Genomic DNA, 115,343 nt, shown 5'->3' on the forward strand with positions numbered 1-115,343 from the left:
CCGATTTTATTTTCGCATTTCATTTGTGCATCTACCACGGCAATCAAAACCATATTGAATATACTGCGCACCTGGCTGCCTAATTGAAGGATATGCACCGGCTTACTCAATCCCAATAATACCGGCCCTATGGCATCAAAGCCGCCCACTTCCTGCAAAAGATTATAGGCCACATTACCCGACGCGAGATTGGGGAATATAAGCACATTCACATCGTTATTTACCAGCTCGCTAAACGGATAATTGTCTTTTATTACCTCTTTATTAAATGCAACATTGGCCTGTACTTCTCCATCCACTATAAGTGCCGGATCTTTTTGTTTAACTATTTCTCTTGCCTGCGCTACTAATTTAGCTTCCGGGGAATTGCTGCTACCAAAGTTGGAATAACTTAACATTGCAATTACCGGTGTAATACCAAAGTTTCTTATTTCTTTGGCTACCATCATTGTTATATCGGCTAGTTCTTCAGCCGTCGGATTGAAATTTACGGTAGTATCTGCAAGAAATAGAGGGCCTTTTTTGGTCATGATGATATACATACCGGCCACTTTTTTTGAGCCTTCTTCAAGGCCAATAATTTGTAGAGCCGGCCGGATTGTATCAGGGTAATTTTTTGAAAGGCCGGATATCATCGCGTCTGCTTCACCCGTTTCAACCATCATGCAACCAAAATATAAACGATCCCGCATTATTTTTTTTGACTCATAATAATTAAATCCTTTGCGTTGGCGTTTTGCAAAAAATATTTCCGCGTATTCCGCTCTTTGATCCTCTGCCTCGTCACCCTTGGGGTCTATTATAGGAATGCCGTCGAGGTCAATACCGTTTTCCAGGGCGATGGCGGCTATGTTTTTAGGATCACCTAACAGTATAGGGTATGCGAAACCTTCATCCTGAACAAGCTGTGCTGTTTTTAATATTTTTTGATTTTCTGCTTCTGCAAATACAACCCTCTTCGGGTTTTTTCTTGCTTTATTTCCGATAATTCTCAATAACTGGTTATCTATACCTAACCTTTCATTTAATTTATTTGCGTATTCATTCCAGTCGGTTATCGGTAACCGGGCAATGCCGCTGTCCATAGCAGCTTTAGCAACTGCGGGCGCAACTGTTGAAAGGAGACGGTTATCAAGTGGTTTAGGAATAATATAATTGGGGCCAAAAACTATACTTTTTTCATTGTAGGCAAGAATTACTATATCAGGAACCACAGATTTTGTCAAATCTGCCAAAGCTTTCACAGCTGCAAGTTTCATTGCTTCATTAATCTGCGTGGCTCTAACGTCAAGGGCACCACGAAAAATATAGGGAAAACCCAAAACATTATTAACCTGGTTAGGATAATCACTTCTGCCTGTAGCCATAATAAGATCTTTTCTTACAGCTGTTGCTTTTTCATAAGCAATTTCAGGATCGGGATTAGCCAAAGCGAAAACAATAGGATTCTTAGCCATGCTTTTAACCATTTCAGGAGTTATAACATTTCCTACGCTCAGCCCAATAAATACATCGGCATCTTTCATTGCATCAGCAAGCGTCTGGCTGGAATTGGTTGTTTGAGCAAATCTTTTTTTAGGTTCCTCGAGTCCAGGCCTACCGGCATGTATAACTCCCTTCCTGTCGAACATTACAAAATTAGAAGCCTTAGCTCCCAACGCTTCATAAAGTTGTATGCAAGCCATAGCAGCAGCCCCCGCTCCATTTACCACAAACTTCACCTTATCTATTTTTTTACGCTGAATTTCCAACGCATTCAATAAGGCCGCAGAACTTATAATTGCTGTACCATGTTGGTCGTCGTGCATTACCGGAATCTTCAGCCTTTCCTTTAATTTTTGTTCGATATAAAAACATTCAGGAGCTTTTATATCTTCCAGGTTAATACCGCCAAAAGTTGGTTCTAATGCAGCAACTATTTCTACAAATTTCTCCGGATCTTTTTCATTAATCTCGATATCAAATACATCAATATCTGCAAATATTTTAAATAACACACCCTTACCTTCCATAACAGGTTTTCCTGCTTCGGGCCCTATATCACCTAGTCCCAGAACCGCAGTGCCATTACTTATAACTCCCACTAAATTTCCTTTTGCTGTGTATTGATAAACACTTTCAGGATCATCCTTTATTTCAAGACAGGGAATGGCTACGCCGGGAGAATAAGCAAGAGAAAGATCTCTTTGGGTTTTGGTTGCTTTGGTAGGAATCACTTCTATTTTACCCGGCCTTCCTTTTGAATGATAATCAAGCGCTTCCTGTTTTCGAAATTGTTTTTGCATACTTAATGTTAAAGTGCAGCGATTATACGCCCACTGTTCCTTTTAGTGAAAGTAAAGATACTTAATGTAGTTTATTTAAGTAATTGAAGCTGATGCAGCCAGCCATGCCATAATTCCAATGCCATTCTCAATGGCGGCCTCATCAATATTAAAGGTAGGGGTATGAACACCGGATGTTATTTTCTTTTCAATATTACCAACACCAAGCCTGAAAAAACAGGCCGGTATTTTGTGGGAATAAAAAGCAAAATCTTCTGCGCCCATCCGCATTTCGGTTTCTTCTACATTTTCAATTCCGGCAAAAGCTATCGCATTGCGTTTAGCCGTCATTGTTAGTTGCTCATTATTAATTACAAAAGGATAACCGACATCGATATGCACATCAATTTCTGCGCCGCCCATTTCAGCGGTATTTTTACAGATATTTTTTATAAGTTCATGCGCTTTAAATCGCCATTCTTCATTCATTGCCCTGAACGTTCCAATGAGCTTAACTTCGGCAGGGATAACATTGGTAGTGTTACCGCCTTGTATAGAAGTTATTGATAATACACATGGATTAAAAGGATCATTCTTTCTGCTTACAACCTGTTGAAGATTTACAACGAGCTGAGAAGCCACAAGAATTGTATCAGCCGTTAAATGCGGCGCTGCAGCATGACCACCTTTTCCTTTTATGGTTATATAAATTTCATCGGCGCTCGCCATCACCATTCCGCTGCGAAAGCTTAATTTTCCAACCGGTAATGAAGGATTAACATGTAAGGCAAAAATCGCCTGTGGAGCAGGATTTTCCAAAACACCTTCTTTTATTAAAATGCTGGCTCCGCCCGGATTTTTTTCTTCGCCTGGCTGAAAAATTAATTTAATTGTACCCGACCATTCTTCGTTTAACTCATTTAAAATTTTTGCTGCTCCCAAAAGGCAAGTTGTATGAACATCGTGGCCACATGCGTGCATTACTCCAATTTTTTTGGAGCGGTATTCAACATCATTTAATTCTTTAATAGGTAAAGCATCCATATCCGCTCGCAACGCGATAACTTTTTCATTGGGATTTTTTCCTTTGATGATTCCAACGACTCCGGTAGTTGCCATTACCTTATATTCTATACCCCAGCTTTTTAATTTTTCCTGTACAAATTCAGACGTTTCAAATTCGCTGAAACTCAATTCCGGATGAGCATGCAGGTAATGACGAACATCAATAAATTCATTTGCATATTTTGAAGCCAGTTGTTTTATTTTATCTTGTATCATTCTACATTTTTAAGTTGCACGCATCTTTTATTTCTCCAAAAATAAAAGAGTTTCTGTAATCGAAACTCTTTTTAATAATTTGAACCAGGCGGTGCTTATTGCATATTATCCGGATCAAAGTCTTTATCAGGCTTTACTTCAATTGTTTCAGGAAGATAATAAATGGTAGCCCCGTTCAGCATTTTGCTGATTGCTTTTCTATATGGTTCAGCTTCGTCCTGCGTCCTAAAATTTCCAAATTTTATTTTTATATATGGATTTGCAAACCACATATAAGTTTTCTGCTCAGGATACTTTTGCAGCAATTCTCCTCTTATTTTCATGGCATATACACGATCATTTGTATTTAATACCATAAGCCGGTAACCTTTTGCAATTCTTGACTGAGCTTTTAAAATGGCTGTATTTATATCAGCTTCTTTTCTTGCCAAAATCTCCATTCTATAATCCTGGTGAACCAGCACTTTATTACCCAACGAAGAATCTGTTAATTGAGCGAATGAATAATAACTTAAAAGGGAAAGAAAAAGAAATACGAATGATTGTTTCATAAATTTATGCATAGCATTAGGCAAAAAAGATACTATTTAAATTGGTAAGTACAAATCCCAGACAGAAATTTTCACAATTTGGTTGTAACTAAAATAATTTTTAACGGTTGGCTAATTCTGCGCTTCTTTAACTATCTGAACACTGCTGCTACATCCGAGCCGGTCAGCCCCGGCATCTATCAATTCTTTTGCGAAAGCATAAGTTTTAATCCCGCCGCTGGCTTTAATTTTTACAGAATCAGCAAGATGGGCTCTTATTAGTTTTACGGCGTGAACGCTTGCGCCCTTTTCAGCATAACCGGTAGATGTTTTTACATAATCAACTCCGGCCAAGCCATAAATACCGCAGCATTTTATAATTTCATCATCAGTTAAAATGCCGCTTTCGATAATCACTTTTATAATTTTATTTCTACTTTTTACAATTGGAATAATAGTATTTATTTCATTGGCAATAAAATTCCAGTCATTATTTTTTATGGCTGAAATATTAATTACCATATCCAGTTCATCAGCGCCATCAACCATTGCTAAAACAATTTCTGCAACCTTAGCTTCGATAGCGCTGTAGCCAAATGGAAAGCCAATAACTGTAGCCACTTTCACTTCCAAATCCTTCACTAAATCTTTTGCTTTTGTTACAAATAATGGCGGGATGCAAACCGCTGCAAAGCTATATTGTATTGCTTCAGAACATATTTTTTCAACCTCTGCTAATGTGGTAGTTGGCTTAAGTATAGTATGATCGATATACGAGTTGATGTTCAAATCCTGTTGTTTTTTTGGGCTCTAAAAGTAAATTTTAATTTTTAGATAACGGGTTTTAAAAAGTTATCTTTTGAATTATTAGATACTGGTTGACGATTGACAGTGGGATTCTTTTCAATTTGAAACAATGAAAATATTTGCTTCAATCACCTTTCTCTTTTATTAGCTTTGGAACAAATCCATGCTGGACTCATTTTAGAAAATTTATATTATTAATGAAACAATCTCCTACCATAATAAAAAATAGTAAACGGCTTACAATTGTTTCGATTATTCTTCTAATTATTTTTTCGTTTAAATATAACCAGGATAAGAATTCGTGGATAAGAATTAATCAATTGGGATATACTCCCGGTGGAATAAAAGTAGCGGTATGGGTAAGTAAGAACGCTGAGTTGCCAGGCGATTTTCAATTAATAGATGCTACCAATTCTAAAGTTGTTTTTTCCGCTTCCACGGGCAAATCTTTTGGAAGCTACGGTCCTTTTACGCAATCATTCAGGTTAAATTTTTCACCATATAAAAATCTTGGGAATTATTACCTACAATGCGGTTCAGCCGTTTCACCAAAATTTAAAATTGATAAAAATATTTATGATGGCGCAGCGGATTTTATGTTGCAATACATGCGGCAGCAACGAAGCGGATTCAATCCTTTTTTAAAAGATAGTTGCCATACACATGATGGCTATACCATGTATGGGCCAATGCCGGATAGCACGCACATTGACGTAGTAGGCGGCTGGCATGATGCCTCTGATTATTTGCAATACTCCACTACTTCGGCAAATGCTACCTGGCATTTGCTTGCAGCCTATCGCGATTTCCCTGGTGTGTTTACTGATAAAAAAATAGCCAGCGGCCTGGATGGGAAAAATGGTATTGCAGATGTTTTAGATGAAGCTAAATGGGGCTTGGATTGGTTATTGAAAATGCATCCAAAGCCCGATTGGATGTTTAACCAAATTGCTGATGACCGCGATCATGAAGGAATGCGGATCCCTAAAGAAGATTCGTTTTATGGCAAAGGATATGAGCGCCCTGTTTACTTTATAAATGGCCTGCCACAGCAGCGGGGAAAATTTATGAATCAAACTACGGGCACAAGCTCTACGGCGGCAAAATTTGCAGCTTCCTTTTCATTGGGCGCAATTTTATTTGATAAAACCAATCCGGGTTATGCAAAAAAATTAATAACGCATGCTTACACCTCTATTAATTATGCATTGATAAAACCAGGTGTAACACAAACGGTTTCTGTAAAATCTCCTTACATTTATGCAGAAGATAACTGGACGGATGACATGGAATTAGGGTTTGCATCTTTGGCAAATTCGCAACATTATTTTAAAAATTCAAATCTAAAAAAACTCCTTGATTCTTCTTTTAAATATTCGCAAGGAGAAAAGATAACTCCATGGCTTTATCGCGATACCGCGAATCACTATCAATATTATCCTTTTATAAATCTTGGCCACTACGAGCTTGCCAAACAATTGAGCGGCAGTAAAAAAGATTCACTTATCAGTTATTATAAACAGGGCATAGAAGATGTATGGAGTAAGGCAAAAGAAAATGTTTTTTACAGAGGCGTACCTTTTATCTGGTGCAGTAATAATCTCACTACATCCTTTGTCATCCAATGTTTGTGGTATCGCCTTTTAACGAGGGATAACAGATTTGCTGAATTGGAGCAAGCAAATATTGACTGGCTTTTTGGTTGTAATCCCTGGGGAACAAGCATGGTTTACGGCTTGCCTTCATGGGGCGATACACCTACCGATCCTCATTCTGCATTTACACATTTAAAAAATTATCCGATAAACGGTGGGCTGGTAGATGGGCCGGTCTATACTACGATTTATAAAAATCTAATTGGAATTACGTTACATAACGCTGACGCCTATTCGCAATTTCAAAGTGACCTTGCCGTTTATCATGATGACTTTGGAGACTATAGTACTAATGAACCCACCATGGATGGAACAGCTTCATTAATTTATTTGATGGCAGCAAAAGAAGAGGAAGCTAAAGACAAATCCGCAAAGGATAATAGAATAATTTCTCATAATGGAATAATCCGCGGAGATACAACTTCAAAAAAAATTGCACTGGTTTTTACCGGCGATGAATTTGCCGATGGCGGAAATTTTATTGCAAAAGCTTTGCTGCAACAACATATCAATGGATCTTTTTTTCTAACCGGAAATTTTTATAGAAATCCGAAATTAAAATCGATCGTAAAAAAATTAAAGGACAATGGTAATTATCTTGGTTCTCATTCTGATAAACATTTATTGTATTGCGATTGGATAAAAAGAGACAGCCTGTTGGTGACTCACTTACAATTTACAGAAGATTTGCAAAACGCTTATCATGAATTAAACCAATGGAATATTGATAAAAAAAATGCACATTACTTTTTACCCCCTTACGAATGGTATAACGATTCCATTGCAATATGGGCAAAACAAATGGGTTTGCAATTAGTAGACTTTTCCCCTGAAACCCGCAGCAACGCTGATTATACCTATCCTGAAATGGGCGATAAATATGTAAGCAGCGATGTAATAATGAATTCTATTTTACAATACGAACTTAAATCAACCAACGGTTTAAATGGATTTATTCTACTGGTGCATATCGGCACCGATCCGCGGCGCACCGATAAATTTTATTATCGGTTGCCTGCATTAATACAAGAATTAAAAAAACGTGGATACGATTTTGTGAAAATAAATCAACTGCTTAATTAAAAAAACTGTTTAATTACGCATCCCTTCCATGACACTGTTTATATTTCTTGCCACTGCCACATGGACAAGGATCATTTCTGCCAATTTTAGGGCCAACCTTAACAGGCTCTTGTTTTATATTTTCTGAAGGATCGTTATACTCATTTTCCTGGGAAAGATATTCGGGTCCGTCACCGGCGCCAGCAAACTCTTCTTTGCGTTGGCGTAATTTGCTCATGTCCGTTTTTCTTCTCCTTTCTTCATGTATTCTTCCACTTTGATTTTGCTCTACCGGTATGCTGCAATGTGCCAGGAAACTTACAATGTCTTTATTTACTTTATCATTTAATTGCTTAAATGCATTGAATGCTTCAATCTTATAAATTACCAGCGGATCTTTTTGTTCATAACCTGCAGTTGATTGTACACTGTGTCTCAGGTCATCCATTGCACGAAGATGTTCTTTCCATGCATCGTCAATCAAGGCCAGCGTAATATTGCGTTCCAGCGCATTGGTAAGCTCTGCTCCATTAGTTGCAATTGTCTTGTCAAGATTGGCAACAGCCTGCATTGCTTTCTTTCCGTCAGTAAAAGGAACCGCTACATTTTCTATATGAGAGCCTTGCTCTTTGCGAATATTTTTTATAACAGGCAATGTTTGTTCATTCATCGCCTTGTTCTTTTGATTATAATGTTCTTTTGCTTCTTCGTACAAGCGGTTAACAAGTGAATTGAGATCTTCTTTATCCAATTCTTCGGCAGTTATAGAAGTATCAATCGCCATGTTCATGATTACCCCCAACTTAAATTCTTCGTGATCGTTAATTTCTTTGCCGGAAATTATTAACCCTTCTGCAACGGAATAAAATGCGTTATCCAAATCGAGTGCAAGACGTTCTCCAAACAAAGCATGGTTGCGCCTTCCGTAAATGACAGTACGCTGCTTGTTCATTACATCATCATACTCGAGCAATCTTTTTCTTATGCCGAAATTGTTTTCTTCAACCTTTTTCTGTGCACGCTCAATACTTTTGGAAATCATGCTATGCTGTATCACCTCACCTTCTTTGTAGCCCATTCTATCCATTAAAGAAGCTATTCTTTCACTGCCAAACATGCGCATCAAATCATCTTCTAGAGAAACAAAAAATTGAGATGTACCGGGATCGCCTTGCCTTCCTGATCGTCCGCGTAATTGCCTGTCCACACGACGGCTTTCATGTCTTTCAGTACCTAAAATTGCCAACCCGCCTGCTTCCTTTACGCCGGGGCCAAGTTTAATATCCGTACCGCGGCCAGCCATATTAGTTGCGATAGTAACAGCCCCTGAAAGTCCTGCTTCTGCTACCACCTGCGCCTCTTTAGCATGCTGTTTTGCATTCAATACATTGTGAGGAACACCTTTTTGTTTCATCATCCTGCTCAACAATTCACTTACTTCCACTGAGGTTGTACCTACAAGTATTGGCCTTCCTGCGGCACGCATTTTTTCTACTTCATCAATAACTGCTTTTAATTTTTCACGCTTTGTTTTATAAACAAGATCTTGTGTATCATTCCGAATAACCGGCACGTTAGTAGGAATAGAAACTACATCCAGTTTATAAATATCCCAGAATTCCGCAGCTTCCGTTTCTGCGGTCCCCGTCATGCCGGCAAGCTTATGGTACATCCTGAAGTAATTCTGTAATGTAATAGTGGCATAGGTTTGCGTAGCGCTTTCAATCTTCACATTTTCCTTTGCTTCAATGGCCTGGTGCAATCCATCAGAGTATCTCCTGCCTTCCATTATACGACCCGTTTGCTCATCTACAATTTTTACCTGGCCGTCAATCACTACATATTCCACGTCATTTTCAAAAAGTGTATAAGCCTTAAGTAATTGCTGAACGGTATGAATTCGATCAGCTTTTATCGAATAATCATTTAATAAAACTTCCTTCTGCTGTAATTTTTCCTCAGGAGAAACATTACTTTTTTCAATTTCTGAAAGCTTTACGCCAATGTCGGGCATAATGAAAAATTCAGGATCTTCACCAGATTTGGTTATTAATGCAATTCCTTTATCGGTAAGTTCTACCTGGTTATTTTTTTCATCAATATGAAAATAAAGTTCCTCATCAACCGTGGGCATATTTTTTTGCTGATCGGAGAGGTAATAGTTTTCAGTTTTTTGAAGCTTAACCCGCATACCCGGCTCACTTAAATATTTAATAAGCGCACTGTTTTTGGGAAGTCCTCTATGCGCCCTGAACAATGCCAGGCCACCATCTTTCGGATCATCGTTTCCTTCAGCAATTTTTTTCTTTGCTTCAATTAAGAATCCATTTGTAATTTTTTTCTGGGCTTCTACAATTTTTTCAACACGGGGCTTCATCTGGTCAAACTCCTGTTGATCTCCACGCGGAACAGGACCTGAGATGATCAATGGCGTTCTTGCATCATCAATCAATACACTATCCACTTCATCCACCATCGCAAAATGATGTTTTCCCTGTACCATTTCGTCGGGCGTATGCACCATATTATCACGCAGATAATCAAAACCAAATTCATTATTAGTGCCATAAATAATATCGCTGTTATAGGCTTTACGGCGCTCATCGCTATTGGGTTCATGCTTATCGATGCAATCAACCGTAAGCCCCAGCCATTCAAATAAAGTTCCGTTCCATTCGCTATCACGACGTGCGAGGTAATCGTTTACCGTTACAATATGAACACCCATTCCTGCAAGGGCATTAAGGTAGGCAGGCAATGTGGAAACAAGCGTTTTCCCTTCACCGGTAGCCATCTCCGCAATTTTCCCCTGGTGTAAAACAATACCTCCAATAAGTTGCACATCATAATGCACCATATTCCAGGTTATCTGGCTACCTCCTGCTGTCCATGAATTTTTATAAATAGCCTTATCGCCGTCTATGGTGATGTATTTTTTTGTAACACTAAAAGTTTTATCAAGTTCTGTTGCCGTAGATACCAGTTCAGTATTTTCTTTAAAACGGCGTGCTGTTTCCTTTACAACTGCAAAAGCCTCTGGCAAAATTTTAAGCAGTATCTCCTCAATTTTTTTATCTCTTTCTTTACCCATCGCATCCACTTGCTGGTAAATATGGTCACGGCCCGCAATGTCTATGGATTCAAGTTGTTCAGCCTCTTCTTTTTTACGGTTGATTTCATCATCCGTTTCAGTAAGATATTCTTTAATACGTTGTTTAAATTCGGCTGTTTTATTACGCAATTCATCATTGGATAGCGAGTGGTATTGTTCAAAAAAAGCGTTGATTTTACCAACATAGGGCGTAATTACCTTTACATCCTTTTCACTTTTGTTACCGCCAAATAGTTTTGAGAGAAGCCCGGACATATATTAGATCTGTTAAATGAAAAATTTTTATTGTCAAATTTGGTGCTGAAAATTTTTATAGCCAAAATGACATAAAGGCGAAGTTACTAAATAGAAATAGTAACTCAGATGAATAGAAGAATTTTAAGAATTTATCTGAATATGTAAAAATTGTAAAACGACAAGCAGCCCGAAATACATTTGTTTGTAATTTGTACCCCATGAAAATGATATTAAAGCTGAGTACTGTTCTTATATCAATTACAATGTTTGCATGCACCGCATCCTATAAAATTAAAAAAGCCGCAAAGAAAGATATTCTTCAGAATAAAACATTTACTTCAGCCCACACCGGTATTAGCATTTACGAACCTGCTACAGGTAAATATTGGTATAACTACCAGGGCAATAAATATTTTGTGCCTGCCAGTAATACAAAATTGTTTACCTGCTATGCGGCCATTAAATATTTAGGCGACAGTATTACGGGACTTAAGTACAAGGAAACAGATGATACCTTATTTATTATGCCGGTTGGTGATCCAACTTTCCTGGGTTCCGATTTTGTTAATCAACCGGTCTATGATTTTTTGAAAAACACCAATAAAGTAATTGTATTAAATACATCGTTATGGAAAGAAAACAGGTGGGGAAACGGCTGGGCCTGGAACGATTATAATGATGATTATGCCGCAGAAAGAAGTGTAATGCCGGTTTATGAAAACTTAGCGACATTTAGCAATGATTCAAAAGGCATAACGGTTTCTCCATCATATTTTTCAAATAAAATAATTTATCAAACAAATACCTGGGAAAACTGGTCAACTTCCGTTGAGCGGGATATTGCTTCCAATACTTTTTTAGTATCAAAAAACGGAAATTTACGAAAGCCGTTAGTAGTACCATTTTATACCGGCGCCGATTCGACTCTCATTGATATTTTAAAAGACACATTGCATAAAAATGTTTACATGAATTATACAACTGACAACAATGTAAATAACTGGCAGGAATTAAAGAGCCAAGCTACGGATTCTCTTTTAAAAATAACCATGCACAGAAGTGACAATTTTTTTGCAGAGCAAAGTTTATTAATGATTAGTGCAAAATTATTAAATGAGATGAATGATGAAAAAATTATTGATACTTTATTGAAAACCGATTATAAAGATTTGCCACAAAAGCCGCACTGGGTAGATGGTTCAGGGCTTAGCCATTATAATTTATTTTCTCCGAAGGATTTTGTTACACTCCTCAATAAAATGAAAAATGATTTTGGAATGGATCGAATAAAAAAGATTTTACCTACAGGAGGTACGGGAACTATTTCAAATTATTACAGGCAAGACAGTGGATTTATTTTTGCAAAAACGGGGTCACTTTCGGGAGTCATAGCTCTTAGTGGGTTTTTATATACAAAGAAAAATAAATTAGTAATATTTTCTGTTCTTGTAAATAATTACCATGCCAACGGTAATGTAAGAAAAGCAATTGAAAAATTTATTGAAGAGGTAAGAAATAAGAATTAAAAAAGTTTGAGTATCCTAAAAAAGAAAGACGAAAAACTCTTTTTGAATTTTTCGTCTTAACGTGGAGAGTATCGGGGTCGAACCGACGACCTCTTGCATGCCATGCAAGCGCTCTAGCCAACTGAGCTAACCCCCCCATTAAATAATTGCGCAAATATAGAATTGAAAATCGTTGATAAAAAAACAATTATCAATCTCCCCAAATTTCTCCTTTGCCTTCGAGCCAAAGTTTTACCAGCCTGTTGGAAACTGATTTTGGTCTTTCCAGCGGGAAGCCCAAAGCCCTGTCCCAGCAAAGGCTTGCTAAAACTCCCAATGATCTTGATACGCCAAAAAGCACCGTATAAAATTCATATTCCACCATTCCGTAGTGAACCAATAAAGCACCGCTATGTGCATCTACATTAGGCCATGGGTTTTTAATTTTCGCTATTGATTGTAAAATCGGGGGCACCGCTTCATAAATATTCCAAACTGTTTGAACTAATGGATCATCCGGCATATGTTTTTTACCAAAATCCATTTGCGCCTCAAAACGAGGATCAGTTTTTCGTAAAACAGCATGTCCATAACCCGGAACAACTTTGCCTTCAGCCAGGGTTTTCCTCACATACTCCCCAATCTGTTCTTTAGTAGGCAGATCGGTTTCGAGTTCTTCCTGCATTTCGAAAATCCATTTTATTACTTCCTGGTTAGCGAGGCCATGTAACGGTCCGGCAAGGCCATTCATACCTGCTGCAAAGGAAAGATAAGGATCGCTTAATGCTGAGCCAACAAGGTGTGTTGCGTGTGCAGAAACATTTCCACCTTCATGATCGCAATGTATGGTCATATACAAACGCATTAACTCCCTGAAACTTTGGTCTTCAAAACCCAGCATGTGGGCAAAATTACCCGCCCAATCGAGCAAGCCATTGGGTTGAATATGATTACCAAGCTTATACTTACGGCGATAGATATACGCAGCTATGCGTGGCAACCTCGCAATAAGGTCCATCGTGTCGTCAAACACCGCAGCCCAATAGTCTTTTTTACTCATCCCCGCCGCATATTGCTTTGCAAAATGACTTTCGGTTTGTAAAGCCATAATACCCACCACAAACTGCGTCATTGGATGTGAACTTAAAGGAAGTGCATCAATTGTATGAAATACATGCCCGGGAACATGACTGCGTCTTTGCCATACGTTAGTTACATGCTGAGCATCTTCCTCTGTGGGTAATTCCCCGACAAGCATTAAATAAAATAAACCTTCCGGCAAGGGCTCACTTCCACCATCTGCTTTAGGTAATTTTTCTCTTAACTCAGGGATAGAATACCCGCGAAACCTGATACCATCCTGCGAATCAAGTAAAGAAGTTTCTGTTACAAGCCCGGTAATGCCACGCATTCCCTGGTAAATTTGAGAAAGCTTTACTTCTCCAATAACTTTTTCTCCATGCTGTTTTAAGATATCTTTTACCTCTGCAGAAAGACCATCAGCCTTTTCCTTAAACTTGTCTTTAATTACGCCCATAATCAAAAAAAATTAAAATTGTGATTGCTTTTTCAAACTTAATGAACAGCCCTAAAGTTAAGATGCGAGTGACTGTTAAACAAATGAAATATTAGCATTAAAATATTGATAATGCAAAAATAAAGTCTGCTTTACTTTGAATTACGACGGTACAAATACCAGGCAAGTCCGCCAAAAACCACGTTAGGCAACCATGCAGCTATGAATGGATTAAAATTTCCTTTCATTGAAAATACAGATGAAAACCGCCCAACTAAAATATATAAAACACATATCATAACTCCTATAGCCAAATGAAACCCGCTTCCACCACGGATCTTACGCGAAGCAACAGAAGCACCGATAACAGTTAAAATTAAAACGGAAACCGGGTTTGCGTTCCTGTTATTTTTTTCCAGCAATAAAGTATTTACATCTTCAGCTCCGCGTAATTTCTCCAGCTGAATAAATTCATTCAATTCCGGGGTTGAAAGTTTATCCTTCATATACTCATCTATCTGCAGGTCGCGGGGTTTAAAATTGAAATTCATTTGCATCTCAGGAATTTGTTTCACCTCCTGGTGCAAACCATTTATTTTGCGCTCAACAATATTGTTGAGTTTCCATTTTCGGGTAGCCGTATCCCAAGCGAAAGACTGGGCTCTTAAATTATAAACAAGTTTTGTGTTATTAAATCTTTGTATAAAAAAATTACCGCCCGTACGGTTTATCGTATCATAATATCTTACACCGGCATAAGAAAATGAATCGAGCTTAAAATATTTATTACTTATTGTCGACGTATTTTGATAACCGCCATAATTAAAATCTATATATTTTGAGTTAAACGTTGCCCATTTTTGATTTGCCGGAGGAAGAACATATTGATTGCACCACCACAAAAAAATGGTAAACAATAATCCTCCAAAAATATATGGTCTCAAAAAACGACTAAAGCTGACACCACTGCTGAGAACGGCAATAATTTCTGAACGGTTGGCCATTATTGAAGTAAAAAAAATTACCGAAAGAAAAATAAAAAGAGGAAAAAGCATTGCATCAATGCGGGGTATAAAGCCAAAGTAATATTGTGTAATTATTGTTTTGTAAGGAAGTTTTGTTTTTGCGAAATCATCGGTTTTTTCACTTAGATCAACAATTACAACCAACACAGTGAGGGCTATGAGGAAAAAGAAAAGTGTAAGAAAAAATTTTTTAAGTATATACCCGTCTATCTTTTTCATACAACCTCAATAGTAAATAGTAAGTACCAAAAGTAAATTAAAAATTAAACTGAATACGGGAGTGGTTGTTAAAACAATCATTTCCTTTTTGCAACCAGCGTGTATGAATCTTTTATACATTCTTTCAGTTGTTTTGAGGTGAGTTGTCCATCTACGACTATGGTATTCCAATGTTTTTTATTCATATGATAACCCGGCATAATACACGAATATTGTTCCCGCAGTTCTATAGCGTATTCAGGATTACATTTTACATTAAATTGTAAAACTTCAGATGAGAGGGATGTCAGTAAAAAAGTTTTGTTATCAACTTTAAAAACAAGTGTATCGTTTCCAAAAGGAAAACCTTCAGTTACATTTTTTAATGATAATGCATATTCTCTTAATTCTTCAATGTTCATTTTTTGTAAAATGAATTATTTTGATACAAATATTTAATTGCAAAATTAAAACTGTATTTGCAAAAGCTAAAAGGCCATCTTAGAAGACAGCCTTTTTGTAAATCTTATTTTTTATTTTTTCTCCGGCATCAAAATCCCCGTGAGTACATTGTTCGTGGAGAGTAATAATTTGGCTGCATCCTGAACGTCTTTTTGAGTTAATGCATTCACATATTTTTCATAGTTAATAAAATAATCAGGATTGGTTCCCGGGAAGTTGAAGCTTTGAAGTTCGGAAAGCCACGTTCCGTTTTCTTTAATATTTACTTTGTATTGTTCTCTCCATTGTTGCTTCACCTTTTCCAGGTTTTCTTTTGAAGGGCCTTCTTTAATCAGGTTCTGGATTTCTTTGTGGGCAGCATACAGAAGTGTATCTACTTTTTCAGGCCCGCATGGTAGCTGAAGAAAAAATGTATAATGTGAATATGGATATTTCTCAAACTGCGCCTGTGTTCCACCGCCATAAATTCCCTGTATTTTTTCTCTTAGCTCTTCAATTATCCTTATGTTTAATATTTCACTTATCGCATCGGCCTTCATATCAAGTGCATCACTGTACGGTACTTCGCCACTATAGACGCCAACAATAAGACTCTTTTGTTCTTTGCCCTTATTCACAATGAAATTGACTTTGCCTTTTGTAGGTCTTAATTTATTATCAACATACATAAACTTTTTTGGCGAAGAAGGAAGGCTTGCAATATACTTTTCAATCAAAGGTTTCAAATCGCTTTCTTTAAAGCTTCCAACAAAAGTAAAATGCATGCCATTTGCATTGCCAAACCTTTCTTTGTAAATCTGCATTAATCTGCTGAGATTTATGTTATCAAAATATTCTGGTTTGGGAACTGCGACCGGCGCAAGCGGACTATTATGATAAAGCTCCTTATATAAAGTATCAACAAATACGGCCTGTGGATTAGCGCTTAAAAAAGCGAGTTGTGTTTTATTTTTTTGAACAAAAGATTTAAATAAACTTGTATCAACACGCGGTGACGTAAAATATAAATAGATCAGCTGCATCATAGATTCCAAATCTTTTACAGAACTGCTTCCACTTACGCCTTCAGAAATATTTGAAAACACAGGATTTACTTTAACCGTTTTTCCAGACAATGCTTTTTGCAAATCAACCGGGGAAAAATTTCCAACACCCATACTATTTACAACTGCTGTTGCATATTCGGCATTGTACTTATCTTTTATGCCATAATTATTTTTTCCTCCGGGCCTTATGGCACTCATTAATATTTGATCGTTCTTAAAATCGGTGGGTTTTATGGTAACTGCAACTCCATTGTTTAATGCAAAATCCGTAGTACCCAATCGTGCATTCCTTTTAGTACCTATTATTTTACCTGGTTTAGGCAACGTGGTCATTAATGATGAAGCGATTGCTTTTTCTTCATAAGGCTTCACATCCATTTTTGCAGCCGAAGAAGCAACAGCCAGCAAATCATTCCCGGTTGGCAATTCCTTTCCTATAGCAGGTTCAGGACCGAGAAGCGCCAGGTATTGCTTTGGATTTTGTTGCAGGCTTTTGCTAATCTCATTAACGTCATCAATTGAAATCTGAGGAAGCAGTTCTTTATAATATTTGTCCTCATTTTCAATTCCTGGAATGGGTTCCTGTGTTAAAAAATTTTGAATATATTCGGAAACATAATCAGATGATTCTGTCTTATTTCTTTCATTGTACATTTTATCCATCTGGTTTAGCAAATTACTTTTTGCCCTATCGAGTTCAGGCTTTGTAAAACCATATTTTTTTACTCTTTCCAGTTCTTCTTCAAATGCATTAAGACCTGTTGTTGAACTATTACTACCGGTGCCAATGCTTGCTCCGAAAGATTCGTAGCCCCTGGCAAAAGATCCAAAATCGGTAAAAGCGTACACGAAAGGAGGATTTTCTTTTTGAGTAAGCTCGCGAAGGCGTTGGTTAAAAAGCGTTGTAAAAATCTGTTTGGTAAGATCTTTTTTATAGTCTTCGAGTGTTACTATCGGATGAATTGGTTCGGCTGAATAATTCACGATTGTCGTATAGCTGGTGGCTTCTTTATCAGTAACCACATTTGCCTTATCGCTCTCGTATGGCGGCATAGATGGTTTAATTCTCAACCTTTCGTTTGCAGGATTTGTGAGCCCCGCAAAATGCTTTTTTATAAGTTCCTCAGCCTTACCGGGGTCAATATCACCAACCACAATTACTGCCATAAGATCTGGCCTGTACCAATCTTTATAAAATTTTCTGATGGTGGCATAACTGGCAATCTTGATAATGCTATCCAAACCTATGGGAAGCCGGTTTGCATAGAGTGAGCCTGCAAATACGTTAGGATATATTTTGCGATACATGCGATCGTTGGCTCCTTTACCTAACCTGCTTTCTTCGAGTACTACCGGCCTTTCACCATCAATGTCGTCGGTATCATAAGTGACGTTGTGCGCCCAATCTTCCAATATTTCAAAACCTTTATCAATATTTTCAGGTCTGTCAGTTGGAATAGGAAGTATATAAATTGTTTGGTCGAAACTTGTGTTAGCGTTTAAGTCGTTTCCAAATCCAACACCTATAGATTGTAAAAAAGAAATAATATCATTTTTCTTAAAATGAGTGGTTCCGTTAAAAGCCATATGCTCACTAAAATGTGCAAGGCCTTGCTGGTTCTCATCTTCAAGGATTGAACCTGCGTTTACGACTAACCGTAATTCTACTTTTTGTTCCGGCTTTTTATTTTGCCTTATGTAATACGTAAGCCCGTTGCTAAGTTTACCAATTCTTACATTTGGATCAATGGGTAATGTATCATTTAGATTTTGCTGCGCAAAAGATGAACACGTAGAAATAAAAAGAAAGAAATTAATGAGCCTTAAAAATTTCATGATAGCTGTTTTATTTAATAGATGTTGAAGAGACAAATATAACCGAACAGAAAATAAAAATTATGCAAAATGGATAAAGGGCAAAAAAGTATGGCTCAGTTATTAATTTCAGAATAAGAGCGCAAGCATTTATGCAGACTTTCTTGCCAGGAAGGAATATTGATATTAAGAATTCTTTTAATCTTAGAGGTATCCAAAACTGAATACTGTGGCCTCTTTGCGGGTGTCGAATATTGAGAAGTGGGAACAGGAAAAATTTTACAGGAGCTGTTTACAAATTCTTTTATTGTTAGAGCAAACTCGAACCATGTAGTTATACCAGCGTTACAATAATTTACGATACCGTTATATTCATTATTATTTTCTGTACCCTCAACAAAGGTCATAATTATTTGTGCCAGGTCCGCTGCATAGGTGGGACATCCATACTGATCGTTAACAACGTTTATACTTTCTTTTTCCTTGAACAAACGAAGCATTGTTTTAACAAAGTTGTTTCCGTAAACCGAATACACCCACGAAGTTCTTATAATAAGTGCAGATGAATTATGATTTAAAACAAGTTCCTCACCTTTAAGTTTCGACCATCCATAAACATTTAAAGGAGCAACTGCATCTTCTTCTTTTAAAGCCTGCTTCGATGTTCCATCATAAACATAATCGGTAGAGATGTGAATTAATTTTGTATGGTGATCGTTGCAGGTTGATGCCAGAAACCCCGCTGCATCAGCATTAATAAGAAAAGCTTTTTCCGTTTCTGTTTCAGCTTTATCTACTGCCGTGTATGCGGCGCAATTGACGCAATAATTTACCTGCTGCTTTTCAAAAAACTCACGCAATGAATTCGCGTCCTCAATAGCAAGTTCTTCTTTTGAGGTAAATAAAAATTTATAGGCTGGATATTTCAATGAAAGTTGCCGCAATTCACTTCCAAGCTGGCCGTTAGCTCCTGTTACAAGAATAGTAGATTTATAATCGGTGGAAGTAATTGTATCAACCATTAAATTCAAAATTATGCTTGCAATTTTCGAGAGAAGGATAAATGGAATCTTTTTCTGAAACCTTCACATTTTCGGTTGGAATTCGCCAGTCTATATTCAATAAAGGATCGTTCCATGCGACACCACCTTCACTTTCTTTATTATAAAATGCATCGCATTTATAAAAAACTTCTGCTGTTTCGCTTATTACTGAATAGCCATGTGCAAAACCTCTAGGCACTAAAAGTTGCTTTTTATTTTCAGCAGATAACTCTATCGTGTATGCTTTTCCGTAAGTAGGTGAATTTTTCCTGAGATCAACCACCGCATCAATAATACTACCACTTAAAACCCGTATTAATTTTGTTTGCGTATACGGTTCTAATTGATAATGCAATCCTCGTATTACGCCAAAGGTAGAGCTGGCCTGGTTATCCTGTACAAAATCAATTTCAATTTTTTCTTCTAAAAAAACTTTCTGGTTATAACTTTCAAAAAAGTAGCCGCGGTTATCTCCAAAAACTTTTGGTTCAAAAATCAATAATCCGGGAAATTGGGTTTTAGTAAATGGCATTACAAAAAATAATTTTAAGCTTGACTTTTTTTATCGGAATATAGTTTTTTAAAAAATTCAATTGTTTTTATAAGCCCACCATCAAATTTTGTAGTAGGTGCGTAACCAAGTAATGTTTTTGCTAAAGAAATATCTGCAAGAGAATTACGAACATCACCTTCTCTTGGTTCACGATGGATTGCATCAACCTCAATTTTCAAATACTCCTTGATGAAGTTATATAAATAGTTGATCGAGTAATTTTCGCCGATTGCTACATTATACACTTTATTTTTTGCTTCATCATTTGTTGTAAGCATCCCTTTAATATTTATCTGAACTGCATTTTCCACAAAGGTAAAATCACGTGTTTGCTCGCCGTCTCCATTAATAAATGCGGGCGTTTTATTCATAATTGCCTTTACAAAAAGTGGAATGACTGCAGCGTACGGGCCATCAGGATCCTGGCGCGGACCAAAAATATTAAAATACCTGAAGCCAATAACAGGTATGTTATAAACTTTTGCAAATACAGCAGCATAAAGCTCATCAGCCATCTTACTTACAGCATAGGGTGATAAACAATTTCCAGTTTTATCTTCTCTTTTAGGTAATGTAAGTTCATCTCCATAAACAGAAGAAGAAGAAGCATAAACGAACTGCTTTATATTATTTTCAACAGCCGCCATTAATATATTTACAAAACCACCGACATTAACGTCGTTGGTACTAAAGGGTTCTTTAATGGAACGGGGAACTGAACCTAAAGCGGCCTGGTGACTTACATAATGAATTCCTTCACATGCTTTTCTGCAAGTATCAATATTCCTTATATCGCCTTCAATAAATTCGAAGGAACTATAAGTTTTTAATATGTCGAGGTTTGTTTCGAGTCCATTAGCCATGTTATCCAGCACTCTCACTTTACCTGCATTATTTTTTAATAAATACTCCGCAATATGGCTACCGATAAAACCAGCACCACCTGTAATTAAAAACGATGAATTGCCTAAATCTTCTTCGTGAAATATATTTTCCAATTTTATTTTCTATTTAAAGACTCCAGTATTTTCTGCTTGTAATTTTACCACGATAAACTCCTTTCACATCTGCAATAATTCCATTCGATTTTGTTATTGCAGCAAAGGCATTGTCATCCATACTGAGATAGGCAAGATGTGGCACAGTTATAATTACAGCATCATAATCACTAGAAAGATCCGGCGACAGCCTATAACCATACTCATGATGCAATTCATCACTGTTGGCATGAGGATCTGTAACATGAACCTGTAAAGAATAAGATTGTAGTTCTTTGATTACGTCTGCCACTTTTGAATTCCTGATATCACTTACGTTTTCTTTGAAAGTAGTACCCATCACTAAAACCTTTGCGGTTTTAACATCATTATTATTTTGAATAATATGTTGTAAAACGTTTTTGGCAACATGTGCCGCCATTCCATCATTTATTGCACGCCCGGCAAGAATTACCTGTGCATCATAACCGAGCTTATTCGATTTATAGGTAAGATAATATGGATCCACGCCAATACAGTGACCACCTACAAGGCCTGGTTGAAATTTTAAAAAATTCCATTTAGTTCCGGCTGCTTCCAATACTTCAAAAGTGTTGATATTCATTTTATCAAAAATTATCGAAAGCTCATTCATTAATGCAATGTTCAAATCACGCTGAGTGTTTTCTATAATTTTTGCAGCCTCAGCAACTTTAATACTGGAGGCTTTATGAACCCCGGCCTTTACTACTAATTCATATACTTTAGCAATAGTATCAAGACTTTCTTCATCACAACCACTTACCACTTTTATTATGCTGCTTAATGTATGCTCTTTATCTCCGGGATTTATTCTTTCAGGTGAATAACCTAATTTAAAATCTGTACCCATTTTTAACCCGGATAGACTTTCCATTATAGGAAGGCAATCCTCCTCAGTACAGCCAGGATAGACAGTACTTTCATATACAACATAATCACCTTTTTTTAAAACTTTTCCAACGGTTTCGCTAGCCTTTATAACCGGAACAAGATCCGGAACATTATTGCTATCAACCGGAGTCGGAACAGCTACAATAAAAAAATTTGCTTCCCGCAACTTATCTAAGCTATTAGTGAATTCTATGTCGCAATTATTAAAAGCTTCTTTTTCCAATTCTTTACTCGGATCAATACTATTCATCATCATTTCGATCCTGGCCTGATTTATATCGAATCCTATTACTGAGATTTTTTTTGCAAATTCAAGTGCAATAGGCAAGCCTACATAGCCAAGGCCTATTACTGCCAGCTTTTTTTTCTTTTCAAGTAGTTCACTATACATTATACATATGTTTTATTAATTCTAAATTTATTCTATATAGTAAGGTCAATGCCAAATTGATAATTTATCTTTTACTTTCAAACTCTTTCGGAAGTTTAAATAGGTCTTCTTTGGGTAAGGACCTAAAATATTCATAAGTAATTTTTAATCCTTCTGCCCTGCTAACTTTTGGTTTCCATCCTAATATTTCTTTTGCTTTTGTAATGTCAGGCTGTCTTTGTTTTGGATCATCCTGCGGCAAAGGTTTATAAACTATTTTTTGTTTTGTCCCGGTTAACCTGATTATCTCTTCTGCAAATTCTTTCAATGTAATCTGGTCAGGATTTCCAATGTTAACAGGCATTGCGTAATCACTTAGCAAAAGACGATAAATTCCTTCAACCAAATCATCTACATAACAGAAACTTCTAGTCTGGCTTCCATCGCCAAAGACGGTTAAGTCTTCACCTCGAAGTGCCTGTCCAATAAATGCAGGTAATGCTCTCCCGTCGTTCAGCCTCATTCGCGGGCCATAAGTATTAAATATTCTTACTATCCTCGTTTCTAATCCATGAAACGTATGATAGGCCGTTGTAATGGCTTCCTGGAAACGTTTTGCCTCATCGTAAACACCTCTTGGCCCCACAGGATTTACGTTTCCCCAATATTCTTCATTTTGTGGATGAACTAAAGGATCTCCGTATACCTCACTTGTAGAAGCAACTAATATTCTGGCTTTTTTTGCCAGGGCTAAACCAAGACAATTGTGAGTACCTAATGAACCAACTTTTAATGTTTGTATAGGAATTTTTAAATAATCGATGGGGCTGGCCGGTGATGCAAAATTTAATATATAATCAAGTTTGCCGGGTACATGAATAAATTTTGAAACATCGCAATGATAAAATTCAAAATTTTCCAGTTTAAAAAGATGTTGTATGTTTTTTAAATCGCCCGTAATAAGATTATCCATTCCTATTACATGCATACCTTCTTTAATAAATTTATCGCAAAGATGGGATCCTAAAAATCCGGCGGCGCCTGTAATAAGAATTCTTTTTTTTGTCACTTTATATTTAATTAGAATAATACTTTATCATAATCTTACCGGATATTTACTAAATTTTTATACTTCTTCTTCCTACACTTTCATAATAAAATCCATGTTCTTCCATCTGGTATAACTCAAACAAATTTCTTCCGTCAAATATTACCGGCTTTTTTAGAAGAGATTTAATTTTCAAAAAATCAGGTGTCCTAAATTCGCTCCATTCGGTTGCAATCACTAATGCATCAGCGTCTTTAAGGGCTTCGTATTGGTTTTCTGCGTAAGTAATCATATCACCTATTTCTTCTTTCACATTTATCATGGCTTCAGGATCATAGGCAACTATGGAGGCGCCTGCGGCCGCTAATTCTTTTATTAATTTTAAAGAGGGTGCTTCTCTTATATCATCCGTATTTGGCTTAAAGGCTAAACCCCATAAAGCAATTTTCTTACCTTTAAGATCATTATTGAAAAATGAGAATATTTTTGGAAGAAGATGTTTCTTTTGATTTTCATTTACTTCCATTACCGCCTCTAAAATCTTAAAATCATAACCGGCCTGCTTTGCTGATTTGGCCAGTGCCTGTACGTCTTTTGGAAAACAACTTCCGCCATACCCTATCCCGGGAAATAAAAATCTTTTCCCTATTCTTTCATCGCTTCCCATTCCCCTTCTTACCATATCAACATCTGCCCCAAATCTTTCACATAACTGGGCTATCTCATTCATAAAAGAAATCTTTGTAGCAAGGAATGAATTGGCAGCATACTTGGTGAGTTCAGCAGACCTCTCATCCATAAAGATAACCGGGTTACCCTGCCTTACGAATGGTGCATATAATTCGCCCAATATTTTTTTGGCTTTTTCAGAGTCCGTGCCAATAATAACGCGGTTAGGTTTCATAAAATCTTCAACTGCCACACCCTCCCGAAGAAATTCGGGATTACTTACCACATCAAACAAATCCTGTGGGTTATCGATATTCCTTTCTATTAAGCTTTGAAGAATAGTATTATTAACCCGGTCTGCAGTTCCCACTGGAACTGTGCTTTTATCTATTATGATTTTATAATCTCCTCTTTCCAATAAGCCGCCTAGATCTTTCGCTACACGCAACACGTACTTTAAATCTGCACTGCCATCCCCATCAGGAGGCGTGGGTAAAGCAAGAAAAATAATCTTGGCATCTTTAATTCCTTCCTGCAGCGAAGTTGTAAATTTTAGTCGGCCCTCCTTTTCATTTCTTTCAAAAATTTTCTCAAGGCCAGGCTCATAAATGGTGACCTTGCCAGAAGATAATTTTTTCACTTTTTGTTCATCAATGTCTACACAGGTAACCATATTACCTGTTTCTGCAAAGCAAGTACCCGTTACCAATCCTACATAGCCTGTTCCTATAACTGCGATATCCATTTCTTTATTTATTTACGAATTCTAAAACTTTCCCTGTTATAAAATTCTGTTGCTCTTCATCCAGTTCTGTATGTATCGGTAACGAAATAACTCTTTCTGTAAGCCAATCGGTTTTTTCAAGAGCAAAATTGCTGCCACCAAATGATGCAAACATTTTTTGCCTGTGCGCCGGCACAGGATAATATAACATGGATGGGATACTTTTTTGTGCTAAAAAATCTACCAATCCTTGCCTGTCTACATCCTCAAGTATAATGGTGTATTGGTGAAAGACATGCTTACAATAATCTGCACGATACGGAATAGTTATTTTTTCATTCCCCGCAAACGCATTGTCATAAAAATCGGCTGCTTTTCTTCTTGCATCGATATACGAATCCAATAACGGCAATTTAATATTTAATATTGCGGCCTGCAACGCATCCAGCCTTGAATTACAACCCACCATATCATGATAATATCTTTTGCTCTGGCCATGGTTAGCAATCATTTTTAATTTTTCTGCTATCTCATCATCATTTGTACACATAGCCCCACCATCACCATAACAACCCAAATTTTTACTGGGGAAAAAAGAGGTACATCCAATGTCGCCAATAATACCCGTCTTTTTTACGGTACCATTTTTAAAATAATAATCTCCCCCAATTGCCTGCGCATTATCTTCAATCACAAATAAATTATGTTCTTTGGCAATGACCATAATCTCTTCCATTTTTGCGGAATGCCCATATAAATGAACCGGAACTATTGCTTTTGTTTTTGAAGTAATTGCCTTTCTTATAGCTTTCGGCTCCACGCAAAAAGTTTTCGTATCCACTTCCACAAAAACCGGTTTCAATCTTAATAACGCAATCACCTCGGTAGTGGCAACGTAGGTAAACGACGGAGTTATTACTTCGTCGCCAGGCTCAAGACCAAGGGCCATCATAGCAATCTGCAATGCATCAGTGCCGTTAGCACAGGGAATTACGTGTTTTGCTCCAAGATACTGAGAAAGATTTTGCGCAAAAGTATTTACCTGTGGTCCGCCAATAAATATCGAACTATCTATAACACCGAGCACTGCCGCATCTATTTCATTTTTTATTTTGAAATACTGTTGCTTTAAGTCAACCATTTGAATAGGTTTCATACAACTATTTTTAAAGGCCGCAAAGATAGCAATTGATAGAGGAAAAGGAAATTTCAAATTATGAAGCCTGATTTTATTATTAAGAAATTAGATTTGTCAAAAATATACGTCTTGAGTCTATTGTACGATCTCTTCCTGGTAATTTATTCTTTTGGTATTCGTTTAGTTTCAACCTGGAATAAAAAAGCAAAATTGTGGCTGAAAGGCCGGGAAAATTTCTTTGAAAATTTAAGGAACACATACACCGTTGGTCCGAACAAAAAAGTTTGGATGCATTGCTCAAGCCTTGGTGAATTTGAGCAGGGCCGGCCCGTATTAAAAAAACTAATGGAGAATGATCCCGGCATCTCTGTTGTCATTACTTTTTTTTCTCCTTCCGGTTATGAAATTGCCAGAAATGATAAGGATTTCCGGCAGGTGTATTATATGCCGATGGATTCACTCTTAAATGCAAAGAAATTGCTCGACATTTTAAAACCTGATATAGTGCTTTGGGTAAAATATGAATATTGGCATTATTATTTACAAGAAATAAAAAAAAGGAAGATTCCACTATTATTGATTTCAGGAGTATACCAGCAAAACCAGGTTTTTTTTAAATGGTATGGTAGTTTTTACAGAAAAATGCTTGAATGTTTTACACATTTTTTTGTACAGAATGTATCTTCAAAAGATCAATTACAAAAATTGATTGCTGGAGAAAAAATTACCGTTTCCGGAGATACAAGATGCGATCGGGTAATAAACATTGCAGAAAATTTTACAGAAGTTGATGGAATTGCAAATTTTTGTGCAAACAAAAAAGTAATTGTTGCAGGCAGCACGTGGGAAGATGATGAAGCCGAATGGACACATTTTGTAAAAACTCATCCTGAAATAAAATTCATTATTGCCCCACATGAAATCGACGATGAAAACTTAACCGATATAAAGAAAGAATTTCCCGGTTCTATATTTTATTCAGAATGGATGGAAAAACAAGTGCCGGGTGATAACACTTTAAACTGTTTGATAATAGATAATATTGGCAAGCTTTCAAGATTGTATAAATATGCAACAATAACATATGTGGGCGGCGGTTTTGCATACAACGGACTCCATAATATTCTTGAAGCAGCAGTTTATGGCAAGCCTGTAATTTTTGGGCCTGAGTATGAAAAGAATTTCGAAGCTGAAGAATTAATTGATTGTTCCGGAGCTATAAGTATTGAAAATGCACTCGAGCTGGAAAAAGTTGTAAATGGTTTATTGGACAACGAAGAAGAAATTACATCAAGGGGAACTGCTGCGAAAAATTATATTTACAGCAATGCCGGCGCTTCAAAAAAGATTATTGAATATATTCAAGAGAACCGTCTTCTTATCAGCTGATCAAATTGCTTTACAACAGGGTGGTTATCGTGCCATCCTATCTTAACTTTTAATTCTCTTCTTATCCAAAATTCTGCTTCTGCAAATATTGAAAAGTTTTGAATGGTTTTAATACTTCGTTCGTACATGGCTTCATCGCCGCGGAATAATTCGTTTATAAAAAGAAACCGGTCATTTACACCAATTGCTTTTCTGAGATCTTTTATCGGCGCCTCTGTTAATTTTTCAGAAAGTTCAATTTTTACTTCTTTTAACCTGTCATTTAGTGATTCAGGATATTCAAAAGGAATTTCATTTTTTGCAGATGACGGCTTTTCCAAAGGAGTTTGGTGCGCAAGTGTGGGCACATCTTCAACAGGATCGTAAACATAAGCGGGCCTTGCATGGGTTCCCATTGAATTAACCAGCTCAGCGTTTTTCTTTATTTGTTCAAGTTCTTCTTCAATTGCTTTTTCATCTACCTGCAATACTTCAATTACTTTTTCTTCGGAAACAGCTGTGGAAAAATTACCGGCGCTTATTTCCTGGCGAAACGTACTGTAGGCAACAGGCATAATAACAGCTGCCTTATTCTGACTTACTTCTTTTTTTGTTACCGTCTGGCTTTGTAATTCGGCCTGCAACATTTGTACGGTGTGCAGCAGCATTTGCGCAGATGCTTTTTCATCCAGTTGTTTTTGTAATTTTTTTATGAGTGTCGACACTCTTTCCATGTAGAAAATATAAGGTTGCGTTTAGAATTTTGCAGGATATTAAATGTTTGTTTTTGATTTCACCTAAAATCATTTTAACCTTGCAATCGGGGCTAAGTTACAAATTGATATTTAAAATGAAATACAAAAAATGTTTATAGAACCCAATTTTAAAGGCGAACGCCGCGGCTGGATAGAAGTTATTTGCGGCAGCATGTTTAGTGGAAAAACCGAAGAATTGATCCGTAGGTTAAAAAGAGTGGAAATTGCAAATCTAAAAGCCGAGATTTTTAAACCCGGAATTGATGTGCGGTATGATGATGTAAAAATTGTTAGTCACGATGAAAATAAAATTCAATCCACACCAGTTGATAACTCGCAAACAATTCTTTTGCTTGCCCAGGACGTAGATGTAGTGGGTATTGACGAAGCACAGTTTTTTGATGACCAGATAACAGTTGTATGCGAAAAACTTGCATTAAAAGGAATAAGAGTTATTGTTGCAGGACTTGATATGGATTACCAGGGAAAACCATTCGGGCAAATGCCCAATCTATTAGCAATAGCAGATTACATAACCAAGCTTCATGCAATTTGCATGAAATGTGGTAACATAGCAAACGTAAGCTATCGCAAAGTGGCAGGTGGAGGCCAGGTATTATTGGGAGAAAAAGATATTTATGAACCGCGGTGCCGCGAATGTGCAGCGTTAGGTGATACAATATAAATAATAATTACACGAATTTTGAGATACGAATTAGGCGAATTAAGAGACAAAAGTGATTCATTCGTGTAATTCGTGTTTTGCAATTAGTGCGATAGCTAAAATTTAGACTTATAGTAATGGGCAATCCTGTTTTTATTTTATTAAAAAAAGATTTTTTGCTTGAATTAAGGCAGCAGCATACTTTTTTTGGAATATTACTTTATGTAGCCTCCACCATTTTCGTATTATATCTTGCGATGGGGCAACCGGAAAGCACGGTGTATAACGGCATTTTTTGGATGATACAATTATTTGTATGCGTAAACGCAGTTGCAAAAAGTTTTTTACAAGAAAGCAGGGGAAGGATGCTTTATTTTTTTTCTATAACAAGCCCTGTAAGTTTTATTATTGCGAAGCTTATTTACAGCACCGTTGTTATGCTGTTAATGGTTTTATTAAGCCTTATATTATTTAGAATTTTACTGGGAAATCCAATAGAACACTACTTAAAATTCATTGGCATTGCTTGTCTTGGTGGTATAAGCTTAAGTCTCGTATTTACTTTGATGGCCGCAATCGCAGCTAAGGCGCAACAAAATGCAGCAATAATGGCTATCCTTGGCTTTCCATTAATTATACCTCAATTGTTGTTATTGATAAGGCTTTCCAAGTCTGCATTCGGAGAAGTGTTTCGCGAAGGAGCGCTATTACAAATCTCAGCTTTATTAATTGGGCTTGATATTTTAGTTATTGTATTAGCTATTGTATTATTCCCTTTTTTATGGAAGGATTAAGAATTAGCTATTAGATTTTTTCATCACCTCGGCCATTGTTTTACCAATATCTGCAGGGCTTGCCACTACATGAACTCCGCATTCAGCCAATATTTTCATTTTAGCAGCGGCTGTATCTTCTGCACCACCAACAATAGCTCCGGCATGGCCCATCCGCCTGCCTGCCGGCGCAGTTTGCCCGGCTATAAAGCCTACAACAGGTTTAGTTGAATTTTCTTTAATCCATCTTGCAGCATCGGCTTCCATGCTTCCACCAATTTCGCCAATCATAACGATACCGTCTGTTTCTTTATCATTCATAAAAAGCTCAACAGCTTCTTTGGTTGTGGTTCCGATAATAGGATCTCCTCCAATGCCAATGGCAGTTGATATTCCCAGCCCCGCTTTAGCAACCTGGTCTGCCGCTTCATAAGTAAGCGTTCCCGATTTTGATACAATTCCTATTTTACCTTTCTTAAAAATAAAGCCTGGCATTATACCAACTTTACATTCATCCGCAGTTATAACTCCGGGGCAATTTGGCCCAATCAATCTTGATTTAGTGTCCAGTAAATAATTTTTAACTTTTACCATATCCTGAACCGGGATTCCTTCGGTAATGCAAACAATTAAACCAATACCAGCATCAGCCGCTTCCATAATAGCATCCGCAGCAAATGCTGGCGGCACAAAAATAATGCTCACATCAGCGCCGGTTTCTTTCACCGCTTCTTCAACTGTATTAAAAACAGGCCTGTCAAGATGTAATGTTCCTCCTTTATTCGGCGTAACGCCGCCAACTACATTGGTTCCGTATTCTATCATTTGGGTGGCATGGAACGTTCCTTCTGTTCCGGTAAACCCCTGCACTAAAATTTTCGAATTTTTATTTACTAATACTGACATGAATAATTTTTATGTTGGGCAAATATATGAAAGTATGCGTTTACGCATTCTCAACTATTTAAATTATAAATTTAAATCCTTCTCCGTCAAACAATCCCAAATCGCTCAACTTTACATGAGGAATAACCAATAATGCCATAAAAGATAAGGTCATAAACGGAGCAGATAATTTTGAGCCAAGCGATTTAGCAGCCTGATCAATTTTCGTGTATGCGTCAGCAATTTCATATCCATCTTCATTGCTCATAAGCCCGGCTACAGGCAATGGCAAAACTTTGTAGATTGAAGGGTTTGCAGCATCAACACAACTAACGCCTCCCCTGCTTTCAATTATTAAATTCACTGCACTGCAAAGGCTTTCATCATCTACGCCTACCGCAATAATGTTGTGACTATCGTGTGCAACTGATGATGCGATAGCGCCTTTTCTTAATCCAAAATTTTTTACAAAGCCTGTTGCCGTAGGCGCACCCTTATAACGGTTAATCACCGCAATTTTTAAAATATCATTTTCAACATCGCTTACAAAACAATCATTTTCAATTTTTGGATTGATGCTGAGTTTGTTTGTTATCAGTTGGCCATCCAATGCTTCAATCACTATAATTTTTTCACCACTATCTTTTTTATAAATAAAATCTGAAACTTGTTTTTTATTACAATTAAAATTATTGATCAACTCAGCTTTTGGGCTATTGATTTTTGAAACTCCGTTTTCTGCTACTAACGTGCCACCAATAAACGTTTTAATGACATTGAAGTTTACCAAATCGTTTGCAACAATAAAATCAGCAGCTTCACCTGTTTTCAACAATCCAACTTTCATTTTATAATGCTTCATCGGATTTATGCAAGCAGCTTTCAATACTTTAAATACATCAATGCCTTTAGCAACGGCTCTTTTACAAAGTTCGTTGATGTGGCCGCTCACCAAACTATCAGGATGTTTATCATCACTGCAAAACATCATCTCATCTTCATAGTCATTCAGCAAATCAATGAGTGCTTCAAAATTTTTTGCAGCGCTTCCTTCACGAATCAGGATCTTCATTCCGTATTGTAACTTCTCTAGCGCTTCTTCTTTTGTAAAACATTCATGATCGGTACTTATGCCTGCATCAATATATTTTTTTGCATCTTTACCTCTTAAACCCGGTGCATGTCCATCAACCGGTTTATCATAAATTTTAGCTGAATTAATTTTAGCCTCGACCTCTTCATCGTGATGTAACACGCCCGGAAAGTTCATCATCTCACTTAAATAATTTATTTCATCTCTTGCTAAAAGCGCATCCACATCATTTGCATTAAGCGAAGCGCCTGCAGTTTCGAAATCCGTCGCCGGTACGCAACTTGGCGCACCAAAATAAAATTTGAATGGAACCGTTTTCCCATTTTCAATCATATATTCTACGCCTTTCATTCCGCACACATTTGCTATTTCATGAGGGTCACTTATGGTGGCAACTGTGCCATGAACTACCGCAAGCTTTGCAAATTCTGAGGGCACCAGCATGGAACTTTCTATATGAACATGAGCATCGATAAAACCAGGTAATATAAATGGGGCATTGTCGTTTTGATTTGCGATTTCTTTTACAGAAATAATTTTCTCCCCGGAAACTTCTATTTCTCCATAGAAAATTCTCCTGTTTTTAATATCAACAATATTTCCTTTTTCAACAAAATTCATTATTTCATTTTTAGCTGCAAATAATCGATAAACGCTCTAAGTATTTCAATAAATTTATTATTAAATGTGAAAATGAAAAAAATTAATGGTTTAATTAAACTCTTACCTTCATAAAAAATTATAAAATGAAAAATATAATAATTTTCATAGTGTTTATACTGGCTTTGGTACTTGTTCAGTTTGCCAATGGTCAATCAGTAGATGACATTATCGATCAATATATTACAGCCCGCGGAGGGAAAGATAAATTAACTTCCATAAAATCATTATACATGGAAGGTACAAGGCAAATGATGGGCAACGAGGTAGATGTAAAAGTTACCAAAGTAGATGGAAAGCTCAGCAGGGTTGACTTCGCTTTTGGCAGTAATACAGGATACACTATTATTACGCCCGAGAAGGGATGGAGTTACATTCCAATGCGCTCTGACAAAGCAGAAGAAATGCCCCAGGAAAGATTAAAAACAATGCAGGATCAAATGGACATCGCAGGCCCGTTAGTAAATTATGCTTTCAAAGGTTACAAGGCATCATTGCAGGGAAAAGATACCGCTAACGGTAAAGAAGCATGGAAAATACTACTTACCAACAGTCTTGGGAAAGAAGAGACTTTTTATATAGATACTACAACTCATTTATTGATTCAAACAAAACAAATGACAGAAGGTGGCGGCAGAAGAAATAGCGGCCCGACTGAAGTTATCACCGACTTTAGCGATTACAAAGATGTTGATGGTGTTATGTTTCCACAAACGCTAACCACAGAAGGAACTGGGATGGGATCAGGAGCAATGATATTTGATAAGATTGAAATCAATAAACCCGTTGATGAAAGCCTTTATAAACCTTCAAATTAATAGGTTCTTTTATATACCGGTTGCTGCCGGTATATAATTAATAATTATTGCAAAAGAATTAATCAACAACCGTTTTAATAATGGATTACCTGTAATTCATAAACACTTCTTACATTTAGCCTTTCAATCCTGATTAAAAATAATTTTTCCCTTCATGAAAAAGATTCTGCTCTTTTCAATTAGCACCTTATTAATTTCAATTTCTTTTGCACAAAAAAAGCAAAAATCTACACTAGCTTTAAATGATGACAGTCTATTATTAAGCAAAACGAAATACAGGCTGGTTGGGCCTTTTCGTGGCGGCCGTAGCGGAACAGTTTGTGGAGATTATAACGATAAGAACACGTTTTATTTCGGTGCAACCGGTGGGGGCGTTTGGAAAACACAGGACGGTGGCAGTAACTGGAAAAACATTTCAGATAAATTTTTTGGAGGTTCTATAGGCTGTGTAGCCGTTGCTCCTTCCAACTCTTCAATTATTTATGTGGGCGAAGGAGAATCGACCCTACGCAACAACGTTAGTGAAGGACATGGCATGTGGCGCAGTGATGATGGTGGCAGAAACTGGAAACATATTGGCCTTGATAATTCAAGGCATATCATGCGAATAGTAATTCATCCAACTAATCCTGATATAGCTTGGGTTGCTGCTCTTGGTCATTTGTTTGGCCCATCAAATGAAAGAGGCATCTATAAAACTATAGATGGAGGAAAAACATGGAAAAGAGTTTTATACAGTGATGACACAAGTGGCGGTGCTGAATTAGTGATGGAACCTGGAAATCCTTCGGTGTTGTATGCAGCAACGTGGACGGTTAAACGCACTCCTTATAGTCTTGAAAGTGGTGGTAAGGGAAGCGCCTTATGGAAAAGTACAGACGATGGTGAAACATGGAAAAAATTAAATGATAAAAAAGGTTTTCCTGGTAATACTTTACTGGGAAACATTGGCATTGCTGTATCTCCAGCCAACCCGGAAAGAGTATTTGCATTGGTTGAATCTTCAAAGGGAGGTTTGCTTAGAAGCGATGATGGAGGTGAAACATGGAATTTGGAAAGCACCGATCCTAACATACGCCAACGTGCATGGTACTTTAGTAAAATATATTGTGATCCAAAAAATGAAGATATAATTTATGGGCTTAATGTTAACATGTATCGCAGCAGTGATGGCGGTAAAACTTTTAAAAAGATAAATACACCTCATAGCGATCATCATGATCTTTGGATCGATCCTAAGAACGGCAATAGAATGATTGTCGCTGATGACGGCGGTGCTCAAATAAGTTTTGACGGCGGTAATAACTGGAGCACCTATTACAATCAACCAACGGCCCAATTCTACAGGGTTTCAACAGATAATAATTTTCCTTATCGGTTGCTTGCTGCACAACAGGATAACAGCACAGTACGTATTTTATCAAGATCGCAAAGTAACCAAATCGATCAAAGCGACTGGACTTCAACAGCCGGATTTGAAAGCGGGTATGTTGTTGCCGACCCATTAAATCCGGATATTGTATATGGCGGCAATTATGGCGGCTACATTTCACGGTTCGATCATAAAATAGGAGAAAACCGATCAGTAAGTGTTTGGCCGGTTTACGATTTGGGGAGTGGAGCGGATGTTTCCAAATATCGTTTCCAATGGAACTTCCCGATTTTCTTTTCACCCAACAATCCAAAAAAATTATACGCAGCAGGTAATGTATTATTTGCAACAGAAAATGAAGGTGCCACATGGACAGCACTAAGCGGTGATCTCACTACAAATGATAAATTAAAACAAAAATCAAGCGGAGGGCCTATAACCCAGGACAATACAGGAGCGGAAGTTTATTGCACAATTTTCACAGCAATGGAGTCGCCACTTGAAAAAGATTTATTATGGACCGGCAGTGATGATGGCCTTATCAACGTTAGTAAAGATGGCGGAGCTCGTTGGGATAATGTAACACCGTCTGAAGCAGGAAAATGGATGATGTGGAATTGCGTAGAAGCTGATCCATTCAAAAAGGGAACTGCATATTTTGTTGGAACAAAATATAAAATGGATGATTATACCCCGTATATTTTTGTAACGAATGATTATGGCAAAACATGGAAGAAAATAACTAACGGTATCGCCTCCACGCATTTTGCAAGATGTCTTCGGGCAGATAAAAAACGTCCCGGCTTATTGTATTGCGGAACCGAATATGGCATGTACATAAGTTATGATTATGGTGAAAACTGGAAGCCTTTTCAGCTTAATTTACCAATGGTACCCATTACAGATCTTACGTTGAAAAACAATGACCTGATTGTGGCTACACAGGGAAGATCATTTTACATCTTAGATGATTTAGGGGTGGTACAAAACATCGATAAAAATGTTACACAAAACGATTTATACATTTTCCCTGTGGATACTGCTTACCGCATCAACGGGTCACAAGACCTCAATGTAAAAAATGCTGGTGTTAACCCTCCCAACGGAGTTGTTGTAAATTATTATTTGAAAGATGTAAAAGATAGTAGCCTCGTAAAAATACTTGTTTTAGATAAAAACAAAAAAGTGATCAGCGCCTTTAGCACAAAGCCTTCAGGTGATACCGCGAAAATTGAAGTGTCGAAAGGCATGAACCAGTTTGTATGGAATATGCAATACGCTCCTGCAGAAAAAGTAGATGGAATGATTTTATGGAATGGAAATGTAGGTGGGCCAAAAGCTATACCGGGGAAATATTTTATCCGCGTAATTAATTACGATAAAAAGGATAGTTTGGAAGCAGAAGCCACTATTAAGGCCAATCCAAACTTCAAAGAAACACAACAGGAATATGAAGAGCAGTTTAATTTTTTAATTACTGTGCGAGATAAATTTTCTGAAATTCAAAAAGCCATCAAAAACATTCGTGCAATAAGGAAGCAAATAAATGATTTCATGGCGCTTCAGGGAAAAGATACGTTAGGAGAAATAAAAACTATGGCTGATTCCATTAATAAAAAAATGACTGCAATTGAAGAGGCCTTATATCAAACCAAAGCAAAAAGTGAAGAGGATGTTTTAAATTATCCTATCCGCTTAAATGACCAGATTGGAGGCCTATACGGTTATGCTGCTTCCGGCAATTATCCGCCAACCCAACAAGTAAAAGAAGCTTATAGTTTTTTAAGCGCTAAAGCCGATGCAGAGCTTAATAAATTAAAAACAATTATGAATGTTGATGTTCCAAAATTCAATGCATTGATAAGAGAAAAGCAATTGCCCGTAATTGGTGTAAAGAAAGAATAATTAAAAAGGTAAAATATTACATGTCAATCTAAAAGATCAGGTCTTTTTTCTTTTGTTCTTTCGATAGATTGTTCATGCCGCCATTCTTCAATTTTTGAATGATTGCCGCTCATTAAAATTTCGGGAACTTTCCAACCCCTGAATTCCTCAGGCCTCGTATAAACGGGGGGTGCTAATAAATTATCCTGGAACGAATCCATCAATGCTGAAGTTTCATCGTTTAAAACACCGGGCAATAATCGACCTATTGCATCTACAAGTACTGCTGCGCCTAATTCTCCGCCACTTAGTACATAATCACCAATAGAAATTTCCTTTGTAATAAAATGATCACGCACTCGTTGGTCAATACCTTTGTAATGGCCACATATCAATAACAAACTATTTTTTAATGATAAAGTATTGGCAGTTTTCTGATTAAATTTCTCACCATCAGGTGTTAGAAAAATTACTTCGTCATACTTTGTATCTTTTTGCAAAGATTCAATTGCATTAACTAACGGTTCAATCATCATTACCAAACCTGCACCGCCGCCAAACTGGTAATCATCGACCTGGCCATGTTTATAATTTGTATAATCTCTAAGATTAAAAATATTCACTTCGAGTAACCCTTTTTCTTTTGCCCTTTTTAAAATTGAATGAGCAAAAAAACTTTCCATTAACTGCGGTACAACGGAGATGATATCAATCTTCATGATGCAAACATATAGTAAATGATGTGAGGTCTTTTATATAAATCCTATTCAAAAAACTCATCCAAATTTCTTTTTTCTTTTTTAGTTGGTCTTCCTTTTTTACTTTTCCTTTTTCCTGTATTAAAAACAAAGGCGGTGGTTTGAATTTTTTCCTTCGGCTCTTCCGGTGTTAGGTCGATATAATACTTTATTGCCTCAGAAAACTGAACCCTGTTATGTAACAGTTCAATCACTTCAATTAACCATTTTTTTGCCTCGGTTTTCACTTCATATTGTTCTCCGGTATTAACTGTCTTAGATGCTTTCACATTCACTCCCTTACATTTCACTTTTCCATTATTACACGCATCGGCCGCAAGGCTTCTTGTTTTAAAAATGCGTATAGCCCACAAATATTTATCAATTCGTAATTTTTCTTTTTCCGCCATGTACAAATTTATAACTCAATTATATAAATGGTATTATGAAATAATAAGTGTTTCTGTATTTTTACCGATAAACAAAAATCAATGGCAAATAACAAGCATAAAATCTCCCTACTCATTATTTTTCTAATATATTCAATTTCCTCTTTTAGCCAGTTTCGTGCTAAAGAAATTAACTGGACAAATGATGGAACCGCTTACTTAAAGTTAAAAGAGGGAAACATTGTAAAAACCGATGTAAAAACAAACACCGAAACGATTGTTGTAAAGAAGGAACAATTAGTTCCTCAGGGCACGGAAACGCCTTTGTCATTTAACATCTACAGTTTTTCACCCGATTATAAAACACTGTTGATTTTTACAAATACAGCTAAAGTATGGCGGTATCACACCCGCGGAGATTACTGGATTTTAAATGTCACATCTAACCAACTTACACAATTAGGCAAAGGATTACCGTCTCAATCTTTAATGTTTGCAAAAATTTCTCCGGATGGAAAAAATGCAGCTTATGTAAGCGAACACAATTTATATGTTGAAGATCTCTCCTCTCATAAAATAACTCAACTAACGATGGACGGTACACGAAAATTAATCAACGGTACTTTTGATTGGGTTTATGAAGAAGAATTAGGCTGCAGGGATGGTTTTAGATGGAGTCCCGATAGTAAAATGATTGCGTTCTGGCAGGTTGACGCAACAAAAATCCGGGATTATTATATGCTCAATACTACTGATTCAGTGTATTCAAGAATCATCCCCGTTGAATATCCAAAAGTTGGTCAGCCGCCGTCGCCGGTGCGCATCGGTGTAATTACAATAAGTGATAACTATATAAAATGGATGAATATTCCCGGGGACCCGCAGGAGCATTATTTGCCAAGAATGGAATGGGCCGATAACTCCAATCAATTGGTTGTTCAGCAATTAAACAGGAAACAAAACGAAAGCAAACTTTTTTATTGTGATGTTAACACAGGCGAAGCAACCAATTTTTATACAGAAAATGATAAAGCATGGATTGATATAAAATCGAGATGGAACGACGATGACCCAACAGGTTGGGAATGGTTGAATAACGGAAAAAACTTTTTATGGGTGAGTGAAAAAGACGGATGGAGACATATCTTTCTTGTAAGTCGTGATGGTAAAAAAGAAACACTGATTACAAAAGGCGATTATGACATTGATAACATTAAATGCATAGACGATAAAAATAATTTCGTTTATTTTATGGCTTCACCCAATAATGCTACACAACTTTATTTATACAGGGTGAAGATGGATGGAAAAGGAAAACTGGAGTTATTATCTCCCGCAAATATGATTGGCACACACGATTATAATATTTCTCCCGATGCAAAATATGCCCTGCATTCTTTTTCTAATTACAAAACTTTTCCTGTACGTGAATGGATTTCTTTACCAGACCATAAGCCCCTGGATGAAGAAAAGAGTATTGCAAAAAATATGAAAGTGAACGAAAATTCTAACGTTGAATATTTTAAAGTTACCACCGATGATAATATTACGTTAGATGGCTGGATGGTAAAGCCGGATAACTTCGATTCTACGAAAAAATATCCTGTAGTGTTTTACGTATACGGTGAGCCCGCAGGCTCCACGGTTGAAAATACATATGGTGCCCAGTATAACTTTTTATATAATGGCGATATGAGTAAGGACGGATACATACTTATTTCGGTTGACAACCGTGGAACGCCTTCCCTGCGTGGTGCAGCATGGCGAAAATCAATTTACGGGCAAATAGGAAGACTTAATATTCACGACCAGGCAATGGCTGCAAAAAAACTATTTACAGAAAAATCGTATTTAGATACAAGCCGAGTGGCCGTGTGGGGATGGAGTGGCGGGGGGTCTTCTACCCTTAACCTGATGTTTCAATATCCGGACATCTATAAGACGGGCATTTCTATTTCTGCGGTTGATAACCTTTTATTTTACGATAACATTTATGAAGAAAGATATATGGGATTACCACAGGAAAATATGGATGATTATATAAAAGGATCACCGATATACTACGCAAAAAACCTTAGAGGAAATTTATTATTCATTCATGGAACGGGCGATGATAATGTACAATATGATAATGCCGAGGCCATGTTGAATGAGCTAATAAAATATGATAAAACTTTCCAGTTTATGCCTTATCCCAACAGAACGCACAGCATATCAGAAGGTGAAGGTACCCGTAAACATTTATCAGATTTATATACTCGTTATCTGCGAAAAAACTGCCCACCGGGCGCAAGATAAATCTTGCTACATTTGGTTTTAAAATACTTAAGATGCGAATCTTTGTTATTATAACATTATTGCTAAGCTTAGGCATTTTTAATTCGTGCCAAAAAAAATTTGAAGAGCCAAATGATTCCTCGCCAGCCAGCCCGACAGAATTTAAAGCAAAGATTAACGGTGTTCCATTTATAGCAGTGATAACCGGTGCTGCGATAAGAGAGGATAGTGTAATTTCTATCGCGGCAGAATCGAATGACAGGCAAATGATTGTACTAGCAGTTAAAGATTCCGGAGTTCATGTATATACTCTGGCGATGAAAAGCGTCTTTAATTTTGGAGGATACACAGATGCTACCAGCATAGCCTTTTATTCAAATGAAGGAATTAATCCCGGTGATTCGGGAGGAACTCTGGCAATTACTTCACTAGATCGCGTAAAAAAATTAATTAGCGGAACCTTTTATTTTAAAGCATTCCACCAGGATAACAGAACCCAAAGAACTATAACCGAAGGAGTTTTTCATAACATAAGCTATTAGACTTATCCTCGCTTTTATTATGAATTATATTGAAGTAGAGCTTTTGTATTTGAGCTTTTTATTGTGGTGAATTTTGCCTTCATTTTTAAAAATTTCTTTTCGTAAAATTCGTAAGAAATATATGCAACTATTATAGCTGTAGAAATAATAAGAAAGTAAATTATTAAATAATTAAATACAGAATCGGAATTAAATCTACCTAATAGTTTTAGGTAAAAAAAGATGAGCAATGGATGAATAACATAAATGCCGTATGAAATCTTTCCAATAAAATCACAGGGTTTATTTTCAAGATTGATAATATGATTTCTTTTTGTAATCTGCCCAACTATAAGAAAGACAGAAATCATTGCAATTAAGTCCTGATCAATAACAGAAGCAATGTGAAATTTATTGATAGCAATTAAAAAAATACAAAGCCATGAAAAAAATTGTGTGATTTTATGCGTCGCCAGCTTGATAAAAATATCGGTTTTATTATAATACAAAATTGCTCCTATAACTCCAGTTAGCATTATATTGAAACGAGTAACACTTATTGCTAAAAAAGGAAGTTCAATTGCAAATTTTCTTGCTAATATCCAAAAGAGGAATTTTAAAGAGAGTAATATGAACATTAATATAATCGCAATTTTTAATAATCTTTTATTGGGCTGTTTTGCTAACTGTGGGAAAAATAAATAAAATTGTTCTTCCACGCCCAACGACCAATAGTGCGCAAGAAAAGGAAGCGCTTTTCCCAAAATGAAAGGAACATTTGCAGCAAGAAAAATGTAAAATGGAACCGAAAATTTATTAAAAGCAATTCCGAAAATTATAGCAGTTACTATCGAAGCAAAAAGATATAGATAATACAACGGCCATATTCTTAACAATCTCCTGATATAAAAATCTTTAATTTTCAAGTGCCCTAATTCTTTTTCTTTTAAAAGTAAAAAAGTAATCAGGAATCCGCTCAGTGTAAAAAAAATGCTAACCCCATCTCCCGCAAGGTCCAAGCCTTTGGGATTTCCATCCATATCGGTTCCAAATATTTTGCTATTGAGCCCAAATTGACTTAAAGCTAGTGTTGTATGAGATATAACCACTGCTATTGATGCAATAGCCCGTAATCCATTTAAGCCGGGCAAATAAATGGGCTTTGAAGTGCCTTTGAATATATTATTCTTCGGGGCCGCGAATAAGGTATTGCTTGTGTGCAAATAGTATTGTTATAAGAGATCAGGGGTTATAATAATTATTTTATAACGCCTGCTGTTCTCTTTTATTTCATACTAAATTGGAATACGATACAAACCAGATACGACTGGTAAAAAAATAATTAAAACACGTTTCATTTTTCGTCACAAAAGAGCTGCAACATTTTGCGCCTCTTTGGAAAACAATAATCTGAAATTTTTATTTGTATAAACTATTAAGTTCGTTTTTCATACCTGTTACAGATGCGGATGTATTTTCGGTGGCATTTGAAAATAAATCTTTCGCATCCACTGCTTTCCCATAGAAAGCCTCATTAGCCTTACTATCAACACTTATTGCAGAACCGCTCAAGCTAATACCTGCAAACAAACCTTTGCTTCTTGAATACGAGTATACTTCTGCTTCCATTTTGTAATCTGTACTTGCCGTTGAATTGCGACCAACAGGACCTGCAGTTGCTGAGATGTCGCCACCTAAAGTAAAACTTCCTTTCCCGATTTTTTCAAGTGTTTCCTTGCTCTTAAAAATTAATACTAAATCTATAGACTGAACCCCCGCCTGCAAACCAACGCTTCCTCCTGTTATTGTTACAAACACAGGATTGCTCCATGATCCATCAGCAAGTTTCACCATTGCGATTCCTTTGCCTCTTTTTGCTGCGAGTACAAATCCGCCATTAATCAGCCGTGGCACAATTATAATTCCTTCTGTAACCTTCAGCAGCTCTTCCGGAATACTTTCCTTCATATTTCCGAAATCCTTTAACACCTGCGTAGAAGCAGTAATTTTATCTTCCTGCTTTTCCTGGCTCTTAGCTTGTACAAAAAACAAAGAAAAAAGAGAAGCTAGTGTAAAAAGTTTTAAAAATCTATTCGCTTTCATGATAAGAATTTTAATAAATTAATAATATGCCTGACAATACAACATTAATGCCACTAACATTTCTTGTTTATCAATTAATATATAAAATGATTTTTAGACTTTATTTGTTGGTATTATTCATCTGGTATTTTTTGCTCGGCTCTGTAAGCAGTCGCCAATTTTTTGCATAAAAAAAGCTGTATCAATGTTTTTGATACAGCTAAAATTTATAAATAGCTTAAATTATTATTCTGCCTTTCCCGAAGATTCCTTTGTAGAAGATTCAGTTTTAACTGCCGCAGAAGGTCTTTCAGCCCTTTTTACATAAGGTTGACGACTGGTTGTTTTACTTTTTTTATGAGATTCCTGGCGTTTAGCAAACTCTGAATCATGTTCGGTGCTCCACTTGGTGAACTTTTCCATTGCGGTTGCTTCATCAAATAAACCGAGAGTAACTCCGCGAAGCAAATGCTTTAGGTATAACACACCTTTAAAGCTTAAAATACGACGAACAGTATCAGTAGGTTGCGCACCCTTGTGCAGCCATTCCAATGCTTTCTGACGATCGATTTGAATACTGGCCGGAACAGTAAGCGGATTGTAAGATCCTAATTTTTGGATGAATTTTCCATCACGCGGGCTACGGGCATCTGCAACTACTATAAAGTAAAATGGTCTTTTCTTAGATCCATGTCGTTGCAATCTCATTTTTACAGCCATAAAAAATAGAAATTTTTTTTGGGTTGTTAATAAATTTAGTTTCTAAAGGATTGCGAAGATAAGAGTCGCAATTGAAAATTACAAATCAATATTCAAAATTTAATATAATTGATGTGTATTTTATAATTAAACGCACGATGAGTATGATTTAATATACTCTTCATTTATTTCTTTCCCATGCCTGCAAGTTTACCCATGGGCATTTTATTCATCATCTTCATCATATTCTTCATCTGGTCGAATTGCTTTATAAACTGGTTAAGCTCCGCAAGATCTTTTCCGCTACCTGCTGCGATGCGTTGTTTACGGCTTGGATTTATAATATCAGGATTACGACGTTCTTCTACCGTCATTGAGTTAATCATTGCTTCAATGCCTTTAAAAGAATCGTCATTTATATCAATATCCTTTATCTGCTTGCCAACGCCGGGTATCATTCCCATAAGATCTTTTAAATTTCCCATTTTTTTTATTTGTTGTAGCTGGGTTTTAAAATCCTCAAAATCAAACTGGTTCTTTCTTATCCTTTTCTCAAGCTTTGCCGCCTGAACTTCGTCAAACTGTTCCTGCGCTTTTTCAACAAGGCTTACAATATCGCCCATTCCTAAAATTCTCTGTGCCATACGTTCGGGATAGAATACATCAAGCGTATCCATCTTCTCTCCGCTGCTCACAAATTTTATAGGTTTATTTACCGTCGATTTAATTGAGATTGCCGCACCTCCTCTTGTATCACCATCTAATTTAGTTAGAACAACTCCGCTATAATCAAGTCTCTGATTAAATGCCGCAGCGGTATTAACTGCATCCTGGCCCGTCATACTATCAACCACAAAAAGGATTTCTTTGGGTGAAACCGCATTTTTAATGTTCGCTACTTCGGTCATCATAACTTCGTCTATAGCTAATCGACCGGCGGTATCAATTATTACTACATTTTTATTTTTCGATTTTGCCTCTTTTATTGCATTTTGTACAATGGCAACCGCATCTTTATTTTCAGGTTCGCTATAGACTTCCACATTTATTTGCTCGCCCAATATTTTCAATTGTTCAATTGCAGCGGGCCTGTAAATATCTGCCGCAACCAGCAATGGCGATTTACCTTTTTTAGTTTTAATATAATTAGCCAGCTTCCCGCTGAAAGTGGTTTTACCACTACCTTGCAGGCCAGCAATTAATATTATGGCCGGGTTGCCACTTAAGTCAAGTTCGGCTTCACTTCCACCCATTAATTCCGTGAGCTCATCCTTAACAATTTTTACCATTAATTGCCCGGGGCTAATCGAATTAATTACTTTTTCACCCGTAGCTTTTTCCTTGATGCTGTCTGTAAAATCTTTTGCAATTTTGTAGTTCACATCAGCATCTACCAGTGCCCGGCGAATTTCTTTAACGGTTGAGGCAACATTGAGTTCAGTAATTCTTCCTTGTCCTTTAAGATTTTTGAATGCACTGTCCAGCTTATCACTTAACGACTCAAACATATTTATTTATTAAATTTTCTAAAGAAATGATAAATACAAACTATTGTTTATTTGAGCTGCAAATTTATGAAAAATGAGTGATGTAACGATTGGCAAACGCCCCGATTATAATGGTACCATTAAAGCTCAATCTTACTTATTAGGTGCCGGCGTTGAATTTTCTAACTGTTTTATAAGATTCTTTCCAGCTTCCGATACATATAAACATAGTTGCTTTTTATTATTTATAATTTCCATCCTTGTTTCAATTAAACCCCGCTTATATAACCCCGCGAGGGAAGACTTCATTTCATCTGGAAGACAAGGTACTTTTTCACCGCTCGCCAGTTCCTTTTCATGACATTCTCTAAGTTTTGCAATCATTCTCTTTGTTGGCTGCCTCATTGATAGTTTCATAAATAAAATTTAATTAGAAGTTTGAACAAATTATAAATTATCCCCGCTGACAGCCCCAACCTATTGCCTTTATTTTGTAATAACAACGGTTCCGGCGGCATCGGGAATTGGCGTAAAGCATATATTTTCTTCCCCACAGAACCGTTCTACTGCTTTACGGGCGCCTTTATAATGGTCATTATTAAAATCATGAACAAAAATGTAGCCACCATTTACTAAATTTTTATAGAAAAATTTAAGTCCCTCATAAACGGGTTCATATAAATCTGCATCAATGCTTATAAATACAAATCGTTCATTGATATTTTTAGCAGACTCAGGAAAAAATCCCTGAACCGGGATACATTTTTCCGGGAAGGGCATTATTCTCAAAACCGAAGCCACAGAAGTATTAGTGAAGTCTTGTGAGCCTGATGAAAACCCCTCATTTATTTCTTTGTTAACATCTCTTTTATCAAAGCCTTCAAAGGTATCAAAAAGGTAAAGATTTCTTTCTTTAAAATATAAATTTATGTACCTGGCAAATTTCCCCTTATATACACCCAATTCCGCTACATTACCCCTTAAATTTTTTTTATTGATTTCGAAACTTATTAATTCTAAGGTGGCAATTCTTATGTAGTCAAAATAATTTTTATCGATATTTCTCTTTCTTTCCAGGAATTCTAAAGAATTAGTTATAAAAATTTTTTCTCTTTGCAGTTTTTTACCAAATAAAAAATTGATCCCTTTAGAAAGACGCCTGAACATACTTATTGCTATTTATAAATAAATATAGATTGAGATAAACAAAAAAGCCAAACTCAAAAGTTTAGCAGTGGAATTAAGGGGGAATTACGTTGTCCCACGAGGATTCGAACCTCGACAAACAGAATCAAAATCTGTCGTACTACCTTTATACTATGGGACAAAAGGATTGCAAAAGTAAGGCTATGCATTAAAATTTCAAAACCGTAATTGAAGTTTGTTAATTAACCTCGTTTTCTTTGTCCTCATCCTCTTTGAGTTTCTTAATATAGTCCAAAGCATCAGGGATTACATCGCACATGATGGTTATGATAGAGCCGGGTTTAGCATTATCATATGCATATTGAATTGCTTCACTTTCTTTTTGTAAAATTATTACAGGCAAATCACTGCTTTTACTTTCATTTATTCCTTGCACCAAGAGACTAATTATTTCTTCCGCAGTGCGACCGCGTAAGTGTTTGTCCTGGCGAATAATTATTTCATCAAAATTTTTCGCAGAAATTCTCCCTATTTCACGAATGTCCTCGTCTCTTCTGTCTCCTGTTCCGCTAATAATTCCAACTTTATAAGTACTATCCAACCGGTTTACAAAATCGCACAATAAATTTAACCCGGCAGGATTATGGGCAAAATCTGCAAGAAATTTAAAATTTTTAAAGTCAAAAAGATTAAGTCTTCCGGGTGTTTGCGAAACGGAAGGAATAAAAGTGTGCAAGGCCTGGCGTATATCTTCTACTTTTATATTCCTAAAAAGATAGCAGGCAAGGATTGATGGTAAAGTATTCATGATATTATGTATGGCCTTACCACCAAACGTTATTGGGATTTCATTTACTTTTTCCACTCTTATCTTCCAGTTCCCCTTTAGTATTGTCACATAACCATTTTCATAAACTGCCGCAATACCTCCTTTTTTGCAATGCCGTTTTATACGCTCATTATTTTCATCCATGCTAAATAAAGCGATCTGGCAATTAAGATCCCTTTTCATATTGTAAACAAGATCGTCATCTGCATTTAAAATTGCAAAGCCATGAGGGAAAACAGTTTCAGGTAAAACCTGTTTTACTTTAGCCATTTGTTCAAGTGTTTCAATACCTCCAAGGCCAATATGATCAGCAGTAACATTGGTTACAATCGCTATATCACAATTTGTAAAAGCCAGCCCATTTTTTAAAATTCCACCTCTTGCGCATTCTAAAACAGCAAAATCTACTGTGGGATCTTTTAATACAAATTCTGAGCTTTTAGGACCAGTACAATCCCCTTTCATCATCAATTGATTTTGTATATAAACGCCATCTGAAGTGGTGAAGCCCACTTTATAACCTGCCGCTTTACAAATATGCGCTGTCAGCCTGCTGGTAGTAGTTTTGCCGTTTGTCCCAGTAATTGCAATAATAGGGATTCTTCCATTGACCCCCTTCGGATAAAGCATTTCAACAACGGGCTCTGCTGCATTTCTGGCTATACCTTCAGAGGGCTCAACATGCATACGAAAGCCCGGTGCTGCATTTACTTCAAGTACAGCACCGCCGGTTTCTGATAAAGGCCTCTTTAAATCTGCTGCCATAATATCGATACCACAAATATCAAGTCCGATTATTTTTGCAATACGCTCGGCTAAAAAAATATTTACAGGGTGCACTTCATCGGTTACATCCGTTGAGGTTCCCCCGGTAGAAAGATTGGCCGTTGGCTTTACCAAAACCAATTCATCTTTTGCAGGAATTGTATTTAAAGTGTATCCTTTTTCATCCAATATTTTTTGCGTAAAGTCATCAATTTTAATTTGCGTCAATACTTTTTCATGGCCATATCCGCGTCTTGGATCTTTATTGGTTTCGTTTATGAGCCATTCAATTGTGTGTTCACCATCCCCTGTAACGGAGGCGGGTGTACGAAGTGCCGCACAAACAAATTTAAAATTGACCACTAAAACCCTGAAGTCAAATCCTGTAATATATTTTTCACAAATAACATGTCGTCCATATTTCCTGGCCGCTTCCAAAGCTTTTTCTGCCTGTTCATAAGTCGTAATATTTGTAGTAGCGCCTTTTCCATGATTTCCATTTACCGGCTTAATTACAAATGGATATCCTACTTCCTCAATGGCACGCTGTACATTTTCATCACCGTAAAGAATTATTCCCTTGGGTACAGGAACTTCAGCGGCTCCCAATAAATTTTTTGTTTCTTCCTTATCGCCGGCAATGTCTACTGCGATGCAGGATGTTGTGCTTGCTATAGTTGCACGTATTCTTTTTTGATGAATTCCGTAACCAAGCTGTACCAGGCTTTGTTGATTTAAACGAATGTAAGGTATGCCACGTTTTACGGCTTCATCAACAATGCTTTTTGTGGAAGGGCCAAGCCTTGTATCTTCTCTTATAACCCTCATTTGCTGTACTTCCTCTTCGAGATTATACGGAGAATTGTCAATCAAAGATTGTACTAATCTATAGGCTGATTTTGCGGCAAACACGCCAGCTTCTTCTTCCATATAATCAAACACCACAAAATATTCTCCAGGCTTTCCCGTAGTTCGTGTTCTGCCAAAACCCATGTCCATACCAGCGAGAGTTTGAAGTTCAAGAGCAACATGTTCAATAACATGGCCGAGCCAGGTTCCTTCTTCTACGCGGGATAGAAAGCCTCCCGGAACGCCTTCGCTGCAGCGATGCTCATAAAGCGTAGGTAATAATCCTACGAGTTTTTCTTTAAATCCTTTTAATTTATTTGTGGGAAAATTTTCCATTTCTTCAAGGTCTATTTTCATTTGTATAAGCTTAGGCCGTCTTATACTCCAGTAATTCGGACCCCGCAAAATTTTTATTTCTATAATCTTCATAAAGTGACTAATAAATTTTGAGATAAATGTTTAAGTTCTCTCCTAAAAAGAGATAAGTGATTTGTAAGTTAGCAATTATTCATTATCAAAAAATACAATGGATTGTACAATCTCTTCATTTCAATTCCGTTACTTTTGTAATTAGTATTTATTTTGACAGTAAAGGCGCATTGAATACTAACCAATAATTGTATTGATCAATGAGGCGCCGCTGTTTATATCAAAATTGAATGCATGCAAAATCCAAAGGGAAAACTTTTTGCCATAGGTGGCGCCGAAGATAAAGGCTCTGAGCTGGAAAAGGGAGATATAGCCAGGAATAATCTTAATTTTTTTGAACTCGGTATTCTTCGTCATATTGTAGAAGAAGCCGGAGGTCCCGATATAAGAATGGAAGTAGTAACCACAGCTTCTATGATACCAAATGAAGTAGGAGAAAATTACCTGAATGCCTTTGGAAAAATAGGGTGTACCAATATCGGTTTATTACCCATCCGCAACAGGGCGGACGCAATGGATAAAGAATATATTGAGCGCATAAAAAAATGTGATGCTATAATGTTTAGCGGCGGTAACCAATTAAGATTATCAGCAACTTTTGGAGGCACTGAATTTTTAGAAATTGCTCTAAGTCGTTATCACGATGAAAAAGATTTTGTTGTTGCCGGAACTTCCGCGGGAGCTATGGCAATGAGCAACACGATGATTTATGAAGGAAATGCAGCCACCGCTCATTTAAAAGGTGAAGTAAAAATAACCACGGGCCTTGGTTTTATGGATGATGTAATTTTTGATAGCCATTTTGAAAAGAGGGGAAGATTTGGACGACTGGCGCAGGCAATTGCCAGCAATCCTTCTGCCGTCGGGATTGGGCTTGGTGAAGATACCGGAATGCTCATAAAAGAAGGTAATATAATGGAGGCCATTGGAAGCGGGCTGGTAATGATTATTGACGGGCACGATATAATGCACAGCAATATTGCCGATATTCCTGACGGAAACCCGATAAGTATAGAAAATATTAAAGTACATTTTTGTGAAAAAGGAAATGGCTACTTACTCAAAGAACGAAAGTTCATCCCTGACATAAAAGAATACCTTAAAGGAGAAACATCATCAAGGGGGAAGCTTAAAAAAGCCATTTAGATTTTTCTCTTAACTCGACTTCAATAAATAATAATTCTTCTTTCCTTTTTGTACCAAGAGGTATTTTTCATTCAATAAAAAGTTTGCATTTACTTTCGTTTCAGCATCCGTTACCTTTTCTTTATTTAAAAAAACGCCGCCACCGGCAAGCATTTTACGCGCCTCTCCCTTACTTGAAAATATTTTAGTATCCGCTAATAATGAAATAAGGTCAATGTTATTATTAAATACTTTTCTATCTATTTCAATTGAAGGAACTCCTTCCATCACCTGCAATAACTGCTCTTCATTTAATTCTTTCAGCGTTTGTGCGGTATCGTTACTAAATAAAATTGCAGACGCTTTCACCGCAAATTCGTAATCTTTTTTTGAATGTACGAGGCAGGTGACTTCTTCAGCCAATTTCTTCTGAAGAATACGCTGGTTCTCATTTCCCGTGTGTTGCCGAACAAGTTCGTCAATTTCTTCTTTCGATAAAAAAGTAAAAATTTTAATAAACCTTTCGGCGTCTAAATCAGCGGTGTTTAGCCAAAACTGGTAAAAGCTATAAGGTGAAGTTTTATCCGGGCTTAGCCACACATTTCCTTTTTCGCTTTTACCAAATTTTCCTCCATCTGCTTTAGTTAACAGCGGGCATGTAAACGCAAATGCTTCGCCCCCGCTTTTACGCCTTATTAATTCAGTTCCGGTAACAATATTTCCCCATTGGTCACTTCCGCCAAATTGAAATTTGCAGTTTTTGTTTTTATTCAACCAGTAAAAATCATATCCCTGAACCAATTGATAAGTAAATTCTGTAAAGCTCATTCCATTTTCTCCCTCAAGGCGTTTACGAACACTATCTTTAGCCATCATATAATTTATGGAGATATGTTTACCTACATCCCGTATAAAATCAAGAAATGTAATGTCTTTAAACCAATCATAATTATTAACCATCTCAGCGGCGTTTTCTTTCCCCGGATTAAAATCCAGAAATTTTTCTAATTGTTTTTTTACTGCTGCAACATTATAATTCAACACCTCTGTACTTAATAAATTGCGCTCCTCACTTTTTCCTGAAGGATCTCCCACCATGCCTGTGGCACCCCCAACCAAAGCAATTGGTTTATGACCAAATTTTTGTAGGTGCATTAATACAATTATGGGAATGAGGCTCCCAATATGCAGGCTATCGGCCGTGGGATCGAAGCCAACATATCCTGCGGTAGGTTCTTTACAAAGTTGTTCTTCAGTGCCTGGTATTATGTCTTGTATTAATCCGCGCCATCTTAATTCTTCAATTAAATTGTTCATACTATTTCCCAAAATGATGTTTTCTAACCCTTCAAAAATAGTTCACAAATAAATATTTCAACAATTGAATTTAAATGGCGGGGATATTTTAATTACATTTTGATTAATTCAAAAGTGCAAATGAAGGAGGTAATTGAAATTTTCCAGGATTCTATTACTGTAAAATTTCAATAAGTTTTGTTTAATTTTAATAACTAATTAGCATTGAGAGATACAATATAAAGAATTAATATCCGTTTTAACTGCCCAGATATTTACTGAAACTCCCATTAAAATTGATCATTCCCCCAATATGAGAATTACCAGACTTGCCAAATTAATATGCCTGTTGATTTTGCCTTGCTGCGGGTTTGGGCAATTTAGAAAATATTCCAACGAATTTTTAAACATAGGAGCAGGTGCCCGTGGATTAGGAATGGGCGCTGCGCAATCTGCTTCCGTTTCGGATGGAACTGCTGGATATTGGAACCCTGCAGGACTTACAAGTGTACAGGATAACCCATCTATAAATCTCATGCATGCCAGTTATTTCGATAATATAGGCAAATACGATTATGGAAGTTTTGCCATTCCTATTAGTGATAATAAAAGAACCCTTGGCTTTTCTATTTTACGTTTTGCAGTAGATGATATTCCAAATACACTATTTCTTGTTGAACCTGATGGAAGCATTAATTATGGAAATATCACCACTTTTTCTTCTGCTGATTATGCATTCCTGTTTTCATTTGCCCAAAAAATAAAGGATGATGATGATTTTAAAATGAGCTTCGGAGCGAATGCTAAAATAATTTATCGCAAGGTTGGGCATTTTGCAACCGCGTGGGGTTTCGGCTTTGATGCAGGATTTAAAATGCAAAAGAACAGGTGGTCGCTTGGCGTAGTTGCGAAAGACATTACAACCACTTTTAATGCATGGTCATTCAATTTTACTGAAAAAGAAAAGGAAGTTCTATACCTCACAAAAAATGACATCCCGGTAAAATCTACGGAACTCACAGCGCCAAGACTTACTATTGGAAATTCTTATAATTTCAGGCTGGGCTCATCCGCAAATCTCTTAGCTGAGGCCGATTTCGATTTTACTTTTGATGGTCAACGGAATACTATAATAAGCGGAAAAACTTTAAGCATCGATCCACATGTGGGGCTTGAGGCTTCAATTAAAGATGTATTTTTTATACGAGCGGGCGTATATAATTTCCAAAAGGCACTTGCCGACGGAGATACAACTAACCAGAAAAAAGTTTGGATTTACCAGCCAAGTTTGGGAGCCGGCTTCAAAATTAAAAATGTGCGAATTGATTACGCTTTCTCAAACCTCGCTAATCAATCTAACCCTTTATATACTCATATTTTTTCTTTAAGATTTGATTTGGCCAAAAAAGAAAACGATTAAGGCCTTAACTAACAACCATGAAAAAATTATTATTCATATTCTTTATTTTCATTTCAGCCTCAGTTGTTGCTCAAACTTATAACAATAACTGGATTGATTACGGTAAAACCTATTACAAATTCGCAGTTGCCAAAACAGGACTTTTTCGAATTCCGCAATCTGCTCTTAATTCAATCGGGCTGGGCAATACCCCTGCAGAGCAATTTCAATTGTGGAGAAACGGAGAACAAGTTGGGCTATATACATCGGTGGCATCCGGTCCCTTAGGTTCATCTGACTACATAGAATTTTGGGGAATAATGAATGACGGTAAAAAAGACACCAAATTGTATCGCGACCCCGACTACCAGCTTTCAGATTATTATAGCCTGGAAACAGATACCGCCGTATATTTTTTAACAGTAAATCCGTCGGGGGGCAATTTAAGATTTGTAAACAGCCCAAATAATGTTGCGGGTAATACGCTTTCCCCCGAGCCCTATTTTATAAATACGAGATCAGTAAATTATAACAACAGAATTAACATGGGATTTGGAGTACCGCTTGGAGAATACGTTTATTCATCTTCTTACGATATTGGAGAAGGCTGGACTTCAAATGATGTTGCGCCTGGTTTTGCGCTTTCTTATCTTATTGATAGTATTTACATGTATAGTGGCGGCCCCTTGGCTTCTTTTAATTTTGCTGTGGCCGGCAATGCATATAATATAAGAAATGTAAGAGTTAAATTTTACAACAATGTTATTGACGATGAACCCATGTCCAACTTTACCTATTTAAAAAAGCAGGTAAACAATATTCCGGCAAGTTATTTTCCAAGCAAGGACCATATATTGATTTCTATTGAGCCGGTTTCATCGGTGTCAACTGACAGAATAGTAGTTTCTGCATTTTCATTAACTTATCCGAGCAAATTTAACTTTAATAATCAGAAGAGTTTTTATTTCGAATTACCTGCTACAAGCACCGGAAACTATTTGGCAATTGATAATTTTAATTTTGGTAACACCAATCCTGTTCTACTTGATATTACTTCGGGTGCCAGGTACATAGGCGATATAACTTCAAGCCCGGGCAAAGTATTATTTGTGCTGCCACCGTCTTCGATTACGAAAAGAAAATTTGAAATAGTAAGTGAGGATGCATCTAATATAAATTTCATTAGTTCCTTAACGCAAAGAAATTTTGTTAACTATGGTGTAGCCGCTAACCAGGGAAATTATCTTATTATTAGCAACCCGGTATTATACAACAATGGTTCCGGGGTTAATAATGTTGATCTATACCGGGCTTACAGAAGCTCATCGGCAGGCGGCGGGTATGATGCTAAAATTTATGATATAGATCAGCTTACGGATCAATTTGCTTATGGAATAAAAAAACATCCATTGGCTATAAAAGATTTTATACAATATGCGACTGCTACGTTTTCTGAAAAACCGCAATATGTTTTCCTGGTCGGAAAAGGGATAACATATAGTGATTATATCGCTAATCAAAATAGCGTTTATGACGACCAGTTAGATCTCGTACAGACCTTTGGTAATCCCGCCTCGGACATATTACTTTCTGCGCCGTATGGCAGTACCATACCGAGTGTTCCTATTGGAAGACTTTCTGCCATAACCGGGAACGAAGTAGGTATATATCTCCAAAAAGTAAAAGAGTATGAGAATGCCCAGGTAACAGGGACTCAAACACTCGACAGCAAATTATGGACAAAAAAAGTAGTTCATGTGGTTGGAGGAAAAGACAGTTCGGAAAGTGACCTGTTTACTTTTTATATGAATCAATATAAAAATGTAATTATCGATACTTTATTTGGAGGCAATGTAGAAACTTTTGCAAAAACATCTAATTCTACGGTACAACTGATTTCGGGGCAACGTATTGAACAATTATTTAATGAAGGCATTGGCTTACTGTCTTATTTCGGACATTCTTCGGCCAATACGCTAGAGTTTAATCTAAGCGACCCTTCAGTTTATCATAACCAGGGGAGATATCCTTTCTTTTGTGTAAGTGGGTGTACAGCCGGTAATATATTTTCATTTGATCCCACAAGGGTTATTGAAAATAATTTATCCATTTCAGAAAAATTTGTACTTGCAAATGAAGGAGGCAGCATTGGTTTTTTTGCAAGCTCACACCTGGGTGTACCGCCTTATCTGTATAGTTATGATATTGACCTATACAATCAGATAGGAGTAGTAAATTATGGCAATACCATTGGAAATGATATAAAAAACGTTATAACAAACTTGGGAGGAGCCAATAATTCATTAGATTTTCTCACCAGGATTAACATGGAAGAATTAAACTTACATGGCGATCCTGCTTTAAAAATAAATCCTCATCCAAAACCAGATTATGTAATAGAAGACCCCCAAGTAAAAGTTAATCCTTCTTTTATCTCTGTATCCGAAAGCAGCTTCCAGCTCGATGCTAAAGCTTTTAACATTGGAAAAGCCACTGGCGATTCGATAACTTTTGAAGTAAAAAGAACTTATCCTAACGGAGTAACGGATGTTATTTTTAGAAAAAAAATCCCGGGCATAAGATATGCCGATTCTATTCGAATTTCAATTCCTATTATTTCTACAAGAGATAAAGGATTGAATAAGATAACGGTAACAATAGACGCAGATAATGAAGTAGATGAACTATCAGAAAATAATAACAGTATAACAAGAGATGTTTATATATATCAGGACGAAGCCACACCCGTATACCCTTATAATTTCGCGATAGTTAACGTGGGTAATCAAAAATTATACGCTTCCACATCAGATCCTTTGAGCACTGCCAAAGATTATGTTATGGAAATTGACACCACTTTACTTTTTAATTCTTCAATCAAAGTAAATAAAACTGTTAATTCACCCGGCGGCGTTATAGAATTTGATCCCGGTTTATCCTATACCGATAGCACTGTTTATTATTGGCGGGTTTCAATAAAACCTGCTTCGGGCTTACCTGAAGATTATCACTGGAACAATGCGTCGTTCATATACCTTAATAATAGTTCAGCAGGGTCTAATCAATCACATTATTATCAGCATCTTTATTCTGATACACAAAATATTAAACTGGATAGTTCAAGACATTGGGATTTCGCTTCATTAGACAATTACATCTATGCAAATATGGGCGTATATCCTACAGCGGCTACCCTTGGCTCCGAAACCTCCGTAACCGTAAATGGAAGCAATGTAGCTGCCGCATTTTGTGGATATCCTGGAATTATTTTTTCGGTTTTAGATCCGGTGTCATTAAAACCCTGGTTAAATGCAGCGTCAGGACCAGGTCTATATGGTAGCGAGCCGGTATGCCAGGCTACGCGTCGTGCCAATTTTCAATTTAATCATCTTGACAGGAACAGAAGAAAGCAAGTAACAGATTTCCTTGATTCCATTCCTGATAATTATATCGTGGTAGCACGCTATATATCCGGAACTGATTCAACTGCCAATACGTACGCATCTGCATGGCAGTCTGATACCGCAACTTACGGCGTCAACACCATGTACAACAGGTTGAAATCACAGGGCTTTGTTTTGATCGATTCATTTTATCGCCCACGTGTGTTTATATTCATGTATCAAAAAAACAATCCTTCATTTAACCCCGAATTTCTTTTCTCTGATGGTATCTACGATAAAATTGAATTGAAAAAACATTATTCAACTCCTGATACTTTAGGATACATAACTTCTCCCAAATTTGGACCGGCAACCTCTTGGAAAGAAATGCACTGGCGCGGAAACAGTCTCGAACAAAATTCTCCCGACAATCCGAAGATTGATATTATTGGAATTGATAGCCTTGGCAATTCAACGACTTTATTTAACATAGATAAAACAAAACAGGATGTTGATATTTCATCCGTAAATGCATCAAAATATCCATTTATTCAACTAAGGATGCGTAACTCAGATAGCCTGAAATATACCCCTTATCAACTCTTATACTGGAGAATTAATTTCACTCCCGCACCCGAAGGAGCGCTTACCCCTAACCTATATTTTTTAACTAAGGACACACTTGGACAAGGAGAAATTTTACACTTCGGAGTCGCATTTAAAAATATTAGTGTTGCTGCATTTGATAGTATGAAAATAAAATTTGAGGTGATAGATAATAATAATGTAACTCATCTTCTTCCATTGCATAAGGTTAAACCACTTATTAGTGGCGACACGATTAAACTTCAATATGATATTGATACCAAGGCGTTTTCCGGTCCCAATACGTTGCATGTAGACTTCAATCCTGATAATGATCAACCAGAACAATATCATTTCAATAATTTCCTTTTCAGAAACTTTTATGTAAAAGCTGATAAGTTTAATCCATTGTTGGATGTTACATTTGACGGGGTTCATATTTTAAACCGTGATATTGTTTCTGCAAGGCCACATATTGTTGTTAAGCTAAAAGACGAAAGCAAATTCCTTTCGCTTAATGATACATCATTAATGAAAGTTCAGATACAATATCCCGATGGCTCGCTCAAGACTTATAATTTTGACAATGATACATTGCGCTTTACTCCAGCTAATATAGCAGCGGGTGAAAATACTGCCACCATTGACTTTTCTCCTGCATTGTCCGGAGATGACGAAGAATATGTATTAATTATTTCAGGTAAAGATGTGGTGGGTAATACAGCTGGCAACCTGAACTATCATATTGATTTCAGGGTTATCAGCAAACCAATGATCTCCAATTTGCTGAACTATCCAAATCCATTTACAACATCAACCGCATTTGTGTTTACAGTTACCGGATCAGTTGTACCACAGAATATAAGAATACAAATATTAACCATTACAGGTAAAATAATAAGAGAAATCACCAAAGATGAATTAGGCCCTTTGCATATAGGCAGAAACATTACGGAATATAAATGGGACGGCTCAGATATGTATGGACAAAAAGTTGCGAATGGAGTTTATCTCTACCGGGTACTTACTAACCTCAATGGGAAATCTTTAGATAAGTTTACTGATTCGGGCGATAATACCGATAAATATTTCACCAAGGGTTACGGTAAAATGTATTTTATGCGGTAAGAATAATGAAGGAAAAAGAACCGACCAAAATGTTTAGCTCAAAAAATCAGCATGAAGAATTAGATTGCATTTATATACTTATTCAAAATTCATTTGAAAGGTGTATCTTAAATTAAACACTTATAAATTTAATTGAAAACCAATTTATCTGCAGGAGAAAAAAGTAAATTATATTTTCCCCAGTTAGATTCTATAAGAGGAATATCTTTTATTACAATATTCCTGTTTCATACGCTGCGCATCACCTATGATGATTTCTTTCTAGGAGATTTTGTAAAATATCTATTTAACAATTTACCGCTGGCAATTGATGTTTTTTTCATTCTCTCCTCTTTTTTACTTACCTATCTCGCTTTAAACGAATACAAAAAAAGAGGGAATTTTTCATTTAAAAATTATTTTACAAGACGAGTCTTAAGAATATGGCCGTTATATTATTTCATTCTGATACTTGCCTTTTTAGTATTCCCTTTTATAGCTCTTTTGTTTCATTTCAACATAAGTTTACCACCTCCCCTATTTTACATATTTTATATTGCAAATTTTTATACAATTAATCATGTATTCTTTTTACAATTTTTATGGACAATTTCAGTAGAGGAACAATTTTATTTATTATGGGGCGTCTCCTTACGTTACCTTCACAATAACCTTAATAAGATAATTTTCAGTTTATTTTTAGTAAGTATCACATTCACATTATACGCGGAATTTAGCGGTATAAAATATTATTTTAATACACTTACATACCTGTTTGACTTTGGCAGTGGTGCTTTGGCAGCGCTTTTAATTTTTAAAAATAATTTCATAATTAAAAGTTTTTCCAATTTGTCAAAGACAAGCACCCTTATTTTCTATGGTTATTTACCAGTCCATTTTTTTCTTTTTTATTTTTTGAATAAAAATTCAGCGGGGATTACTAATAATTTATTTGGCCTTTTGAGCCGGTATTTATTTATAATTTATATAGCCTTTTTTATCATTGAACAAATGATAAATATTTCAAGGGTAAAAATTTTAGAAAAGAATAATTTTTTAATTTTTACCGGAAAAATATCCTATGGATTATATTGCTTTCATGGGATTACTATTACGATTATCAATTTATTAGTTCAGTCTTTTAATATTGATATCAGGAACTGGATTATGGTTCTTATATATTTTTCCATAAATTATTTCATTGCCACTATAAGTTATTCTTACCTGGAAATGCCATTCTTAAAACTTAAGGCAAAATGGAGACGGATATAAAATAGAAATTGAAACAGCTTACCCACCAATATTTTTTTTGAATAAAAATTGCAAAAGAATTTATGTAATAACTTAGCCGCCAAATGACAGCTGAACAATACGATGTAATTATTATTGGCGGCGGGCCAATTGGCCTTGCCTGCGGCCTTAATGCAAAGAAATCAAATTTAAGTTATTGCATTCTTGAAAAAGGTGCACTGGTAAATTCAATATATAATTACCCGGCAAACATGACATTTTTTAGTACGAGTGAGCGATTGGAAATTGGTGGAATTCCTTTTGTTAGCAATAACCCTAAGCCTACACGAAATGAGGCACTGGAGTATTACCGCAGGGTAGCAACTTCGTCAAATCTTAACATTCATTTATTTGAGAAAGTTACTGAAGTAAAAAAGAATGATACAGCATTTTCAATTACAACTAATAAGTCTCAATACCTGGCTTCAAACATTATAATTTCAACCGGATTTTATGATATCCCTTATCTATTAAATGTGAAGGGAGAAGATCTTGATAAAGTAAAACACTATTATAAGGATCCGCATTATTATGCATTTCAAAAAGTACTTGTAGTAGGAGCAGCTAACTCCGCCATAGACGCAGCACTTGAAACCTGGCGCAAAGGTGCTACAGTAACAATGGTAATTCGCGGAGATAAAATAAGCGACCGTGTAAAATATTGGGTAAAACCCGATATTGAAAATCGTATTGCTGAAGGCTCTATCAAAGCATACTTTAATTCAACAATAGAAGAAATAAGAGAGCATGAGGTTGACATAAAAACTCCTGATGGTCTAGTAACAATAGAAAATGACTGGGTACTTTCGATGACAGGATATCAGCCCAATCTTTCTTTTTTAAAAAATCTTGGCATTGAACTTTCAGCAGATGAAATTTGCAAACCAACGTATAGCGATGAAAGTTATGAAACCAATATAAAAGGAGTTTACCTGGCTGGCGTAATCTGCGGCGGAATGAATACCCACCGGCTTTTCATAGAAAATTCAAGAGAGCATGCCGAAAAAATAATTACTGATATAAGTAAAAAAAAGAATGCTCAGTAAATAGCTCTGTCCTGTTAGTTCAATGTTCCATCTTCTCTTTTCATTATTTTATTATACTTTTTTTCGCTCAGGCTATAGGTGAGATGTGTTGAGAGAAAACCTATAAAAACAGAAATTGCAATAAGCAGGAATATTAAATTCTTACCGCCTGTCTCCCATAAGGGGGTAAAGAGTTTCGTGAGAAAGAAAATCACCAGGAATGATACAACCGTCCATGCAATAGTGAACTGTAAATAATATTTCCATCGCGGGCCACTCCTTTGCTCCACCCACTGATTTATAAAATGTCTTTCAGAATTACTTATCATAATTAATCTTCGATTTCAAATTCTCCTTTCATGTAAAAAACGCAATTGCCCGCCATGATTACCCTATCACCTTTTTGTTCGCAATAGATTGTTCCTCCTCTTTTCGAAAGTTGCAAAGCAATTAAATTTGTTTTATCAAGTTTCTTACTCCAAAAGGGAATTAATTGTGAATGCGCCAAACCTGTAACTGGATCTTCATCAACACCTGCTGTTGGTGCAAAAAATCTTGATACAAAATCCACAGATTTCCCTGGTGCTGTAATAATAATTTTGTACCCGGTATTTCGAATTAGCGAAAAATCTGGAACACAATTTTGCACAGCATCTTCATCGGCCAACTGAACTAAAAGATCCCTGTTTTTATAAATCCCCTTGATATCAATTCCGCCCAAGGCATCTTTAAGATTAACTGGGGGATCGTTAAATTCATCAGGTTCCCACGATGGGAAATTCATTTTAATCAAGCCATCCTCCTTTGTAACTTTTAGAATACCACTTTGGGAATTAAAACTTATTTCAGGCTTATCAAAATGTAAATAATTAAAAACTACAAAGGCCGAAGCCAATGTTGCGTGACCGCATAAATTAATTTCGACTTGTGGCGTAAACCACCTGATTTCAAAATCATATTCTTTATTATTTGCTTCGCAAATAAATGCCGTTTCGGAAAGATTATTTTCAAAAGCAAGTTTTTGCATTACTGCCTCGTTAAGCCATGCCGTAAGTGGAACAACTGCAGCAGGATTGCCGGAGAAAAGCTTATTGGCAAAGGCATCTACATGATAAAGTGTTTTCGTCATTTTTTTCCTAATTACTTCGTGTTGCCGTAACAGTTAGCAGTATGCTATTTATTCGGTCATCATCTCTTTTGCAATATTAATAACATCTTCAACATTGGGCTTACTAAAATAATCGCCATCACTGCCATAAGATGGACGGTGGTCTTTTGCCGTGAGTGTTCTGGGAGCAACATCAAGCCACTTATACCCTCCCTGTTCTTCCATTACTTTGTTAAACATATACGCCGCGGCCCCGCCGGGAACATCTTCGTCTATAAATACAATACGGTTTGTTTTTTTAAGTGAAGCAAGGATGAGGTGATTAATATCAAAAGGCAAGAGTGTTTGAACATCTATAATTTCACAACTTATTTTCATACCCTCTAATAATTGCGCTGCTTCACTAACAATTCTCAACGTAGCGCCATATGAAACCATAGTAATATCGTTACCTTCTTTCACTACTTCCGGAACTCCTAACGGTACAGTATACTCGATTAAATTAGATGGTAGTTTTTCTTTTAAGCGATATCCATTCAGGCATTCGATCATTAACGCAGGATCGTTACTTTGAACCAACGTATTGTACATTCCAACCGCCTGAACCATATTTCTTGGAACACAAACATACATTCCACGGAGCGCATTTATAATCATAGCCATTGGAGAACCACTATGCCAAATTCCTTCAAGTCGATGACCACGGGTACGAACAATAAGTGGAACACTTTGCTGACCCATCGTACGAAAATAGGTTGTGCACACATCATCACTTAATGGCTGTAACCCATACAGCAAATAATCCAGGTATTGTATTTCTGCAATCGGCCGTAGACCACGTAATGCAAGTCCAATCCCTTGCCCTATTATACTTAACTCGCGAATACCTGTATCAAATATCCTGCTTTCGCCGTATTTTGCCTGCAAACCGCTGAAACCCTGGTTTACATCTCCAATATGTCCAAGGTCTTCACCAAAGGCAACAAGTTTATCATTACTTCCAAAGAGTTCGTCAAAATATTTATTGAGCACTTCATAGCCGTTAACCATTTCTGCGTCTTCTTTATACAAGGCATTAACAGGATTAACTTTTAGAGCGGATTTTGGCCCCTCATTATAAAGATTTGAATTAAAAATTTTACCATTCTCCTTTACAAGATCATCATAGTATTTTTTAATTGAAGATGATGAAGAACCGGATATAATAAGCGCTGTTGACAAAGCTTTCATTACATCACGGCGTAAAGGTTCCCTGTTGGCTGATAGTTCATCTATTAATTTTTGATAATCCTCTTTACTTTGTTGATTTACTATGTCATCCCGAAGTAGTGATATTGCTTCGTTCACTTGCTTTTTAATAGGGGCAATATATTTTTCCCAAGCATTTTGCCTGCTTTGCTTCACAAACTTCTTGGCAGCAAGTTCCATATCACGCAACTCATTATCATCAGCAAGGGCATTTTCGATAATCCATTCCCGCATTTGTTTTCTGCACTCCCATTGATTTTCCCATGCCAGTCTCTCATGCGTCTTATAACGTTCCTGGCTACCCGAAGTAGAATGTCCCTGCGGCTGTGTAATTTCCTCAACATGAAAAAGTGCAGGAGTGTGCGTGTCCCGGATATGTTTTATGGCAACTTCCAGCACTTCACACATCCCGGCGTAATCCCATCCCTTTAAATTGTAAATATTTATTCCGTTAGTATCTTCTGTTTTTTGCAAGCCCGCCAAAGCCTTCGAAATAGAAGACTTCGTAGTTTGATATTCCTTCGGCACAGATATTCCATATCCGTCGTCCCAAACGAATACAGCAAGTGGTATTTGAAGCACCCCTGCAGCATTCATCACTTCCCAAAAATGTCCTTCGGAAGTGGAAGCATCACCAATTGTACAAAAACAGATTTCATTACCGTTGTCACTTAAATCTTTCATTTTATTCAAATCCTTTTCTTCCCTGAAAAGTTTTGAAGCCAATGCGAGCCCAAGGGCTCTCGGCATTTGGCCGGCCGTAGGAGCAATATCTGCAGAAATATTTTTCAAACGTGCGAGCGGCATCCAGTTCCCATTTTCATCAACGAATTTTGTTGCAAAATGCGAATTCATTTGCCTGCCCGCACTAAACGGATCATTAGCAATGTCAGGATCGGCATATAATTGGGCAAAGAATTGTTCCACTGTAGAAAGTCCGCTCGCGAACATAAATGTTTGATCACGATAATAACCAGCTCTAAAATCGCCGGGCTTGAAAAATTTTGCCATAGCAACCTGCGCCACCTCTTTTCCCGCACCGAAAATTCCAAATTTTGCTTTACCTGTAAGCACTTCCCTTCTACCCAATATACTCGCCTCACGGCTTTCACAAACTATACGATAGTCTTTTAAAACTTCCTCTTTAAACTTATCGAAAGATAAATTCTGAAGAAGCGCATCATCAGTAAGTAGATTTGTGTCCATATTCGCAAAAATATTTAATTATGGCCGATGATTGTTAAAAATGTGATAACCTGTTCACAATTTGCAACCTTATCCCGCGTTTTATTATCTTTGAAAGCACAATAACAAAATAAATGAAAAATACATTTACTTTTCTTATAGGACTTACTCTCTTTTTTACCGCTTCTGCACAATCGGAAATTTCCAATGTTCCTAAAGATAAAGTAAGGAACACAAATGTAACTTCAGCGGCATCTTCAAATAATGCGCCATCTTCTGAATCAAATAGAAATCCTTCAGAATCGATTAGCCTCAAAGAAACGGAATTTGATTTCGGCAAAATACCACAAGGAAAACCGGTAACTCACGTATTTGAATTTACCAATACGGGCTCAACGCCTCTTTCACTGGAGAATGTACAAGCCAGTTGTGGTTGTACAACGCCGGTATGGAATAAAGATGTAGTTCCACCGGGTGCTACTTCAAAAATAACCGTTGGCTACAATGCCCAAAATGAAGGTCCTTTTGCTAAACCAGTTACCATTACATATAATGGCACCCAGGTTAAACAAATTACCATTAAGGGTGATGTTTGGAAAACGCCGGTTACATCAGCCCCCGAAAATACATCAGTAAATTCTTTAAAAAACGAATAAAAATCAATAAAAATCATGAAAAAATTACTATTAGCTGTTCTTGTTTTATCCGCGTCATCATCATTGTTTGCTCAAAAAAAGGCAGATGATATTGCAAAAATTAATGTTGAAACTTATGACCTTGGAAAAGTAAAACAAAATGTTCCGGCAACTGCAACATTTGTTGTTACTAATATTGGCAAAGAAGATTTATTAATTGACCAGGCTAATCCCACTTGTGGCTGTACCATTTCCGATTATACCAAGGCACCAATTGCGCCCGGAAAAACAGGTGTTATACATGCCACTTATAATGCAGCAAATCTTGGCCACATCGATAAAACATTAACCGTAAAGTTTGCAGGTGCAGATGATATTAAATTTATAAAACTGACAGGCGATGTACTTGCACCAGCCGATTACGATAAAGCCGTTGCATCAGGCGAGATTAAGAAAGTAAATAACACCGCCGCAAAAAACAATAAAAAGTAGAATAATACATTTTTTAAATAATTTCCTGAATCCCTGCCAACGCGGGGATTTTTTATTAGCATAAAATGAACAATCTATTTAGTAAATTGGTGGCTTATATTTCCATTTAAGCATATTCAAAATAACTATAATGACTACACGAAAAAGATTTATTCAAACATCCGCGATTATAAGTGTAGGCCTGTTGGCAAAACAATCAGGAGCTTTTGCCTTTGCGCAAAAAGGTTTTGAAAGTAAAAGACCGCCACTGTCACAAAGAAAATTTACAAGTAAAGCTGTAGAAGATATCATTATAAAGTTAAAAAAGGAAATGGCTGACCCTGAACTCGCATGGCTATTCGAAAATTGTTTTCCTAATACATTAGATACAACGGTTGATTTTGAAATAATCGATGGCAAGCCCGATACTTACGTAATTACCGGCGATATTGATGCCATGTGGTTGCGTGACAGTACGGCGCAGGTGTGGCCTTATCTTTTCTTGGTTAAAAGCGATACACATTTGCAGGAATTAATAAAAGGTGTTATAAACCGGCAGGTAAAATGTATTCATCTAGACAGGTATGCAAATGCTTTTTATAAAGACGAGAACAAAATAAGTGAATGGAAAAGCGATTTAACTGAAATGAAACCGGGCATTCATGAACGCAAATGGGAAATAGATTCATTGTGTTATCCGGTAAGACTCGCCCATCAGTATTGGAAACTTACGGGCGATTTAACTCCGTTTGATGCGGATTGGGAAGAAGCAATAAAATTAATTCTTAAAACTTTTAAAGAACAACAAAGAAAGGACGGACAAGGCCCATACACTTTTCAAAGAACTACTGCGTGGGCAACGGATGGCGTACCGTTAGGCGGCTACGGATATCCCGTAAAACCTGTTGGATTAATTTGTTCAATGTTCAGACCAAGTGATGACGCAACAATTTTTCCGTTTTTAATTCCTTCTAATTTTTTTGCTGTTGTATCCTTAAAGAACGCAGCAGAAATGGTACAGGCAACCAGGAAAAATAATACGCTTGCGAATGAATGTTTACAATTGGCAAACGAGGTTGAAAAAGCCTTACAGCAACATGCAATCATCAATCATGAAAAGCTGGGGAAAATTTATGCCTACGAAGTAAATGGATTTGGGAGCTTTAATTTAATGGACGATGCAAATGTGCCAAGTTTATTATCGTTACCTTATTTGAATGCTGTAAAAGAAAACGATCCGCTATATGTAAACACAAGAAAATTTGTTCTGTCCCCTGACAATCCATTCTTTTTTAAGGGAACTGCAGCCGAAGGAATTGGCGGCCCTCACGCGGGAATAAATATGATATGGCCATTAAGTATCATCATGCGTGGCCTCACAAGTAACAACCCAACTGAAATAAAAAAATGTCTTCAAATGCTCATAAGTTCAAGTGCAGGAACAGGATTTATGCATGAATCATTCAACAAAAATGATGTAAATAAATTTACGCGAAAATGGTTTGCATGGGCTAATACAATCTTTGGCGAATTGGTAATAAAAACTTCTGAATTGTATCCCCAAATATTACGCTGACGTTATACGAGATAAAACATTTTATACATTTTTTATCTCTGCTAAAAGATCTTGCAGCACTTTTTTCGCATCACCAAAAAGCATAGACGTTTTTGGCTGAAAGAATAATTCATTTTCAATACCTGCATAACCGGGCTTCATACTTCTTTTATTTACGATAACCGTTTTCGCAAGTTCTACTTCAAGTATAGGCATTCCATAAATTGGCGATGAAGGATCATTTTTTGCGGCAGGATTTACCACGTCGTTTGCTCCTAAAATTAATACCACATCCGTAGTTTTAAATTCTTCATTGGCGTCTTCCATTTCCAATAATTTATCATAACTAACATCAGCCTCTGCTAATAGAACATTCATGTGGCCCGGCATTCGGCCCGCCACAGGATGAATAGCATATTTAACTTCCACTCCTTTTTCTTCCAACACTTTTTCGAGTTCATGACAAGCATGTTGCGCCTGCGCAACTGCTAAGCCATAGCCCGGAACTATCATTACTTTTTTCGAATATGCCATTACCATTGCAGCATCGCTTAAAGAAATTTCTTTGTAACCACCTTGTGCTCCTTTTGCTCCTACTGCAGATTTCGCAGTGCCTCCAAAAGAACCAATTAAAACATTTTTAAGACTCCTGTTCATAGCACGGCACATTAATATTGTGAGCAATGTTCCTGCTGCGCCTACTAAAATTCCGCCGGTAAGCATGGCTTTATTATTATATAAAAAACCGCCGCATGCAGCTGCTACACCTGTAAAAGAATTTAATAGAGAAATAACTACAGGCATGTCGGCACCACCAATCGGAAGAACGAAAAATACTCCATATAAAAGCGCAAGCGCAACCGTTATGAAAAAAGGAATATTAGCAACCTTTACGTCGCTTTGATAAGTATATATTGCAAAAAAGATGACTAAAGCGAAAACAACCAGGTTAAAAAGATGTTGCCCCTTAAAAGTAAAGTCTTTAATTTTTCCATTCAACTTACCCCATGCAATAACGCTTCCTGCAAATGAAATACTACCAATAATAGTTCCGGCAATAATTGCGAGATAATGACCAACGGGAACAACATGAGAGAAAAAGGTCGAGTCAAACATTTTGTTTTCCCGGAATAAATAGTCGAATTCTATAATAGAAATTAATGCAGCGCAGGCGCCACCCATTCCATTAAAAAAGCTTACCAGTTCCGGCATTGCGGTCATCTTCACCTTCTTTGCCGCAAGCGTTCCTATAATAGTTCCTATAATAATTGCAGAAAAAATCCACGGATAATTTCCCAATTTCTTTCCATCATTTTCATATAAGAAAATAGTTCCGAGAATGGCGATGATCATTCCCCCGGCTGCAATAAGATTTCCCTTTCTTGCAGTTGCGGGATTGGACAACATTTTTAATCCAAGAATGAAAGTTACAGAAGCAACGAGATAACAAATTGATAAAATTCCTGACATTAATTGTTGAATGGTTTATTGATTAATTCGTTTATTGGTTACAGTTAGTTACTAATATTTTTATGTCGTAATACTAATTCATCGCGCTATTTTTTCTTTTTAAACATTTCCAGCATTCTATCGGTGACTACAAAGCCGCCAACAACATTTAATGTGCCTAACACAACCGCTAAAAATCCAAGAATTAATGCTATATAATTTCCACTTTCAGCTTTGCCCATAACTATAATAGCACCAATAATTACAACCCCATGAATTGCATTTGCGCCGCTCATCAAAGGCGTATGCAGCACACTTGGCACTCTTCCAATAATTTCAATTCCTAAAAAAATCATGAGTATTACAATATAGACTGCTTCTATATTTTCATGTAAAAAATTAATTACTGCTTGCATAAAAAAGAATTAAAGGCCTCATCCCAACACTTCTCCAAAGGAGAAGGAGATTATTTATTAAAAATTTAATTGCTTTTCAAATTTGCTACCTTCTCGTTTACTATTTTCCCGTCATGCACTATACAAGTTCCTTTTACAAGATCATCATCAAAATTTAAATTTAGTTTCCCTTCTTTATCTATAATCAATTGCAAAAAGTTGGCGATATTTTTTCCATACAATTTACTGGCATCATAAGGCATAGACGAAGCGAGCATTGAATTACCAACAATGTTTACACCATTATAATTTACTATTTCTTCATTTTTTGTCATTGAAGTATTACCACCCGTTGCAGCTGCCAGGTCAATAATCACAGAGCCGTTTTTCATTTTATCCAACATGTCTGTTGTAATTAAAATGGGAGCTGGTTTTCCGGGGATCTGCGCAGTGGTAATTATAATATCAGACTTTGCAACACTTTCAGCAATTCTCATCTTTTGTTTTTGCAGAAATTCTTCTGATTGTACAACCGCATAACCACCCGCTTTACTTGCATCCGCAGCGCCTTCTACTTCAACAAATTTTGCACCTAAACTCATTACTTCTTCCTTAACAGCAGGCCTTGTATCAAACACTTCAACGACCGCGCCTAATCTTCTTGCCGTTGCAATGGCCTGTAACCCTGCAACTCCCGCCCCAAGTATTAAAACCTTTGCAGGAGGAATACTTCCTGCAGCTGTCATAAACATCGGGAAATATTTTGGAAACATATTGGCAGCAAGCAATACTGCTTTATAGCCTGCAATATTTGCCTGGCTGCTTAACACATCCATACTTTGTGCTCGCGTGGTACGCGGAATCATATCTATACTGAAAACGGTAGTATTCTTTTCTGCAAACTTTTGCATTAAAAAATAATTATACAAAGGCTGATAATTACCCAGTAAAATTTTAGATTGAAGAAAATCAATATCACCAGAGGCAGGATTATTTATTGATAATAATACGTCAGAATTTTTCAACACGTCTTCTCTTGAAACAACTGTTGCGCCGGCTTCTGTATATTTTTGATCAGCCACAAATGCGTTTTCACCTGCATTTAGTTCAACAAAAACATTCACATTTAATTTCTTGAAAATCGCAACATGTTCTGGCAAAAGAGAGACTCTGGTTTCGGGTGAGGATTCTTTTAAAACTCCAATCGTCATAGTATAAAATAAGGTTCTAAGGTATTACAAATTTAAAACCTTATTGTAAAATGTTGCTTTACTTTAAAATCAGGATTAAAAAAAACGAGTCCGATAAAAAAAAGATCGATAGTTAATGTTACTGAATCGTGCTCCTGTATTTGCCTCCACGCTTCTTCCATTTCGCTGCTCCAATGAATGTCATCAAAAATAAAAATGGAGGTGTTGGATGATTTTTTTAACAAGCTTAAGAAATAATCGAGTGTTGCATCTCTCCGGTGATTGCCATCAATGAAAGCAAAATCAACTTTTTTTATTGCTCGTAATTCAGCTACAAAAGTTTTATTAAAATCACCTTCAGTTAAATTAATATTTCTGAAACCGGTCTGTTCAAAATTTTGCCTGGCGATTTTTGCAATTTGCTTTGAACCTTCAAATGTATTTATTTCAGCATCTTTGTTTGCGCAGGCGATGTAGCAGGTAGTAATTCCGAATGACGTTCCTAATTCAACAATACTTTCGGGCTTGTAATTATTTACAATCCTATAAAGAAGCTTTGCAAATTTTTTATTTTTTAAAGATGATTTTGCAATAGCATTTATCTTTCGTTTTTTAAAAGGAATTACTGCTGACCCGGCGCCAAAATCTTCGACTTCTATAATTGAATTATCGTTTAGAAGCTGTTGCCGCAAAGCCTCAATTTTTTTATAACATTCATATTCTTTTTTATCGTTCAACACATGAGTGATAAAATCAAAAACAAAAGGTGAATGCACTCCATGCCCTTTACCATTTTGAGCTTTGATATAATAAGTCAGATATTTTTTTGCGAGCTGAAATGAAGAATACATCTTATTAATAATTTAAGATGCGTCAATATTTTTTTCCCAAACTTCAAACGTGTAAGGATAATTGTTTTTATCGTCTGCCGGGAATGATTGAGCACTAACGAGCTTCCAAATATTTTTATTTATTTCCGGATAATAAGTATCGCCTTCTATTGTTGCATGCACTCTCGTTAAATAAATTCTTGAAACAATATCTATGGTTTGTTTAAAGATTTCGCCCCCACCGATTATAAAAATTTCCTTAGCGTCACTTTCTTTAGCTTTTGTTATAGCATCTTCAATGTTATTAAACACCAATGCATCTTTCGGATGGAAATCTGTCTTTTTTGTTATGACAATATTGATGCGCCCGGGTAATGATTCTTTTAAAGCCTCATAACTTTTTCTGCCCATAATAACAGGCATGCCCCACGTTTTATTTTTAAAATATTTAAAATCATTTGGTAAATGCCATGGCATATCACCATTGGCGCCAATAACATTATTTTCTGATGCTGCTACGATATGGGCCAAAAAAACTTTCTCAGAATTATTTTTCATTTGATAACAAAAATTTAAACAGCTACAGGCGCTTTAATCCCGGGGTGACTTTGATAATTTATCAATTCAAAATCTTCATACCTAAAATTAAAAATATCCTTTACTTCAGAATTTATTTTCATTTGGGGTAATTGAAATGGTTTTCTTGTAAGTTGCAATTCGGCCTGTTCAAAATGATTTTTGTACAAATGAACATCGCCAAAAGAATGAACAAATTCACCCGGTTCCATATCGCAAACCTGCGCAATCATCATCGTAAGTAATGCATAAGAAGCAATATTAAAAGGAACGCCCAGAAAAACATCTGCGCTTCGCTGATATAGTTGACAGGATAATTTCCTCCGTTTTCCATCTTTAGAGGGGGTTGTATAAAACTGGAACAAACAATGGCAAGGCATCAAATGCATTTCGGGTAAGTCTGCAACATTCCATGCGCTTATAATCATTCTGCGGCTATCAGGATTAGTTTTTAGCTGATGCATCAATTCGCTTACCTGGTCAATCGTTTTTCCATTAGCACCTTCCCAGCTACGCCATTGCTTTCCATACACAGGGCCTAAATCTCCATTCTCATCCGCCCATTCATCCCATATTCTTACACCATTTTCTTTCAGGTATTTAATATTAGTATCGCCTTTTAAAAACCAAAGCAATTCGTAGATAATACTTTTTAAATGCAATTTTTTTGTAGTTACTAATGGAAATCCTTTTTGAAGATCGAAACGCATTTGGTAACCAAATAAACTTCGAGTACCCGTTCCTGTACGGTCACTTTTATCAGCGCCTTCGTTAATTATTTTTTGTAAAAGATGAAGATATTGTTCCATGTGCGCAAGTTAATTAAAACCTCACAGGTTTTGAAAACCTGTGAGGTTTGCCATTTTGTTCATTAAAGAATTTATTGCTGAATGGCTGCGGGGTAGAAGCGGTAGCCCATAGCGAAGCGAAGGCTACAAGCGAATAGCCCGATCTGCTGCTGAATAAAGAACTAATGACGAGAGCCCCAAATTTCTGCACTCTTTCAATCAAGCCCATCAAAACCTTAAACTGTCTTATCTTTGCAGGTCACACTAAAAACATGAGTAAAAAAGGTAAAGTTTTAATGGCAATGAGTGGCGGTATTGACAGTACGGTCGCTGCGCTTATGCTTCATCATGAAGGATATGAAGTTGTGGGGATTACTATGAAAACCTGGGATTATGCGACCAGTAGTGGCAATAGTAGCAAGGAAACCGGCTGTTGCAACCTCGACAGTTTTAATGATGCCCGTGCTGCCGCAGTGCAACATGGCTTTCCGCATTTTATTTTAGACATCCGCGAAGAATTTGGTGATTTTGTTATTGATAATTTTGTTGAAGAATACATTGCCGGCCGCACGCCTAATCCTTGCGTTATGTGCAATACGCATATAAAATGGCGGGCTTTGCTCAAGAGAGCGAATGCGTTGGGTTGCGATTATATTGCCACCGGGCATTATGCACAAATTCACAAACACAGCAACGACAGGTTTTTTATAAGAAAAGGTGTTGATGAAACCAAAGACCAGAGCTATGTTCTTTGGGGATTGCAGCAGGACTTACTAAGCCGTACACTTTTACCTTTAGGAACTTACCGCAAAACCGAGATAAGGCAAATGGCCCATGATTTTGGCTACCCTGAACTCGCCAAAAAAAATGAGAGTTATGAAATTTGTTTTGTGCCCGATAATGATTACCGCGGTTTTTTAAAAAGAAAACTTCCCGAACTGGAAGAAAAAGTATCCGGCGGGTTCTTTGTTGACCAGTCCGGTAAAATTTTAGGCCCACACAAAGGTTATCCTTTTTATACAGTAGGACAGCGCAAAGGGCTTGATATTGCATTGGGAAAACCAGCATTCGTAACTGCAATTATTCCGGAAACGAATACAATAGTTTTAGGTGATGAAGATGATCTAAGGAAAAATGATATGCAGGTTTCAGGGATTAATTGGATAAAATATGATGGCATAACAGATGGCATGGAAGCTATTACAAAAATCAGGTACAAAGATAAAGGCGCACTGTCCAATCTTTTTTTATACGAAAAAGGTGTAAATGTTCGTTTCTATGATGATGTAAAGGGCATTGCTCCGGGACAAAGTGCGGTATTCTACGAAGGTGATGATGTTATTGGTGGAGGAATTATTCAAAGAAGGTAAATAATAGTTCTTAGGGCAGCCTTTTTATATTTTTAATACTCTTTTTTGTATAATTTAAAAGTGATATTTTAATCATACCATATGACCAAATATTTTATTGGCCTGTTTTTTATTTCTCTTTTTTTTATATCGTGCAAAAAAGAAAAAGATAGCTTCAGTTCTGAATCTGTGAATGATTATTTTCCACTTCAGGTAGGAAAATATATTACTTATAACCTTGATTCAACTTTATTTATAAATTTCGGCCAAAAAGATACAATCATTAGTTACCAGGTACAAGACAGAGTTGATGCGCAAATAACAGATAACCTTGCAAGGCCCGCATATCGCATTATAAGATACATAAGAAAAGATTCTTCTAAAGATTGGATTCCAAATAATACTTTCCTGGCGATTCCAAGTTTTAATTCCCTGGAATACGTTGAAAATAATCTTCGGTTTTTAAAATTAGAAATTCCCATTAAACAGGATTTTTCCTGGAAAGGCAATTCTTATATCGACACTTATTCTATCAATTCTGATCTAAAATATTTAGATGATTGGGATTACATTTACGATAGCATTGATGTTCCGCTTACCATAAATTCTCTTAATATTGATAGCACTATAAAGGTGACCGAAAGGGATGAATTTTTGGGACAGGATCCTTCCATTCCCGGAACTCAATACGCAGAAAAAACTTATGCACTGGAAAAATATGGAAAAGGAATCGGTTTAATTTATCGTGAATTTTTACATTGGGAATACCAGGGCGGCGAAACAGGTGTTCCGGGCTATTTTGTAGGCTACGGTATAAAGCTTAGCATATTAGATCATAATTAAATTTAGGATAGCTATAAAGTTCGCTCTCACAATTCGCATTTAATGATTTTATATCATTTTCCCCTTATGAAAAGAATATATCTTTTATTTTTTCTCTTAGGTTTTTTTTCCATCTATGCTTCTGCCCAGTTTACAAAATATGTAATAAGGTTTAAAGACAAGGCTGGCACACCTTTTACAATAGACAATCCATCTGCTTATCTATCTGCCAAAGCAATTGCAAGACGAACGAAGCAAAATATTACTATAGATGAAACGGATTTGCCGATTACCCCGCGATATATTGATAGTGTTCGTTTATCCGGTGCCGTTACCATACTGAATAAATCGAAGTGGCTCAACCAGGTTTGTATACAAACTACCGATTCTTTGGCGTTGGTAAAAATCAATAGCTTACCTTTTGTTATAGCTTCACAACCTGTAATGCAGCCTGTGGGTATTCAAAATACAAGGAATGATAAGTTCAATGAGGAAACAAATTCAATTACCTCATCACAGGGCACAAGCAACGTCCAGGATTTTTATAATTATGGAAATTCATATCCTCAAATTCATATTCATGAAGGCGAATACCTGCATGATAAAGGATTTCATGGTGAAGGAATGTCTGTAGCTATTCTTGATGCAGGTTTTTACCATTACCTGAGCCTGCCGGCATTTGATAATGTAAGAAACAATAACCAGGTTAAAGAAACATACGATTATGTTGCTAACGAGGTAAGCGTAGACGAAGATCATTTTCATGGTATGATGTGTTTTTCAATTATGGCAGGCAATATTCCAGGCCAGTTAGTAGGAAGCAGCCCCAAAGCAAATTATTATTTATACCGCACTGAAGATGTTTCTACTGAATCTCCTGTTGAAGAACAGAATTGGGCGGCCGCAGCAGAGCGTGCAGATAGTATTGGGATCGATGTTATATCCACTTCATTGGGTTATAACCAATTTGATAACCCTGTTTTCAATCATACTTATGCTGATATGAACGGCAATTCAACTATTGCTGCAAGGGCTGCCGATTTTGCTGCAAAAAAAGGAATGATAGTAGTTGTAGCGGCAGGTAATGAAGGGAACCATGCCTGGCATTTTATAACAACTCCTGCTGATGCGGACAGTGTTGTTGCAGTTGGCGCTGTAAATAGTTCAGGGGTTATTGGAAGTTTTAGCAGTTATGGACCTTCGAGTGATGGACAGGTAAAACCTGCTGTTGCATCGGTTGGAGTGGGCACTGCAGTATCATCCACAACAGGGCCAATAGTTACCGGTAATGGAACCTCATTTGCAGCGCCAAATCTGGCGGGCCTTATTACCTGCCTTTGGCAAGCCTTTCCTGAATTTACTAACATGGAAATTATACAGGCCGTAGAAAAGAGCAGCAGTATTTATAATGCCCCGGACGACCGCATAGGATATGGCATTCCAAATTTTCGCATTGCTTATGATGATTTAAGCCAGCAGCGTGCATTGAAAAATATTAATACAATTTTAGGTAGCAGTTGGATTAAAGTTTATCCAAATCCATTTAAGGATAATTTCAATGTAGCAATTAAACCGCCCCATGCTGCGAATGGAATTTTTAGATTGTATGATGCTTTCGGAAGATTGTATTTTACAAGGCAAATATCGCTGCAGGCAGAGCAAGATCAACTTATACAATTTAATAATCTGCAACCTTTGCAGCGTGGCATTTATATGCTGAAGTTTAATGATGGGCAAAGCAAAGAAAGTATTAAGCTTCTAGCGCAATAGAACACTCAACTTTTATGAATAAGGCAACAAACATAGTATCAGCCTGCATTTCGTATCCCTTTAAATATTCCAATTTAAGTAAATTCAATTTATATTTTTCCTGGAACAAGATAACATTTTCTTCATTTTCTTTTTTAAAAACAGAGCAGGTAACGTATAATAAGTGTCCGTTGTTTTTTAGATGAGGCAGTGCATTTTCAACAATTTTTCTTTGAAGCAGAGCATATTTTTTTATTTCATCCTTTTTAAAAAAATGTAACTGTTCAGGAGTTCTTGCCCATGTTCCTGAACCCGAGCAGGGAACATCTGCAATTATAATATCAAAGCTTTGATCAATTTCATGGAAAGATTTTTCCAAATCTGCGGGAGCAGGATTATAATTTTTTATACCAGCCTCCTCAAAGCGAACTTTTAAATTTTCGAGAATACTTTTTCGTTTATCGCTGACTGTTATGTTTATATTCCTAAAAAGATCAAAAGCAAGAATTGATTTACCGCCGCTTCCGGCACAGCAATCCCAAATTGAAATTGCTACTTTTTCATTTTCTATTATGGGTTTTAGAAAGTCTAACGTTATCTGCGAATTATAATCCTGCACTACAGCTTCTTTATCAATTTCAATTGTATTACTCACTTTTTCATTGTTCGAAAAGGCAATACAATTCTCATTTAATTGTTCAAATGAAAAACCTGGATGCTTGATTTTATTAATTACAATCTCTCTGAATCCGGGCCTTATCCTTATAAATAATTTGGGTTGAATTAAAAACGAAAGATTGAATTGACGAAAGTTTATTTCGTTGCTTAATTCATCAGAAAAAGGAAAAATTTTTTCTTCGTTAAATTCTTTGTTAACTATTTTAAGCTTGTCAATTAATGGCAATGATATGGAAGCATTCAATTCAGGTTTAAAAAAATCAAGGAATAAAGAAGAGCTCTTTTCACATAGAAAAACAGCTAATAAAAAATTTTCATCCTGGCTCGATGGAGTACTAACTCCAAAGCCTAAACGAAAATAGTTATAGCACAAAGCAGTTATTAATTTTCTGTCTTTCGAACCATGCTTTCTATTTGCCGAAAAATATTTTTTTAGAAAAAGATGAAATGGTTCTTGTCCTTTGTATGATGAGAGAATAGAAACGGAATATTGCAAATACCTATGGAAATGATTACTATTTGTTGAGGGAAATTCTTTTCCAGTTATTTGCATTAGTCTTATTTATTTTAGATAAGACAAAATCAAAGCTCAAGCAATGCTTTTACGGGATCTTTCCCAAACAGAAGCTGGGCAGGGTTTTCAAGCATTTCCTTTACACGAACCAGGAAACTTACTGATTCACGCCCATCAATAATACGATGATCGTAACTCACAGCCAGGTACATCATTGGCCGTATAACAACCTGGCCTTTTATTGCTACTGGTCGCTCTACAATATTATGCATTCCTAATATGGCGCTCTGTGGAATATTTATAATTGGTGTGCTCATTAATGAACCAAAAATTCCGCCATTGGTTATGGTAAATGTTCCGCCGGTCATCTCTTCTATTGTAAGTTTACTTTCTTTGGCTTTCGTCGCTAACTGAATGACTTCTTTTTCAATTTCAGCCATGCTAAGGCTTTCAGCATTTCTTATAACAGGCACGACCAATCCTTTGGGTGAAGACACTGCAATAGAAATATCGCAGTAATCATGGTACACGATACTATCGCCATCTATGCCCGCATTTACAGCCGGCCATTCCTGCAACGCAAAGCAACACGCCTTTGTAAAAAAGCTCATGAAGCCAAGATTTACTTCGTGGTGTTTTTTGAAAACCTCTTTATACTTTGTTCTTAAGTCCATTATAGCACTCATGTCCACTTCATTAAAAGTGGTGAGCATGGCCGTTGTATTTTTCGCCTCCACAAGCCTGCGGCTAATTGTTCTGCGCAGGTTACTCATTTTTTCAACTTTTTCTTCGCGGCTAAAAAGTTCCTTACCAACCGCCCGGCCAGGATTGGCGAGTGCATCCAAAACATCGTGCTTGGTAATTTTTCCGTTGAAGCCGGTAGGAGTTACTTTTTTTGCATCTACCTTTCTATCTGCTAAAATTGCGGCCGCAACTGGCGTTGCTTTTACATCTTTATTAAGAACAAGAGCACTTTCCTCTTCTGTTGCTTTTATTTCTTTTTTATCAGCAACATCTTTCGATGTTGATTTGGGCTCTTCTTCTTCTTTTATATCTTTTTTTTCCGCGGTTAAATCTTTTTTTGCTGTCGCAGGTTTTTCTGCTGTATCATCAATGGTAGAAACAACGTCACCTATTTTTAGCGTATCATTTTCTTTAGCAATTGTGTGTAAAATCCCTGCCTTTTCTGCGTTGATTTCAAAGGTTGCTTTTTCACTCTCAAGTTCAGCAATTATATCATCTCTATCAACCCAATCACCATCATTTTTTATCCATTTGGTAAGTGTCACTTCATTGATGCTTTCGCCTACCGAAGGCACTTTAATTTCTATCGACATGTATTATTATTAAGAATTACAAACCTAAGCTAAAATGAGAAATACTCAAAGGTAGTTTCAATCATAAAGAGAACGCAGTTTCAAGAATGCCTTCCTGTTCCTTTGCGTGAACCTTCGAAAAGCCAGAAGCTGTTGCAGCACTTGACGGCCTGCTTACGACACCATAATTTATAGAAGTGAGATTCATGCGAAGAAATGATGCAGCTCCCATGTTTAAGGGTTCTTCCTGCGTCCAATACCAAATTGCTTTACTATATTTTTGATATAATTTTTCAATTTGCTTTACAGGCAAAGGATACAATTGTTCCAGTCTTATTATCGCAACATCTTTCCTGTTATCTTTTTCTTTTTTCTCTAAAAGATCGAAATAAATTTTACCACTGCAAAACAAAACTTTTGTAATCGAGTTTGCATCAGTTACTGAAGCATCGTCCAAAGTTTCTTTAAAACCACCTGATGTAAATTCTTCAATAGCACTATAACTTTTAGGATGTCTTAAGTTAGCCTTCGGAGAAAAATTAACCAATGGTTTCCGGAATGGCCATGTAATCTGCCTCCGAAAACAATGGAATAGATTAGCTGCTGTTGTTATATTGGTAACAACCATATTTAACTCAGCACACATTTGTAAAAACCGTTCCATTCTGGCACTACTATGTTCGGGGCCTTGTCCTTCATAACCATGGGGCAGCAATAAAACAACTCCATTCATCCTCCTCCATTTTTGTTCTGAACATGAAATAAACTGGTCTATAATTGTTTGAGCGCCGTTTGCAAAATCTCCAAATTGTGCTTCCCAAATTACCAATGAATTTGGATTAGCCATTGAATAACCATACTCAAAACCCAACACAGCATATTCACTCAAAAGCGAATTGTATATTCTGAAATGGCCCTGTTTATCGGCAACATTACTTAAGCGATTATAATTTTCATCTGTATTTTCATCTCTTAAAGTGGCATGCCGGTGACTGAAAGTGCCTCTTTTTACATCCTGCCCGCTCATACGAACATCTCTCCCTTCCTGCAAAATGCTTGCATAAGAAATTAATTCACCAGTGGCCCAATCGAGCTTTCCTTCAACTTCATAAAGTTTCACTTTGTCCTGGAGAATTTTTTCAACTTTACGCAAAGGTTTAAAACCTTCAGGCCACTTCATAATAGCCTTAAACAATTTTTCAACCTCCGATTTTGAAATAGCCGTGATGGGTGATGCATCGAAATCTTCAGGAGTTGCTTTTCGCAAATTCTGCCACCACAATTCAGGTGTCTGGTAATGATATGGTAATGGATTTTGCTTAATTTCGTCTAGGCGTTCCTGTAGGTCGCTCCAATATTTTTTTTCCATTTCCTTTGCAAGTTCCGCCGTAGCGTCATCGCCATGCATCATCAGCCATTTTACATACACTTCCCTTGGATTAGGTTGCTTTTCTATTAAAGCATACAAACCTGGCTGCGTAAACTTTGGATCATCACCTTCATTATGTCCATGACGGCGATAACAAACCATATCAATAAAAATATCGCTGTTAAATTCCTGCCTGTACAACATTGCTAACTGCGAAGCTTTTACCACGGCTTCTACATCGTCTCCGTTTACATGAAATACCGGAGCCTGAATCATTGCTGCTATGGAAGTGCAATAATCGGAAGTGCGGGCATCGTCAAAATCGGTAGTAAAGCCTATTTGATTGTTAATCACAAAATGCAAAGTTCCACCCGTAGAATATCCCTGCAATCCACTCATCTGGAGCACTTCATATACAATACCCTGGCCGGCCAGGGATGAATCGCCATGAATAAGTACCGGCAATATCTCATCGTAATTACTATTATAAATTACATCCGCTTTACTCCTGGCAAATCCAATAACCACAGGATCTACCGCTTCAAGATGTGAAGGATTAGGCGCAAGTTTTAAATGAACTTTTTTTCCTGTTGCAGTTTCAATTTCACTACTATACCCCATGTGGTATTTCACATCACCACTTCCCATCGTTGTGTCGGGTATCGAATTACCTTCAAATTCGGTAAATATTTGTTCGTATGTTTTACCTAAAATATTTGCCAGAACATTTAATCTTCCGCGGTGCGCCATTCCAATCACAACTTCCTGCACATTATTCTCTGACGCAACACTTATAATTGCATCCAACGCAGGAATTGTACTTTCACCACCTTCCAATGAAAATCTTTTTTGTCCTACATATTTGGTATGTAAAAATTTCTCAAACATTACACCTTCATTGAGTTTTTGAAGGATTTTCCTTTTTTGTTCAATAGGAACAGGCTGCTGCATTTTATTTTCTACTGCATCAATGAGCCAATCAATTTTTTTAGAATCGTTTAATGAAGTAATCTCTGTACCCAACGAAGCCGTATAGCACGTTTTAAGATGTTCAATTATCTTTTTTAAAGATGTTTTACCCAGCCCCACAAATTTTCCTGCATAAAATTCAGTGTCAAGTTCTCTTTCATCCAGACCAAAATATTTCAAGTCAAGATGAGCATGCCTGTCCTTTCTTTCCCTGATGGGATTGGTTTTTGCAATTAAATGACCTTTCATTCTATATGCAAGAATAAGTTGGTAAACCGCAAATTCTTTATCAAGTTGAACAGATTCAACCGGGATCGGCGCGACAACCTGTGTTCCATTCACTTTCCCATTCGTGTTTGAAATGGCGAAATCGAAGCCTTCAAAAAATTTTCGAAGGTCCGTATCAACACTATCAGGATTTTTTACAAAATCTTTATATAAATTTTCAATGTATGCAGGATGCGAACTGGTTATAAAAGAGAAGTCTTTCATTTTTAATGGAAAATATTTACAAATTTTATTAGGATATCAAAGACGAAATATTTTTTTAACGTAAAATATCTGTCGGCAAATATCGTGAGTTTTACCTATATTTTTTGATGCAATTCATTATTAACAATATTATTATGCCGTTATTAAATCGATGGTAAGTAAACTACATTCTTAGAAAGTTATTATTTATTTTGAAAAAATTATTGAAAGAAAAAATCAAATTAATTTAAAAGATACTTTTTTTCATGAGAAATACTATCTTTGCAGCCCAAAAAATTTATTTAATGGCAAACCATTCAGCAACAAAGAAAGATGTTCGTCAGAGCCGCAAGCGTAATGAGCGTAATCGTTATCATGGAAAGACAACCCGTAACGCAATCCGCGATTTAAAAGCTATTGATACCAAGGCTGCTGCTTCAGAAAAAATTCCGCAGGTTTCTTCAATGATAGATAAATTAGCTAAACGTGGAATCATTCATAAAAATAAAGCTGCTAATTTAAAAAGTAAGCTTACCCGTGGCGTTCTGTCAATGGAAAAGTAATTTTTATAAAAATTTTATATAAGAAGTCTGTCAATAAATTTGGCGGACTTTTTTATTTTATAAAGTAATAATGTCTTATGAAATCTTTTTTTTGCGGCATCTTTCTCTTTGTAACTATTAACATAAACGCTCAGCAAACACCATTTGAAAAAAGTAATGGAAGAGAAACTGCTACTTATTTCCAGGCCATACACTACTATAAAAGTTTAGACAAAGCATCAGGAAAAATATTAATGAGAGAAATGGGGATTACAGATGCGGGTTATCCCTTGCATTTAGTATTAATTAGTAACGATGGAAAGTTTAACCCTGCAATATGGCATCAGCAAAAAAAAGTCATTATCTTAATTAATAATGGAATACATCCCGGAGAACCTGATGGGATTGATGCGAGTATGATGCTTGCAAGAGATATCGCTCAAAACAAGATTATTTTACCCGGGAATGTTGTTTTAGGAATTATTCCCATTTATAATATCGGAGGCGCTTTAAACCGCAATAGTTTTTCACGGGCTAATCAGAATGGGCCCGAAGCTTATGGATTTCGCGGTAATGCTCAAAACCTTGACCTTAACAGGGATTTTATAAAAAGTGATAGTAAAAACGCACGGTCTTTTGCTGAAATTTTTCATTATCTCAATCCTGATATTTTAATAGATAATCATGTAAGTGACGGAGCAGACTATCAACATGTAATGACTTTAATAGCTACCCAATATGATAAGCTGGGGCAAGAATTGGGCGATTGGCTAAAGAAAACATTCGAACCAAAATTATTTACCGGTATGCACGATAAAGGATGGGATTTGGTTCCTTATGTAAATGTAGAAAACAGCGATCCATCCAAAGGTTTTACGCAGTTTTACGATAGTCCGAGATATTCATCAGGTTATGCTGCTTTATTTAATACAATAAGTTTTATGCCCGAAACTCACATGCTTAAGCCATATAAACAAAGAGTCAAATCAACTTATGACCTCATGCTTACTATGATACAACAGGCAAGCCTAAACGCTAAAGAACTTCTGGAAAAAAGAAAAATTGCAATTGAAAATACAATTCATCAAAACCGGTTTGCGTTAAGCTGGAAGCCAGATACAACGCAATATTCTAATATCACTTTCAAGGGTTATAAAGCCGGGTACAAAAAAAGCGATGCAACAGGTTTGCCTGTTTTATATTATGATCACAATAAGCCATTTACCAAACAGGTAAAATTTTATGACGTTTACATTGGCGAAAATTTTATTGAGAAGCCATTAGCTTACATCATACCCCAGGGATGGTGGAATGTAATTGATTTACTAAAACTAAATCATGTACAAATGGAAACACTAAAAAAAGACACGATAATAAAAGTTTCCGCTTACCATATTGTTTATTATAAATCTTTCCCCAAAGCTTATGAAAAGCATCACAAGAATTATAATGTTTCTGTTTCCAAAACAGATGAAAAAATAAAATTTTTAAAAGGAGATTACATAATCAGTTTAACCCAGGCGGCCAATCGTTATCTTATAGAAACCCTTGAACCAACCGGGAATGACGGTTTTTTTGCCTGGAATTTTTTTGATGCAATACTGCAGGAGAAAGAAGGATACAGCGATTATAGGTGGGACTCAATCGCAGCGCAAATATTAAAATCCAATCCAGTTCTCAATCGCAAGTTTCAACAAAAAAAAATATCAGATAGTCCATTTGCCAACAATGCAAGTTTACAGCTTAACTACATCTACAAAAATTCTCCCTACTACGAACCTGCCTATTTGCGGTACCCTGTATATCGCATCGAGAAGGCATTATAAGTTTGTTTTTCTTTTTTTTACAATGAAAAAAAACCTAATTTTGCAGCCCAAATTAAAATTATTTATTCACCTGCTGTTGTAAAACGGCAAAAAACAAGGGAAATGCAGAATTACGAATTGATGGTGATTTTTACCCCTGTGCTTTCTGAGGAAGAATATAAATCTGCCCAGAAAAAATTTACTTCGTTCCTTACTGAGAATGGAGGAAAGGCTGTGCACGAAAATGCCTGGGGATTAAAATCACTGGCGTATCCTATTCAGAAAAAAACCACAGGTTTATACTGGGTTTTGGAATATGAAGCGCCATCCGACTTCAATGAGAAGCTAAACATACAGCTTCTTCGTGACGAATCAGTACTACGTCACATGTTTACTGCACTCGATAAATACGCCGTCGAGTACAATGCAAAAAAGAGAAGTGGCGTATCATCCAGAACTGAAAAAGCGGAGGTATAAAATGGCTAAAGCAAATGAAATAAAATATCTCACGGCTATTAAAGCTGAAAAGCGGCCCAAGAAATACTGTCGTTTTAAAAAACTCGGGATCCGTTATATCGATTATAAGGATGCAGATTTTTTAAAAAAATTCCTCAATGAACAGGGCAAGTTACTTCCACGTCGTATTACTGGGAATTCTCTTAAATATCAACGCAAAGTGAGTGATGCAGTAAAGAAAGCACGCCAAATGGCAATATTGCCGTATGTAACTGATCTTTTAAAATAAGGAGGTAATTATGCAGGTAATATTAATACAGGATGTAAACAATTTAGGCGGAGCACATGAACTCGTAAATGTAAAAAGTGGCTACGGGCGTAACTTTTTGATACCATCAAAGATGGCGGTTGAAGCCAATCCTTCTAATTTGAAACAATTGGAAGAAAGAAAAAAACAGTTGGCAAAAAAAGAAGAAAAACTACTTGCAGAGTTTAACAGTGTTGTAAGTGTTTTACATGAATCTCCATTAAAAATTGGAGCAAAAACAGGAACAAGTGGTAAAATTTTTGGCAGTGTTACCTCAGTTCAGATTGCACGAGCTATCCGCGAACAAAAAGGTTACGAAATTGACCGCCGTCGCATTCATATAATTGATGATGTAAAAGAATTGGGAAATTATAAGGCCAAAATTGATTTCGGCAAAGGCCAGGAAGTTGAAGTTGATTTCGAGGTTATTGCTGAATAATATTTTTGAAAGATATATTCTGAAACCCTGCTTCACAGCAGGGTTTCTTTTTTTACAGCTTTTAGCAAATCAAGAAATAGCTAGCGGGTCAAAAGAGCAACTTTTTATCCAAAAAAAATATAAACAAATTTATTTGTTTATATAATTACAAAGAAATGATTATCTTTAACGTCCGTTAATGGGTTTAGTTTGTTTTTCTTTTGGCTGATGTTTCTCTTTAAGCAGGTTTCTTCAGTTCATTGTAGCTGCTAATTCATTAATTGAACATTTAATTTTATTAAAAAAAAGTTTTTACAATGAACATCTATGTAGGTAATCTCAGTTGGTCAATGACTGATGATGATTTGAGCAACTTATTCAGCCAGTACGGTACAGTTTCAAGTGCTAAAATTCTCAAAGAAAAAAATACGGGACGCAGCAAAGGCTTCGGTTTCGTTGAAATGGAAGACGATGAAGCAGCGAAAACTGCTATTGCTACTTTAAACGAAAGCGAAGTACAAGGTCGTAAGTTAATCGTTAACGAATCTCAACCTCGTCCGGAAGGCGGCGGCTACAAGAAAAGTGGCGGCGGCGGATATGGCGGCGGCGGAAGAAGTAGCGGTGGTTATGGCGGCGGAAGAAGCAGCGGCGGCGGCTACGGAAGTGGCGGTGGCGGTGGTTACAAGAAAAGCGGTGGCGGTGGCTACGGCGGCGGTAACAGAAGCGGCGGCGGTGGCGGTTACAATAAAGATTATTGATAAATCATCATAACGTTTTTTTAAAATCCTTTTCAATTTTGAAAAGGATTTTTTATTAATAGTAATCCATGTGGAATAATTAATCAATTAGTGCATTTTTTTAAAGGGTGTAAGAAGTCTTTAGCGTTAAAGAAATCACTCCCGCATTTAAAGCGAGTAAAGTTTTGAAAGTTGCAATCTACGACGCATGTTTTTTGAAATAAAAAACACTTGTGTTTTTCCTGACACTGTTGAAGATGTGATCAAATTTTTGAGCTCTCAACTTTTCCCAACATATTTCTTCAATTCTTTTTGAATGAAATTCAATAAGTACAGAACTCACAACCGTTAACCAGGAGACGTCGCTTCTAAAAATGTTTTCTTCAGCACCCTCAATATCCATCTTAAAAAGATCAGATTTATCAATATTAAAAATTTTTAACAACGCTGAAATGCTATAACACTTAACCTTAGCCGAATTGCTTTCATTTATATCAGTGATAACTGAATTGTATTTTAAATGGCTTCCCTTCAGGCTCATTAAGCGATCTTCGCCATACAACCCAGCCATTACCGGTATTACTTTACCACTTGAAATATAAGCCTGCAAATTTTTTTGCAAGAAAGTAAAATTATCTGGATCGGGTTCTATACAATATATTATTGCATTAGGCATCCTCGACAAAAAATATAAGGTAGCAAGGCCTACATTCGCTCCAGCATCAATTATCACTTGTTTATCCTCGCTATGGGGCAATTCATAAATTTTTTTGTAAAATATTTCATAGAAAATATCTATATCCCCGGCATAGATTCTTAAAAAAATTTTCTTGCCCGGAAAAGCCGTTAAAGAAATAGAAAAAAATTTACTTTGATCCTTGATGTACTTAATTGACTTAGTTCTATATCTGTATAATTTAGTGAACCAAATAATCTTAATAAAAGAAGAAAAATTTGTTGTACTAGTGTAGCAGAAGATTAATTTGTGGGCAGCTTCTTTTATGCGCGTCATACATCTATAGATTTGGATTCTAAGAGATATTCAGCAAAAAATAAATCTGCAGGCGTTGTAATTTTAATATTATACTTTTCTCCTTCTATTAAATTTATTGTAAGGCCATAGGCATCAACCACTGAAGCCTCATCGGTAAACTTATCTTTATAATCAATTTTATAAGCCGGCATCAAAATTTTGCTGTGAAATGTTTGTGGCGTTTGTATAATCTTTACCTTATTTCTATCCAAAATCTTATTCCCGTTTGTTGTTAAAAGCCTTATACTGTCATTGCAATCTATAGCAGGAACAGCTGTCCCGTTTTCAACAGCGGCTTCATAACACTTCCTTATGAGAGTGGCTGAAACCAGGCAGCGAACACCATCGTGTACAAAAATGATACTCTCTTCATTTATCAAAGCAAGTCCGTTTTGTACCGAATGAAACCTCGTTCTTCCACCTGCGGTTATCCTTATTCGTGAGTGGTCGAAATATCCGTCAATAATTTCCTGGCCTTTACCGATATGCTCTTCAGGTAGCACAAGAATGATTTCGATATCGTTATAAGCATCGGTAAATGCCTTTAAAGTATAGTATAAAACAGGCTTATCTTTTAATAAAAGGAATTGTTTTGGAATATCATTATTCATCCTGCTTCCTTTTCCACCGGCAACTATTAAAGCAATTCTTTTCATTTCCATTTTTATAAGTCAATTTGCATAAATAGCAATAGAGTTCTCGCCATCGCTATTTTTAAATCCACGATACATGCCTGCACTATTAAAAACCATAGCAGCATTGCCTTTTGCATCCACTCCAATTAATCCTCCATCTCCCTTTAAGGCAACCAATTTTTTTAAAACTACTTCTTCGCAAGCTTGCTGAAGGGTCATGTTTTTATATTCCATAAGGCAACTTACATCATAAGCTGCAACAGCTTTTATAAAGATCTCACCATGACCCGTACACGAAATTGCGCAGGTTTTATTATTCGCATAAGTGCCCGCTCCTATCATCGGGCTATCCCCAATTCTTCCATAACGTTTATTGGTCATACCCCCTGTAGAAGTAGCTGCAGCAATATTTCCAGCACTATCGCATGCCACAGCGCCCACTGTACCGAATTTTTTATCTTTCATTAACTTAGCCGGCTTATCAATCTTATGATCGAGCTGGTATAAATCGCTATCTCTTATTTCTTTCCATTGATTGTAGCGATATTCTGAATAAAAATATTCGTCGGGCTCCAGTTTTATTCCCTGCTTTATAGCAAAATCATTAGCCCCCTTACCACTTAAAAAAACATGACCGCTATGTAACATAACTTCTTCCGCAAGTTCCACAGGATTGCGAATATTTCTAACGCCTGCAACAGCGCCTGCATCAAGTGTTCTTCCGTCCATAATTGCTGCATCCATTTCGTTCAACCCTTTCTTTGTGAATACCGAACCTCTGCCTGCATTAAATAGCACGCTGTCCTCCATCATAACAACGGCTGCCTTTACTGCATTTATTGCCGAACCTCCATTTTCCAAAACAGCAAAACCTGCATCAAGCGATTCTTTCAGGGCATTCCTATATTCAGCTTCCAGTTCAGGCGTCATTTCTTCTTTTATGATGGTACCGGCACCCCCATGTATAGCAATAGAAAATTTTGTCATTAAAAATATTATACTGTAAAATTAGATAGTTTCAGTCATTGAAAATAAAATGATAAAAGAAGGAGATACAATATTTAACTTAAATCTGCAATGAGTTCTTTACATTCCCTGAGAAGCTTTTCTTTATTAATGGCTGCAGTACCCACTTCTTCACAAACAATCCCACCAGCAATATTTGCGACTTCCGTTGCGAGTTGGATATTTTTGGTAGAAGCATAAATTAAAGAAGCTACGGCAATTACGGTATCACCTGCTCCGCTCACATCCGCGATGTTCCTTCGGTGAGATGGAATAATATTTTTATCGTTTTTCTCCTGGTAAAAAATTCCCTTCTCAGATAAAGTGATCATTGAAATAGAATGATCCAGATTTTCCTTCAGTTTGCTATGAATATCGGAAAGGAGATCAATAGAAACTTCACCCGGAATTAAATTAAGGCTGGTAAATACTTCATGTAAATTAGGCTTGAACAACGTTGCATTTTTATAAGAAAAGAAATTTTTTCGTTTAGGATCAACCGTTATAGGGATATTATTTTTATTGCAAAGCTCAATTGTATTTTCGATAATATTTTTTGTAAGGATCCCTTTATTATAATCTTCAAGAATTACAACATCAGGCTTTTCTGAAAGAATATATTTTTCTATTTGGTTCTGCAATTTAGTTTCATCTGTTTCATCTATATCTTCGGTGTGTTCCGCGTCTAGCCGCATCATTTGCTGGTTACGGCTTATAATGCGAATCTTGTTGGTAGTAATTCTTTTTTTACTTTCAAGAATGAAACGTGTATCAATATTATTATCCTGTAATAAACACTTTAGCTGAGCGCCATCTTCATCATCCCCTAAAATAGTAAGTATTGCCACATTTGTACCTAATGCCTGAACATTCAAAGCAACATTTCCAGCACCCCCAATTCTTTTTTCTCTTTTATTAACTGCAACTACAGGAACAGGTGCTTCAGGCGAAATTCTTTCAACATTTCCCCACCAGTATGTATCCAACATAACATCGCCTATAACAGCAACTTTCATTTTTGAAATATCACTAAACAATTTATCAAAATCAATAGCCATTATTCAATATTTGAATTATTCTTTCTTGAAGACACAACATAATAAATAGGAATACCAAGCAAGGCAATTATTAATCCCGGCCACGTAAAATTGGGTTTATAAATAATTAATAATATACAAAAAGCTGTACCCATTAAAATATATAGAGCGGGTAAAACGGGATAACCAAATGCTTTATAAGGCCTTTCAGCGCCAGGCCTTTTCTTTCTTAAAATAAAAATTCCAAAAATAGTTAGCACATAAAATATTACCACTACAAATGAAATCATATCGAGCAGGTCTCCATACTTTCCGCTAAGGCACAACAGTGAAGCCACCACGAATTGAGCCCAAAGTGCCCAGCCGGGAACTGCATGCTTATTTAATGTTGCTGCTTTTTTAAAAAACAATCCATCTTTTCCCATACTATAATAAACCCTGGCACCAGCAAGAATTAATCCATTGTTACATCCAAAAGTAGAGATCATAATCATTATAGCAATTACATAAGTTCCTGCATTCCCAAACATTGAATTGGCAGCTGCAACCGCTACCCTATCCTGTGGCGCAAATGCAAGATCGTGCAACGGTAACACAGCAACATACATAAGGTTTGCACATACATAAATAAGTGTAACAATAAAAGTTCCCAGAAAAAGGCTAAGCCCAATATTCCGTTTTGGATTTTGAATTTCGCCTGCAATAAACGTTACATTATTCCACGCATCGCTGCTGAAAATAGAACCAACCATACTTGCAGCGATGGCACCTAAAATACTTGCGCCAATAACACCTTCAACACTTCCTGTACCAGATAGTTTTTTCATACTGAAGGCATCAGTCCAGTTAGCATTCCAAACCTCAGGTTTAAAAAATATTATTCCGGCGATGATCAATCCAAACAACGAAATAATTTTTGTTGAAGTAAAAATATTCTGGATCCATTTTCCGCCTTTTACACCTTTTGTATTTGTCCATGTCAGGAAAGCTATTAAAATAATTGACACAATCTGGGCAACACTTATTGTAAAATAACCAGGTACGCCAGCTTCGCTTAAGCCAGTACTTATTTTTAATAAATAATTTGTTTCGCTCAGCGGATGATATAAATATGCTGCAAATTTTGAAAACGCAACACCAACTGCTGCAATTGTTCCTGTTTGAATTACTGCAAAAAAACTCCAGCCATAAACAAAACCAGTAAGCGGATTGTAAGCTTCTTTGAGATAAACATATTGGCCGCCGGCACGGGGGAACATAGCACTTAATTCGCCATAACTCAAGGCTGCAGTAAGCGTCATGAAACCGGTAAGCAGCCATACAATTATCAGCCATCCCGCGCTTCCAACGTTACGAGTGATATCCGCAGTTACAATAAAAATACCTGAACCAATCATTGATCCTGCAACAATCATAGTAGCATCGAACAGGCGGAGACTGGGCTTAAAAGAAGTTGCATGTTCACTCATAAAAAATCCTGTTTTTTATAAACAGGATTGAAGATAAATATTTATTTCAGATTGCCTCGGTCTTGTCATTTTTTATTTTCAGAGTATAAGCTGTTTAGGCCGGCAATTACATCAGGGGTGATATTTAAAGTTGAGTCTTTATAAAACATAAAACCAGGCTCGTAAGAGAAAATGTAAGAATATCTTCCATCCTTATTATAATCTTTTAAAAAATTTTGAATGCGGGTTAAAATATCTTCTTTCATTTTAGAATTATAATTATAAAGATCGTTATCAATTTCCTGCTTTCTTGATTGGAGATCCTGTTGCATTTTATTAATTTCCTGCATAGCAGCTTCCTGTTCCTGCTGGTTCATCGTTGCACCTTTTTGCTGCAATTGCATCGCCCGTGTTTGATATTTTTTTTGCATCCCAACTATTTCATCATTTGCTGCAGACTGCTTACGTTCAAAATCGGCCTTAATCTTTTTATAATAAGTGTAATTATTTTGCAATGAATCGAGATCTATATAAGCTACTTTAGAACCTTCCGCTGGTTTAGCGCCCGTATTATTTTTAGTAAAAAGTGTCTGCCCTTTTTTAGATACATTAAAATGGAGATAATACAAATACCCAACAAGACAAATCAAAACAATATTAATAATTAGTAAAATATTTTTCATGAAAACAATTTAAGAATGGCAAGATAGAAAAAACGAAAGGTTTTATAAGAACAAACATAATTGATTTAGGAAAGACTTAACAGGGTCTTTTCAAAACCTTTATGGGAAAGGCTTTGCCAACAATAATAAGGCGCTGACATATTCAATCTAACTTACAGTTGCATCAATTCGTTTAGTGCCTGGATACAGATCATATTCGAGTAAACGGCAATCAATTTTACTTGTATAAAATTCGATTCTGCGTTTTGCTTTTAAGCCTATTTTTTTTGCAAGTTCAAGATTTCCTGTAAAGATGTAACCCGTATATCCTTTACATTTTTTTTTCATAAAATCACCGATTTCTGCATAGGTATGAGTCAGTTCAGTTTCATCACCTAATCTTTCGCCATATTCAGGATTAAAATAAATTACTCCGGCTTCATTTTCGGGAATTTTGGTTTCTTTAAAATCACATACTTCAAATTCAATTAAATTTTCAACGCCGGCAGCGCCTGCATTTATTTTAGAAATATTTATAGCGTCAGGGCTTATATCTGAAGCTATAATCTTTAATTCAGGCAAATCAATAATCTGGTCTATCAATTTTCTTTTTTCATTTTCAAAAACCTTTTCATCAAATCCCAGGATATGTTTGAATCCATAGTTATTACGAATTAGGCCAGGACGCCTGTTGGTAGCAAGTAATGCAGCTTCTATAGCTATGGTTGATGAGCCACACATCGGGTTGATAAATGCAGAACGGCGGTCCCATTTAGTTGCAAGCAAAGTAGCGGCAACCAATGCTTCAAGCATTGGTGCTTTACCGGGAATTTTTCTATATCCGTGTTTTGCTAATGTCTCGCCCGATGTATCAATAAAAATTTCTGCAATATCATTTTTCCAGTATAAGTGAATTACCGTATTATTTAAGTCTGGCCCTGAATTGGGTCTTATGTTTATTTTTTCACGGAAACGATCTACAATAGCGTCTTTCACTTTCACATTGGCGAATAAAGAATTATTTATTGTAGGATGATCGACAGTGCTGGTAACAGAAAAATAGCCATCTTTTGAAAAAATATTTTCCCAGTCAATCTTAGTTGTTGAATCATATAACTCGGCGGGCCCGTTGCATGAGAAGGATTGTATTGAATACAAAACCTGGCTTGCGCACCGCAAATTCAAATTCAGTTTAATACAATCATTTAAAGTACCTGGTATTTCTACTCCAGTTGAAAAAGTGGTTAATATCTTAAAGCCCAATTCTTCAATCTCTTTTTGAAGAAAAGGTGCCAGGCGCTTGTTGCACGTAATAACTATACGTGAAGCTTTGTTAAACAATTGCATAAAAGGTAAGTATATTGAATAGCAAAAATGCCACAATTGCTTTAAATAAACTGAATTGAGCAATTGCAGAGTTTGCCAATTTTAATCGGGCTGAATAAAGTTGTGCACCCTCGCCAATTCATTAATTCCTATTACATTTTTACAATTCAGCTTTTCTAATATCCTTGCTTTATGCGTGCCAACCGTAGAAGTGTGAAGGTTTAAATATGCACCAATCTGGGACACCGATTCACCCTTCATTAAATGCCTGACTATCTCCAGTTCTCGGGAAGACAATAAATCAAATGGGTTCTGACTATTTGCCTTTTTTCCCAAGGCACTATCGGTAAGCGCTTGCGTTAAAGACGAACTCATATATCGCTTATTACTCATTACATTATTAATGGCATGCTTAATTTCATCAGCAGACGCATCCTTATTCAAATAACCTAACGCCCCGAGATTAAGGTACTTTTTAGCAAATATCTCTTCCGAATTCATACTGAACATTAATATTTTAGATTCTGGTTTAATAGCGAGAATATTGCTGACAAGACCAAAAGAGTCTGTGGCGGGCATGTTTATATCCAAAATTATTAGAGCGTAATCATTATCTTTTATTTTTTCAAATGTTGAGTTACCATCAAAAGCTTCTTCAATATTTGAATCGGGAATAATATTTTGAATATAAGTTTTTAAACCCGCTCTTATTATTGCATGGTCATCTGCAAGTAGTATTTGAATCATTTTTTAAAAAATTATAAGGGTTGAAAATACTCGTCAACTCTTTATTAATTACCTAAGTTACGTATCTAAATGAGCAGGTCGAAATCTATTTTTTACACAAACCACTTATTACGAATTGTAATTATTTAATGGTTGACATTTTTTGTTAGCGAAATTTAAGAATATTGCGACTTAAAACTGCAGCTCACTAGTGATATAAAGCAAAATACCGTAAAATAAAATCGCGATATTTGGATATTAAATCTTAAACTATTATGTTTGCAGCTGATTTTTATAAATCAAATCTATTTTTAATAAAATCCAAATCTTTAATTAGACCCTTCAATGACTATGATAACCATGAAAGGAGTTAAATACGCCTCCAGTTCTGTAGATTACCGGTTTTAATTAAAAATTCGTACTCCAATTTCTATAGATTAACTAATCTAATTTCCAAAGAATTTCCTTATATTCAATGGTGTTTCTCACCAATAAATTTAGCTTATGCCCCGAACTCTGAAATTTCTATTTTTTGCAGCTCTTATTATGCTATTAAGTATATCATGTACGAATACAAGAAAAGCAGTTTATTTTAATAACGTTCAGGACACCACCTTTGTCCAAAGAGGAAATGAAATTCAAACTCCCATCCAGGAAAATGATATTCTTGGTATTACCATAAGCAGTTTAAATGCTGAGGCATCCGCAATATTTAATCCTCCAAACACTAATAATTCAAGATCTACTACAGTTACCGGTAGCAGCACCGAATCCGGAGGGTACCTGGTAAGTTCCGATGGCACAATTCAATTGCCCGTACTGGGCACTATTAAAGCCGCCGGGCTTACCAAAAAGGAACTGAAAGATAATATCACCAATATGATTTTATCTAAAAAGCTTCTTGTTGATCCTCTGGTAGAAATTCGTTTTTTGAATTATGAAGTTACCGTAATCGGTGAGGTAGCAAAACCAACTGTAATTACCGTTCCAAGCGAAAAAATTTCGCTGTTAAAGGCATTAGGACTTGCTGGTGATCTTACTATTTACGGGAAAAGAGATAATGTGTTATTAATAAGAGAAGAAAACGGAAAGAAAAAAACAAGACATATTAATTTGAATTCAAGTAATTTTTTCAATTCCCCTTATTACTATTTACAGCCTAATGACGTAGTATACGTTTCCCCTAATAAGGCTAAGATAGCCAGTGCAGGCCGAACTGCTCAATTACTGCCTATTATTTTGAGCAGTTTATCCATTGTAGTAGTAGTTTTAGATAGAGTAAAATTTAATTAACGCAATGCAGCAGACAAATAATATTGTAAGAAGTCAGGAGGCTGACGAAAGCTTGTTCCAACAACTTATATCAAAATACCTTCCATATTGGCCTATTTTTTTAATTGCTTTAATTGTAGGTGCAGGCGTCGCCTTTGCTTATATCAGTTACGCCACACCTATTTACGAAGCTGATGCTACGCTTATAATAAAAGATGAAAAGAAGGGTAACGAAGATTCTAAAATGATGGAGTCTTTAGATCAAATTTCGTCAAAGAAGATTGTTGAAAATGAAATAGAAGTAATACAATCAAGAAAATTAATGTCGGATGTAATAAATAAACTCGGGTTGTATGCTCCCATAATCGAAAAGGCTGAAATTAAAACTTCATCCGCATATTTAACATCTCCGGTTTCGATACGTGTCCAAATGCCTGAGTCTATAACAGGAACTAATGAAATTAAATTAAATTTTGACAGAAATAATAATTCCGTAATTATAAATGACTCATTTAAATACCCGCTTAATCAAATTGTCGTTACACCTTTTGGCCAAATGGCATTTTTGGAGAACAAAAACTATCAAAAGTCTAATAAACCAACCAAACAACTGTATTTTTCATTAATAAATCCCAAATATCTTGTTCCTTCTTTCCTGTCAAATTTAAAGGCCGAAGCTTCCAGCAAATTATCTTCTATTGTAAATCTAAGTTACAGAGACGAGGTACCAAAAAGAGCGGAAGATATTTTAAATCAATTAATCGACTCTTATAAACAATTGGAGATTAATGAAAAAGATATCTTAGCAAAGAATACATTAGCCTTTGTTGAAGACAGGCTGAATATTGTGTCACATGATCTTGATTCAATCGAAAAGAAAGTTCAACAATATAAATCGGCACGCGGGGCAGTTGATATAAGCACACAAGGGCAGTTGTATTTACAAAATGTAAGTGCCAACGATCAAAAATTAAGTGACGTAAATACCCAACTTTCGGTGCTACAGCAGGTTGATAAATTTGTCACCAGCAAAGAAAACACAAGCGGTATTGTGCCCTCCACATTAGGGGTAAGCGACCCAATGCTTTCCCAACTCATGGACAAGCTATATACTTCAGAGCTTGAGTATGAAAAACTAAGAAAAACAGTTGGCGAGAACAATCCTACCTTAGTAGCTATCAGGGACCAAATTAATAAAATTAAACCTAATATTTTACAGAATATTCGGAGCCAGGAACAAAGCTTGATGGCAACCAAACAAAACATTTCTGCCACAAATGGTAATTATAGTTCAATGTTGCAGGGCGTTCCCCAAAAGGAGCGTCAATTACTTGACATAAGCCGTGAACAACAAATAAAGAGTAATATTTATTCCTTTTTACTTCAAAAAAGAGAAGAGAGTGAATTAGCCTATGCATCGACGGTTTCTAATAACCGTGTAGTCGATTATGCGCAGGCATCTCCAAGCCCCGTGAGCCCTAAAGTATTATTGATATACCTCTTTAGTATACTTTCATTTATGGGATTATGTTTTGCATTTGTAGCTATCAGGGAATCTCTATCGGGAAAGGTTCTTTATAGAAATGAAATTGAATCCAGGACATCTATACCTATTATTGGCGAAGTTGCATTTGACAAATCTAAAACTCCAGTAGTTATTGAAACAGGGAAAAGGAGTTTTGTGGCTGAAGAATTTAGAAAATTAAGAATATCATTATCTTTTTTAGGAATTAATTCAAACCACAAAAAAATCCTCGTTACTTCAAGTATCTCAGGAGAAGGCAAAAGCTTTATCGCAGCTAATCTTGCAGTAAGCCTTTCACTAACAGGAAAGAAGGTTGTACTTGTTGATCTGGATTTAAATAATCCTACAATTGCTAAAATCTTAAATGTAAACCAGGAAGATGGTATAACAGAATATTTAACCGGACACAAAGATCCCGAGGAAATTATTAAACGGGTAAAAGCTCATGAAAATCTATTTTTCATCTCTTCCGGCAGTTTGCCCGAAAATCCTACCGAACTGTTAGTGAACGGAAAAATAAAAGAGATAATGGATTATTTGGACAATATTTTTGACGTTATTATTGTAGATACATCGCCTATAGTTTTAGTAACTGATGCTTATATTTTATCTGAATTGTGCGATGCCACGTTATATGTTGTCAGACATAAATATACCCCAAAAATACTCATTAAAAGAATTGACGAAAGCGCTAAAATAAATCCTATAAACAATCCTGCGATAATTTTCAACGGGGTTAAAATGAGAGGATTTTTCAAAAATAATTACGGTTATGGTTATGATTATGTATACGGAAATCGAGACAAGAAGAACCAAAAATCAATAATAAAATCTTAATATATCATTTATGAAAAACAAAATTAACTCAATGCATCAAGATGTAACTGAGAGTGGCGAAGCCACATTTAACAGCAATCGCGAAGACATTATATCAGCCGTGACGAAGAATAATATGAGTGAACAAGTAAAGATATCGACGGATATTCCTATAGGTTGAAAGGTATCATTCAAATTTACTTTCCATTGGGTTAGTAATCCCGATAAAAGAAAAATCCGAAGCATTAATAGTGATGAGGCTTATCGTACAATCGAATGCCCCATTGCAAAATTTAGCCCACCTATCATCGACAAGTCGGCTCATTTTATAACAAAAGAATATTAGTTGCTTCAAAATTTAAAATAAGTGTTTTGGACGTGAAAGAAAATAATTTGACCATTTTAGTTTTTCTTAATAATATTATCAATAAAGGGCATGGCCGGAGTGTAAAGGCAAAGAAAAATATAATTGCTTCATTTCTGATTAAGGGAATTAGTATCGCAATAAGCCTGATTTTGGTTCCATTAACCATACACTATATTAATCCCTCAAGGTATGGGATTTGGCTGACGTTAAGTTCTATTGTTGGCTGGTTTAGTTTTTTTGATATCGGACTGACGCAAGGATTACGCAATAAGTTTGCAGAAGCGAAAGCAAAGGGAGAAGATGATCTTGCCCAGATTTATGTTAGTACTACATATGCCATTCTTGCCCTTATATTCTTTTTTGTTTGGATCCTTTTCTTAATAGTTAATCATTTTTTGAATTGGTCTCATATTTTAAATATTACAGAAAACATGCAGTCAGAAATTTCTATTCTGGCAGTAATTGTATTTACTTACTTTTGTTTGCAATTCGTTTTAAGAGTAATTACTACTTTAATAATTGCTGATCAACAGCCGGCTAAATCTTCATTAATAGATGTTTTTGGACAAATTTTTTCTTTAATTTTTATACTTATACTTGTTAAAACGACCCAAGGATCATTAGTTAAGTTGGGAATTGCTTTATGCGTTTCTCCTCTTTTAGTATTAATTGGTGCTAATCTATTTTTCTTTAGGGGAGTATTCAAAAAATTCAGGCCAGTCTATTCGAAAATAAAATTCCCCTATGCAAAAGGCCTTTTTAATTTGGGTATGGTATTTTTTATTATACAAGTAGCTGGTATTATACAATATGAAACAGCAAATATCATTATCGCAAGAAATTTTGGCACTTTAGAAGTAACATCATACAATATAGTATATAAATATTTTGGTATATTAAATATGATATTTGTCATCTTTATAACGCCGTTTTGGTCAGCTTCTACTGAAGCATACTTGAAAAGGGACATCCAATGGATAAAAAACGCAATAAAAAAATATACTAAGCTTAATATGTTATTGCTTGGTCTAGGTTGTTTAATGTTAGTATTTTCACAAGCAGTATATCGGATTTGGCTCGGAAAAGGTACAGTAACGATAGGGTTTTACATATCGTTTTGGGGACTTATATATTTTAACATTTCAATGTTTGCAGCGAAGTATGTCTATTTTTTAAACGGAATAAATGCATTAAGAATTCAATTTTGGGCAAGTCTATTAAGTCCAGTCTTTTATGTAATATTAGCTATCCTTTTTATAAATTATTTTAAAATGGGTGTCTATTCTGTTTTTATAGCCTCTATATTGGCAAACTTTAATGGTTATATTTTATCGCCTATCCAATATTACATGGTCGTTAATAAAAATAAAAAAGGCATTTGGATTAAATAAAAAATTATTATGATAAAAGTCGTTCATTTACAAAACTCTATGAAATCTGCTGGTAGTGCAGCTTTGAGATTACATAATAGCTTTATACAATACGGCATAAACTCAAAAATTGTGTCGTTATTCACTGATAAAATTAAAGATGATAAAATTAAATATTTAAACAAAAAAGCAAGAATAATATCACGGTTAGATACAGAAGTAAAAAAATGTGTAAATCGTAACATAATCCCGACCTATGGTTCATTTTCCTTCCCCCTTTTTGGGACTGACGTTTCTACATTAAAAGAGATAAACAACGCCGATATAATTTATCTCCATTGGGTTTTAGGCGGATTCTTAAATCTTTCCAATGTCAGAAAATTATTGAAGTTAAAAAAAAACGTAGTTATTTTCATGCACGATATGTGGTGGATTACTGGCGGTTGCCATCACAGTTTTTCTTGTGAGAAATACACCCTAAGTTGCAACAATTGCCAAATGATAAAGGGAAATAGGAAAAGAGATCTATCAGCTTTAGAGTTCAACAAAAAATTAAAACTCTACTCCAAGTTTGATAATATTTATTTTGTCTCTCCAAGCAAATGGTTATACGACTGTGCAAAAAATTCAAAATTAACAAGAGAAAATTCAATATTTTATATCCCCAATACTATTGATAGTTCTTTTTACAAACCATTTGATAAGAAAGTTGCAAGAAATATATTAAATATTAGCCCCGAGGAAACAGTCATAGCATTTGGCGCTGTAAAAATAAATAGTCCATACAAAGGCTGGAACTATTTGCAAAAGGCGCTAGAAATATTAAAGAATAATAATAATTTAAATAATATATTAATACTAATATTTGGTGATAGCTATAATGAAGAAATTGACAATGCAATTCCATTTAAAACAAAATTTATGGGGTATCTCCAAGATGAATATTCAACAGCCTTAGCATATAATTCGGCGGATGTTTTTATTGCACCCTCTCTTGCCGAAACTTTTGGCTATGTAGTTATGGAAGCATTAAGTTGTGGTACGGCAGTAGTAGGCTTTGAAATCGGTGGAATACCAGACCTTATACGTCACAAGAAAAATGGATATCTAGCGAAGTACAAAGATTCGGAAGATATAGCCAACGGTATTAACTATTGTTTAGAAAATAAATTGAAAGGTTACATTCTCCCCGAATTTGAACCAAATAAGACCCTAAATAAACATTTAGAATTATTCGATTACATAAGATCTAACTCTAAAAAGTAGATCTTACCTCGCATGATCAATAAAGAGACAGATATTTATTCTGGAGATAACTCCAAAAAAGAATTAAAAAACATAACCCTTTTTACATCAGGATTAATTACTTATTCAGTTAGCTTCGCCTTATGTTATAGCCAATTCCCAATAGCTATTTTTCATGCCGGACAGTTAGTAGGATTAGCTTTAATTGTCGTATCATCAATCTCTCTCTGCAAATTCAACATAGAGAACAGGTATTTGAGTATTTTCTATGTTGCTTATCTTATTTGGCTAGCGATAATCATAACCAGAGGGTTTCAAACAGACAGTACTTTTATTAAGGACATGTTATACAATGCTAGGTATGGGTTAATGCCTTATTTTGTTCCAGTAGTATTATTATTTACAAAACATAGCTTTTTTTATAAAAAGATTTTTGATGCTATTATAATTCTGGGCATATTTTACTTGATTTTTGATGTAATATTTATCAGACAACTACTTAGTTCAGATCGGGACAATTCAACAAGCGTGAGCATCATAGAAATTTTTACGTCTACTCTTAGCCTTTCAGCAGGATTTATATTACTCACCTACAATTATCATAGTATAAAGAGGATTTTATTTTCATTATTTATAGTTGTTCTTTCTCTTTTCTTTGCAGTAATACGGGCAAGAAGAGGTTTAATTTTTATGTGCTCTTCTATGCTTTTGTGTTTTTATTTACTTTTTACTATACATTCAAAACTAAAATTTGCAATTATTTATATCAGTATTCTCCTGGCCGCTATTGGAGCATTATATTTAAGTAGTATATATAAAATTGGTAATAGGAACATTTTTAGTTTTGTTTTAGACAGAGGTGATGAAGATACCAGAACGGGTGTTGAGATGTATTTTTACGATGATTTAAAAACGAAGGATTGGATCATAGGAAAAGGAATTAACGGGCAATATTTTTGTCCCGATATAGAAGAGGAACAAGCGACTAACTATAGAAATGTAATCGAAACAGATTATTTACAAATAATTTTAAATGGAGGATTATTAAGTCTGGGGTTGCTATTATTAATATTAATCCCAGCGGTATGCCTGGGTCTGTTTTATTCAAAAAATATGCTTTCTAAAGGAGCAGCCATTTGGATATTATTATGGATTTTTTATCTATATCCAGCGAGGGTTTCAACTTTTACATTGCATTATATTTTGGTTTGGATATCAGTTGGCATTTGTTACTCTAAATTTATGCGAAAAATGTCGGAAAATGAGATGAAAGAGTTTCTTAACCCAATAAGTTATTTATCCTAGTCCCTTAATTTAAATATATTATGCAATGGTCTTACCAAAAGTTCTAATTATAGGTCAAACATTTAATAAAAAATCCGGTGGCGGCATTACTCAATCTAATCTTTTCTATGGATGGGATAAAAATAAAATTGCAGTAGCATGCACTGCTCACTTGTTAAAGGATTCCGAAAACGAAATTTGCAATAATTATTATCAACTAGGCGAAAAAGAACATAAATGGATTTTCCCTTTTAATTTCTTACAAAGAAAATTTTATTCTGGTGTCTTGCAATTTGAAGAAAATAGTGTCTCTACTAATTTGGTCATAAAAAAATCCACTATCCGCTCGAAGATCGTTGATAATTTATTTTTTCCGTTTATAAAATATTGTGGCCTTTTTCATTCCTTTTCAAAAACTAAACTTTCTCCAGATTTCTGTAAATGGTTACGTGATTTCAATCCCGATGTGATTTATGCTCAAGCACAAGATAGAGAAAGAATTTTGTTTATCACTTTGGTTCAATCTTATCTAAAAAAGCCTTTAATTTTTCATATGATGGATGACTGGCCATCAACAATTACCGACAGTGGACTTTTTAAAAAGTATTGGTATAAAAAAATTGATCATGATTTTCGCATCTTAATGGATAAGGCAACACTTTTGATGAGCATTAGTGATGAAATGGCAGATGAGTACAAAATAAGATATAATAAAAATTTCATAACCTTTCACAATCCCGTGAACATTGATTTTTGGAGACAACATCAAAAGGTTGATTACAAATTGGGTAATTCTCCCGAAATACTTTATGCGGGTAGAATAGGTTTAGGCATAGATTCTTCGTTAGAGATAATCGCAAAAGTAATTCAATCTATAAACATGAATCTTAACCTGTCAATAAAATTCCAACTGCAAACCGTAGAAAAACCCGAATGGAGCAATAGATATTCTTGCGTGGTTCACAATAGCTTTGTCCCCTATTCTGAATTGCCAAAAATATTTGCTGAAGCCGATTTCCTTATTTTACCATACGATTTCTCACGGAAATCTATAAAATATATTAAATTTTCAATGCCCACTAAAGCTACGGAATATATGGCTAGTGGTACGCCAATAATTGTTATCGCACCCGAAGAAACTGCTATTGCAAAATATGCCAAGAAATACGAATTGGCTAAAGTAATTACAAACAATGATATCAATAAAATTTCTGAAGAAATTCGGTATTTAATTGAGAATGAAGAGTTAAGAGAACGGATCGCCCAAAATGCAGCGAAACTGGTAGAAAAAAATCATGGTTCAATTGAGGTCACACGTAGATTTAGAGAAATAATTCAAACAATAGCTAACGGCAATTAATTCAAATCAAATTTTACCGAATCGACATTACCTTCTATTTTTTCCAAAAACTTTACGTCTTTAAAGTATTCTTGATGCATTATAAAACAGATCTTCGGCTGGAAACTTTAATTTAAAAAAATATATTTCTTTAAAAAATTGGATTTATTAATTACCTATAATTGAAGAGTATGTTAGTAGTAATTTTTATGGGTCACGGTAATCACAGCAATAGATTATTCCAGGCCATTCATATTGAAGCATTCTGCATTGAAAACAAAGTAGAATTTTCAAATCCAAGTTTCAAGAACATGTCAAAATACTATGGGCTAAAAGATAGTTTTATCGACAATACTTTGTGTATCTTGATAAGAGGACTAAGAAAACTCAGACTTATTAAGACTTTAGACTTTAATGCGCCCGATAGAAATGAATTCTACTCCCACACAATTTTAAAAACAAAAGTTACGTTAGCACATGGATGGTGTTTTAGAGAACACGGGTTAACTAGGAAGTATCAGGATTATTTTATTAAAAAATATACGTTGCTACCTATTTTTTATATGAATAATGATTTCTATAAATACTTTATAGAATTAGATCGTAGTGAGTATCATATAGTCGGTGTTCACATCCGGAGAGGCGATTATAAGACCTGGGAAAACGGGAAATATTATTTTACTGATGATATTTATGAAAAGTATATGACGAGTATTTCACGAGAACTTACTTTATTATCAAAAAAGAAAATCAAATTTATTCTGTTTTCGAACGAGGCTATTAATATAAGCGGATCAAATGATATAATAATTTCAAATAATGAATGGTATATTGATCAATTAATAATGAGCAAGTGCGATTATCTAATTGGTCCCCCAAGTACGTTTACGCTGTGGGCAAGTTATATTGGGAAAATACAATATTACCATATTAAGGATAAAACTGGCAATATTAATATGAATGATTTTTCATATTGCATTGGATAAACCTCACCTATTTCTTCTTTTCGAAGTGTAATCCTTAAATAATTTTTGAAATGTACAATATAGCAATTTGTATTCCGACATATAAGAGACCATACATGCTCGAAAAACTAATAATAAGTATTATCGAATCGAATTTTAATCAATCATTTACAAACCACGTTGATCTTATTATTGCAGATAATGATATTGAAAAAACTGCTGAAAAAACTGTAACTGAACTTAAAGAAAGATTTAACGATCGTATCGAAATGGAATATTATAACTTTCCTGTGAAGGGTCTGTCAAATGTTAGAAATGAATTATTGAGAAAATCGTTGGAACTGAGTCAAGATTTTATTGTTTTCGTAGATGATGATGAATATGTATCAACTGAATGGTTAAACGAATTAATCGAAGCACTTATTTCGAATAACGGTGATATGGCGATGGGGCCGGTAATTTCAGTATTTGATAGTGCAGTGTCTAAATATATTTCTTGCTGGTTTAACCGACCGGTATATCGGAAGAATGCAAAACTAAATTCTATCGCTACAAATAATCTAATCATTAAGCGTGATTCATTAATTAAAAATGATGTATGGTTTGACAATCGTTTTAATTATACCGGATCAGAGGATTCTTATTTTGGAGTTCAAATGATACAGAAGGGTGCTAAGATTTATTGGGCCGAGAATGCGATTGTCTATGAAACTGTTCCAAAGAATAGAGCCAATTTAAAATGGCTTATCCAAAGACGGTATAGGGTATCCGGCACCTATACATATATTATGAATTTAGAAAAAAAGTATTTTAAAATATTACAAAAAACGCTAATTAATATGGTTTATATTTTAGTCGGAATTTGCGCTCTCATTATTCTTCCGTTACCTATTAAAAAAAAATATTGGGGTATATTAAAAATAACCGAGGGCCTTGGAGGCTTAACAGGTTTCTTCAATACTTTATACCAAGAATATAAATAATTAGCAATAAATTGGTGGATTGGAGAATGGCTCCCGAATAATCTATGAGGAATATCAGATCTAAAAAATGAGAAAAGTTTTTATAAACGCCGACGATTTTGGAGTAAATGCTTCAGTTAATAAAGCTATAGTTGAACTTTTGAATAAGGGCGTTATCAACAGCACTACCTTAATGGCTAACATGCCCGGATTTTCGGAAGCAGTGAAACTTGCTCACCAACACAAGCTAATAGATAAAATTGGCGTCCATTTAGTTCTTACAGAAGGTCCTCCTTTAACTCCGGAAATTAAATCTGTATCCTTCCTTTTTAATGGAAAAGATAAATATAGAAAATTCAGATACCGGCTCTTTTTATTTAGGAAAAGGTATCGCAAATTAATCTATAATGAATTTGCAGCTCAAATTGAAATGTTACAAAAAAATAATATTCCAATTACCCATATTGACACGCATCATCATATTCATGAGGTGTTTACCATTACTAAAATAATTTTAGAATTAAAGGAAAAATATAATATCCCTTCAATCAGAATATTAAATAACCTTGAAAAGCCTACTAAATTTTATAAAAGAATATATAGGCACCTTGTCAATTATTATATAAAAAATAAAAAAGCGAATTATTCTGAACTTTTTGGAAACAGATCAGATTTCATTGAAATATTAAATAACAATCCTTCAATAATAGGTGAAAAAAGTATTGAGGTAATGGTTCACCCTGATTATAATTATGAGGGCGAGATAATTGATAAAGTGGGTTTAAATAAATTTGATTTTAGTTACCTAGAATCACAAAAAGTTAATGCTTCCGTATAATGAAACACATTGCTTTAGTATGTAAATTAATGCCGTTGTATAGACTGGGTGTATTTCATGAATTATCTAAACGAGAAGACCAATATCAATTTATTTGTTTAGGTGATACCAAGAAAGAGGGAGGGATAGAAATAATTCCGTGGAATTTGGCTAATAAAGTTAATGAAGGTGGCATAAACTGGATTAAGACTTCTAATTATTTTTATATTTCTGAACGGTTACTATGGCAGACTGGTATTATTAAGAGAATAATATTTTCAAAGTTTGATTACTTTATTTTTGAAGGTGGGGTTTTTCATTTGCCTACATGGTTATTTGCAATCTTATGCAGACTTAGGGGGAAAAAAGTTTTATTTTGGACCCATGGTTTCAAAGGGTTCGACAAGGGAATAAAAAAATTAATCCGTATTATCTATTTCAAGTTGGCGAATGGCTTGTTATTATACGGAGATTACTCCAGGAATCTTATGCTACAGAGTGGTTTTGATGAAAAAAAACTATTTGTAGTTTACAACTCTCTTGATTCTGATAAACAGTTTAGATTATTAGAAAAGACAAATTCTCATTTAGTCCTAAAGAATAAATCGCAAATCTTTAATGACCCGGATTTACAAACAATTATCTTTATTGGTAGGTTGGTACCAGCAAAAAAGATCTCTTTTTTGCTTAATGCGGTGAAGGATTTTTCAAAAACAGCCCATTCGCTAAATTGTATAATAATAGGTGATGGGCCTGAAATGGATTCAATTAAATCATTTATTGCTTTTAACAAACTGGAAGGGAATTTTCACCTGACAGGAGCTTTATATAGTGAGGAGACTATTTGCGAATATTTTCAAATGTCGGATATAATGATATCTCCTGGTAATGTCGGTTTAAATTGTATGCATTCGTTAGCATACGGTGTGCCAGTCTTGACTCATAATAATCTTAAATTTCATGGTCCCGAAGTAGAGGCAATAATACCGGGTAAAACGGGTTTATTATTCGAACGTAATAATTATACTGATCTTTTAATAAAAATAAAAGAATGGAACAATTTAAAATTTACAAAAGAAGAAATTAAAAAGAATTGCCAGAAAGTAATAACCAATAAATACAACCCTGTGCGTCATGCAGAAAAAATTATCGAGGCAATAAACAGTCTATAAATGGAATCTGGTAATTCAATAAATGTATTAATATCAAGTTTTGCTTGCGGACCCTATTGGGGTTCGGAAGTTGGCATGGGATGGAATTGGATTATTAATTTATCCAACCATTGCAATCTGATTATTATTACCGAAAAAGGATTTCAGAAAGATATTGAGGCGGAGGTTCCTAAACTAAATTTAGCAAACAACCCAACTTTTTATTATATAGACATTGGAAATAAGGGACGCGAGTTGTTTTGGAAACAAGGAAGTTTTCTGTTTTACAACTATTATAATAAATGGCAGAGAAAAGCTTATGGTTTAAGCAACGCCCTTATTTCAAAGCATGACATTCAAATAATCCATCAGTTAAATCTCATAGGTTTTAGAGAGCCGGGGTACCTGTGGAAATTAGCAGGTCAAATTCCATTCGTATGGGGACCTGTTGGTGGATTTAACCAGGTTCCATTAAATTATATAGCAACTTTCAGCCTTAAAAATAAATTGTTCTACTACAGTAAACACTTGATTCAGCATTTACAAGTTCATTACCATTCGAGAGTTAAAAAAGCTTTGAAAGCGGCAAATATAGTTTTCGCGGAATCAACTACCACAAAATCTATCCTGAAAAAAGTGTATAATATAGAATCCATATTAATGAATGAAACGGGTGCTGACTTTCAGGATTTTTATCAACACAAATTGTTTTGCGATAATAATTCGATTAATTTACTATGGGTGGGTAAAATCCAAGGCTTAAAAGGATTGCCAATCGCGCTACAAACACTAAAAAATCTTAAAGAAAATAATATCCCGGCAAAATTGACGATTGTTGGCGATGGGCCTGACGAAAAAGCTTGCCGTAAATTGGTAGACAGACTTGAAATAAATGAAATGGTTTTATTTACTGGGAAGATTCCCAATATGGAAGTAAAAACCTTAATGAAAAAATTTGACTTATTATTTTTCACCAGTTTAAAAGAAGGAACGCCTCATGTTGTACTTGAAGCACTCTCGAATGGGCTACCTGTTCTTTGTCATGATGCATGCGGGCACGGCGATGTAGTTAATGATTCATGTGGAGTTAAAGTACCTTTAAAATCTTATCACCAGAGCATCCAGAGTTTTACCGCGCATATTGAATACTTATATAACTCGAAATGTAAATTGTATGACTTTTCAAAAAACGCAAAAGATACTGTTGAACAGTGTTCATGGGAAAAAAAGGCAAAACAAGTAGTAGCAACATATAAAAAGCTATTGATTAAATAATTATTTGACCAGGATCACACACCAAACTAATAATAACTAATGGCAACTTTTTTTATTGGTATAGGAATAATATTAATTTTAGTCTCTTTAGTATATCTTCTTAGGAGATTTTCTCATGCCAAAACTATTCCCTTTTATTCGCTGGATACTAAAAAGGACTCAATCTTAACTATTGGAATTATTGGAGATAGCTGGGTAACCCGGAAAAAATTAGACATTATATTGCATGATGATTTAATAAAAAATGGGTTTAGCAGTAAAATTATTTCCTCGGGGCAGTCAGGCGCAAAAAGCAAATCAGTTTATCATAATTTATTCAGAGAAAATACGGATAAGAATTCTTCTAAATTTATTATAGAGAGCCAACCAGAATTCTGCATTGTTATAGCGGGAGTCAACGATGCCGTTGGCCAAATGGGTAGCCGTTATTATGCACATCATATGAGAAACATAATCAAAACGCTCCTTCATTATAAAATTCGGCCCGTAGTTGTTTCACTGCCAAACGTTGGAATCCGGGAAATGATGAACGGAATGAATGTTTTTAAGCAATATAGAAATATAATTTCTGCCTATGTAAATAATAAGGCAATTGTTGACAATATTGACTCGTACCGAAAGAAATTTAATGAGATGCTGGTGCAGGAAAATTTAAAAAGTAAAATTATATTAGTTGATTATGACAAGGCTTGTGAAGAGTTTTCACCAGATTCAGATTTGTATTATAACCCTATTCATTTATCTCCAAAGGGTAATGAAAGGTTAGGGCATTTAATAGCGGATACCTTACTGAAAGAATTAAGAAAGGATACCCAGTTTACAAAGAACAAGCCGTAAATCATTTGGCATACCATGAAGTACTAAATAGATTTTAACGACAAATGCTTAAAATAATTAAGAAAATCAGATTCTTTTTTCTCGTAAAAATTAAATGGAGAAAATATACAATTGGTAAAAATGTATATATAGGCAGGTTAGTATATCTCTGGGCCAAACATACTATAACTATTGGCGATAATTTTTATATTGGCAAATTTTCGCAGATTGAGTGTGACGCAGAAATAGGAAATAATGTAATTTTTGCAAACCATGTGGGATTGATTGGCCGCTATGATCATCACTATCAACAACCCGGAGTTCCTATTCGTTTATCAAGCCAGATTCGTGATAAAGATTATAATTGGAAGGGCCTTCAGGAAAAAATTATCATTGAAGATGATGTTTGGGTCGGATATGGCTCGATAATCCTGAGTGGCGTTACGGTAGGACAAGGAAGTATTATTGCAGCAGGGTCTGTTGTAACAAATGATGTTCAGTCTTTTTCAATATATGGGGGAGTTCCCGCAAAAAAAATATCAGACAGGTTTGAAAAAGAATCTGATCTATTAGAGCATGTCAGGTTATATAATCTCAATTACAAAAATTAAACTCATGCATTATTAATTCATTGATGACCCGGAAATCCTTAATTAATTTTCCATTATCTACCGGAAAATATTGCTCATTTACTGATTATATAATTAAACTCGCGTGTCAAAGAAAATCATCATTTGTATGCGTTGCTAACGTCCACATGTTTATCGAAGCTTATAAAGACCCTAAGTTTCTTCAAATAATTAATAATGCCGATTTAGTGACGCCTGATGGAATCCCTCTGATATGGGGGCTGCGTATACTTTATTCTTTTAAGCAAAGCAGGGTTGCTGGGATGGATTTGCTACCAGATTTATTAAGCAGAATGGAAGCCCAAAAAATTGCTGCCTATTTTTATGGGAGTACAGAAATAATTTTAAATATGACAAAGTCTTATTTAACAAATAAATTTCCCAACTTAATACTCGCAGGATTTCATAGCCCGCCGTTTGGAGGAATTCCTACTGATGAGCGGGAAATTATCGCCCAAATAAATTCATCATCCCCATCTATAGTATTTGTTATATTAGGATGTCCTAAACAAGAAAGGTGGATGGCATCTATGAAGGATAAAATTCAAACACTTATGATTGGAATAGGCGGAGCTTTGCCAGTCATGTTGGGCATACAAAGAAGAGCTCCTCTCTGGATGCAGAAGGCCGGTCTTGAATGGCTTTTCAGATTGAGCCAGGAGCCGCGGAGATTATTTCGAAGATATATAACTACCAATACGCTGTTTTTATGGATATTATTAAAAGAGTTGATAACGATTAAAATCCTAAAACCTCTTAGATTACTAAAATCCTTATAATCCGTTTTTAACACTAAATTTATTTAAAAAGAATCAAAGTGAACCAACAACTGGAAAGATACTTGCAAACGGTGTTATTAATCCTGGATCTCATTATACTTAATCTTTTTTATATTTTTTGCTTCGCCATATTTAATAAAAACATAGGACTATTTTCCCATAATACCTATCTTTTATTTTGGACGATATCCAATGTTTTATGGATTATACTGTCGTTTATGATGCGAACTTATTCAGAGAAGATTATTTTAAGTTTTGAATACTTCACTAAAAGAACAATCCTGGTATACCTGCTGTGGATCATTTCTATAATGTTTTATTTATTCTTTTCCCGGCAATTAGAACTTTCACGGTTGTTTATCGTTGCCACAATAGGCAGTTTCGGATTTGGCCTTTTGGTTAATAGGTTTATTTACCTCGGGCTCAACGGTTATTTAAAAAAGAGTAACTACCTTATAAAAAAAGTACTCATACTCGGTTATAATGAAACGGCAAAAAAATTAGCAAAGTACTTTGAAGAAGATAGCTTGAACACTCAACTCATAGGCTATATTGAAAATGAAGAAAATATACACGAATTATCTAATTATCCAATATTAGCAGAGATTAATGATACTTTAAAAGTCGCCAAGGAAAGTAATGTTAATGAAATATTTTCGACCATAACACCAGAGCAAAATAAAGACATTTATAATTTAATGTACCAATCCGAAAAGGAGTGCATCAGATTTAAAATTGTTCCCAATTTATCAGTTTTTATAACCCGTGAAGTACACATTGAATACTTTGGGCAATTGCCGATATTATCCTTACGTAGTGAACCACTAGATGATGTGGGAAATAGAATTAAAAAAAGAGTGCTTGATATAATGGTGAGTTTATTTGTCGTAATTTTTATTCTTTCCTGGCTGGTACCAATATTGGGAGTTTTAATTTTTATAGAATCCGGCTTCCCAATATTTTTTAAACAATTAAGAACCGGCAAAGACAAAAAGCCGTTCTATTGTTTAAAATTCAGGAGTATGAAATCTAATAAAGATGCTCATTTTAAACAAGCGACCCAAAATGATGAAAGGATAACAAAAATTGGTAAACTTATAAGGAAGACAAGCCTGGACGAATTTCCACAATTTATTAATGTTTTGCGGGGAGAAATGAGCTTAGTCGGACCTCGTCCGCATATGGTAAAGCACACCTCTGATTATTCTAAACTAGTGGATGATTACATGGTCAGACAATTTATCAAGCCAGGGATTACCGGCTGGGCACAAATTAACGGTTATAGGGGAGAAATAACAAATCCCGAACAAATTGAAGCACGGGTTAATAAAGATCTTTGGTATCTGGAAAACTGGACGCTTTGGCTGGATATTCAGATATTATTTCTCACATTATACCAAATGTTTAGGGGAGATAAGAATGCCTATTGAAATATTATTTGAATAGATATAACTCAATTTTAATATATTTAACCTAACCTTAGAAAATAAATGATCCCTAAAATAATTCATCAAACCTGGAAAACCAGTATTCTTCCGAAAAAGTTCGAAACCTGGCACCAACAAGTAAAAGCATTGCATCCCGATTGGAAAATAATTCTTTGGACCGACGAAGATAATTTGGCGCTGGTTACAAAATTTTTTCCCGATTTACTCGAAATATATAATTCTTTACAGTATAACATAATGAGAGCAGATGTTATACGTTATATGTATATGAGCGTATACGGCGGGTATTATCTTGATTTAGATTACGAATTATTCGAACCATTTGACGATAAGCTTTCAAATGCCAGTTTACTACTACCCATATCTGGAAAACACCGGAAAATGGCCATAATCGGAAACAGCATTTTCGGGTCGGAACCAAGCAATATTTTCTGGAAAGATATTTTAGATACCTTCAAAGAAAATCCTCCTACAAAAAAATTTTATGACAAATTCGAAATATTAAAATTAACAGGTCCGGATTTTATCTCAGAAGTTTATTATAAAAATCCAGCAAAATATAATGCTACTTTGGTTCATAAGCATATATTTCATCCGTCAAATTCTCTCACAAGAAAGAAACATTACCAACAACTATTGATTGCCGCGGGTACCCGGGGAATTCACCATTGCGAAGGAAGTTGGTTAAAGGATAATAACTCATTCATTCATTATTTGTCACGAGGTAAAGCATCAATCAAAAGAAGATTTCAAGATTTATTTGGCGGAAAATCTAAATAGTTACCTTTTGTCCTTTCTATTATTTTTAACCCGATAATTAAGATCAATCCTTATAAATTACCATATCCAAACTAACTGATCAGTACACTTTAAACAATTAGAGATTACATGTGCGGCTTCGTAGGAATCATTAATAAAAATAAACAGGAAATTTATAGTAATATCCTGAGAAAGATGGCAGACACGATCCATCATCGTGGCCCAGACGAAGATGGAATATTTTTAGAGGGAAACATAGGATTTTTTCATAAACGGCTTTCGATAATTGATCTTTCCACCGGCCAACAGCCAATGACTTTTATAAATTTCACCATTGTTTTCAATGGTGAAATTTATAATTACATAGAGCTTAGAAACGATTTGATTAAAAAAGGCCATGAGTTCCGAACCACTTCAGATACCGAAGTAATATTACATCTCTACGGAGAATACGGAGACAATTTTGTAAACTTATTAAACGGGATGTTTGCTTTTATCATTTACGATAAAACAAATGAGAAGCTCTTTATTGCCAGGGATCATTTTGGCATCAAACCCTTATATTGGTATAGGGACGACAGCAAAATCGTATTTGGAAGCGAAATTAAGGCCCTTTTGGCCCATCCTGATATTGTCGCCGAAGCAGACTCAGAAAATTTACAGGAATACCTCACTTTCCAGTTTATTTTGGGAGAAGGTACTATGTTCAAGAACATTTGCAAGGTGCAACCCGGTCACTATATAACAATAGACCTATTATCGTGGAAAATTGATATAATAAAATACTGGATTCCTAACTTCAATATTGACCACTATCATACCGAGGAATATTTCATCGCTCAACTGCAAAAGATACTGGATGAAACCATTTCGCAGCAATTGAGAAGCGACGTTGAAGTAGGAACCTACCTAAGCGGAGGATTGGATTCTTCGTTGGTAACGATTATGGCTGCCAAATTTCTTGGTAAACCTTTTAAGTCTTTTAGCGGCGCCTTTCACGAGGGACCCGAATTTAACGAACTTAAATATGCCCGTATCGCTGCAAAAGCCGCACAGTCCGAATTATTGGAAATTTTCCCTACCGAACAGGAATTTATTGATTTGGTTCCCAAATTAATTTATCACCTTGATGAACCTGTCGCGGGTCCGGGCCTGTTTCCCCAATATATAGTTTCAAAGCTGGCTTCAAAACATGTTAAAGTAATTTTAGGAGGCCAGGGCGGAGACGAAATTTTTGGCGGATATGCAAGATACATGGTAGCTTACCTGGAACAGGCTTTAAAGGGAGCAATTAACGAATCTAACGAAGAAGACGAGCATATTGTATCGTTGGCCTCTATCCTCCCTAATCTTCCTTCGCTTAAACAATACCTTCCTATGATGAAGAGCTTTTGGAAAAGTGATGCTTTTGAACCAATGGACAGGCGTTACTATAATTTAATAAACAGGATGGGCGCCACAAGTAATTTTCTTCATGCAGATGTTAAAAGCAAATGTTATGATGCGGCAATATTCAATAAATTTTCCCGTTACTTCAACGATCCTGATACCAAAAGTTATTTCAATAAAATGACTCATTTTGATATGCAGGGAAGTCTGCCGGGTTTATTGCAGGTGGAGGACAGGGTTAGTATGTCTGTTTCAATAGAATCAAGAGTTCCTTTACTTGATAGAAGAATTGTAGATCTTATATCTACTATGCCTGCAGGCATGAAATTTAAAGGTGGCGAAATGAAGTATTTATTAAAAAAGACCATTCATAATTATATACCGGAACAAATTATGAATAGAAAAGATAAAATGGGTTTCCCGGTTCCATTACATATTTGGTCAAAAAATAAAGCAAAGGGTTTTATTATGGATATTTTACTTTCAAAAAAAGCTAAAGAAAGAAATATCATCAATACAAAATATGTTGAACACCTGATTACCAGCCAACAACCTTTTAGCAGGGGATTATGGGGACTCCTTTCACTGGAACTATGGTATACCCAGTTTATAGACAAATAAAAAATTTATTCAACATTCAAAAGATCAACCAGGTTAAAAAATAACATTCTGCCGGTTGTTGATAAAATTCCAAAATTAAAGCCAATTATGATGAATGAAAATCAAGCGCCACTTAGCGCAGAGACATGGAAAATTAATAAGATCGGAGTGATAGGACCGGGTATTGTCGGTATGCCGATGGCTGCAATGTTGGCTAAGGCCCGCATTAAGATAGGCACAGATGAACCCGCAAAAGTGGTAATAGTTCAAAGAGATTCCAAAAATTCGGGTTGGAAAGTTGCAGCGATTAATAGCGGAAAGTCGGTAATTGGTGGTATTGAACCTGAATTGGACGAAATTACTCATGAAGCAGTAAATGCGGGAATTCTTTCGGCAAGTTCTGACTTTTCTGTTCTGTCCGATGCTGATGTTATTTTGGTATCTATTCAAACGGATAAAAATGAAAGTGGTTTTGAACCTGATTACGGACCCATGTTTGGCGGACTTGAAAAACTAGCAGAGGCTTTACAGAAAAAACCTGCAGGAAAAATCCCGTTAGTCGTGTTCGAATCAACTCTGGCACCTACAACTATGGATACTTTGTTTAGAGAACATTTTAAAAAGTATGGCCTGGAGGAAGGTAAAGACATTTTACTTGGAAACAGCCCGAACAGAGTAATGCCTGGAAGACTGGTGGAAAGAATCCGCGAGTCGGACAAACTTGCCGGTGGTCTTCATCCTGAAACACCTAAATTAATTGCCAAACTATATAACCACATAGTAACTAACGGTAAAGTATACCAGACGAATAGTCTCACTGCAGAAATTGTGAAGACACTTGAAAATGCATACCGCGATGTAAGGATTGCTTTCTCAACTGAAATAGTAAGATACTGCGATGATAACAATATTGATTTCTATAAAGTAAGAGACAAAGTAAATGGCATGCTTTCCCAGTCAGACAAAGCAACCTCTGATCCTAATGCTGTACCCAGCGGTGGAATTTTAATTCCAATGCTGGGAGTCGGGGGACATTGCTTGCCAAAAGATGGTATCCTTTTATGGTGGAGAAATTTTCAGAAAGGAAATGATACTTCAAAAAGTCTCATCCTTGAATCAAGGTTAATTAATGATGCCTCTCCTGTTTACACATTTAAACATGCAGAAAAAGCATTCGGAAATTTAAAAGATAAAAAGATTGCATTGTTAGGGGTAGCTTATCGTTTCAACTCAGAAGATACCCGCAACTCTCCTACCCTGCAATTGGCCAATTATCTTAGAGATAACGGTGTAAAATATATCATGCACGATCCTTATGTAAAGGAAGATGACCAGAATCTTTTGAAATATAAACAGCAGGATAATTTAACCCACGATCTTAACAAAGCGCTGGAGTTTGCAGACTATGTCTTTATCTGTTCGGCACATAAAGAATATATTGATCATTTTAACACCATTGCATCTGCTAAAAATGTAAAGGGTATTATGGATGCATCCAATATTTACAACAGGCAACAATTCAGCAAAACACCTGAAAAGTATGCCGGTATTGGAAAAGGAACCGGTGAACCTTCAGATGAATTTATACAATTTGTGTATGATAGTTTCCTTGCTATGGAAAGAGGGTTAGGTTTCGAACTTGCCGGATTAATTAATTTCTACAATAGTAATTACGCTTTCGATGAATATAACAAAGTAAGATTTGAAGATGTTCAGCGCCTGGCAAAAACCTGTTCAACCGGGTGTGAAATTGCAGATGCCGTAACAATTGAGAAAGTTCCTGATTATAAAGGTTTCTCAAGCCTGCTTTCCCAAAAAGGATACATAAATAGTAAATAACTTTTCTTGAAAATATTTTCAATAGTTGGGGCCAGGCCTCAATTCATAAAACTGGCTCCGTTGTCAAAAGCGCTAACCGGTTTGCACGAAGAATTTATTGTGCACACCGGTCAGCATTATGATTATGCAATGTCTGAAAAGATATTCATGGATCTTGGTATCCGTAAACCAGACATTCACCTTGGCACAGGACCAGGAACACAAGCAACACAAACCGGTGAAATGATGGT

The 115,343-nt window shown here is 35.8% G+C and carries 94 protein-coding genes and 2 tRNA genes (2 of these 96 only partly in view); 45 read left to right on the forward strand and 51 right to left on the reverse strand.

From position 1 onward, the window contains the following. The 4 genes from FW778_RS10285 to deoC form a co-directional block, all read right to left on the reverse strand. Positions 1-2,285, reverse strand: partial view of an NADP-dependent malic enzyme gene (locus FW778_RS10285; protein ID WP_150414620.1) — the 5' portion only. 61 nt of this gene lie to the left of the window's left edge; 2,285 of the gene's 2,346 nt are visible here — the first part of the coding sequence; its start codon is at positions 2,283-2,285; its stop codon lies beyond the left edge, outside the window. Between the two features lie 75 nt (positions 2,286-2,360). After that, positions 2,361-3,545 carry a M20 metallopeptidase family protein gene (locus FW778_RS10290; protein ID WP_150414621.1) on the reverse strand — a complete coding sequence of 395 codons (1,185 nt, stop codon included), beginning with the start codon at positions 3,543-3,545 and terminating at the stop codon, positions 2,361-2,363. A 95-nt stretch (positions 3,546-3,640) separates the two neighbouring features. Next, positions 3,641-4,096: an SPOR domain-containing protein gene (locus FW778_RS10295; protein WP_150414622.1), complete on the reverse strand. Its 456-nt coding sequence runs from the start codon at positions 4,094-4,096 to the stop codon at positions 3,641-3,643. 111 nt (positions 4,097-4,207) lie between these two features. Further along, complete coding sequence (deoC, locus tag FW778_RS10300) at positions 4,208-4,864, reverse strand: deoxyribose-phosphate aldolase (protein WP_150414623.1); 657 nt, start codon at positions 4,862-4,864, stop codon at positions 4,208-4,210. Positions 4,865-5,079: 215 nt separating this feature from the next. Between deoC and FW778_RS10305 the strand changes: the two genes are divergently transcribed. Continuing rightward, a complete protein-coding gene (locus FW778_RS10305) occupies positions 5,080-7,620 on the forward strand; it encodes a glycoside hydrolase family 9 protein (protein ID WP_150414624.1) in 2,541 nt (846 codons plus the stop codon). 13 nt (positions 7,621-7,633) lie between these two features. Here the strand turns inward: FW778_RS10305 and secA are convergent, their stop codons facing one another. Continuing rightward, positions 7,634-10,966, reverse strand: a complete 3,333-nt coding sequence (secA, locus tag FW778_RS10310; RefSeq protein ID WP_150414625.1) for a preprotein translocase subunit SecA — start codon at positions 10,964-10,966, stop codon at positions 7,634-7,636. A 200-nt stretch (positions 10,967-11,166) separates the two neighbouring features. Here secA and FW778_RS10315 point away from each other — a divergent pair, with 200 nt between their 5' ends. Further along, entirely contained in the window at positions 11,167-12,474 is a 1,308-nt protein-coding gene (locus FW778_RS10315) for a D-alanyl-D-alanine carboxypeptidase/D-alanyl-D-alanine-endopeptidase (protein ID WP_150414626.1), read from the forward strand. Positions 12,475-12,536: 62 nt separating this feature from the next. On the opposite strand, the gene FW778_RS10320 is transcribed toward FW778_RS10315, so the two are convergent. The 12 genes from FW778_RS10320 to FW778_RS10375 form a co-directional block, all read right to left on the reverse strand. Beyond that, a tRNA-Ala gene (locus FW778_RS10320) sits at positions 12,537-12,610 on the reverse strand. Between the two features lie 54 nt (positions 12,611-12,664). Beyond that, positions 12,665-13,990 (reverse strand): citrate (Si)-synthase, eukaryotic, encoded by a 1,326-nt coding sequence (locus FW778_RS10325; RefSeq protein ID WP_150414627.1) that lies wholly within the window; start codon positions 13,988-13,990, stop codon positions 12,665-12,667. A 131-nt stretch (positions 13,991-14,121) separates the two neighbouring features. Further along, positions 14,122-15,213 (reverse strand): LptF/LptG family permease, encoded by a 1,092-nt coding sequence (locus FW778_RS10330; RefSeq protein WP_150414628.1) that lies wholly within the window; start codon positions 15,211-15,213, stop codon positions 14,122-14,124. A 77-nt stretch (positions 15,214-15,290) separates the two neighbouring features. Beyond that, a complete protein-coding gene (locus FW778_RS10335) occupies positions 15,291-15,614 on the reverse strand; it encodes an MmcQ/YjbR family DNA-binding protein (RefSeq protein ID WP_150414629.1) in 324 nt (107 codons plus the stop codon). Between the two features lie 111 nt (positions 15,615-15,725). Beyond that, positions 15,726-18,536, reverse strand: coding sequence for a M16 family metallopeptidase (locus FW778_RS10340; RefSeq protein ID WP_150414630.1), 2,811 nt, complete (start codon positions 18,534-18,536; stop codon positions 15,726-15,728). 95 nt (positions 18,537-18,631) lie between these two features. Continuing rightward, positions 18,632-19,537 carry a dTDP-4-dehydrorhamnose reductase gene (rfbD, locus tag FW778_RS10345; protein WP_150414631.1) on the reverse strand — a complete coding sequence of 302 codons (906 nt, stop codon included), beginning with the start codon at positions 19,535-19,537 and terminating at the stop codon, positions 18,632-18,634. After that, the gene (rfbC, locus tag FW778_RS10350) at positions 19,530-20,090 is read right to left on the reverse strand and encodes a dTDP-4-dehydrorhamnose 3,5-epimerase (RefSeq protein WP_150414632.1); all 561 of its coding nucleotides are present in this window, start codon (positions 20,088-20,090) and stop codon (positions 19,530-19,532) included. The genes rfbD and rfbC overlap by 8 nt, the downstream gene beginning before the upstream one ends. A gap of 14 nt (positions 20,091-20,104) precedes the next feature. Continuing rightward, positions 20,105-21,109 carry an SDR family oxidoreductase gene (locus tag FW778_RS10355; RefSeq protein ID WP_150414633.1) on the reverse strand — a complete coding sequence of 335 codons (1,005 nt, stop codon included), beginning with the start codon at positions 21,107-21,109 and terminating at the stop codon, positions 20,105-20,107. A 13-nt stretch (positions 21,110-21,122) separates the two neighbouring features. Beyond that, positions 21,123-22,412 carry a nucleotide sugar dehydrogenase gene (locus tag FW778_RS10360; RefSeq protein WP_150414634.1) on the reverse strand — a complete coding sequence of 430 codons (1,290 nt, stop codon included), beginning with the start codon at positions 22,410-22,412 and terminating at the stop codon, positions 21,123-21,125. Positions 22,413-22,476: 64 nt separating this feature from the next. Continuing rightward, on the reverse strand, positions 22,477-23,460 hold the full coding sequence (locus FW778_RS10365; RefSeq protein WP_150414635.1) for a UDP-glucuronic acid decarboxylase family protein: 984 nt from the start codon (positions 23,458-23,460) through the stop codon (positions 22,477-22,479). Between the two features lie 49 nt (positions 23,461-23,509). Further along, the gene (locus FW778_RS10370) at positions 23,510-24,853 is read right to left on the reverse strand and encodes a UDP-glucose dehydrogenase family protein (RefSeq protein ID WP_150414636.1); all 1,344 of its coding nucleotides are present in this window, start codon (positions 24,851-24,853) and stop codon (positions 23,510-23,512) included. Between the two features lie 4 nt (positions 24,854-24,857). Continuing rightward, positions 24,858-25,988: a DegT/DnrJ/EryC1/StrS family aminotransferase gene (locus FW778_RS10375; protein ID WP_150414637.1), complete on the reverse strand. Its 1,131-nt coding sequence runs from the start codon at positions 25,986-25,988 to the stop codon at positions 24,858-24,860. 60 nt (positions 25,989-26,048) lie between these two features. Here FW778_RS10375 and FW778_RS10380 point away from each other — a divergent pair, with 60 nt between their 5' ends. Next, the gene (locus FW778_RS10380) at positions 26,049-27,359 is read left to right on the forward strand and encodes a 3-deoxy-D-manno-octulosonic acid transferase (RefSeq protein ID WP_150414638.1); all 1,311 of its coding nucleotides are present in this window, start codon (positions 26,049-26,051) and stop codon (positions 27,357-27,359) included. Here FW778_RS10380 and FW778_RS10385 read toward each other — a convergent pair. After that, complete coding sequence (locus FW778_RS10385; protein ID WP_150414639.1) at positions 27,332-28,072, reverse strand: hypothetical protein; 741 nt, start codon at positions 28,070-28,072, stop codon at positions 27,332-27,334. The genes FW778_RS10380 and FW778_RS10385 overlap by 28 nt on opposite strands. A gap of 130 nt (positions 28,073-28,202) precedes the next feature. Between FW778_RS10385 and FW778_RS10390 the strand changes: the two genes are divergently transcribed. Continuing rightward, a complete protein-coding gene (locus FW778_RS10390; RefSeq protein WP_150414640.1) occupies positions 28,203-28,778 on the forward strand; it encodes a thymidine kinase in 576 nt (191 codons plus the stop codon). A 116-nt stretch (positions 28,779-28,894) separates the two neighbouring features. Continuing rightward, the gene (locus FW778_RS10395) at positions 28,895-29,551 is read left to right on the forward strand and encodes a heme exporter protein CcmB (protein WP_150414641.1); all 657 of its coding nucleotides are present in this window, start codon (positions 28,895-28,897) and stop codon (positions 29,549-29,551) included. 3 nt (positions 29,552-29,554) lie between these two features. Here the strand turns inward: FW778_RS10395 and sucD are convergent, their stop codons facing one another. After that, positions 29,555-30,436, reverse strand: coding sequence for a succinate--CoA ligase subunit alpha (gene sucD, locus FW778_RS10400; protein WP_150414642.1), 882 nt, complete (start codon positions 30,434-30,436; stop codon positions 29,555-29,557). A 58-nt stretch (positions 30,437-30,494) separates the two neighbouring features. Beyond that, positions 30,495-32,129, reverse strand: a complete 1,635-nt coding sequence (ade, locus tag FW778_RS10405) for an adenine deaminase (RefSeq protein ID WP_150414643.1) — start codon at positions 32,127-32,129, stop codon at positions 30,495-30,497. A 125-nt stretch (positions 32,130-32,254) separates the two neighbouring features. Here ade and FW778_RS10410 point away from each other — a divergent pair, with 125 nt between their 5' ends. Both FW778_RS10410 and FW778_RS10415 read left to right on the forward strand, forming a co-directional pair. Beyond that, complete coding sequence (locus FW778_RS10410; RefSeq protein ID WP_150414644.1) at positions 32,255-32,986, forward strand: outer membrane lipoprotein-sorting protein; 732 nt, start codon at positions 32,255-32,257, stop codon at positions 32,984-32,986. Between the two features lie 154 nt (positions 32,987-33,140). Continuing rightward, positions 33,141-36,263: a WD40/YVTN/BNR-like repeat-containing protein gene (locus tag FW778_RS10415; RefSeq protein ID WP_150414645.1), complete on the forward strand. Its 3,123-nt coding sequence runs from the start codon at positions 33,141-33,143 to the stop codon at positions 36,261-36,263. A 23-nt stretch (positions 36,264-36,286) separates the two neighbouring features. On the opposite strand, the gene trmD is transcribed toward FW778_RS10415, so the two are convergent. Together trmD and FW778_RS10425 are read right to left on the reverse strand one after the other, a co-directional pair. Further along, on the reverse strand, positions 36,287-36,961 hold the full coding sequence (gene trmD, locus FW778_RS10420; RefSeq protein WP_150414646.1) for a tRNA (guanosine(37)-N1)-methyltransferase TrmD: 675 nt from the start codon (positions 36,959-36,961) through the stop codon (positions 36,287-36,289). A 44-nt stretch (positions 36,962-37,005) separates the two neighbouring features. Continuing rightward, positions 37,006-37,389: an RNA-binding S4 domain-containing protein gene (locus tag FW778_RS10425; RefSeq protein WP_150414647.1), complete on the reverse strand. Its 384-nt coding sequence runs from the start codon at positions 37,387-37,389 to the stop codon at positions 37,006-37,008. An 81-nt stretch (positions 37,390-37,470) separates the two neighbouring features. On the opposite strand from FW778_RS10425, the gene FW778_RS10430 reads away from it, so the two are divergent. Next, positions 37,471-39,666, forward strand: coding sequence for a S9 family peptidase (locus FW778_RS10430; RefSeq protein WP_202552180.1), 2,196 nt, complete (start codon positions 37,471-37,473; stop codon positions 39,664-39,666). 32 nt (positions 39,667-39,698) lie between these two features. Beyond that, the gene (locus FW778_RS10435) at positions 39,699-40,187 is read left to right on the forward strand and encodes a DUF6252 family protein (protein WP_150414648.1); all 489 of its coding nucleotides are present in this window, start codon (positions 39,699-39,701) and stop codon (positions 40,185-40,187) included. 17 nt (positions 40,188-40,204) lie between these two features. Here the strand turns inward: FW778_RS10435 and FW778_RS10440 are convergent, their stop codons facing one another. The 8 genes from FW778_RS10440 to cphA form a co-directional block, all read right to left on the reverse strand. Beyond that, positions 40,205-41,389 (reverse strand): acyltransferase family protein, encoded by a 1,185-nt coding sequence (locus FW778_RS10440; protein ID WP_150414649.1) that lies wholly within the window; start codon positions 41,387-41,389, stop codon positions 40,205-40,207. Positions 41,390-41,585: 196 nt separating this feature from the next. After that, positions 41,586-42,269 carry a lipid-binding SYLF domain-containing protein gene (locus FW778_RS10445; RefSeq protein ID WP_150414650.1) on the reverse strand — a complete coding sequence of 228 codons (684 nt, stop codon included), beginning with the start codon at positions 42,267-42,269 and terminating at the stop codon, positions 41,586-41,588. A 225-nt stretch (positions 42,270-42,494) separates the two neighbouring features. Then, positions 42,495-42,968: a 30S ribosomal protein S16 gene (rpsP, locus tag FW778_RS23645; protein ID WP_150414651.1), complete on the reverse strand. Its 474-nt coding sequence runs from the start codon at positions 42,966-42,968 to the stop codon at positions 42,495-42,497. Positions 42,969-43,132: 164 nt separating this feature from the next. Next, positions 43,133-44,455: a signal recognition particle protein gene (gene ffh / locus FW778_RS10455; RefSeq protein WP_150414652.1), complete on the reverse strand. Its 1,323-nt coding sequence runs from the start codon at positions 44,453-44,455 to the stop codon at positions 43,133-43,135. Positions 44,456-44,587: 132 nt separating this feature from the next. After that, the gene (locus FW778_RS10460) at positions 44,588-44,851 is read right to left on the reverse strand and encodes a hypothetical protein (RefSeq protein WP_150414653.1); all 264 of its coding nucleotides are present in this window, start codon (positions 44,849-44,851) and stop codon (positions 44,588-44,590) included. A gap of 69 nt (positions 44,852-44,920) precedes the next feature. Beyond that, the gene (locus FW778_RS10465) at positions 44,921-45,601 is read right to left on the reverse strand and encodes a TylF/MycF/NovP-related O-methyltransferase (RefSeq protein WP_150414654.1); all 681 of its coding nucleotides are present in this window, start codon (positions 45,599-45,601) and stop codon (positions 44,921-44,923) included. Positions 45,602-45,690: 89 nt separating this feature from the next. Then, a tRNA-Gln gene (locus FW778_RS10470) sits at positions 45,691-45,761 on the reverse strand. Positions 45,762-45,818: 57 nt separating this feature from the next. Next, a complete protein-coding gene (gene cphA, locus FW778_RS10475) occupies positions 45,819-48,452 on the reverse strand; it encodes a cyanophycin synthetase (protein WP_150414655.1) in 2,634 nt (877 codons plus the stop codon). 234 nt (positions 48,453-48,686) lie between these two features. On the opposite strand from cphA, the gene FW778_RS10480 reads away from it, so the two are divergent. Then, the gene (locus FW778_RS10480) at positions 48,687-49,598 is read left to right on the forward strand and encodes a cyanophycinase (protein WP_150414656.1); all 912 of its coding nucleotides are present in this window, start codon (positions 48,687-48,689) and stop codon (positions 49,596-49,598) included. A gap of 9 nt (positions 49,599-49,607) precedes the next feature. Here FW778_RS10480 and tyrS read toward each other — a convergent pair whose 3' ends face one another. After that, on the reverse strand, positions 49,608-50,894 hold the full coding sequence (tyrS, locus tag FW778_RS10485; RefSeq protein WP_150414657.1) for a tyrosine--tRNA ligase: 1,287 nt from the start codon (positions 50,892-50,894) through the stop codon (positions 49,608-49,610). A gap of 292 nt (positions 50,895-51,186) precedes the next feature. On the opposite strand from tyrS, the gene FW778_RS10490 reads away from it, so the two are divergent. From FW778_RS10490 to FW778_RS10505, 4 genes are all read left to right on the forward strand, one after another. Next, positions 51,187-52,293, forward strand: coding sequence for a putative type IX sorting system protein PorV2 (locus tag FW778_RS10490; RefSeq protein WP_150414658.1), 1,107 nt, complete (start codon positions 51,187-51,189; stop codon positions 52,291-52,293). A 17-nt stretch (positions 52,294-52,310) separates the two neighbouring features. After that, a complete protein-coding gene (porU2, locus tag FW778_RS10495) occupies positions 52,311-57,368 on the forward strand; it encodes a putative type IX secretion system sortase PorU2 (protein WP_150414659.1) in 5,058 nt (1,685 codons plus the stop codon). A gap of 132 nt (positions 57,369-57,500) precedes the next feature. Continuing rightward, a complete protein-coding gene (locus FW778_RS10500) occupies positions 57,501-58,619 on the forward strand; it encodes an acyltransferase family protein (protein WP_150414660.1) in 1,119 nt (372 codons plus the stop codon). Between the two features lie 83 nt (positions 58,620-58,702). Continuing rightward, a complete protein-coding gene (locus tag FW778_RS10505; protein ID WP_150414661.1) occupies positions 58,703-59,683 on the forward strand; it encodes a YpdA family putative bacillithiol disulfide reductase in 981 nt (326 codons plus the stop codon). A gap of 14 nt (positions 59,684-59,697) precedes the next feature. Here the strand turns inward: FW778_RS10505 and FW778_RS10510 are convergent, their stop codons facing one another. Genes FW778_RS10510 through FW778_RS10520 form a run of 3 tightly spaced genes read right to left on the reverse strand, consistent with a single transcriptional unit; the run spans position 59,698 to position 63,224 of the window. Further along, a complete protein-coding gene (locus tag FW778_RS10510) occupies positions 59,698-59,991 on the reverse strand; it encodes a hypothetical protein (RefSeq protein WP_150414662.1) in 294 nt (97 codons plus the stop codon). A gap of 2 nt (positions 59,992-59,993) precedes the next feature. Next, on the reverse strand, positions 59,994-60,791 hold the full coding sequence (locus tag FW778_RS10515; protein WP_150414663.1) for a PhzF family phenazine biosynthesis protein: 798 nt from the start codon (positions 60,789-60,791) through the stop codon (positions 59,994-59,996). A gap of 48 nt (positions 60,792-60,839) precedes the next feature. Further along, positions 60,840-63,224 carry an alpha-ketoacid dehydrogenase subunit alpha/beta gene (locus FW778_RS10520; protein WP_150414664.1) on the reverse strand — a complete coding sequence of 795 codons (2,385 nt, stop codon included), beginning with the start codon at positions 63,222-63,224 and terminating at the stop codon, positions 60,840-60,842. 113 nt (positions 63,225-63,337) lie between these two features. Between FW778_RS10520 and FW778_RS10525 the strand changes: the two genes are divergently transcribed. The 3 genes from FW778_RS10525 (at position 63,338) to FW778_RS10535 (ending at position 65,885) form a co-directional block, all read left to right on the forward strand. Next, on the forward strand, positions 63,338-63,859 hold the full coding sequence (locus FW778_RS10525; RefSeq protein WP_150414665.1) for a DUF1573 domain-containing protein: 522 nt from the start codon (positions 63,338-63,340) through the stop codon (positions 63,857-63,859). Positions 63,860-63,874: 15 nt separating this feature from the next. Further along, entirely contained in the window at positions 63,875-64,330 is a 456-nt protein-coding gene (locus FW778_RS10530; protein ID WP_150414666.1) for a DUF1573 domain-containing protein, read from the forward strand. Positions 64,331-64,460: 130 nt separating this feature from the next. Continuing rightward, positions 64,461-65,885, forward strand: coding sequence for a glycoside hydrolase family 125 protein (locus tag FW778_RS10535; protein ID WP_150414667.1), 1,425 nt, complete (start codon positions 64,461-64,463; stop codon positions 65,883-65,885). A gap of 21 nt (positions 65,886-65,906) precedes the next feature. Here FW778_RS10535 and FW778_RS10540 read toward each other — a convergent pair whose 3' ends face one another. The 6 genes from FW778_RS10540 to FW778_RS10565 form a co-directional block, all read right to left on the reverse strand. Next, positions 65,907-67,334 (reverse strand): NAD(P)(+) transhydrogenase (Re/Si-specific) subunit beta, encoded by a 1,428-nt coding sequence (locus FW778_RS10540; RefSeq protein ID WP_150414668.1) that lies wholly within the window; start codon positions 67,332-67,334, stop codon positions 65,907-65,909. A gap of 86 nt (positions 67,335-67,420) precedes the next feature. Continuing rightward, a complete protein-coding gene (locus FW778_RS10545; protein WP_150414669.1) occupies positions 67,421-67,729 on the reverse strand; it encodes an NAD(P) transhydrogenase subunit alpha in 309 nt (102 codons plus the stop codon). 65 nt (positions 67,730-67,794) lie between these two features. Beyond that, on the reverse strand, positions 67,795-68,919 hold the full coding sequence (locus tag FW778_RS10550) for a Re/Si-specific NAD(P)(+) transhydrogenase subunit alpha (RefSeq protein WP_150414670.1): 1,125 nt from the start codon (positions 68,917-68,919) through the stop codon (positions 67,795-67,797). A gap of 32 nt (positions 68,920-68,951) precedes the next feature. Beyond that, positions 68,952-69,749, reverse strand: a complete 798-nt coding sequence (locus FW778_RS10555) for an O-methyltransferase (RefSeq protein WP_150414671.1) — start codon at positions 69,747-69,749, stop codon at positions 68,952-68,954. Positions 69,750-69,761: 12 nt separating this feature from the next. Continuing rightward, positions 69,762-70,286 (reverse strand): dihydrofolate reductase, encoded by a 525-nt coding sequence (locus FW778_RS10560; RefSeq protein WP_150414672.1) that lies wholly within the window; start codon positions 70,284-70,286, stop codon positions 69,762-69,764. 14 nt (positions 70,287-70,300) lie between these two features. Next, entirely contained in the window at positions 70,301-71,113 is an 813-nt protein-coding gene (locus FW778_RS10565; RefSeq protein WP_150414673.1) for a thymidylate synthase, read from the reverse strand. A 251-nt stretch (positions 71,114-71,364) separates the two neighbouring features. Between FW778_RS10565 and mnmA the strand changes: the two genes are divergently transcribed. The 3 genes from mnmA to FW778_RS10580 all read left to right on the forward strand — a co-directional run bounded on the left by mnmA (position 71,365) and on the right by FW778_RS10580 (position 75,033). Next, on the forward strand, positions 71,365-72,462 hold the full coding sequence (gene mnmA / locus FW778_RS10570; RefSeq protein ID WP_150414674.1) for a tRNA 2-thiouridine(34) synthase MnmA: 1,098 nt from the start codon (positions 71,365-71,367) through the stop codon (positions 72,460-72,462). 81 nt (positions 72,463-72,543) lie between these two features. Further along, positions 72,544-73,284, forward strand: a complete 741-nt coding sequence (locus FW778_RS10575; RefSeq protein WP_150414675.1) for a hypothetical protein — start codon at positions 72,544-72,546, stop codon at positions 73,282-73,284. A 66-nt stretch (positions 73,285-73,350) separates the two neighbouring features. Further along, a complete protein-coding gene (locus FW778_RS10580; RefSeq protein ID WP_202552181.1) occupies positions 73,351-75,033 on the forward strand; it encodes a S8 family serine peptidase in 1,683 nt (560 codons plus the stop codon). On the opposite strand, the gene FW778_RS10585 is transcribed toward FW778_RS10580, so the two are convergent. The 3 genes from FW778_RS10585 to FW778_RS10595 all read right to left on the reverse strand — a co-directional run bounded on the left by FW778_RS10585 (position 75,014) and on the right by FW778_RS10595 (position 80,350). Further along, positions 75,014-76,243: an RsmB/NOP family class I SAM-dependent RNA methyltransferase gene (locus FW778_RS10585; RefSeq protein ID WP_150414677.1), complete on the reverse strand. Its 1,230-nt coding sequence runs from the start codon at positions 76,241-76,243 to the stop codon at positions 75,014-75,016. The two genes, FW778_RS10580 and FW778_RS10585, sit on opposite strands and share 20 nt — an antisense overlap. 29 nt (positions 76,244-76,272) lie before the next feature. Continuing rightward, positions 76,273-77,541 (reverse strand): 2-oxoglutarate dehydrogenase complex dihydrolipoyllysine-residue succinyltransferase, encoded by a 1,269-nt coding sequence (gene odhB / locus FW778_RS10590; protein WP_150414678.1) that lies wholly within the window; start codon positions 77,539-77,541, stop codon positions 76,273-76,275. 61 nt (positions 77,542-77,602) lie between these two features. Then, positions 77,603-80,350 carry a 2-oxoglutarate dehydrogenase E1 component gene (locus tag FW778_RS10595; protein WP_150414679.1) on the reverse strand — a complete coding sequence of 916 codons (2,748 nt, stop codon included), beginning with the start codon at positions 80,348-80,350 and terminating at the stop codon, positions 77,603-77,605. Positions 80,351-80,634: 284 nt separating this feature from the next. Here FW778_RS10595 and rpsT point away from each other — a divergent pair, with 284 nt between their 5' ends. From rpsT to FW778_RS10625, 6 genes are all read left to right on the forward strand, one after another. Next, positions 80,635-80,892 (forward strand): 30S ribosomal protein S20, encoded by a 258-nt coding sequence (gene rpsT, locus FW778_RS10600; protein WP_150414680.1) that lies wholly within the window; start codon positions 80,635-80,637, stop codon positions 80,890-80,892. A gap of 77 nt (positions 80,893-80,969) precedes the next feature. Continuing rightward, on the forward strand, positions 80,970-82,697 hold the full coding sequence (locus FW778_RS10605; RefSeq protein WP_150414681.1) for a M14 family metallopeptidase: 1,728 nt from the start codon (positions 80,970-80,972) through the stop codon (positions 82,695-82,697). Between the two features lie 102 nt (positions 82,698-82,799). Then, positions 82,800-83,153, forward strand: coding sequence for a 30S ribosomal protein S6 (gene rpsF, locus FW778_RS10610; protein ID WP_150414682.1), 354 nt, complete (start codon positions 82,800-82,802; stop codon positions 83,151-83,153). A 1-nt stretch (position 83,154) separates the two neighbouring features. Then, positions 83,155-83,421, forward strand: a complete 267-nt coding sequence (gene rpsR / locus FW778_RS10615) for a 30S ribosomal protein S18 (RefSeq protein WP_150414683.1) — start codon at positions 83,155-83,157, stop codon at positions 83,419-83,421. Between the two features lie 10 nt (positions 83,422-83,431). Next, the gene (rplI, locus tag FW778_RS10620; protein ID WP_150414684.1) at positions 83,432-83,878 is read left to right on the forward strand and encodes a 50S ribosomal protein L9; all 447 of its coding nucleotides are present in this window, start codon (positions 83,432-83,434) and stop codon (positions 83,876-83,878) included. A gap of 296 nt (positions 83,879-84,174) precedes the next feature. Further along, positions 84,175-84,615, forward strand: coding sequence for an RNA recognition motif domain-containing protein (locus FW778_RS10625; protein ID WP_150414685.1), 441 nt, complete (start codon positions 84,175-84,177; stop codon positions 84,613-84,615). A 178-nt stretch (positions 84,616-84,793) separates the two neighbouring features. Here FW778_RS10625 and FW778_RS10630 read toward each other — a convergent pair whose 3' ends face one another. The 8 genes from FW778_RS10630 to FW778_RS10665 all read right to left on the reverse strand — a co-directional run bounded on the left by FW778_RS10630 (position 84,794) and on the right by FW778_RS10665 (position 92,487). Continuing rightward, positions 84,794-85,351, reverse strand: a complete 558-nt coding sequence (locus FW778_RS10630; RefSeq protein WP_202552182.1) for an FkbM family methyltransferase — start codon at positions 85,349-85,351, stop codon at positions 84,794-84,796. A gap of 251 nt (positions 85,352-85,602) precedes the next feature. After that, positions 85,603-86,283, reverse strand: coding sequence for a 2-C-methyl-D-erythritol 4-phosphate cytidylyltransferase (locus tag FW778_RS10635; RefSeq protein ID WP_150414687.1), 681 nt, complete (start codon positions 86,281-86,283; stop codon positions 85,603-85,605). A gap of 15 nt (positions 86,284-86,298) precedes the next feature. Continuing rightward, complete coding sequence (locus FW778_RS10640) at positions 86,299-87,249, reverse strand: isoaspartyl peptidase/L-asparaginase family protein (protein ID WP_150414688.1); 951 nt, start codon at positions 87,247-87,249, stop codon at positions 86,299-86,301. Positions 87,250-87,323: 74 nt separating this feature from the next. Further along, positions 87,324-88,325, reverse strand: coding sequence for a bifunctional heptose 7-phosphate kinase/heptose 1-phosphate adenyltransferase (locus FW778_RS10645; protein ID WP_150414689.1), 1,002 nt, complete (start codon positions 88,323-88,325; stop codon positions 87,324-87,326). Beyond that, entirely contained in the window at positions 88,325-89,773 is a 1,449-nt protein-coding gene (locus FW778_RS10650; RefSeq protein ID WP_150414690.1) for an APC family permease, read from the reverse strand. The genes FW778_RS10645 and FW778_RS10650 overlap by 1 nt, the downstream gene beginning before the upstream one ends. Before the next feature lie 65 nt (positions 89,774-89,838). Next, complete coding sequence (locus FW778_RS10655) at positions 89,839-90,435, reverse strand: OmpH family outer membrane protein (RefSeq protein WP_150414691.1); 597 nt, start codon at positions 90,433-90,435, stop codon at positions 89,839-89,841. Between the two features lie 147 nt (positions 90,436-90,582). Beyond that, positions 90,583-91,761: a THUMP domain-containing class I SAM-dependent RNA methyltransferase gene (locus tag FW778_RS10660; RefSeq protein ID WP_150414692.1), complete on the reverse strand. Its 1,179-nt coding sequence runs from the start codon at positions 91,759-91,761 to the stop codon at positions 90,583-90,585. Positions 91,762-91,842: 81 nt separating this feature from the next. Continuing rightward, positions 91,843-92,487: a response regulator gene (locus FW778_RS10665; RefSeq protein WP_150414693.1), complete on the reverse strand. Its 645-nt coding sequence runs from the start codon at positions 92,485-92,487 to the stop codon at positions 91,843-91,845. A gap of 483 nt (positions 92,488-92,970) precedes the next feature. Between FW778_RS10665 and FW778_RS10670 the strand changes: the two genes are divergently transcribed. The 19 genes from FW778_RS10670 to wecB all read left to right on the forward strand — a co-directional run. After that, positions 92,971-93,759, forward strand: a complete 789-nt coding sequence (locus tag FW778_RS10670) for a polysaccharide biosynthesis/export family protein (protein ID WP_150414694.1) — start codon at positions 92,971-92,973, stop codon at positions 93,757-93,759. A 4-nt stretch (positions 93,760-93,763) separates the two neighbouring features. Then, entirely contained in the window at positions 93,764-96,100 is a 2,337-nt protein-coding gene (locus tag FW778_RS10675) for a GumC family protein (protein ID WP_150414695.1), read from the forward strand. Between the two features lie 351 nt (positions 96,101-96,451). Next, positions 96,452-97,837 (forward strand): lipopolysaccharide biosynthesis protein, encoded by a 1,386-nt coding sequence (locus tag FW778_RS10680; protein ID WP_202552183.1) that lies wholly within the window; start codon positions 96,452-96,454, stop codon positions 97,835-97,837. Positions 97,838-97,846: 9 nt separating this feature from the next. After that, entirely contained in the window at positions 97,847-99,082 is a 1,236-nt protein-coding gene (locus FW778_RS10685) for a glycosyltransferase (protein WP_150414696.1), read from the forward strand. 12 nt (positions 99,083-99,094) lie between these two features. Then, entirely contained in the window at positions 99,095-100,366 is a 1,272-nt protein-coding gene (locus tag FW778_RS10690; RefSeq protein WP_150414697.1) for an oligosaccharide repeat unit polymerase, read from the forward strand. A 25-nt stretch (positions 100,367-100,391) separates the two neighbouring features. After that, positions 100,392-101,705, forward strand: coding sequence for a glycosyltransferase family protein (locus FW778_RS10695; protein WP_150414698.1), 1,314 nt, complete (start codon positions 100,392-100,394; stop codon positions 101,703-101,705). A 170-nt stretch (positions 101,706-101,875) separates the two neighbouring features. Next, positions 101,876-102,670, forward strand: a complete 795-nt coding sequence (locus FW778_RS10700; RefSeq protein ID WP_235906238.1) for an alpha-1,2-fucosyltransferase — start codon at positions 101,876-101,878, stop codon at positions 102,668-102,670. A gap of 50 nt (positions 102,671-102,720) precedes the next feature. Next, on the forward strand, positions 102,721-103,632 hold the full coding sequence (locus FW778_RS10705; protein WP_150414700.1) for a glycosyltransferase: 912 nt from the start codon (positions 102,721-102,723) through the stop codon (positions 103,630-103,632). A gap of 67 nt (positions 103,633-103,699) precedes the next feature. After that, entirely contained in the window at positions 103,700-104,449 is a 750-nt protein-coding gene (locus FW778_RS10710; RefSeq protein WP_150414701.1) for a ChbG/HpnK family deacetylase, read from the forward strand. Beyond that, positions 104,449-105,600: a glycosyltransferase gene (locus FW778_RS10715; protein ID WP_150414702.1), complete on the forward strand. Its 1,152-nt coding sequence runs from the start codon at positions 104,449-104,451 to the stop codon at positions 105,598-105,600. The genes FW778_RS10710 and FW778_RS10715 overlap by 1 nt, the downstream gene beginning before the upstream one ends. Then, positions 105,601-106,854, forward strand: a complete 1,254-nt coding sequence (locus FW778_RS10720) for a glycosyltransferase (RefSeq protein WP_150414703.1) — start codon at positions 105,601-105,603, stop codon at positions 106,852-106,854. Positions 106,855-106,893: 39 nt separating this feature from the next. Continuing rightward, positions 106,894-107,691: an SGNH/GDSL hydrolase family protein gene (locus FW778_RS10725; protein WP_150414704.1), complete on the forward strand. Its 798-nt coding sequence runs from the start codon at positions 106,894-106,896 to the stop codon at positions 107,689-107,691. A 44-nt stretch (positions 107,692-107,735) separates the two neighbouring features. Further along, a complete protein-coding gene (locus FW778_RS23575; protein WP_150414705.1) occupies positions 107,736-108,281 on the forward strand; it encodes an acyltransferase in 546 nt (181 codons plus the stop codon). A 146-nt stretch (positions 108,282-108,427) separates the two neighbouring features. Then, positions 108,428-109,078, forward strand: coding sequence for a WecB/TagA/CpsF family glycosyltransferase (locus FW778_RS10735; RefSeq protein WP_235906197.1), 651 nt, complete (start codon positions 108,428-108,430; stop codon positions 109,076-109,078). Between the two features lie 71 nt (positions 109,079-109,149). Further along, complete coding sequence (locus tag FW778_RS10740) at positions 109,150-110,508, forward strand: undecaprenyl-phosphate glucose phosphotransferase (protein ID WP_235906239.1); 1,359 nt, start codon at positions 109,150-109,152, stop codon at positions 110,506-110,508. Between the two features lie 60 nt (positions 110,509-110,568). Then, entirely contained in the window at positions 110,569-111,306 is a 738-nt protein-coding gene (locus tag FW778_RS10745; RefSeq protein ID WP_150414708.1) for a glycosyltransferase family 32 protein, read from the forward strand. Between the two features lie 108 nt (positions 111,307-111,414). Next, entirely contained in the window at positions 111,415-113,295 is a 1,881-nt protein-coding gene (gene asnB / locus FW778_RS10750) for an asparagine synthase (glutamine-hydrolyzing) (protein WP_150414709.1), read from the forward strand. Between the two features lie 87 nt (positions 113,296-113,382). Further along, complete coding sequence (locus FW778_RS10755; RefSeq protein ID WP_150414710.1) at positions 113,383-115,113, forward strand: nucleotide sugar dehydrogenase; 1,731 nt, start codon at positions 113,383-113,385, stop codon at positions 115,111-115,113. Between the two features lie 6 nt (positions 115,114-115,119). After that, positions 115,120-115,343, forward strand: partial view of a non-hydrolyzing UDP-N-acetylglucosamine 2-epimerase gene (wecB, locus tag FW778_RS10760; RefSeq protein ID WP_150414711.1) — the 5' portion only. It continues 829 nt past the right edge of the window; 224 of the gene's 1,053 nt are visible here — the first part of the coding sequence; its start codon is at positions 115,120-115,122; its stop codon lies beyond the right edge, outside the window.

The organism is Ginsengibacter hankyongi, assembly GCF_008710285.1.
GTDB classification, from domain to species: domain Bacteria; phylum Bacteroidota; class Bacteroidia; order Chitinophagales; family Chitinophagaceae; genus Ginsengibacter; species Ginsengibacter hankyongi.

Bases quoted from the DNA above. Each gene is read 5' to 3' on its own strand.
- FW778_RS10290 (WP_150414621.1), bottom strand. From the start codon at position 3,545: ATGATACAAGATAAAATAAAACAACTGGCTTCAAAATATGCAAATGAA.
- FW778_RS10295 (WP_150414622.1), bottom strand. From the start codon at position 4,096: ATGAAACAATCATTCGTATTTCTTTTTCTTTCCCTTTTAAGTTATTAT.
- FW778_RS10305 (WP_150414624.1), top strand. From the start codon at position 5,080: ATGAAACAATCTCCTACCATAATAAAAAATAGTAAACGGCTTACAATT.
- secA (WP_150414625.1), bottom strand. From the start codon at position 10,966: ATGTCCGGGCTTCTCTCAAAACTATTTGGCGGTAACAAAAGTGAAAAG.
- FW778_RS10315 (WP_150414626.1), top strand. From the start codon at position 11,167: ATGAAAATGATATTAAAGCTGAGTACTGTTCTTATATCAATTACAATG.
- FW778_RS10325 (WP_150414627.1), bottom strand. From the start codon at position 13,990: ATGGGCGTAATTAAAGACAAGTTTAAGGAAAAGGCTGATGGTCTTTCT.
- FW778_RS10330 (WP_150414628.1), bottom strand. From the start codon at position 15,213: ATGAAAAAGATAGACGGGTATATACTTAAAAAATTTTTTCTTACACTT.
- FW778_RS10335 (WP_150414629.1), bottom strand. From the start codon at position 15,614: ATGAACATTGAAGAATTAAGAGAATATGCATTATCATTAAAAAATGTA.
- FW778_RS10340 (WP_150414630.1), bottom strand. From the start codon at position 18,536: ATGAAATTTTTAAGGCTCATTAATTTCTTTCTTTTTATTTCTACGTGT.
- rfbD (WP_150414631.1), bottom strand. From the start codon at position 19,537: ATGGTTGATACAATTACTTCCACCGATTATAAATCTACTATTCTTGTA.
- rfbC (WP_150414632.1), bottom strand. From the start codon at position 20,090: ATGCCATTTACTAAAACCCAATTTCCCGGATTATTGATTTTTGAACCA.
- FW778_RS10360 (WP_150414634.1), bottom strand. From the start codon at position 22,412: ATGTATAGTGAACTACTTGAAAAGAAAAAAAAGCTGGCAGTAATAGGC.
- FW778_RS10370 (WP_150414636.1), bottom strand. From the start codon at position 24,853: ATGGATATCGCAGTTATAGGAACAGGCTATGTAGGATTGGTAACGGGT.
- FW778_RS10375 (WP_150414637.1), bottom strand. From the start codon at position 25,988: ATGAAACCTATTCAAATGGTTGACTTAAAGCAACAGTATTTCAAAATA.
- FW778_RS10380 (WP_150414638.1), top strand. From the start codon at position 26,049: ATGAAGCCTGATTTTATTATTAAGAAATTAGATTTGTCAAAAATATAC.
- FW778_RS10385 (WP_150414639.1), bottom strand. From the start codon at position 28,072: ATGGAAAGAGTGTCGACACTCATAAAAAAATTACAAAAACAACTGGAT.
- FW778_RS10390 (WP_150414640.1), top strand. From the start codon at position 28,203: ATGTTTATAGAACCCAATTTTAAAGGCGAACGCCGCGGCTGGATAGAA.
- FW778_RS10395 (WP_150414641.1), top strand. From the start codon at position 28,895: ATGGGCAATCCTGTTTTTATTTTATTAAAAAAAGATTTTTTGCTTGAA.
- sucD (WP_150414642.1), bottom strand. From the start codon at position 30,436: ATGTCAGTATTAGTAAATAAAAATTCGAAAATTTTAGTGCAGGGGTTT.
- ade (WP_150414643.1), bottom strand. From the start codon at position 32,129: ATGAATTTTGTTGAAAAAGGAAATATTGTTGATATTAAAAACAGGAGA.
- FW778_RS10410 (WP_150414644.1), top strand. From the start codon at position 32,255: ATGAAAAATATAATAATTTTCATAGTGTTTATACTGGCTTTGGTACTT.
- FW778_RS10415 (WP_150414645.1), top strand. From the start codon at position 33,141: ATGAAAAAGATTCTGCTCTTTTCAATTAGCACCTTATTAATTTCAATT.
- trmD (WP_150414646.1), bottom strand. From the start codon at position 36,961: ATGAAGATTGATATCATCTCCGTTGTACCGCAGTTAATGGAAAGTTTT.
- FW778_RS10425 (WP_150414647.1), bottom strand. From the start codon at position 37,389: ATGGCGGAAAAAGAAAAATTACGAATTGATAAATATTTGTGGGCTATA.
- FW778_RS10430 (WP_202552180.1), top strand. From the start codon at position 37,471: ATGGCAAATAACAAGCATAAAATCTCCCTACTCATTATTTTTCTAATA.
- FW778_RS10435 (WP_150414648.1), top strand. From the start codon at position 39,699: ATGCGAATCTTTGTTATTATAACATTATTGCTAAGCTTAGGCATTTTT.
- FW778_RS10445 (WP_150414650.1), bottom strand. From the start codon at position 42,269: ATGAAAGCGAATAGATTTTTAAAACTTTTTACACTAGCTTCTCTTTTT.
- rpsP (WP_150414651.1), bottom strand. From the start codon at position 42,968: ATGGCTGTAAAAATGAGATTGCAACGACATGGATCTAAGAAAAGACCA.
- ffh (WP_150414652.1), bottom strand. From the start codon at position 44,455: ATGTTTGAGTCGTTAAGTGATAAGCTGGACAGTGCATTCAAAAATCTT.
- FW778_RS10460 (WP_150414653.1), bottom strand. From the start codon at position 44,851: ATGAAACTATCAATGAGGCAGCCAACAAAGAGAATGATTGCAAAACTT.
- FW778_RS10465 (WP_150414654.1), bottom strand. From the start codon at position 45,601: ATGTTCAGGCGTCTTTCTAAAGGGATCAATTTTTTATTTGGTAAAAAA.
- cphA (WP_150414655.1), bottom strand. From the start codon at position 48,452: ATGAAGATTATAGAAATAAAAATTTTGCGGGGTCCGAATTACTGGAGT.
- FW778_RS10480 (WP_150414656.1), top strand. From the start codon at position 48,687: ATGCAAAATCCAAAGGGAAAACTTTTTGCCATAGGTGGCGCCGAAGAT.
- tyrS (WP_150414657.1), bottom strand. From the start codon at position 50,894: ATGAACAATTTAATTGAAGAATTAAGATGGCGCGGATTAATACAAGAC.
- FW778_RS10490 (WP_150414658.1), top strand. From the start codon at position 51,187: ATGAGAATTACCAGACTTGCCAAATTAATATGCCTGTTGATTTTGCCT.
- porU2 (WP_150414659.1), top strand. From the start codon at position 52,311: ATGAAAAAATTATTATTCATATTCTTTATTTTCATTTCAGCCTCAGTT.
- FW778_RS10505 (WP_150414661.1), top strand. From the start codon at position 58,703: ATGACAGCTGAACAATACGATGTAATTATTATTGGCGGCGGGCCAATT.
- FW778_RS10510 (WP_150414662.1), bottom strand. From the start codon at position 59,991: ATGATAAGTAATTCTGAAAGACATTTTATAAATCAGTGGGTGGAGCAA.
- FW778_RS10515 (WP_150414663.1), bottom strand. From the start codon at position 60,791: ATGACGAAAACACTTTATCATGTAGATGCCTTTGCCAATAAGCTTTTC.
- FW778_RS10520 (WP_150414664.1), bottom strand. From the start codon at position 63,224: ATGGACACAAATCTACTTACTGATGATGCGCTTCTTCAGAATTTATCT.
- FW778_RS10525 (WP_150414665.1), top strand. From the start codon at position 63,338: ATGAAAAATACATTTACTTTTCTTATAGGACTTACTCTCTTTTTTACC.
- FW778_RS10530 (WP_150414666.1), top strand. From the start codon at position 63,875: ATGAAAAAATTACTATTAGCTGTTCTTGTTTTATCCGCGTCATCATCA.
- FW778_RS10535 (WP_150414667.1), top strand. From the start codon at position 64,461: ATGACTACACGAAAAAGATTTATTCAAACATCCGCGATTATAAGTGTA.
- FW778_RS10540 (WP_150414668.1), bottom strand. From the start codon at position 67,334: ATGTCAGGAATTTTATCAATTTGTTATCTCGTTGCTTCTGTAACTTTC.
- FW778_RS10545 (WP_150414669.1), bottom strand. From the start codon at position 67,729: ATGCAAGCAGTAATTAATTTTTTACATGAAAATATAGAAGCAGTCTAT.
- FW778_RS10550 (WP_150414670.1), bottom strand. From the start codon at position 68,919: ATGACGATTGGAGTTTTAAAAGAATCCTCACCCGAAACCAGAGTCTCT.
- FW778_RS10555 (WP_150414671.1), bottom strand. From the start codon at position 69,749: ATGTATTCTTCATTTCAGCTCGCAAAAAAATATCTGACTTATTATATC.
- FW778_RS10560 (WP_150414672.1), bottom strand. From the start codon at position 70,286: ATGAAAAATAATTCTGAGAAAGTTTTTTTGGCCCATATCGTAGCAGCA.
- FW778_RS10565 (WP_150414673.1), bottom strand. From the start codon at position 71,113: ATGGAACAATATCTTCATCTTTTACAAAAAATAATTAACGAAGGCGCT.
- mnmA (WP_150414674.1), top strand. From the start codon at position 71,365: ATGAGTAAAAAAGGTAAAGTTTTAATGGCAATGAGTGGCGGTATTGAC.
- FW778_RS10575 (WP_150414675.1), top strand. From the start codon at position 72,544: ATGACCAAATATTTTATTGGCCTGTTTTTTATTTCTCTTTTTTTTATA.
- FW778_RS10580 (WP_202552181.1), top strand. From the start codon at position 73,351: ATGAAAAGAATATATCTTTTATTTTTTCTCTTAGGTTTTTTTTCCATC.
- FW778_RS10585 (WP_150414677.1), bottom strand. From the start codon at position 76,243: ATGCAAATAACTGGAAAAGAATTTCCCTCAACAAATAGTAATCATTTC.
- odhB (WP_150414678.1), bottom strand. From the start codon at position 77,541: ATGTCGATAGAAATTAAAGTGCCTTCGGTAGGCGAAAGCATCAATGAA.
- FW778_RS10595 (WP_150414679.1), bottom strand. From the start codon at position 80,350: ATGAAAGACTTCTCTTTTATAACCAGTTCGCATCCTGCATACATTGAA.
- rpsT (WP_150414680.1), top strand. From the start codon at position 80,635: ATGGCAAACCATTCAGCAACAAAGAAAGATGTTCGTCAGAGCCGCAAG.
- FW778_RS10605 (WP_150414681.1), top strand. From the start codon at position 80,970: ATGAAATCTTTTTTTTGCGGCATCTTTCTCTTTGTAACTATTAACATA.
- rpsF (WP_150414682.1), top strand. From the start codon at position 82,800: ATGCAGAATTACGAATTGATGGTGATTTTTACCCCTGTGCTTTCTGAG.
- rpsR (WP_150414683.1), top strand. From the start codon at position 83,155: ATGGCTAAAGCAAATGAAATAAAATATCTCACGGCTATTAAAGCTGAA.
- rplI (WP_150414684.1), top strand. From the start codon at position 83,432: ATGCAGGTAATATTAATACAGGATGTAAACAATTTAGGCGGAGCACAT.
- FW778_RS10625 (WP_150414685.1), top strand. From the start codon at position 84,175: ATGAACATCTATGTAGGTAATCTCAGTTGGTCAATGACTGATGATGAT.
- FW778_RS10635 (WP_150414687.1), bottom strand. From the start codon at position 86,283: ATGAAAAGAATTGCTTTAATAGTTGCCGGTGGAAAAGGAAGCAGGATG.
- FW778_RS10640 (WP_150414688.1), bottom strand. From the start codon at position 87,249: ATGACAAAATTTTCTATTGCTATACATGGGGGTGCCGGTACCATCATA.
- FW778_RS10645 (WP_150414689.1), bottom strand. From the start codon at position 88,325: ATGGCTATTGATTTTGATAAATTGTTTAGTGATATTTCAAAAATGAAA.
- FW778_RS10650 (WP_150414690.1), bottom strand. From the start codon at position 89,773: ATGAGTGAACATGCAACTTCTTTTAAGCCCAGTCTCCGCCTGTTCGAT.
- FW778_RS10655 (WP_150414691.1), bottom strand. From the start codon at position 90,435: ATGAAAAATATTTTACTAATTATTAATATTGTTTTGATTTGTCTTGTT.
- FW778_RS10660 (WP_150414692.1), bottom strand. From the start codon at position 91,761: ATGCAATTGTTTAACAAAGCTTCACGTATAGTTATTACGTGCAACAAG.
- FW778_RS10665 (WP_150414693.1), bottom strand. From the start codon at position 92,487: ATGATTCAAATACTACTTGCAGATGACCATGCAATAATAAGAGCGGGT.
- FW778_RS10670 (WP_150414694.1), top strand. From the start codon at position 92,971: ATGCCCCGAACTCTGAAATTTCTATTTTTTGCAGCTCTTATTATGCTA.
- FW778_RS10675 (WP_150414695.1), top strand. From the start codon at position 93,764: ATGCAGCAGACAAATAATATTGTAAGAAGTCAGGAGGCTGACGAAAGC.
- FW778_RS10685 (WP_150414696.1), top strand. From the start codon at position 97,847: ATGATAAAAGTCGTTCATTTACAAAACTCTATGAAATCTGCTGGTAGT.
- FW778_RS10690 (WP_150414697.1), top strand. From the start codon at position 99,095: ATGATCAATAAAGAGACAGATATTTATTCTGGAGATAACTCCAAAAAA.
- FW778_RS10695 (WP_150414698.1), top strand. From the start codon at position 100,392: ATGGTCTTACCAAAAGTTCTAATTATAGGTCAAACATTTAATAAAAAA.
- FW778_RS10700 (WP_235906238.1), top strand. From the start codon at position 101,876: ATGTTAGTAGTAATTTTTATGGGTCACGGTAATCACAGCAATAGATTA.
- FW778_RS10705 (WP_150414700.1), top strand. From the start codon at position 102,721: ATGTACAATATAGCAATTTGTATTCCGACATATAAGAGACCATACATG.
- FW778_RS10710 (WP_150414701.1), top strand. From the start codon at position 103,700: ATGAGAAAAGTTTTTATAAACGCCGACGATTTTGGAGTAAATGCTTCA.
- FW778_RS10715 (WP_150414702.1), top strand. From the start codon at position 104,449: ATGAAACACATTGCTTTAGTATGTAAATTAATGCCGTTGTATAGACTG.
- FW778_RS10720 (WP_150414703.1), top strand. From the start codon at position 105,601: ATGGAATCTGGTAATTCAATAAATGTATTAATATCAAGTTTTGCTTGC.
- FW778_RS10725 (WP_150414704.1), top strand. From the start codon at position 106,894: ATGGCAACTTTTTTTATTGGTATAGGAATAATATTAATTTTAGTCTCT.
- FW778_RS23575 (WP_150414705.1), top strand. From the start codon at position 107,736: ATGCTTAAAATAATTAAGAAAATCAGATTCTTTTTTCTCGTAAAAATT.
- FW778_RS10735 (WP_235906197.1), top strand. From the start codon at position 108,428: ATGTTTATCGAAGCTTATAAAGACCCTAAGTTTCTTCAAATAATTAAT.
- FW778_RS10745 (WP_150414708.1), top strand. From the start codon at position 110,569: ATGATCCCTAAAATAATTCATCAAACCTGGAAAACCAGTATTCTTCCG.
- asnB (WP_150414709.1), top strand. From the start codon at position 111,415: ATGTGCGGCTTCGTAGGAATCATTAATAAAAATAAACAGGAAATTTAT.
- FW778_RS10755 (WP_150414710.1), top strand. From the start codon at position 113,383: ATGATGAATGAAAATCAAGCGCCACTTAGCGCAGAGACATGGAAAATT.